We start from the raw sequence: 91,224 nt of genomic DNA on the forward strand, positions 1-91,224 counted from the left end.
ATACGAAGAAGTGCCATATGAAGCGATAATAGAAGTAAAATACATAAAACAAAAAGGATACACAGAAGAAAAATTAAAAAGGAAAATAAAACAGGCAAAAGAACAAATAGAAAAATACAAGAAATCATATGAATTAAACTCAAAAAATGAAACGATGAAAAAGTATATAATTGTTTTTGTTGGAAAAGAAGCGAAGTATATTGAGGAAATAAACTAAAACTCCCGTTCTGGGAGTTTTTAATTTTAATGGTATTTAAATATTATAGGATTAATATTTCTATAATTTTCCATAGCATTTTCAGAATCATCAAAATCTGAATAAATAATTTTTTCATTTTCGATATCATAAATGTAATAATAATATTTTTTAAATTTTTGTTTTTTACTAAACTAATTATCTAAGAATAATTGTAAAATCTTCTTTGAGAATGAATTAAATTTTTCTTTCTATTACAGTAATCAAATTGTAACTTTAAATTTTCCACCTTCTCACATTTTGTTCAATATAATTCATGAAAAAATAGGTTTTTTATAGTATACTAAACTTGTGTATCCTTATGTTAATTCATTAAATATAGAATAGACCAAGCTCAAGTACAGATTGTAGCGAATAGAAAAGCTATAATCTGCAGTTATTTTGTTTTTAAAATAAAAATTTTTAATCCTCACCGGAGGTGTGCACATGTTTGACAATCTTCAAAAAAAGCTATCGAAAGCGTTTAAGTCGTTAAAAGGGCAGGGTAAATTATCAGAAAAAAATATCAAAGATGCTGTTAGAGCAGTAAAAATGTCTTTATTAGAAGCTGATGTTAATTATAAAGTTGTTAAGGAATTTATAGAAAAAGTTAGAGAAAAGGCGCTTGGAAAAGAAGTTTTAGAAAGTTTAACGCCTGATCAGGAATTTATTAGAATAGTTAGAGACGAATTAATAGAATTAATGGGTGGAAATGAAAAAACGAAATTAAATATTTCTAAAAGACCTGGATATATAATGTTGGTAGGTCTTCAGGGAAGCGGTAAAACTACTCATGCAGCAAAATTGGCAAAGTATTTTAAAAAACAAGGAAAAGCTCCTTTGTTAGTTGCGGCAGATACATATAGACCAGCGGCAATTGATCAACTTGTTCAATTAGGGGAACAAATAGGAGTTCCAGTTTTTACAGGGGACAGAAAAAATGCTGTAAATATAGTAAAGGAAGCAATGGATTATGCAGAAAAATTGGTGCATGATATAGTTATTTTAGATACTGCTGGTAGATTACATATAGATGATCAAATGATGAAAGAACTTGAGGAAATAAAAAGAATAGCGCAACCAGAAGAGATTCTTATGGTTGTTGATGCAATGATAGGTCAGGATGCAGTAAATTCTGCGAAAGAATTTAATAATAGACTGGAATTAGATGGGTTCATAGTTACAAAACTTGATGGTGACGCACGTGGTGGTGTAATAATTTCAATTAGACAAATTACTCAAAAACCCATTAAATTTGTAGGTATTGGTGAAAAAGTTGATGATCTTGAGTTATTTTATCCTGAAAGATACGCAAGTAGAATTTTGGGTATGGGAGATGTGTTATCTCTTATTGAAAAAGTTGAGAGTGAAATAGATAAAGAAAAGGCAGAAGAATCTGCTAATAAGTTTTTAGAAGGTAAATTTGATTTTAACGACTTTTTAGAGCAAATACAGCAAATTAGGAAATTAGGACCACTGTCTAAAATACTAGAAATGATACCTGGTGTTCCAAAAGATGGAATAGATGTAAACAAAAGTGAAGCAGAATTGAAAAAAATAGAAGCTATAATTAATTCGATGACAAAAGAGGAAAGGCGAAAGCCGAGAATATTAAATTATTCAAGAAAACAAAGGATTTCAAAAGGTAGTGGAACGACATTGCAGGATATAAATAAATTGATAAAATCATACGAGCAAATGAAAAAAATGATGAAACAGGTAAAGAAAATGAAAAATAAAAAGTCTTTATTCGGAAAAATGCCATTTGGATTTTAATAAAAATATTAAATATAAACTAAAATTCTTAGGAGGTGTATTATTAGTATGGTAAAAATAAGATTAAACAGAATGGGAAGAAGGCATAGACCCTTTTATAGGATTGTGGTTGTTGATTCAAGAGAAAAAAGAAGTGGAAAGTATATAGAATCGTTGGGTTTTTATGATCCGCTAAGAGAAAATGATACTTTTCAGGTAAATGTTGAAAAAGCAGTTGAATGGATTTTAAAAGGTGCTCAACCTACTGATACAGCAAGAGATATTTTATCAAAAGCTGGAGTTATGAAAAGAGTTCATGAAATAAAATTTGAAAAGAAAGCGTAATGCCAGGAGGCATGTAAATGAAGAAATTATTAGAAAATATAATTAAAGGAATTGTTAAAAATCCGGAGTTAGTAAATATAGTGGAATATAAAAATGATAATGAAATAGTTTTTGAAATCCATGTAGATCCACACGATGTGGGACAAATTATTGGAAAAGATGGAAGAACTATAAAGTCTATAAATACTCTATTAACAGCAGCTAAGAAAGATGAAAGTACTAAATTTCTTTTAAAGGTAATAAGGTGATAAAATGAAGAGGTTAGACGACCTCTTGAAGGATAAGATAGCTATTGGAAAAATTTCCAATACACATGGTTTGAATGGAGAACTTAAACTTTTTCCTTATACTAGTGAGCAAAGAATTTTTGAAAATTTAAGTGATGTTTTGCTTTATAACCCAAAAACAAAACGTTTCTTATATGCAAAATTGGAATCAATAAGAAAAGCAAATAAGGTCTATATTGTGAAAATTTACGGTGTTGAAAATATATCTTCTGCTCAAAGATATAAAGATTTTATAATCTATATTTCTGAGAAAGATTTGCCAGATCTTGAAGAAACAGAATTTTATTATTTTCAATTGTTAAATAAAAAAGTTTTTTATGATGATGGTGCATATATTGGAAAAATAATTGATATTTTAGAAACCGGTGCAAATGATGTGATAGTCATTGAAAATGAAATAAATAAATTTGAAAAAGAAGAAATTCTTTATCCATTAATAAAAGAGAATGTGGTTAAATTCGATAAAAATGCTGATGATATTATTGTAAAAAGATTGGAATGGTATAATGATGATATCGAAGATAGAGATTGATGTCGTTACAATATTTCCTGAAATGTTTGAAGCCATAACAAAATTTGGGGTATTATCCAGAGCAATTAAAGAAAAAATTATATTGTTTAATGCACATAATTTGAGAGACTATACAAAAGATAAACACCGAGTTACAGATTTATATGCATATGGCGGTGGCCCAGGGATGGTTATGAAGGTAGAACCTTTTTATGAATTTTATGATGAGTATCTGAAAGAGAAAGGGAAAAAACCATATGTGATATTAACATCACCACAAGGGAAAAAATTTGATTCGTCAGATGCGGAAAGGCTTGCAAAAAAAGAAAATTTAGTATTTTTTTGCGGAAGATATGAAGGTATTGATGAACGAGTTATGAAGCTTGTTGATGAAGAGTTTTCTATAGGTGATTTTGTTGTTACAGGTGGAGAATTGCCTGCTATGTTAATGATAGATGCAATATCAAGATTTGTTCCTGGAGTAGTGGGAGATATTAATAGTGTAAAAAATGACTCATTTTATAATCAATTATTGGATCATCCACATTATACCAAGCCAAGAGAATTTAAAGGAATGAAGGTTCCGGATGTTTTATTAAGTGGAAATCATAAAAAGATAGATGAGTATCGTAGGAGAGAAAGTATAATGCGAACAATTTTAAAACGTCCGGATTTATTTATTAAACATGAGTTAGATGAATTTGATAAAAAGGTGATTGTTAATATAATCAGGGAGCTGATTTTAGATGAGAAATAATGTTTATATAGCATTGATACACTACCCAATATTAGGAAGAGAAGGGCAAATTATTTCAACTGCAATAACAAATTTGGATATTCATGATATTGCTCGTTCATCAAGAACATATAATATCAAGAATTATTATATAGTTTCTAATCTTCCAGCCCAGCAGCAAATAGTAAAAAATGTTTTAAAATATTGGACAGAAGGTTTTGGGAAAGAGTATAATCCAAATAGATATGATGCGTTATCTATTGCAAAATTAAAACCGTATCTGGAAGATGTTATTGAAGATATTGAGAAAAATGAAGGGAAAAAACCGAAGTTAATATTTACTTCTGCGAAAATCAGAGAAAGAACTCTGAGTTTTTCGGAGATTAATAAAATTATTGTTGAAAATGATGAACCACATTTAATTTTATTTGGAACAGGTTGGGGAATGCCAGAAGAAATAAGGGAAATTTGTGATTATGAATTAGAACCTATTAGAGGAAATGCGCAATTTAACCATTTATCAGTTAGAGCTGCGGTTGCGATTGCGTTGGATAGGCTTTTTGGAGAAAATTAATTAATATAAAATATTCTCAAGGAGGGTTTAACATGGATCAATATATTAGAGCCATTGAAAAAGAATATATACGAGAAGATATTCCAGAATTCAGACCTGGTGATACAGTAAAAGTATATGTAAAGGTTGTTGAAGGTGGTAGAGAAAGAGTACAGGCCTATGAAGGTATTGTTATAAAAATAAGAGGTGGCGGATTAGGAAAAACATTTACAGTTAGAAGAATTGGTGCAAATGGTGTAGGAGTAGAAAGAATATTCCCATTGCACTCACCATCGATTGAAAAAATACAGGTTGTAAGAAAAGGTAAAGTAAGAAGAGCAAAACTTTACTACTTAAGAAACATTAGAGGTAAGATTAAGATTAAGGAGAGAAGGGACTGAGCTTGAGTCTTAAATCTAAAATAAAAAAAGAAACGTATGAATGGATTAATGCTCTTGTTTATGCGGTGATTTTTGGAACAATAATAAGATTATTTGTTTTTGAAACAATGATGGTTCCAACACCTTCTATGGTACCAACCATACAGGTGTTGGATCGTTTGTTTATCGAAAAAATAACATATGATTATAGCAAGCCAAAATTAGGCGATATTATAGTCTTTTGGACACCTTTTGTTGACAAAAGTGCTCAAAAGCAACTTGGTGCATTTGATAAATTTATGGATTTATTTGCTCCGAAGAAATTTGATGGTCATGTGAAGTATGTAAAAAGATTAGTTGGTGTTCCTGGAGATACATTAGAATTAGTGCCAGATAGTAAAATATGGGAAAAATTAAAATCAGATAAAGATTTTACACCACCATATTGGTTAAAGAAAATCATAGATTATTATAATGGTGTGGAAAATGTTCCATCAAGTGTAAAAAATTCTGTAGCTCAATTATATGTAAATGGTAAGATACCAGAAGGATTTGAAAATAGATATTATTATATTGATGGGATTTTTGCTTCAAAAGACTATTATAAATTTATGGCATATCCAGAAAAATATAGTAGCGATATATATAGAGCTTATAGCGAAATAAGAAAACCTATGTTTGACCTTGGTGCTTTTAGATATTACAACAAAACACTGGATTATACAAAATATTATGAATCTGTTTTATCTAAATTGGATTTAAATAAAGTTTTTGTTGAAGAAAAAGGCAGAGTAAAAATTAATCTTCCTGATGGATTTTATTTTTTCATGGGAGATAATACAACTGAAAGTTTTGATAGCAGATATTTTGGAATAGTTCCAGAAGAAAATATAATAGGAAGACCTTTTTTAAGAATATGGCCGTATAATAGATTTGGATCTGTAAAATAACCAAAAACCGCCCAACAAAATTGGGCGGTTTAATATTGGCGGAGACGGTGGGACTCGAACCCACACGGGGCGTCAACCCCATCGGTTTTCAAGACCGACGCCTTAGCCAATTAGGCTACGTCTCCGAGAAGTATTATACCACATTAGGAGGTACTTGTCAATGAAATTTTTATTGAGACTTTTTAAAGAATATGAAATTTCTTTGAACGAAAATTCATATAATAAGCTGAAAAAGTTTATTGATTTAATAATAAATTACCCTGTTAATCTTACTGCAATAAAAGATTTTGAGATAGCTTTTAAATCCCTAATTTTAGATAGTCTATATCCTTTTATTAAATTTGTTAAATTAAAAGATAATTATAAATTTTTAGATATTGGGACAGGAGGTGGAATTCCAGGGATCCCACTATCAATAATGTATCCAAAAATTAATTTTACACTTTTGGATAGTATAGAAAAAAAAATAAAAGGTGTAAAATTTTTTATAAACGAATTGGATTTAGAAAACGTTAATGCTATAAGTGAAAGAGTAGAAATTTTTTCAAAGAATAATTTATCTTCTTTTGATTATATTACCGCTAAAGCAGTTTCAAGAAGTGATGTTTTATTAGAATATGCGGCACCGTTATTAAAAACAGATGGACTTTTATTTCTGTATAAAGGTCCAACATATATATCTGAAGAAAGGAAATATTTAATAAAAGCTGCTGAAAAAATATATTTTGATATTGTAGAGGAACATTATTACAGACTTTTTGAAAAAGATAGAGTATTTATTATATTGAAAAAAACTGGGGAAACTCCGTCTATTTTTCCAAGAAAAATTGGTATGGCGCTAAAAAAACCTTTGGGAGGTATTTGATGATAAGGCTTATTGTCGATACATATCATATGGGGTCATGGAATATGGCATGTGACCTTTCTATTGCTAAACATGTAGGAAAGGGAATACAACCAACAACGATAAGATTATATGGTTGGACATTACCAACTTTATCGCTTGGAAGGTTTCAAAAAATAGAGGATATAGATATAGATTATTTGAGAAATAACAATATAGATATTGTCAGAAGGCCAACAGGCGGAAGGGCAGTTTTACATAATAAAGAAATAACATATCTTTTTTCAGCGGCTACCAAACATCCGTTGCTTCCAGATAATGTAGTTGGAAGCTATAAAGTAATTGCTGAAGCTTTGAGGAAAAGTTTAGAAATTTTGAAAATACATTGTGATGTTGAAAAAAATAAAAACAAGCATCTTAATACTCCAGCATGTTATGATGCACCATCTATATATGAAATTACAGTTGATAAAAAAAAGTTTATCGGTAGTGCACAATATAGAAATGAAAATTATATTTTACAACATGGTTCTATACCATTAAGTTTTCCATTGAAAAATTATGTAAATTCATTTAAATTATCTCAGGAAAAGAAAGAAAAATTATATAATCACCTGGAAAAAAAAGTCATTGATATAAAAAGTATTTTAAATAAAGAAATTTCTTTTGAAGAACTAGCTGAAGCATTAAAATACGGTTTTGGAAAGGAATTTAATGAAGATGTATTTATTGGTGAACTTTCACAATCTGAATATGATCTTACAAAAAAACTTGTAAAAAAATTTGAAATTGATATCGATACACTTTAGGGATGGAGACCATCCCTAATTTTATTTAGTTTTTCTATTTTAATATAAAATGCTTTTTTTGTTAAACAATAATGTTAGTAATAGTAACATTAATGATTTATCATTTTTTCAATATTATAAAATTGTAGGGAGGGAGAGACATGAAAGTTACTGATTTAGTTAGAAAAGCTGCTAAAAAATTAGAGACTCCATTTTTAGTATTGGATATAGAACAGGTTAAAAAAAATTATTTAAGATTAAAAGATTCAATGAAAAATGTGGAAATATTTTATGCGGTTAAAGCAAATTCTCATATTGAAATATTAAAAGTTTTAAGGGATTTAGGTTCTTCTTTTGATGTTGCATCAGTTGGAGAAATTAATAAGTTATTATCTCTTGGAATATCGCCAAAAAAAATGAGTTTTGGAAATCCAATAAAAAAAGAAAAAGATATAGCTTATGCATGGGAAGTTGGAATTGAATATTTTTCTGTTGATAGTGAAATGGAGGTAGAAAAGGTTGCAAGAAATGCTCCGGGCTCAAAAGTATACGCAAGGATTGCAACAAGTTCTTCTGATAGTGATTGGCCATTGTCCGGAAAGTTTGGAACGGATATAGATCATGTTATTTCTATTTTAAATTGGGCAAATAGACATGGATTAAAGCCCTTTGGAGTAAGTTTTCATGTTGGTTCTCAATCTTATAATAAATATAAATGGCAAGAAGCTATTTTAGAGTCGAGTGTTGTTTTTAATAAACTTTTGAAAAATGGAATTGAATTAAAAATGCTAAATTTAGGTGGAGGAATACCTGTTAAACATACAAAACCAATTCCAACAGTTGAAGAAATTGGAGAGGTTGTTGAAGACTCCATAAGGGAATATTTATGGAAACACAAGAATTTAATGATAGTTTCTGAACCGGGAAGATCTATGGTGGGAGATGCAGGAATTTTAGTTTCAAGAGTTATATTAAAAAGCAGAAAAGGAAGTAAAAAATGGATATATTTAGATGTTGGTGTATTTCATGGATTGATGGAAACTATAGAAAATTTTCAGTATGAAATTCAGGTTGAAGGTAAAAATCATGGTAATAAAGATGTTTTTACAATAGCAGGGCCAACATGTGATAGTGTGGACACAATTTATGAGGATACATTATTGCCATCAGATATTGATTATAATGATATTGTTTATTTTATAAATTCAGGTGCATATACAGTTGAATATTCTTCATATTTTAATGGTATAGAACCTCCAAAAGTTTATACACTTGATGAATTAAAGGAAATTTTAAAAGATTGAGGAATTATATAATAAAATTTTATCGAAGTTATAAATATAAAATTTGCAAGTATTGATCTCGTTCAGACGATCATTTACTTATCTGATAAAATTATAATAAAAAACTTTGGAGTCAATTATTAGGTACAAAATATTTCTCAAAATAATATATCGTTCAAGCGGTGAAATTTCTAATCTTCAAAATTTTTCATTCTCGCCGGTCGCTCAGACTCGCATCCATGCTCGGCTTTGCTCAAAATCACATCCATGTGATTTTGACCGGCAACATTCAAAATTTTTTCAGGAAATTTCAAGCTTTCTCTCATATTATTTTTTGAAATATTTTGTTATTAGTTCTAAAAAAATATGATAGTCATAAAAATTATTTATAATTGTTTGTAAATTTTATGTATTATAAATTATATATGATTAATAATAATAACGAATTATAATCTGAGAAAAGGCTTGAAAATTCCCGAGTTAAATATTTGCGTGAGCTGTCAAAAAAACAGGACGTTTTTTTGAGCGAAACCATTGCATGNNTGATTCGTTATTATTATTTCCTATTTATTCCGATAAAATTATAATTACTTGAAAAAACATTTGAATTTGAAATTGTTTATTCTGTAATATACCTCTGATATAATAACAAAAAGAGGTGATTTTATGGTCAGAAAAGACGCGTATTTATTATTGCGTGAATTTGATAAAAAGCATTATATTCCACAAAAATCTTTTGATTATTTTACTAAAATTTATTCAAATCAGGATATGGCGTTATTAAAAAATCTTGTATGGGGAACTATAAGGAATCTTGTGAAAATAGACTTTTATTTAAAAAAACTGATTAAAAATTATAAAAATATTCCACCTGCTTCTAAATGGATATTGAGATTAGGGGCATATCAAATTCTAAATGGTTTTAAGCCTTATGTTGCTGTAAATGAAACGGTTAAAGTTGCGAAAAATAGAAAAGTTAGAGGATTGGTTAATGCTACGCTTAAAAATCTTATGAGGAAAAAAGATGATTATATTTTGCCTCCATGGATAGAATTTTCAATTCCAAAATGGATATATGACTATATGAACGAACACTTTCCGGAAGATTATGTCAACGCATTCTTGAAAAAAAGTTATTCAATTAATCCACTTACCTTAAGGACAAATACATTAAAAATTTCTCGAGATGATCTTATAAAAAATTTATCAGAATACTCCATTAAACCAACAATTCATTCTCCTTTTGGAGTTATTATTGAAAATCCAAAATTTCCAATTGAAAGTACAAAAGAATATTTAAAGGGTTATTTTTATATTCAGCATGAAAGTTCTCAAATTATTCCATTAATTTTAAACCCTCATCCAGGTGAAGCTGTCCTGGACATGTGTGCGGCTCCTGGAGGAAAGACAACAGAACTGGCACAGTTGATAGATAATAAAGGAGAGATTGTAGCTTTAGATATCGATATTGATAGGCTGGAACTTATTGAAGCAAATATTCAAAGATTGGGAATTAATATAATTAAAACAAAATTAATATCCGGCATTGAATATAATGAAGAAAAATATGATAAAATACTTATTGATGCACCGTGTTCTTCTTTAGGGACGGCTTCAATTCATCCTGAAGTCTTTCATAGAATTACAAATAAAGATTTTATTAAATATTCAGATGTTCAGATAAAATTATTGGAAAATGCTATTAGTAACTTGATTAAAAACAATGGAGAAATTGTATATTCTACATGTACAATTTCGATAGAAGAGAATACGAAAATTATGAAATATATATTCGAAAAGTTTTCGAATATAAGCTTTGAAGAAATTGATTTGAATAAATATAATATAAAAAATTATTATGATGGTTTTGGATATTATTTTTATCCTGATGATACATTAATACCATTTTATGTGGCAAAAATTAAAATAAAAGAAAGGGGTTAAACATGAAAGTTGCGATAATAACCACCGGTGGAACTATTGCTATGGTTCATGACCCTTTATTGGGGGTAATACCTTCTGAAGAAAGAAATAAACATTTAAACGAAATCCCTGAATTAAAAAAGATTGCTGAAACTGAATTAATTGAATTTACCAATATACCAAGTCCGCATATGACACCAAAAATTATGTTTGAACTTTCAAAATTTATAAAAAAAGTTATTTCTCGCAAAGATATTAATGGTGTTGTTATAACTCATGGAACTGATACTCTTGAAGAAACCGCATATTTTTTAGATTTAGTTTTGAATGAAAGGAAACCTGTTGTATTAACAGCTGCTATGAGAAATTGGAATGAACCAAGTACAGATGGACCAGCGAATTTAATTTCTTCTGTGCGAGTCGCATCATCTAAAAAAGCTATGAATAAAGGAGTTCTTGTGTGTTTAAATGACGAAATTCATTCTGCCAGAGAAGTAACAAAAACTTATACAAGTAATGTGGCAACCTTTGACTCTCCAGGGTATGGGCCTCTGGGTATTGTTGACGAAGATGCTGTAATATTTTATAGAGAATCACTTTTAAGAATGCATATTGATGCCAATGATGTGGAGGATAAAGTTGCTTTAATTAAAACGTATACAGGTGATGATGGAGCAATTTTGAAAGTTTTACCTGATCTTGAGTTTAAAGGAGTAGTTATTGAAGGTTTTGGAAGAGGAAATGTTCCTCCAAAAGTTGCTGATAAAATAGAATGGCTGGTTAAGGAAAAAAAGATACCTGTTATTGTTGTTTCAAGATGTTTTAAAGGAAGAGTTTTAGGCGTATATGGGTATCATGGTGGAGGAGCTGATTTGAAAAATAAAGGCGCAATACTCGGAAATGAAGTTTCAGGACAAAAAGCAAGAATAAAATTGACAGTAGCTCTTGGGGTTACGAACGAAATTGAAGAATTAAGAAAATATTTTGAACTTAATGGAGTTGATTAAAATGAAATTAAGCCCTAATTTAAAAGGTGCTTTATTTTCTGCGGTTTATTTTATAATATTTATAAGTATAGCGTTCATTTCAAGAGATGTTTTTGCAATTATAATCTTTACTATAGGTTTTGTTCTGGCTATAAATCTTATAGCCAAGGGATTGAATCGTTTGAAAATTCCAATGAAAATTGCAAATATTCTAGCGCTTATTAGTTCTTTATTCTTTTTATATTTATTACTTGTGTTGTTAATACCAACAGTAATTAAAGAAATTAGCAATTTTGTCGTTTTTTTAAATGACTTTTTTCAAAAAGCGCAATGGAAAGTATTGTTGCAAAATCAACCAGAAAATATTGTTGATAATATAGAAAATTTTATGAATTCACTACAACCTAAGTTAATAGAGTTATTATCTAATTTTATTGAATTGATTCCAACATATGGTCAAAGAGCTTTCACTTTTTTGTTTTTCTTAACTATCGGAACTATATATTTTAGTTTTTATTTTGAGTCATTTAAAGAAAAATTACAGTATCTTTATCCGAAATCTTTGAGAAAAACAGCAAATGAGTTTTACAATGAAACGTTTAATCAGATTGAACATTATGTTGTTGCTACGCTATTAGCTTCAGCCTTTGTTGGTGTTTCAGCCTTTTTAGCAATGTCTTTTTTAGGGATTAAATATCAGTTATTACTGAGTTTTTGGGCAGCTGTTACAAATTTTATTCCTGTTATAGGCGTTGTTTTAGAATTTATTCCTATGATTATAGTCGGAGTTTCAAGTGGATTAACAACTATGTTATTATTTTTGCTTATAATGTCTGTTATACATGGTATAGCATTTATTATATTTATTTCAATAATGAAAGATTATGGTCGAATTAATCCAGTTATTACTATTTTTTCATTATTAATATTGGGTTCAATTATAAGCCTAACAGGGGCCTTAATTGCTGTACCGACAGCTATGATAATAAAGGTTTTCTGGCAAATTTATATAAAACCAGAACTTGAAAGGGGCTAAAATGAAAAAAACTTTTGTTTCTTTTTTTCTAGTGTTATCGATTATACTTTTTTCTATTTCTATTGAAGATATTAAAAATCTTTCAAAAATGCCAGATACTTTAAATCAAGCATGGGGTGAATTCATTAAATATATTGCAGAAAACCCTGATGACCCTGCTATTGGTGTGCTTGGAGAAGTTTTATCTGCAAAAAAGTATTTTTATAAAAATTATAAAAATGCTCCATTTTTTGAAGCACTAATTCAAGAAAATTTTAATAAATTTTGTGGTTCTTTAGGTTTATACAATAACATATTAAATGAAGATGAAACGGGATTAATTCTAAAAATTTTTCCACAAATACCTTTAATTGTTAAAAGAACTTTAGAAACAGGGATTATGGAGTTAAATTCTTATAAGAATTTATATAAATTAGAAGGTCTTGAGAAATATATAACCCCTTTTTCTTATGAGGGTTTTTTACAAATTCTGGTTGATAAATCAATAAAATCCCCAGTTTTTTTAGATAAAGATATGGAAAACTTTATAGTTAAATTTGTTCCAAAGTCTAAAATTCGGGATATTAACAATATATTGAATAATTCAACATATTTTTTAGACGAAAACAATTATATGGGAGCATTTAAACTATTGAGTTTTTTGAAAGAACAGGGGGTAATAAGCGCAAATGAATTGCAAACATATTCATTATTAAAAAAATATTTTGATTTAAAAACAAAAATAGGGGAACTGTCTTCTAATATATATATAATTTCACCAGAAGAATTGTTAGATTTTACATTAAATGTTTTAGATATAGTCGATCAAACGGTAAATTTGAATATAGAAAAAAATACATTATATACATTATTAGAAGGAGTTATCAAAACCATACGTATAAGAATTGAAAGTTCAAATAAGATAATATTTAAAAATATTCCTGATAAATTAGATAATTTAATTGAAAAATCACCGTCTGATATAAGTAAAGAACTCGCAAGTTTGAAAAAAATAATATTAAATTCAACTTTACAAAATACAAAAGAGCAAAAGACATCAGATATTTCTACTTCGAGTAAGGCGACATCTGCTGAAAAGGGAGAAAGTAAAGGTTTTATTATTTATCCAGCTATAGTTATTATTTTGATAATATTGCTTGTATTATATATTCCCTATAATGTTGTTTCATATAAAAGTGTTGAATTTTATATGAATTTGAAAATGTATAAAGTTGCATTAAAAGTGGTTGAAAAACTATTGATTAAAAATCCAGATGATTATAAAGCTTATATATTAATGGCCCGAATCTTAGAAGAGTTAAATGAAATAGATAAAGCAATGATTGCTTATAAAACAGCACATAACAAAAGAAAAAATCATGATTTAAAATAGTAATCCAAAATCAGATGGATAAAAAATCCGGTAGTTAAAGATAAAGCAATGAATAAAGTTTTATAATCAACAGAATAATAATTTGAAGTTTTAAGAAAATATAATATTATTCCGGTCAAAATTCCAGTAAATGGGCTATGCCATTTTCCTCTATGTTTAGTAATATGATTGAATAAAATACCGAAAATCCATCCAAGTATAATTCCTATTATAATATATATTGTTTTTATTAAATAAATATTTATTGAAAGAAAGGAAAGAAAATTATAATATTTTTCTATCTTGAATATAGAATAAATTCCTGCTCCAATTAACAATATTCTGAATACTCTGTTTATCAACGACATATTATGGTCGACATCGGGCAAATCTGAACCTAATACAAAGAAAAAAAATGCTGTTAAAATTAATGTATCGTTTTGATAAAAATCAATGTTAAAAAAATTCATAATTGCTGAATATAATAAAAAATAAACTGGATAAAATAAAATTCCTGTTATTATATGTGTTTTAAAATTTGGCATACATTATTCTCCTTTCAGGTGGTGATATTTTGAATATATTAGGTATAGATGCTTCCAATAAAGGTGTTTTGATTGTATTGAAAAAAGATGATTCTATATATTATAAAGAAAATTTCGAAAAAAATTCCGGCAGTTATATTATTTCAATGATAAATTCAGTTTTAAAAGAAAATTATATATGCATAGATGATATAGATTTATTTGGTTGTACAATAGGGCCAGGATCATTTACAGGTATAAGAATCTCAATAGCATCAATACAGGGATTGCTCTTCAGGAAAAAGAAAAAGGTTGTTCCTCTTATTTCAACAGATTTGCTGTATAGTAGTTATAATACGAATAACAATTCATCTCAACAGATAGCAATCTTAAAAAGGGCTCGTGTCGATGCTGCGTATGTAAATATATTTGAAAATAATAAAAGTACTTTTGGACCAGAACTTGTTCATTTGGATGATTTAACGGCTCTATTGAAAAAAGATACAATTTTATTAGGTGAAGAGAGTTTATATTTCAAAGAAAAATTAAATCTGGATAACCGGGTAGAAATTGCGAATATATCTCCTAAATCTTTTGTAAATTATATTGAAAAAAATAGAGAATTATCAGTCTTACCAGAAGATCTTAAAGTTTTGTATCTTCAAAAACCACTTGCAGTTGAAAATTTTGAAAAAAAGAATAATGTAAATATAAATAAAGATATTTATAACTAAAAATAATTATAATATCTAATTAAAAATAGCCCTGAGGGCTATTTTTTTTCAAATAATTTCTTTACCTGGGAAATATCTTTAACCTTTGTAGCTGAAATATTTTCTTCTATAATACTTTTGTATACTTCTTCCCTATATATTTTGAAATCTTTTGGACCTTCAAATCCCAATTTTATAACCGATCCTTCGATGGATAAAACCTTTAACTTTAAAATTTTATCTTCTATCATTATAGTAATACCTTCATTATTTTTTCTTGATAAGACTAACATAATCATGCACCCCTTTCATTATCAGGTGCTTGTTTTTTGATAATTTCATTGCTTCTTTCTATTTCTTCTTTTACATTATGTTTTAGATGATATAGTTCGTTATCCAAAATAATTTGAATACCTTTGTTGTTTACTTTAGATATTACTATAGGTGCTTTTAGATTTACGGTAATATTATCAGGGTCTCCATGAGGAATTGTCATTATTGAAAAGATTTTAACATCTTCTGGATTATTTATATTTAAATATTCGACTAAGTCTTTTGATAATTCAAATGAATAATCCGCTCTAACCAGTATTGGATCTATTATAGGGAAGGTTATATCAGGATTTTCCAATGAAATTAACCATTGTATAGGAAATGTATCCTTTGAAAAATAAACATAGAACTCCTTTAAATTTTCAAACCCTGGAATTCCATTTTCAAAGGTGATTATTTCATCATCAGAAATTTCCAATTCACCAAATTTGGTATTGAATTTTTTTGTTTTTTTAGATATTCTGGAAACTTCTTTTATCTGTCTTTCAAGAATTTGCTGACTTATTATAATTTCATCTCGTATAACATGTTTCAAAGATAATTCCTCATTGTCTAAAATATATTGTATTCCTTTATTTGTTTTTTTAGAAATAATTAAAGGTGCTTTTAGATTTACAGTAGCGTTTTCCGGATTTTCATGAGGTATTGTCATTATTGCAAAAACTGCGGCATCATTTATATTTTCTATATCTAATTTTTTAGCTATTTCAATAGGAAGTTGAACCTGATAGTCTATTTTTATTAATTTAGGTTCAATAATAGGAAAAGATACAAGTTCATCTTCTAAAGATAATAACCACATTATAGGATATGTTTCTGGAAAGGTAAATATAACAAATTTTTTCAAATTTTCAAATCCGGGAATACCATCTTCAAAATAAATGATTTCATCATCTTCTACCTCAATTTCACCAATTCGAGTATTATATGTTTTTAATGCCACTTTTGATCTCCTCCCTATCTAATAAAGTCCACAAGGGACTGTGGTAATATTTGTGCAGTTGTTTTTAATGCTGCCTGCAAAGTTGTTTGTTCCAGAGATAAATCACTTAATGCTTTTGGTAAATCTGTTCCTATTAATTCGTTTATAATATCTGTATTGTTGTCTACAACCTTTTCAAATCTATTTTTCATAGATTCCAGCATATTATCAACACTTCCTACTCTGGCAAGATTGGCATTTACTTTATTCAGTATATTATCAAGTGATCCAAGATCGCGTTCTATATCATCATTATTTCCTTTTTCTACGGAATTTATAAGTCTATCCAATATACCAAATACAGTTTCACCCGAATCTGTTTTAAAAACATCATAAACTGTTACGCCATATTCTATGTCTATATGTTCAATAGGAAGTTTGGCTCTTATATTCGCTTCCTGAGGAGTATTAATGACTACACTTTCATTTTCTTTTCTAACAGGAGGAACATTAGTTTTTGCACCACCGAAAATATACTTTCCTCCAATTTGTGTATTGGCGAGTTTATAAAGATGTTCTTTTAATTGTTTTAATTCAAGAGCAATATGATTTCTATCTTCAACAGTTTGCGTGTCATTGGCAGCCTGAACGGTTAATTCTTTTATACGATGATTGACATTTTGCATTTCCTGTAATGCTGTATCGTAATAAACAAGTACTGAACGTGTGTTTTTTATATCATCTATGTATTCATTTAGTAATCTATTTCGACTCATTAAATAACTCGATTTTCCAGCTTTTGTTGGATCATCGGATGGTCTATTTACAGTTTTACCTGTACTTATTTGCTCACTTAATTCTTCTCTTCTTATATAAGAATTCCTTATATTTTTTAAAGCATTATTTGCTATCATGCTTTGAGTAATTCTCATAAAATCACCTCATCAATCCATTAATTATTCTGTCTAGCATTCCGTCAACAACATTAATTACTTTAGCTGCAGCATTAAAAGCCTGTTGATATTTTATCATATTTGTCATTTCTTCATCCAGAGAAACACCTTTTACGCTCTCACGTTGATTTAAAAATTCTGTTCTTAAACTATCGCTATTTATTTCCATTCTTTTAGCTTTTTCTCCTGATAATCCAACATCTGTTATCATATCTGAAATATAATCATCAAAATCATGTCTTCCATCTGAAAAAATCTTTACGCTTTTTAATAAATATCCATCTTCCCAGAGAGTTGATGAATGCTCACCTGATGGAATAACGGTATCGATATCACCATCATTATCTGAATCTATTCTTTTACCTAAATCCATAGCCAGCATATCAGGATTGTTCAATAAATAATCTTTAACCTTTAGGTTTTTAGCCATATCCACACCATTGCCCAAAATGAATTTAGACGTGTATTTTAATTTATCTTCAAGCGTATTAGTACTGAAATCTGGGTTTAGTAAGGTGAAGTTTTCTGAATAATCCTGTGAATTTTCATGTTTCCATAATCCAAGCAATTCGAATAATCTTTCGGGACCCTTAATTTCTGCATTTTTTAAATCATAATTAAGTGTTTTATCCGCTTTTAAAACAAATCTTCCACCCGGTGTATAAAATGCCAGAACACCTGTATTTGTATTGTTTATTTTTTCTGTTAAACTCTGTAAAGAGTCTCTATGAAAATCTATTTGAACCTTTTTTCCCTGAATAGAAATAAAAGAACCAAAATCAAGAAAATTCATTCTCCATTTTAAATTTTTATCAGATTTTAGAGTCAATTTAGCACTTTGAGTATCTGTTGCCCATCCCTGAGATACTAATTTATTTGCTGCAGAATTTTCGTCATAATAGAAATTTTCTAACTTTATTGAATTTGAACCTATTTTTATTTCTATACTATCAATGTTGTTCCAGCTAAACGTATTGCCATCAGCACCAGGTAATATTTCGAATTCTTCTCCATTTTGTATTATCTGAAATTCATTATTTGTGCCTATAGTGCTATTGTTTAAAGAGTTTTTTTGTATAGTAGTTGCGAATTGTGGAGTAGAATCTTTATAATTTATTGTTATATTTACATTATCTGTCGGTTGATAAGAGGATAAATCAAAACTTTTTGTTTTATATGCATATAAGCCAAATGAATTTTTAAGAGAATTTTGAGATGCATCCAGTACAGATAAATCAACTGAATTGGAATTCATTTCATGTAGCATTCCATTTGGATCGTCTATAATCACATTTTTCATATCTGTATAAGCTTTATCTGTTGGTACTATATATAATTCGTTATTTCTAACAAAAGCTCTTACCAGTTTTAATCCACCATCAGTATTACCATCACCATCAGAATCTGTGTTTATCCTTTGAGCTATATCGTTTAATGAAGTTACGCCTGTTAAATCAAGAGTTTCAGAATAATTTCCCGGTCCTTTAAATGTCATTATTCCCTGAGTATTTGATGTTGGGATATCTGTCCATTTTAAAGCTTCAATATCTTTCGTCGGAAGTCCCAGTTGTTTGAAAACATTTCTATTAAAATCTATTATTAACCTATTATCGAGAGAGGCTCCTCCTTCATTTGAAAAAGTTAATAATCCACCATTTTGAGTGCTATATTTGTAATTAAAATCGGCTCTGAATTTATTTCCGGTATTTAAACTATCAAGGGTTTCTCCACTATTTATTGTAGCTGTATAATCAGTATTATCTTCAAACCCATTTTCTATATTTATTAACTCACCAGAGCCAATATCGAAATTAACCTTTATGTTGTTTATTGTATTTTGATTAAATTTAATATAGCTATCAACATAATTTTTAGGCTCTCCGCTTAACAGAATATTTCCCGCTATTCTTCTTAATTTATCTGTACTAAGATTTCCTGATTGTATTTCTTCAAAAAAATTCATACCTTTTATTGTTCCAGTTAAATCATAACCTTCTTCATGTATTAGATTTAATGTATCATAAAAAGTTGCCGCTAATTCATTTAATCTATTTAATTGACTGTTTATAACGTTATCTCTTAATTCGAATGTAGCTCCTAATGTTCCGCTTTTTACATCTATTTTCCCATTATCCACAAAAATATAATTTTTATCGTTAATTTCTTTAATTTTTAATTTTTTATATATACTTCCATTCAGTATTTCATGATTTTTTAGAAAAATATTTATTTGTCCATCCTTTTTCTCTTTAAAGGTAAAGTTTAGCTTTTCTGATAAATCATCAAGCAATTTATCTCTTTTATCAAGTAAATCATTAGCTTCTATATTTTGTGCTTTTAATTCTTTTATTTGACTATTTAAATTGGATAATTCTTTGAGTTTTGAATTTATTTCTTTTGTTATAGTATTAATATCATTATTTAAATTTTGTTGAATATTTTCTATATCTGAGTATAAACTATTCATTTTATTTGATAATTCCTGAGCTTTATATATAAGTTCTCTTTTATTTTCCGGAACTGTTGGTTCGGATAATATTTTATGAATTGATCCCCAGAATTCATCAAATGATTTTCTAAATCCATCTTCTGAAGGCTCGTTATAAAGAGATTGTATATAATTTAAATTTGAATTCATTGTTTTCCAATATCCATAGTCACTATTGTATTTTCTATATTGAACATCAAGAAATTTATCCCGTATTCTTTCTATTGATTCTATTTTAGAGCCTGTTCCAAGCTCAAATCCACCATAATTAATGGTGGTATTTGTAGAAATATTAACCTGTCTTCTTGAGTAGTCAGGATTGTTCACGTTGGCAATATTTTGTGATACAACATTCATAGCTCTTTTATTTGAGAAAATTCCCGACATTCCTGTGTGTAAAGTATTAAATAATGACATAAAACCACCTCAACCCTGCCAATTAGCCCCGCTATTTGGTATTAGATTCTTATATCCACCATTTTTGTTATAAACGGGTATATTATTAGGTTCTTTATATAATTTTATTAATATATCGTTGTATTCCAGTTTGGTCTTTAATAATTCTTTTAACGTTTCATTTGTGCTGGAAATATCAAGAAGAATTTCAGACATTTTCTTTAGTTCATCTGATACTTCTCTGTCTGTTTTAGAAAAAAAATCAATAAATGCATTTAAAGTGTTTTTTAAATTGTACATTTTTGATGTTTCTTCAAATATTCTAATTCTTTGTTTTTCTAATTTTGATAATTCCAGAGACTTTTCGCTTATCTTAGATAAATGGTAATTCAATGATTTAACATCTTCATTATTTAAAATCCCATTTTTTAATTTTTCCATAAAATAAAAAAGATCCACGAGGATATTCAACTCCTCGTGGATTATTTGTTTTATATTAATATCTGGCATATTAGTACCCTCCAAGCATTTTTTCAGCTATTTTATCAGCGTCTATTTTATATAATCCCTTCTCAATGGCCTGGCGCAACTCATCCACGAGGTTTTCCCTTATTTCAGGGATATCATTCCTGGCCATTTCTATATATTTTTTTGAAGAGCCGTCAACTGATACCTTTACAGGAGAATTATCCTGTTTTATTATTCTACTTTCATTGGAGGTTTTCCCTATTTTATTTTCTCTTTTTATCGTTTCGTTTTTTACATATTGCTGATATACGCTGTTCAGTTTATTTATATCCATAATTACACCTCCGAAATAATCCTGGTCATAATATATATCGTCGAAAAAATGCCAGATATTAATATTAAATTCTTACTTGAATATTCAATTTATCATGTAATTCCTCTATTGTTTTTTTAGCAATTACATTTACTTCATCGTCTGTTAGAGTTCTATCTTTAGCTCTGTATGTAACAGTTATTGTTAAACTTAATTTTCCTTCATCTATATTTTTCCCCTTATATATATCAAAAATTTTAATTTCCTCAACTAATTTTTTTCCAGTTTTTAATATAATATTTTTTATGTCTAAAAAAGTAATTTTATTGTCAATTAATATTGAGTAATCTCTTCGCATGGATGGATATTCAGTTAATACAACCTTATTTTTTTTCATATGTTTGAATTTATATAATTTTTCTATATCTATTTCTGAAATATAAACAGGTTGATTTATATCATATATATCTTTAGCTATATCGTTGTCAATTTTTCCAATAAACCCAATATATTCACCCTTAATATAAATATTTGCACTTTGTGAATAAGACAAACCTTCTATATTCTCTCTTTTAAATTCAGCTTCAATTCCAAAATATTCGAATAAATTATCCAGAGAACCTTTAAATGTATAAAAAGAAATATATCTTTTATCGGTATAATCATAAGGATTTTCTTCTCCGATAGCAATAAAAGCCAGTTTTTCAACTTCTTTTACACCAGTTTCGCTACTTTCATCTTTTAAGAAGTTTTTTCCTATTTCAAATAATTTAATATTTCTATTTTGGTTTCTGAAATTGTAAGATGCGGATTCTAAAATACCATATACGAGTAAAGATCGCATAGTTCCTAATTCTGAGGATATTGGATTTTTTAAAAATACTTCTCCTTTTTTTAACCACATTCTTGAGTTGTCCATAAATGCGAATGTGAAAGCTTCATTAAAACCATTTAATCTCATTATTTCTGATAATTTTTCTCTGAAGTGTATATAATTTGAAACTCCACCAACTAAATTATTAATTGGTAGTTGCGATGGAATATTGTGGTATCCATAAATTCTTCCTATTTCTTCAACAAGGTCTATTTCTTCTGTAATATCAGGTCTTTTTGTTGGAATAGTTACATTAAAACCTTTATTATCTTTTTCTGAATCAAATCCCAATCTATTCAAAATATTGTTTATATCTTCATCAGCAATAGAAATCCCTAATCTTTCTTCAAGATAGTTTTTTCTTATGTATACTTTCTTTTTATTTATTTTTTCAGGATATATATCTGTCATAACTGATTTTACTTCCCCATTAGCTAATTTTTGAATTAGATAAGCTAATCGTCCCATCACAAATTCTGTATCATTTGTATCTACGCCTCTTTCAAATCTATACGAAGAATCAGATGATATTTTATGATACCTTGCGCTTTTTCTTATATTTACAGGATCAAAATAAGCAACTTCCAATAAAATTCTTTTTGTATTTTCATTAATACCTGAATCTTGACCTCCCATTATTCCACCTAGTGCCAATATTTTTTCACCATCAGTAATCAAAGTTTCTGTTCCATTCATTTCGTATTCTTTTTCATCAAGTAATATAATTTTTTCACCTTTATTTGCTTTTCTAACAATGATTTTTTCACCTATTAAATCTAAATCAAATGCGTGTACGGGATGTCCTGTTTCAAGCAAAACATAATTGGTTATATCAACTATATTGTTAATACTTCTAATACCAGCTGTTGTTAATTTTTTTACCAGCCATGAGGGTGATGGTTTCACTTCAACATTTTCCATAACTAATGCAGCATACCTTTTACATCCATCATATTCGATATGTACAGGAAACCCATTCCCTTTTTCCAAATTTAAAATTTCTGGATATCCAAAATTTTTTGCTACATTTATAGCTATAAATTCATTAGCAACACCAAAATAGGACAACAAATCTGGTCTATTTGGAAAAACTTCTATATCTATTATATCATCTTTTAATTTCAAATAATTTATAAAATCTGTTCCCGGTTCTATGTTTTCAGGTATTTTATAAACATATTCAGATTTTTCTTCTAAACCTAATTCTTCTAAAGAACACATCATCCCTTCAGACATTATACCTCTCATTTTCCTTGATTTAATTTTAAAATTTCCTGCCAGTATAGCACCATCTATAGCTACAGGTACTAAATCATTTACCTTTACTGATTTATCAGCTGTTAATATTTGCAATAATTTATCTCCAACATCTACTTTACAAATTATTATTCTATCAGCATTTGGATGATTTTCAATTTCTAAAACTTTTCCAACAATTACTCCTTTAATGCCGTTACCTAATGTTTCAACACCTTCAACATTTGTAGAATGTAACTTGATTTTATCTACCAGTTCATTGGTATCAACCGTTAAATCTATATATTCAGAAAGCCAATTTCTTGATATTTTCACTGCAAATTCCTCCTTATAATCCTAAAAATCTCATATCATTTCTATAAAATTCTCTCATATCAGAAATTCCGTGTTTTAGCATTGCGATTCTTTCTACTCCCGTTCCAAAAGCAAATCCCTGCCATTGTTCAGGATCATAACCTACATTTTTTAATACATTTGGATGAACAAGTCCTGCTCCTAAAATTTCTATCCAGCCTGTACCTTTACATACATTACACCCTTTTCCTCCACAGAACATACAATCCACATCTACTTCATATCCGGGTTCTACGAAAGGGAAATAACTTGGTCTTAATAATACTTTTCTCGAACCACCAAAATACATAGTTAAAAATCTCTCTAATGTAGCCTTTAAATGCCCTACCGTTACATTTTTATCAATATATAAGCCTTCTACCTGATTAAATGCCGGAGAATGTGTAGCATCAGGCTCATCTTTTCTATAAACTCTTCCAGGAGAAATTATTGCTAATGGTGGTTTTTGAGATAACATAGTTCTAACCTGAACAGGAGAAGTATGTGTTCTTAAAATTATATTGTCCTCTATATAAAAGGTATCCTGCATATCTCTTGCAGGGTGCCATTCTGGCGTATTCAATGCATCAAAATTATGCCATGTTGTTTCAATTTCAGGTCCTTCTACAATTTTATATCCCATTGCAGAGAAAATATCATAAATTTCCCTTATTGTTTGCTTTAGTATATGTTCATATCCAATTTTTCTTTTAGCGCCTGGTAATGTAATATCTACCCAATTTTTCATTTCTTCTTCTTCTTTTATTTTGTTTTTTAAATCTAAAAATGCATTATTCAATAATTCTTCAGCCTCTTTTTTTATACTATTTACAAAAGCGCCGAATTCTTTTCTTTTCTCCTTTTCAATTTTAGATATTTGTTTCATTAAGTTTGAAATTTCACCTTTTTTACCTAAAAATCTAGATTTTAATACCTGAAATTCCTGAATATTAGAAATGTCATTTAATTTTTCTTTCAATTCCTCTAAAATCTTTTCTTTTATTTCGTTCAATTTCGGCAGCCTCCCTGGTTATAAAAATTGATATATAGTTGAAAATGAAATTAATTAAAAGAGTTAAAAATAAAATTATCAAATATATCTTATTTGAAATAATTATATTATCAAAATTAATTATTCCAAATACAATATACATAAATAGATTTAAATATATATTTTCAAATATAGAAACTATGAATATAGCACTTAAAGCATATATTAAACTGGATAAAAATATATTATAATTAGAAAAAAAGAAAAAAATTGGTATCAAATATAGTATAATTGCAGATAAGAAAATTAAAAATCTTATAGAAATTTCTTTATAATAATGCAAAAAAAATAATTTTAAATTATTTTTGTCAAAAAGCGAAAACATCCATCCGCTAAAAAATATTACAGAGTAAAATACACTTCTTAATATTTTTATATAATAATCATATATATCTGGAAATTTTAAATTCTTTTTTTCTATAAAATAGGGTTTTACTATTTTATTAAGTTTTATTGAGATATCATATAAAAATGATTTTATATCTTTTAGAATTAAATCAAAATACTCATTATCTTTTGGTAAATATACTTTTAAAATATCATCTTCCAAAACTAAAACAGCTTTAGCTTGCTGTGGAAAAGTTTTTGAGAACATCAAATTTTTATTTTCAATAGGAAAAGAGCCATAATAAAAATATGGCTCATTTTGAAAAATATAATTAAACATCATTTGTGATAGTGAAAGAAAAATAATAAACGATAAAAATAAAGAGATAAATATACTTATTTTTGTTTTCATTATTCCCTCACATTCAATATTCTTTTTTTAAAAATTATAGGAATATATTTTCCATCAATTTCTTCTATACTATTAAATGTTTCTAAATTATCAAGTCTTTTAATATAAATACCATCTTCAAAATCTATAGGATTTCCATTTTCATCAATAACTTTATCACAAATTGCTTCCAATAAATCTTTGGAATTAGTAATAATTAAAATATTTTCATCAGACAATTTATTTTCTATGTATCTGGATATTTCCGATATAGTATCAATTTTTAAATCTTTTTTGTCAACAGAAATAATTGTTATTTTTCTACTGTCTTGCTTATTTTTTAATAATTGAAGTATATCTTTTTCTTTCCATAATTCCAGAGAAATAATATGAAAAATTCTTCTACTAAAATATGAAAGTTCTTCAGCATTCATTCCTTCCAGAATATACTCGTCAGTATATTTTTTAGGTTTAATAATTATTTTTATTAAATTATTAATTGTGTTAGTAATTCTCTCTGTATAAATACCTATTTTTTCTCCGCTAAGTAATTCTATATCTGGAAATTCAATTTTGGAATTTTTAATTTTAAGCATAATATCAGACATAATACGCCATCTCCGTTAAATTGGTATGAAATTTAAAAAATTATAAATTCCAATACCTTTAAATCTTGTATTAAATAAATTTTTTAATTATTTATGTTTTAATTCTAGATATTTCTTCCAATCTTCGTTAAATCTTTTTATTCCTTTGTCTGTTAAAGGGTGGAAAAATAATTTTTCTAATACATTAAAAGGAATAGTAGCAACATCACATCCCATTTTTGCTACTTCAACAACATGATATGGATGTCTGATACTTGCAGCAATGATTTGTGTATCAAAATCATAATTATAATAGATTTGAATAATTTCTTCTATTAAATCAAGTCCCTGATTTCCAACATCATCAATTCTACCAATAAACGGACTAACATATGTAGCCCCTGCTTTTGCGGCTAATAAAGCTTGAAGTGGGCTGAAAACAAGAGTTACATTTGTTTTTATGTTTTCGGAAGATAAAGTTTTAACAGCTTTTATACCGTCCTGTGTCATTGGTATTTTTACAACAACATATTCACTTAATGAAGCTAAATGTCTTGCTTCTTTTACCATATTTTTATAATCCATTGACGTCACTTCAGCACTAACAGGCCCTTTTACAACATTACAAATTTCTTTTACCCTTGTTTCAAAATCTATATTACCTTCTTTTGAAACTAAGGTTGGGTTTGTAGTAACTCCATCAATAATACCCCAATTCATTGCAATCTTTATTTGTTCAATATTTGCAGTATCCAAAAAAAACTTCATAATATCGCCTCCATATATAAATCTTGTTTATTAATATTATATCATAAAAAAACAAATGAGGCAATTTAATTGCCTCATTTTGCTTTTGATAGATTTATTTTAACATTTCTTATCCATAAATTTGCTGTTAAAGTTTTATAAGGATCACTGCCAAAAGTCCAGAAGATTATTCTAATGTATTTTACATCTTTATTATCAGTTATATCTTTAATATTAAAAGAGATATGAAAATCGCTATTATTAGTTAAAGGCATAGGATTTATCCAAACATGCTCTTTAAATGGATATTGAGATGAACTCCAAACAAAAGAAAATTTATCGATATTTTTTTTATCTTTATTTAAAAATGAAAAAATAATCCCTGCAGCGCTGTATGTTTTTTCTGGTAAAACCTTACTTTTCGTTACCAATCCCGCTATTTCAGAAGAAAAATCTACGAAAGAATTAATTCCATATGGTAATTCGAAATCTTTATATAATGTGTTTTCTGAATACCCCGTTTTATGGATTTTATACCAGATTGTGTTGTTTAGTGTATCTAAGCCCATATAGTTTGTACCTTCTTGTCTTCCTCCAATTTTCCAATATTTGAAATCTTTAGGCATAAAATATTTAAATAGGTGAGATTTTTCAAATAATTTAAGAGTAGTTTTTGTTTTAATAAAATTTCCATCAACAATTATTTCATCCGAAGATTTTATGTTCATATTACCTTCTTTTTGATACATTGAATTTATTGAATCTTTTATTCCATCTTTTATAATTATGATTCTTTTGTCTGAAATTTCCTGAATCTCTTTTTCCGGTGAAAAATATTTAAGTTCGTATCCAGTTTGGTTGGAGTTTGATGAGCCTTTATATACCATATTTCCTATGACATAATATGTTTCAGAAAAAATGAAACCAGATAGCAGTAATATAAGAAATAATACAAAATCCTTTTTCATATGCACCCCTCCTTGGAAAGTTCTCATTATCTTATCGTCTATTATATAAAAATATTTAATTTTAAAAAAAATTTTGTGATATAATATAATGAAAAAAATTTTATGTGGGTGATATTGTGAAAAAATCTCTTGTATTTAGCACATATTCTGAAGAAATACGCGTGGCAGTGCTGGAAGATAATAAATTAATGGAAATATTTTTCGAGGATTTAGAAGCTGGAAAATTATCCGGAAAGATTTTTTTAGGTAGAATTGAAAATGTAGTTCCTGCTTTAGAGTCTTTTTTTGTTAATATAGGAACTAAAAAAAATGGTTTTTTAAGATTTAAGGATACAACAATTGATCCGAATTCTCTACGAAGAGGTTCTTTCATTATTGTACAGGTAAAAAAAGATGGAAATTCCAGAAAAGGTCCTCAATTAACTATGAGAATAGATATACCAGGAAGATATATTGTATATATGCCGTTTGGCGAAAATAGCATAGGCATTTCAAAAAAAATATATTCATCAAATGAAAAAGATAGACTGAGAGAAATTGGAGAAATATTAATCGAAACAGAAAGGGAAGGGATAATATTTAGAACAAATTGTGAAAATGTGGATTTTGAAACTATAAAAAATGAATTTATTAATTTGAAAAAGATATGGAAAGATATACTTAAAAATGCAAAAAAATATAATAAACCCAGATTATTATATGAAGATGAAGACTTTATTCAGTATATATTGAGGGAAAAACTCAATAACAATACATATGAAATAATAACTGATGATATTAAATTATTTAAAGAATTTAATAATTTAAAAAATGAATATTTTAATTTGAAAGTTAGAAAAGTTGATATAGATGCATTTGCATGGGCGGATATTTATAATCAATTGGATGATCTTTTTTCGCGGAAAATTGAACTTCCAAGTGGTGGCATTATTACTATTGATAAAACAGAGGCTCTTACAGTGTTTGATGTTGATTCAGCAGGTAATGTTTTAGAAAAAAATGTTGAAAATACTTCATTTAAGACGAATTTGGAAGCTGCAAAAGAAATCGCGAGACAACTTAGACTTAGAAATATAGCAGGTATAATACTTATTGATTTTATAGATATGAAAGATAGTTATCATAAAGAAGAAATAATAAATATATTTAGAGAAGAAACATTAAAAGATAAAGCGAGAATTTCTATTTCTGGATTTACCAGATTAGGATTATTAGAGCTATCCAGAAAGAGAACCACTCCTTCTATAGATGCTTTGTTATTTACTCAATGTCCAGTTTGTCAGGGAACAGGTAAAATTGCATCTCCAAGAATTGTTTTTAGAAAAGCTCTGAAGGAGTTAGAGGAATCGTTATATGACCTGAAAAAGAAACATAATATAAAAGAAGTTTATATAAGTGTATATCATAATCTTTCCGGATATTTTACCAAAGAAAAGAAAAAAGAAATAGAAAAAAAATTTAATATAATTTTAGATATTGATTTTAATTGGAATGATCCTAATTCGTATAACATCAGATACAGAAAATAATGGAGGAATTTTTATGAGAATTCAATTTCAGATAAAAGAAAAAATGATTCCCATATTCGAAATAGAAAAAAATCATGATATATTAATTGTAGGTGGAATTGAAATATTTATAAAAAGTATTCTGAATATTCCCCATATATCTTTAGTTGTGAATGGAATTGGAACTAAAATAGCTATTCATTTAAAAAAAATAGGTTTGTATCCAGTAATTTTTGACTTTTTGGGGAATGATGAATTTTTAGAATTAATAAACAGATATTTTGAACAAAATGAAATAAATCTTTTTTTTTCAAGGCAACCTTATGGAACTAAACGAGTTTTAAAAATTTTAGATAAAGGTGAAGAATTGGTATATAAAGATTTTAGAAATATAGAAAAATTGGATTACAATTCTTCTATAAATATACTTGCTGATATATATAAAGAAGTAAAGAGTGTTTATTTAATATTGCAAAATTGGGATACAAATATAGTCAGAAATATTAAATTAATGGGTAAATTTTTATTTCTTGATTTTGAAGAAAGCTTGATTGTTCCAGAAAAAAAAGAAATATTTGGAGACTTTATTTTTACAAATGAAAATATAAAACTTACAGATAATATACATTATTTATATAAAGTAACATTTAAAAAAGATGGAAAAATAAAATTTGAATTTTCAGAAGAATCATGGGAAATTATACCTTTTTCACAAAAAAAAGAATTTTTGTTTGAAGCAAAATGTGCATTTAAAAGTATTGTTATCAGTTCTCTTTTTGATGGTAAATCATTAAAAGATGTTTTGCTTTTAGGAAATATTGCTTATTCATATGCCTTAGAAAATAAGGGGAAAATGATTTCAAAAATACAATTATTTGAAGAATATTATAAATTAAAATAAGAGGGAAATCCCTCTTATTTTAAATAAATTTTAAATAAATTTTAAATAAAAAATTTAATTACTTCATCAGCTACTTTTTCCTTTTCAACATCATCTACAACAACATGACCGCTTTCTTCAAGAATTATTGTCTTTACAATATCAGAATTTATATTGTTTTTTATTATATCTTTAACCTTTAATGGAACAGTATTGTCTTTTTTTGAGACAATTATTAAAGTGTCACTTTTTACTTTATTCATCCTCTTTTTAGCTAACTTTTGTAATTTATACAAATCAGCACCTTTCGGAGGAAAATTGTAAGTCCAATATTCTTTAGCTAATTTTTTCAGACAATCATCATTATATAATTCTCTTTTTTTTCTTTTGATTTTTTTTGTGAAAAATTTTAATATTGGAGTTAACTTTAATCTCCAATCTGTAGCTTCTATCGCTGGGGCTGCCAACACTATTTTTTCTGGACTAAATTGTGAAGCCAATAATAGGGTTAATACTCCCCCCATGGATAATCCCAAAACATACACTTTTTTATATGTTGTTTTTAATTCAATATATGAATCAACTACTCGCCTTAACCAATCTCTCCATGTACTATTGAGGAAATCAGTTGAATTTGTCCCATGTCCTGGTAATCTTGGAATATATACAGTATACCCGGCTTTATTTAATCTTTTTCCAATATATTGCATATTATGAGGCGAACCGGTAAAACCGTGTATTATTAACACCGCTATATCGCTACCTTTTAAAAATACAGAATTAAAGTTAGAACATAAAATTTCAGTATCTTTAGATATATTATCCAGAAACATAAAACACCCCCATTCTCAACACTTTGTATTTATTATACCATTTTTCTAAAGTTTTTAAAATAATGAACGATATATAAATTGAAAGGATTTGATTATTTTTAATTAATAATTAAAGTATATAAAAAAACAGTCGAAATAAATAATGGTTGAAAACAAATAATATTTCACATGGAGGTGGAATTATGAGGATTTATCACAACATGGAAGCTTTAAACGCATGGAGAACGCTTAACACTGTTAAAGGTGAGATGGGGAAATCTTTAGAAAAACTTTCCTCAGGTTTGAGAATTAACAGAGCAGCAGATGATGCAGCAGGATTGGCAATTTCGGAAAAAATGAGAAATCAGATTAAAGGTCTTGACACAGCAGTTAGAAATGCTCAAGATGCAATTTCGATGATTCAAACAGCAGAAGGTGGAATGGATGAAATACATTCTATATTAAAGCGTATGAGAGAGCTTGCTGTTCAATCATCAACAGATACAAACACAGATGCAGACAGAGTTCAACTGCAAAATGAATTCACAGAATTAAGAGATGAAATCAACAGAATAGCAAAGACAACACAATTTAACACAAAGAATTTATTGGATGGTTCATTAAAAGAAACAAGAGATGCAGAAGCTAAATTAGTATCTCCAGGTTCAGCTCATTTTTCAACAAGTCTTGAATCAACTACTTATACTGATGCTAATATTATTATTGAAGTGGGACAATTTAGTGGTGGGGCTAGTTCAGATATTGACATTAAATTAACAATAATTACTGCTGGCGGGAAGAGTACTTCTCTTGTTACAAGCGCGGCAGGAAAAGCTGCTAATAGTGTAGTTCTTAATGTTGGAGCCGGTAGTGTTAAAATTTCTTGGGATGGAAATCAGTTAGCCGACATTAGTGATTATGGTGGAACTTTAGCAAGTGGTACAAAAGTTGATGGTGGAGCTGTTGCAGTGTTTGGAGCTGTTACTGCAGGTTCTAGTGGTGTAAATCCATTAAATTATCATATAGGAGCAAATGAAGGACAGGTTATAAATCTTGGTTTTGAAAGTATGAAGGCAGATGATATTGGTATTACATCAGCAGTTAAAATAGATTCTCAAAGTAATGCTGAGTTTGCAATAAGTGCTATAGATGCTGCGGTATATAAAGTATCTGCATTTAGATCTAAGTTAGGTGCTGCACAGAACAGGCTTGAACATACAATTAAGAACTTAGGTGTAGCTTCTGAAAACTTAACTGCTGCAGAATCAAGAATTAGAGACGCAGATATGGCAAAGGTTATGGCAGATTATACAAGACAACAAATACTTATGCAATCTGGTACTGCAATGTTATCTCAGGCAAATCAGTTACCTCAACAGGTATTACAATTATTAAGATAATATAAAATAAAAAGAGGGCTATGCCCTCTTTTTATTAATTGACAATGTATAATAAAAAAGATTCTTCTACTACAAAAATAAGGTATGTTAAAGAATTGATTTTATATTTATTATTATCTTTACTAATTATTTTTTGAAAAAATAATAAAAATTCCCTCAAAAGAGGGAATTTTTATTAATAAACTTTTGTCTTTTTTATCCAGCCAATAACAATTGGACTTGCAATATAAAGTGAGGAATAAGTTCCAACAACAACACCCACAGCTAAACCGAAAGCAAATGGAGCTATGGCTTTTCCACCCCAGATTAAAATTGGCAATACTACAAGAAATGTTGTAAATGATGTATTAATTGATCTAACTATAACTTCATTGATACTGGTATTAACAATTTCTTCTATACTTTTCTTGCCTCTTAATTTTTTCATATTTTCTCTTATTTTATCATATACAACTATAGTATCATTTAATGAATATCCAGCAAGAGTCAAAAATGCTGCAATAGCCGCTACATTTATTTCAATATTAAATATAGAGTAAAATCCCATTGTAATTATTATGTCATGAGCTAAAGCTAAGATAGCACCAACACCAAATGAAAATTTAAACCTTAATGTAATATAAGCTAATAATAAAACTAATGAAATAATAACAGCATACCATGCATATGATTTTATTTCTTCAGCAGCATAACCTGAAACATCGTTAAATTCTAAAAAGTTTATTTTTATATTTTTTTCAGAAAATTTTTCTTTCATTGAATTAATTAAATTTTCTTTTAAAGCAGTTGATCCGGATAACGATTCTTTTAAAACAACAGAATATTGAAATAATTTAGAATTTTCAACATTCAAATTTTTAAGTTTTGCAATTTTTGCTGTTGCATAATCGGATTTTATAGAGCTCAATATATTTCTAATTTCATTTATACTTACTTCTTTATCTGAAGAAATTACAAATTCTGTTCCGCCTGCAAAATCAACACCAAGATTAAAACCTTTTGTAAAAACAAAAATCAAGCTTGTAATTACCAACAATAATGAAAGTAATATAAAAAATTTTCTTTTACCTACAAAATCGATCATTTTTTCCCCTCCTCAACAGCCACTTTTTGATATTTTTTAACATTGACTAGATGACTTGTGGACTCAAGAATAGCTCTTGATACAACTAAATTTGTAAACATACTTCCTAAAACACCTATAATCAATGTTATTGCAAAACCTCTTACTGTACCTGTTGCGAAGTAATATAATACAACACCCGCTAATACGGTTGTCAGATTTGCATCAAAAAGTGTCCAGAAGGCTTTATCAAAACCAAATCTAACGGCTGTTAAAGGAGGCCTACCATGTCTTAATTCTTCTTTTATCCTTTCATAAATAATAACATTACCATCAACCGTTGTACCAAAAGTTAAAATAATACCAGCTAGACCAGGTAAGGTTAAAATCGCATGTGTTCCCGCCAATACTCCAAGAAGTAAAGTTGAATTAAATAATAATGCAATATCTGCTACTACACCCATCCAACCATAGAAAATAATCATATAAATCATAACAACAACCAATCCTAACAAGCCGGCTTTTACAATAGTTTCAACAACATCTCTTCCTAAAGTTGGTCCTGTTGTTCTTTCCTGGAATTTAACCAGATCGACAGGTAAATTACCAGCTTTGATTAATGCAGCAACATTTCGTGCTTCTTCGATAGTTTGAATACCAGTTATTTCAGCTGCGCTACTTGTGATTTTTTGATTAACTGTTGGAGCGATAATAACTCTATTGTCTAAAATAATAGCTAATCTTTTTCCAATCAAATTACCAGTTATTAATTCGAATTTTTTACTTCCCTGTGAGCTAAACCTAAGATTAACTAAAAATCCTTTTTCCCTTGTGTTTATATCAGCATTAGCATCTATTACTTCTGTTCCTGTAAATTCAAAAGGTTCTTTACCGAAAGTAAAATATTTTTTTACTTTATACCATGTTGTTTCATCATACATATCTCTGACATAATCATATAAAGGTTCATTTTTTCCATTTATAACCACATATTTATTTCTTTTAACTTCTGGTTTTATATCGGATGTTTGTATATCAACGACTTCTGCGAAAAAGAGTTTTCCTCTACTTCCGATTAATTTTTCGGCAGTTTCAATATCTGTAATTCCAGGTATTTCGACACGAACTCTGATTTTATTTCCACTAACAATTTTTGATACAACTGCTTCAGTGTATCCTGCAGCATCTAATCTTTTTCTCAATACAAGAATAACATTATCTATAATTTCATTTGGATCTGTACCTTCATCAAGTTTCATATTATATTCCAACATACTACCGCCTTTGATATCCAGGCCAAGCTTAATGTTCGAAAAGAACTTAAAAATTCCAGTATTTTCACTTGCAGTTTTTGATGGCCAAAAAAATAGCAATAATGCGGTTAGTATAACTACTACAGAAATAATTACTCTAACTTTGTGTGCTTTCACAAAACCAACCCCCTTGAATATTACTTTTTATTTTCTTCTTTGTTGGATTTAGATAAAATAGCAACTATTGAACTTTTGGTAATATCCAACTCTGTTTTATCAGCAGTTCTAATTCTGACAAAATCATTATTAATATTCACTATTTTTCCTATAATCCCTGATTGTGTTAAGATTTTATCATCCTTTTTTAGTTTTGAGAGCATATCTCTATGCTTTTTTTCCTGCCTTTTTTGTGGCATTATTATTAAAAAATACATTAAACCAAAAATTAATACAAACGGAAATAATATTCCAAAAATACCTCCTGAAGCTGTTGTTGCAGCGCTTCCTGTAGTGGTTTGAGGAGCTGCCGCTTCAGGTGGACCAAAAAATAAAAAATTTGTTATACTATAAAAATTCATAATAACTTCACCTCCGAATAAAATTTTTCTTAGAATATTATAACACAGATTCGTGATTTATGGAAATTTTTATGATATAATAAAGAGGGAAATTTAATATTTTTGTGGAAAAAAATATTGAATAACGATCAAGGGGGTATGAATATGGAACTTTTAAAAGAACTTGAAAACATTATAAACAATTTAACTGAGAAGTACAACAGACTCAAAGAAGAAAAAGAGGCTTTAAAAAAAGAAAATGAAGAATTGTATGCAGAATATGAAAATCTTTCAAGAGAAAGAGATGCATTAAAAAACCAACTTGAAGAATTAAAGAAAAACGAAGAAGATATGGAAAAATATATCAAGGATATCAATTATAAATTAAAAGAAATCCTTGGCGAAGACAATTCTTCTGAAGGAAATTTATTTGAAACTCAAGAAGAATCTATTAGTAACGAATCTGTTACTGAAACATATTCGCAAGAAGAACCTAAATGGTGATTTTCAGGTGGTGAAGTTTTATGGGAGACAAGGGACAAAAACATATATATTTTGATTTAATGGGAAAAAAATACGATTTTATTACAGATGAACCTGAAGAAATTGTAAATGAAATTTTAGAAAACATAAAAAAGAATGTTGAAGATATATATTCTAAAATGAACAATCCTGATCTTGTTCATATCCTGTTGTTTTTATTATTAAATGAAAATCTGGAAAAATTAGAATTAAAAAACGGATTAAAAGATTTAATAGATAAAGTCTCTTTTGTCTCCCATAATAAAGTGTAGTTTGGTGGTGTGTAAATTATGAAAATAGGTTTTTTCGATTCAGGTATAGGTGGATTAACCGTATTGAAAAAGGTGGTCAAGACCTTTAAAGGCCACCAGTATTTTTATTTCGGGGATACCATGAATGTACCTTATGGCTCGAAACCAATAAAAAAAATTGTATCAATTTTGAAAAGTCTATTTCGATTTTACGATGAGCTCGGAATAGACATTGTTGTTGCTGCATGCAATACTTCTGATTCAATAATTTTAAGAAATTATATAGATATGTCTGTTTATAAATTCAAATATATCAGTATATTGGAAAATGCTGTTCAACAGATAAATGTGAATGAAAGGGTTTTACTATTGGCTACCGAGAACACCGTTAAAACAGGAACTTATAGAGAACTTTTAGCTTCTAAAAGAGTGAAATTAAGTGAAATAGCCTGTCCTTTATTTGTACCGTTGATTGAAGAAGGAATATGGCACGGACCAATAGCAGAATCAATTGTAAACTTTTATTTGAGGAAACAAAAAAAATATGACAAAATTATTCTGGGTTGCACTCATTATCCGATTTTGGAAAAACATATAAAAAAAGCGGTAAAAGGTGAGATAGTAGACCCTGCTAACGGAATTGTGGATTCATTAAAAAATTATATACCAATTAATGAATCATCTCCAGAAATTACTTTTTTTGTTTCAGGTAATTTACCCAAATTCATATATAATTCAGAAAGAATTTTACGTAAGAATTATAAAGTTAAATATTTATCTCTTGCTTTTGATGAAAGTGAAGTGGTTTTATGGTGAAGAAAAGAAAAATTTTATTAATTACAGGGTTATCTGGAGCTGGAAAAACGACAATATTAAAGATTTTAGAAGATATTAACTTTTATACTATAGATAATATTCCACCGCATTTAATTAAAGAATTTCTAATTATGATTTTAAAAAGTTCAGATATAGAAAATATTGCTTTTGTTAGTGATATTAGATGGAAAGATCCGAAAAGATTAAAAGATGAAATAATAAAGATTAGAAAGACATTTAAAAAAGGAGATAATGAATTTAAAGTTATGTTTTTAGATTCTTCTGTAGAAACTATAAAGATTAGATTTTTGAAATCAAGACGTTCCCATCCTTTACAAAATGAAAATAATTCTTTGGAAAAAGCTATAGATAAAGAAGTTGAATTAATGACACCTATAAAGGAAATTTCAGATATTATTATAGATACTACAAATCTTGAACCTTTAAAATTCAGAGAAAAAATTTTTGAAATTTTAGAAGAAAATAAAGAAAATGACACAAAAATAAAAATAATTAGTTTTGGTTTTAAATATTCTGTTCCAAATGATTTAGATTATTTGTTTGATGTAAGGTTTTTACCCAATCCTTATTATATAAAAGAATTATTTATTCAAACTGGAAAAGATAAAGATATTATAAACTATTTAGAGCATTTTGAAGAATCAAAGGATACTGTAAAATCCATCTTTGAGTTGATATTAAAAATTCAAAAATGGTATTCATCAACAGGTAGAGTTTCTATTAATATTGGAATAGGTTGTACAGGTGGTCGTCATAGATCTGTTTATGTAGCAGAAAAGATTTATACCTTGCTAAAAGATAATAATCTAAATGTATCTATTTTTCATAGAGATATTGACAGGTGATAGAAATGTCAGTTTTTTCAGAAAATGTTAAATTAGAATTGGTTAATACAAAAATTGATTATCCTGAAATAGAATTATTTGGTTTTATAAAAGGAAAGGGAAGTTTTGTTATAAATGGAGATCAACATTTTTTAAAATTATCTGTTTCATCAATGAATACTCTGAAAAGGGTATATAAGATTTCTAAAGAATTATTTGAGGAATGGATAACAACTTATATAAAAATTGAAAAAAGGTTAAAATTAGGAAGAATGGGAGAACTTTATTTTAATTTAATGCATGCAAAAATAGTTTTTGAAGAAAAAAATATAGATATTTTTTCTGATGATATCCCGAAATATATTTATAATGACCCATATTTATTTGGTATTTTTATGCGAGGCTTGTTTTTGAGTTGTGGGTCGGTTTCAATTACCAAAAATTACCATTTTGAAATTTTTTCTGATTTTACGGATTTTTTTGCGCAAAAAATAATAAAAAATTTACATAATCTTATAGGAATTAAAGCCAATTATATAACAAAAAATAATAAAATAAAAATATACATAAAATCTTCCAGAGATATTTTAAATGTGCTTGAATTAATTGGAGCTCATGATTCTGTGGAAAAAATATCAAATATTATAAAAGTTCGCGAATTGAAAAGTAATGTGTCGCGGACGTTTAATTTTATTTCTGCAAATGCAACTAAAACTGCAGAAAGTGCTTCAAAACAAATTGAAAGTATTAATATCCTTTTAGAAAATGGATTGTTTGATGAGTTGCCAGATGAATTGAAACAAATAGCATTATACAGATTGGAAAATGAAAGTGATAGTTTAAGCGAAATGGCTGAATCGTTGAATATATCAAAATCTTCGTTATATTATAAAATAAAAAAATTGGAAAAATTAGCCAATAATATAAAAAGAGGTGGATATTCATGAAATGTCCATATTGTGGGCACGATGAAACGAGAGTATTGGATTCAAGAACAATTGCTGAAGGTACTGTGACTCGAAGAAGACGGGAATGTTTGAAATGTGGTAGTAGATTTACAACATATGAAAGATACGAAATGCATAAAATTTTTGTTATTAAAAAAAATGGTCAAAGAGAAATATTCGACAGACAAAAAGTATTAAATGGATTAATTAAAGCCTGCCATAAAAGAGCTATAAGTTATGAGCAAATTGAAAATCTGGTTGCAGAAATCGAAGAGATTGTGAGAAAAATGGGAACTTCAGAAATAGAAAGCAGAAAAATAGGTGATATAATTATGAATAAATTAAAAGAGCTTGATCATGTTGCCTATGTTAGATTTGCTTCAGTATATAAAGAATTCGGAGATTTAAACCATTTTATAAAAATAATAAATGATTTAAAGAAAAAAGAAAATTGAAGAAGAAATTCAAGGAGGTTTAAAATATGGTACCAGGTGAAAAGATACAACTTACAAAAGAAGGTTATGAAAATTTAATAAAAGAAAAAGAAGCGTTAAAGAAAAAATTAATGACTGAAATCGCTGAAAGAATAAAAGAGGCAAGAGAATTAGGTGATTTATCTGAAAATAGTGAATATGAAGAAGCAAAAAATGAACAGGGAAAGATTGATTCAAGAATAAAAGAAATTGATTATATATTGGAAAATGCAGAGGTTATTGATGAATCTGAAAGCAATAATGAGGAAGTTAATTTAGGGAATACAGTTATTGTTAAAGATTTAAAAAAGAATATAGAAGAAACCTATAAGATAGTTAATTCACAGGAAGCTGACATATTTTCCAATCCTAAAAAGATTAGTTCAGAATCTCCATTAGGAAAAGCTTTATTAAAGAAAAGAATTGGTGATAAAATAAAGTTTAAAACACCATCAAATAAAGAAAGAGAACTTGAAATATTAGCTATATTAAAATATGGAGGTGCTTGATTTGAGCGATTTAAGAGAGCAAAGATTAAAGTTGATAGAAGAAATTAGAAAAGAAGGAAAGAATCCATATCCTTACAAATTTGAAAAGGATATGAAAGTTGAAGAGATAAAAGAAAAATACAACAATATTTCTGATGGGGAATTATTAGAAAATGAAATATTTAAGTTTGCTGGTAGAGTAATGTCAATTAGAAAGCATGGAAAATCTGCTTTTATAGTAATAAAAGATGATACAGGAAGAATACAAGCATATATAAGAAAAGATAAAGTTGCTGACGGAAAATTTGATGAATTCAAAAAATATATGGATATTGGAGATTGGATTGGAATAGAAGGATTTCCTTTTAAGACGCATACAGGAGAATTAACTTTATTAATATTGGATTTTGAAATTTTGTCAAAAGCATTGAGACCATTACCTGAAAAATGGCATGGACTAAAAGATAAAGAAGTTAAATACAGACAGAGATATGTTGATATGATAGCAAATGATGAGAGTTTAAAAACATTTGTAACAAGATTTAAAGCTATTAGATATATCAGGGAATTTTTATCTTCAAAGGGATTTATAGAGGTAGAAACACCAACATTGCATCCTATTTTAGGTGGTGCAAATGCAAGACCATTTGTAACACATTTAAATGTTTACGATGTTGATATGTATTTGAGGATAGCTCCCGAACTATATTTAAAAAGACTTGTTGTTGGTGGAATGGAAAAAATATTTGAAATTGGTAAGAATTTCAGAAATGAAGGTGTTTCTTATAAACATAATCCTGAATTCACGATGATGGAATTATACCAGGCATATGCTGATTATAATGATATGATGAAAATTACAGAAGATGTTTTATCATATGTTGTAGAAAAAATACATGGTACAACAAAAATTAATTATCAAGGAGTAGAAATTGATTTCAAACCACCTTTTAAAAGAGTAAAGATGAGAGATTTTATAAAAGAACATCTTGGGGTTGATATTTTAGAGGATTCAGATGAAAGAATGATAGAAGTTTTAAAAGAAAATGGAGTTGATGTTCAGGTAGAAGATAAAGGGCATTATATAGATGAATTGTGGTCGTTAGTTGAAGGCAAAATAGTTCAACCAACATTTGTATTGGAACATCCTGTTGAAATATCACCATTGGCTAAACGCCATAGAGAAGACCCAAGAGTTACAGAACGATTTGAATTAATCATATATGGCAGAGAATTAGCAAATGCATTTAGTGAATTAAATGACCCTGTAGATCAATTACAGAGATTCAAAAAGCAAGTGGAATTAAAGGAAAAAGGTGATGATGAAGCTCAGATGATGGATCTTGATTTTGTTAGAGCTTTAGAATATGGGTTGCCACCAACAGGTGGTCTCGGAATTGGTATAGATAGATTTGTTATGTTCCTTACTAATGCGGAAACAATAAGGGATGTTATAGCTTATCCAATAGTAAAGCCAATGAAATTTGAAGATGAAGAGAAATTAATTGAAAATGATGAATAAAATTAACCTTATTTAAATATTAAATTCATCTTTATGTATATAATATATAAGGTGCATTAAATATAATAAATAATAAAATATATAGGAGGCTGATTAAAATGGCTAGAGTTTGTGAAGTGTGTGGGAAAAGACCAACAGCAGGCAATAGCGTTGCTCATTCTAAAGTAACAACAAGAAGATGGTGGAAACCAAATATTCAAAAAGTTAAGGTTGTTTTAGAAGATGGAACAATAAAAAGAATGAATGTTTGTACGAGCTGTTTAAAAGCTGGAAAAGTAAAGAGAGCAATATAATAATAAAGTCTCGCAAATTGCGAGACTTTATTATTATATCCCTAAAATTGATTTTTTTAGAAATATTTTACCAATGTTTGACCAGCTTGCTATTAGCAAGCTGGTTTTGTGTTATAATAGCATTGAAATCAGTTCGGAAAATCATATAAATTGAATTATAAAAGAATTGGAATGTGTAAAATATTAACAAATATTACTAAAAGAAAATTTTAATATTTATTTTTTATATGGAGTATGCATTTAATGAGGTGATTATTTTGAAAATATTAGGTCCTGTTGTAACCTCTAAAACAATTGGACAATCTTATATTCAAATAAGAGATTTGGTTCCACTGGCAAAAAAATATAATTATTCATCTATTGCAATATTAGAAAACCATCCAAAATCGTGGATAGATTTCATACATACATGCAATTTGTATAAGATAAAGCCTATAATATTTTTTGAATATAAAAACAATGTCGCATTACTTAAAAATACAGAAGATCTTAAAAAAGCTATAAGAATATATAATGGAATGAAAGATAATTTATATTTTTTCGCCAGTAAAAAAATTTTAAGAAAAATAGTATATCCAACGAAAAGATTTTCAGAATTAATAAATAATCTTAATGGTGATTATATAAGGAAAAATTACAGTATTGAAAATTATATTGATAATAAATTATATAATTATATTTTAAGTATAGATACTAATTATGATATTTCCAAATTTTTTGTTAACATTCCTAATATGGGAGGATTTAAAAAGTTATATGAAAGTATTCTACCAATAATAAAAAAAATACCGGAAAATTACATGGATAGATTGAAATATGAATTAGAAATTATCAGAAAACTAAATGTTTCAGATTATATATTAACTGTAAAAAAGATAATCGATATTGCTAAAGAATCCAAAATACTAATAGGACCTGGAAGAGGTTCAGCCGTAGGTTCTTTAATTGTTTATATGCTTGGTATAACATTAATAGATCCTGTAAAATACAACCTTTATTTTGAAAGATTTTTAAACGAATCAAGACAGGAATTACCCGATATTGATGTTGATATTGAATCAGAAAAAAGAGACGTTCTTATTGAAAATTTGGCGAAAGAATTTAAAGTTGCTCAGGTTAGAACTTATGTAAGAATGAAAAGTAAAAGTGTTTTTAAAAAAGTCAAAAGTATTTTGGGAATAGATTATTCAAATAAATTTACAAAAAAAATAAGAGATAAAGAAAATATGAAATTATATAATAAACCGGAAATAAAAGATTTTTATACATTATCTTTTTATCTTGAAGGAATTGAAACAGCTGAATCCGTACATGCTGCGGGTGTAATTTTGTCAGATAAAAACATCGAAGATATCATACCACTTGATTTTTCAAGAAACATTCCTGCAACATTATGGGAGATGGACGAACTAAAGTTAATTGGCATAGAAAAATTTGACCTATTATCTTTAGATACGCTATCTTTATTAAAAAAATTCAACTTTCATTATTCTAAAGATAAATTTTTCAATTTATCCAATAAAAACGTATATAGTATGATATCAAAGGGTTTAACGGAGGGGATTTTTCAACTTGAATCGAATCTGGCAAAAAAATTAACCAGAAAATTAAGACCTAAAAATTTTAATGAATTATATATATTATTGGCATTAAATAGACCAGGCCCTCTAAATTCAGGAATGTTTGATGAGTATTTAGAAGGAAGTTCGAAAGAGTATTTAAAAGAGATGCTACCAGAAACAAAAGGGGTTATTATATTTCAAGAACAGGTAATGTATCTGGCACAAAAATTAGGCGGATTGGCAGCACATGAATCTGATAATTTTAGAAAAGCTATTGCCAAAAAGGATATTAAAAAAGTTACAGCATTAAAAGAAAAATTTATTTCGAATGCTGCCAAAAAAATTGGAGAAAAGGAAGCAAAAGAATTATATAAAAAAATAGAAATTTTTGCTCAATATGCTTTTAATAAATCTCATAGTGTAGCATATTCGCATTTGAGTTATTGGATTGCTGAAATAAAAAGTTTATATCCCGAAAGGTTTTATCTTGAATATATAAAGTATAAGGGATTTTCTTTTGATTTGTATAATGAAATAAAACTTATGAATATTAATTTATTACTACCTGATATAAATTTTCCATCAGGAAAATTTAAAAAAAGCGTTGTTATACTTCCATTGAGAACTATAAAAGGTGTTGGTGAGTTTGCAGAGAAAAGGATTTTTGAGGATATTAATAAGAATGGAAAATATACATCCTTTGAAGATTTTATAAAAAGAACTAAAAACATAGGAATTACACGAAATATTACAGAACAGATGGTTAAAGGAGGAGCGTTTAATAATATTGATAAAAATAGAAGAAAATTATTAAGGAAAATTTCTGAAATAGAAATGTATGCTAGCGACTCATCACAAAAAATTCTTTCCAGTGTTTTTGGGGAAAATTTACGAAAAAAAGATAAAGATATAGTAACTTCCAGAAATGATATAATTGCATTCGAAAAAGATGCATTCGGTTTTGCAATTTCCACTTGATTTTATAAAAAAAATGTGATATAATCGCATTGAAATAAATTATTTAAGATGTTCGAGGGCTTCGCCCTCGAACTCTCTTTTATTAATAAGGAGGTGCATTATTATGAAAATTGACCTGATAAAAGAAAAAGCTAATGAAATTGCTAAAAGGATGAATCTTGAAATATTTGATGTTTCAATGAAAAAAATCAGAAGAAAATTAAAATTAGAAATAATTATTGATAAGTTAGATGGGTATATTGGAATTGACGAATGTGAAAAGTTTTCAAGAGAAATAGAGGTATATCTTGATGAAAAAGACATAATAGATAGCTCTTATGATTTAATAGTTAGTTCTCCTGGATTGGATAGACCATTAAGAAGTTTAAATGATTTTATACGATTTAGAGGAAAATTAGCTAAAATAATCTTAAAGGAACGAATAGAAAATCGTTCTGTTGTTAAAGGATATATCGAGAATATAAAGGATAATACTATATTTATAAGAGAAAAAGATGGTGGAAAACTTTTAAATATTCCTTATACAAAAATACTTAGATCAAATTTAGAAATAGACTTATAAAGTGGAGGTGATTATATGAATGTGGTTTTAATAGAAGCATTAGAAGAATTGGAAAGAGAAAAAGATATAAAAAAAGAGGTTCTTTTAGAAATTATAGAAAAAGCAATAGAAAAAGCTTATAAAAATAATTATGAGATGGAAAATGTTGAAGTAATTGTGGACAAAAATCATGGAGAAATCTCAATATATCAACTTCTTAAAGTCGTTGAAAATGTTGAAAAAGAAGGTGAAGAAATTGCTTTAGAGGAAGCCAAAAAAATAAGTTCAAAAGCACAATTGGGAGATGTGGTTAAAAAGAAAATAAACCCGAAGAAAGAATTTAAAAGAATAGCTGCACAAACAGCTAAACAGGTTATAAAGCAAAGTATTAGAGAAATAGAAAAAGAAAATTTATATCATAAATATGCTCCACTTGAGGGTAAAATAACCACAGCAGAAGTATTATTGGTAACAAATGATTATGCGGATATAAGGATTGGAAAATTAGAAACAAAATTGCCAAAAAAAGAATGGATACCTAATGAAACTCTATATTCTGGAGACATCTTAAAAGTTTACATTAAAAGCATTCAAAAAACAACAAAAGGGCCTAAAATTCTTGTGACAAGAAATGCACCAGAATTTGTGGAAGAATTGTTCAAAATGAATATACCTGAAATTGAAGATGGTATAGTAAAAATAAAAAAAATATACAGAGAACCCGGAATAAGGAGTAAGATAGCAGTTTATTCAGAAGATCCAAAAATTGATCCAGTAGGTGCATGTATTGGTGAAAATGGTGTAAGAATAAGCCAAATATTAGATGATTTGAAAAATCTGGAAAAAATAGATGTTATTAGATGGTCAGATAATGTCGAAGAATTGATTAAAAATGCTCTGGCGCCTGCACAGGTTTTGAAAATTAAATTGGACAAAAAAAATAAAACAGCTTTGGTTCATGTCCCTGAAACTCAATTATCTCTGGCAATAGGTAAAGGTGGCCAAAATGCTCGTGCTGCGGCGAAGATTACCGGGTGGAAAATTGATATACACACTGTTTGAATTAAATAAAAGGGAACACAATTTTAATAATATTTAAATCAAAAAGTTTTTTTTTTGCTGTAAAATTGAATCGAACTAAAATATGAGGAGGCGGATTCTACACTATGTCCCAACAAATATTAAAAAAGGTTCTCAGAGATAAAAAACAAAGGATGACTGCACAAAGAGAGCTTATTTTAAAAATATTTATGGAATCAAAAGGAAGATTATTGAGTTTAGATGATGTATATATGAATATCAGAAAGAAAAAAAGCCATAAAACAAGTAAAATGACAGTAAAGAGAGGGATAGATCTTTTAGAAGAAATAGGTATTATTAGAAAGTTGGATTTTGAAGACGGAACACCGAGATATGAATTGATAGAAGATTTTGATGAAGACCCAAGAGTGCTGTTTATATGTGAAAATTGCGGAAAGGCATTAAAGTTGGATTTGGATAAAGAAAAAATAAGAAGTATTTTACCTTATGAAAATATTGAAATTAAAGATTTTGACTTGAAGATATATGGAATGTGTACTGAATGCAAATAATACTGCACTTAAGTGCAGTATTATTTTTATCAGATTGTGTTGATATTTCTATAATTAATTAAAGATAAAATTTTTATATTATAATAATTATAAATAGCAGGTAATTACTTACCTGCTATTTTAAATATTTATATATTTCATTTTTTAATAAGCCTATACCTTCACCAGTTTTTGAAGATACAGGAAAATATAAATATTCTCCATATTTTGATAATTCAGTTTGTATTATTTTGAATTTTTTATTTCTTTCCGATTTCTTTAACTTATCGAGTTTTGTAAGAACTATAATAAAAGGTATTTCTAGTTGCCTCAACCATTGTATCATTTCAATATCTTTCTTTTGTGGTTCATGCCTATGATCGATTAGCAAAAAGACCATCTGTAATGAATATCTGTTAGTAAAATAATCTTCCAATAATTGAGCCCATTTTTTCTTTTCCTCTTTTGAAACACTTGCGAATCCATATCCTGGTAAGTCTACAAGGTAACCTTTGTTATTTACACTATAAAAATTTATAGATCGAGTTTTTCCGGGATTAGAACTTATTTTTGCGATTTTTATACCAAATATTTTATTAAGCAAACTTGATTTTCCAACATTAGATCTTCCGGCAAATGCTATTTCTGAATTAAGAACAGGAGGGTAATCTCCTTTTATATATGCAGTTTTTACTAATTCTATTTTATTAGACATTTTCATCACCCCAGTAATGCTATTTTTAATACTTCTTCAATATTATTAACTTTATTGACTTTTATCCTTTTTAGAATTTCTTCTGGGATTTTTTCTAAATCTTTTTCATTATCTTTAGGGATTATTACTTCTTTAATTCCGCTTCTATATGCAGACAATAACTTTTCTTTAATTCCACCTACAGGTAATACTTTACCCATTAAAGTAATTTCGCCAGTCATAGCAATTTCATTGTTAACAGGATTTTTTAATATTGAGGAAATTATCGATGTTGTTAAAGTAATTCCGGCAGATGGACCATCTTTTGGTACAGCTCCTTCTGGAACATGTATATGAAAATTACAATTTTCAAATTTGTCTTTTAACTTTTCATCGAATTTTTCTATTAGCGCTTTTGATAGAGTTAATGCTATTTGTGCAGACTCCTTCATAACTTCTCCTAATTTACCTGTAATTATGATTTTTCCTTTGCCAGAGGTTATAAGCGTTTCAACCTGCAAAATTTCTCCTCCATATGCTGTCCAGGCCATTCCTGTAGCCACGCCTATTTCAGGTTTTTTTAATTTGTCTGATCTGAAATATGGTGGAGTACCTAAAAAATCAGATATATCTTTAACTTTAATAACAACTTTATTTTCACCTTCGGCTAATTTTAAAGCAGTTTTTCGCATTAATTTTGCCAGAACACGTTCTAGAGATCTCACTCCAGCTTCTCTTGTGTATTCAGAAATTATCTTTTGTAAAGCAGATTTATTCAATTTTATTTGAGAATGTTTTATTCCGTGTTCTTCCATTAAACGTGGGATTATATAATCTTTGGCTATATAATACTTTTCAGCATCAGTATATCCTGAAATATGTATAATTTCCATTCTATCCCTTAAAGCTGAAGGAATTGTATGCAACACATTAGCAGTAGTAATGAAAATCACTTCAGAGAGATCAAACGGTATTTCTAAATAATGATCTATAAAACTATTATTTTGTTCTGGATCAAGAACTTCTAAGAGAGCAGAGGCAGGATCTCCTTGATAAGAAATACCCATTTTATCAATTTCATCCAGTACAATAACAGGGTTTTTCACATTTAATCTTTTTATTAATTGAATTATTCTACCTGGCATAGCTCCCACATATGTTCTTCTATGTCCGCGTATTTCAGCTTCATCTCTTATGCCGCCAAGTGAAATTCTTCCGAATTTTCTTCCTAAGGCTTCAGCGACAGATTTTCCAAGGGATGTTTTACCAACTCCTGGAGCGCCTACGAAACATAGAATAGGTGATTTTGGTTTATCTGTTAATTTTCTTACAGCCAGAAATTCTAAAATTCTTTCCTTCGGGTCTTTTAAGCCATAATGATTTTTATTTAACAATTTTTCAGCTTCTTTTATATCCAATCTATCTTCAGTTTTATTATTCCAGGGTAAATTAATAATCCAATCTAAATACGTTCTAACGACATTAGATTCTGGAGAATATGGCGACATTTTTTCAAGTCTTTTTAGTTCGTACTCCGCTTTTTCTTTTACATAATCTGGCAAACCGGAATTTTCAATCTTATTTTTAATCTCTTTAAATTCTTCATCAGATTCTCCAGAGAGTTCCTCTTGAATAGCCTTTAATTTTTCCCGTAAATAAAATTCCTTTTGACCTTTTTCAATTTTTTCTCTTACTTTTGATTCTAAAACTTCTTCTATTTCCAATAATTCAATTTCTCTCGCAAGAAATTCCAATTCTAATTCTAAACGTTTTTTAGGGTGTAACTCTTCCAATAATTCTTGTTTTTCTTCTAGTTCAAGAGGTAAAACAGATGCTATTAAATCACTTATAATTTCAGGATCATTAGTATCTTCTAACACCATTATTGCTTCTTGAGGGAATTTTTTTGTTAAACTAATATATTTTTCAAATAGATCTTTTGCTTTTCTCACCAATGCCTCTAAAGTTTTTGTGATTTTATATTTTCTTTCAAGAGGTGAAATTTCAAATTTAAATAGTTCTTCTGTTTCAATAACTTTTTTGAATTCAGCTCTTTTCAATCCTTCAACTAAAATTTTATACTCCCCTTCTGGTGATTTTACTATTTGAACAATTTTTCCAACAGTTCCGATTTTATATAAATCTTCAATTTTGGGATTTTCCTGTTCTATATGTTTTTGTGAAACAAAAAAAATCATGTTGTTGTATTTCTCAAGAGATTCTTCAAGGGCTTTTATAGATTTTTTTCTTCCGATTAACATTGGTAATATGGAATTTGGAAAAATTACTAATTTAGCTCTTGTTGCAATTACCGGTAATTCTTTTGGAATACTTTCCTGAAAAGATTTATCTATGAATCTATCTATAGCACTTTTTTTATTATCCATGCAATCAACCTCCATTTTTATTGTAAAATTAACATTCATATTAATAAATTAAGACAGAAATATGGTAAAATATAAAATTGAGTAAGGTTTATCAATATACAGTCCGTTATATATTTTAGCACATTAATTATAATTTATTAGGTATTTAAGGTAAAGATAAAGAAAAAATAAATAGAAGCGTTTATTAAAAAAAGTTTATACGGTGTCCAAAAAGTCAAATTCACTCAGGCAGCTCGATTGCTAATCCTTAAAATTATTCATTCTCAGCCGTCGCTCAAACAATACATCGTGTATTGTTCCGCTCAAAATTACATCCATGTAATTTTGACGGCTTACATTTACGCTTAGATTTTTTAGGATAAAAAATCTAAGGGAAAAAGATTTATAATTATATAATAAAAATCTTTTATCCTATACCCGCGGTAGCGTGTAAGGGCAATCTTCGAGCCTTCGTTTCATTTAAGACTTTTTAGACAACCTAAAAAGTTTATAAAAAAAATTGTATATCAAAAAGGTGGGAATGATGTGACTCAAATGATACAATTATTTGGTTTAAAATTATTATCTGGTAAAAAGGAAGAAATGTGGAATTTTATAAAAAGAAAAATAAACTCAGATGAAAAAGTTTGGGTTGTAACTTTAAACGCATTAATGTTTTTAGAATATTTTAAAAATGATGAATATAAATATGAATTACAGAATGCAACAATATCAATACCAGATGGTATTGGTGTTGTAAAATATCTCGAAAAATGGGGATATACAACTGAAAGATGTCCAGGAATAGATACAATGTTAAAAATTTGCGAATGGCAGGAACATAAAATATTTTTATTGGGGTCTCAACCTGGGGTTGCAAACAAGGCAAAAAAACACTTAGAAAATAAATATCCGGATATTTCTATTGTTGGAACACATCATGGCTATTTTGATAATACAGAAGAAGTAATTGATAGAATTAATAATAGTGGAGCTGAAATCCTTTTTGTAGGGATGGGCGTTCCAAAACAGGAAGAATTTATTTACAAAAATATTCATAGATTAAATGTAAAATTAGCTATGGGTGTTGGAGGGAGTATAGATGTTATATCCGGTAAGATACCAAGGGCACCGAAAATATTTCAGTTTTTTGGATTAGAATGGTTATATAGAATGTTAAGAGAACCAAAAAGATTCAGGAAATTTCCTGATTTGATGAATTTTTATTTTAAAATTTATAGATCTAAAGAAATGCCTATAAATTTAGAAGTTATCAATTTATAGCAACCAATTAAAGGTTGCTTTTTATTTTTTAAATTTTTATGATAAAATTGTTATTAATGAAGATAAAGGAGTGGTTAAATGGAAATTCATCATGTTGTCGAAATTCTTGTTGATTACGTTTCAAATATATCTTATATTTTAGCTATGATTGTAATAGTATTTGGGATGATAAAAGGATTTTCTATCTTTTTAAAGGATGTACTTTTTGGAAAAGAATCTGAAGTGAGTATATGGGAAAGCCGGTTAGAACTTGGACATTCTTTTTCACTGGGGTTAAGTTTTCTGATAGGAGCAAGCATCCTTAGAACAACAGTATCTCCAACATGGAATGATACCGGACATCTGGCAACTATAATTGCAATTAGAACCACATTAAATTATTTTTTAACGAGAGAAATTAGAGAACATAAAAAGGATGTTAAAAATGATTCAAGATAGTATTATATGGATGAAGGAATTTTTGAAAGAGCCTAATAAAAAAATAATCGATAATATTAAAAATAATAAAGAGCCTATGATTGAGTATAAACAATTAAAAGAGTTTTATAATATTTTGAAAGAAAAGGATATAAAGGTTATTACTTTTTTTGATGAAGAATATCCTGAAAAGTTAAGGCGAATATATAACTCGCCATTAGTCTTATATATAAAAGGTAATGTAAAATTATTGAAAGAAAAATCTATTGGAATAGTAGGATCCAGAAAATGCACAGCATATGGAAAAAATATAGCTTTTTCCTTTTCTGAAATATTATCAAAAAAATACGTCATAATTAGTGGTATGGCTTATGGAATAGATTCATTTGCTCATAAAGGTGCTATAAAAAATAAAACGATAGCGGTTTTGGGTAGTGGTGTGGATATTCCATATCCCGCTTTTAATAGGTCCTTATATAATGAAATATTAGAAAATAATGGATGTATTATCTCAGAATATGCTCCAGGTACGCCTGCTCAACCGTTTAGATTTCCTGAAAGAAACAGAATAATTGTTGGATTGAGTAGTAGCATAATTGTAATAGAAGCAGCTAAAAAAAGTGGTTCTTTAATAACAGCTAGATTAGCAATAGAAAGTGGTATAGATGTTTATGCGATTCCTGGGGATATAACAAAAAAATCTTCTGAAGGGACAAATAATTTAATATATAATGGTGCAATACCGATTATATCTAAAACCCATTTAAAAGAACTTTTTAATCTTGAAAATACTAATAATATTGATATTCAAAATCCATTGGACTTTAAAATAATTGAGGCTATAACGAATAATTTTAATACATTTGAAAAAATTATATATTATACATCTGAAAAATCATCTATTATACTGCAAAGGCTAACAATGTTGACTTTAGAGGGGATAATAATAGAAAATAATGGAATTTACTATTACAAAGGGGGATGATTATGAGAAAAAGTGTGCTTTTTTTGTTAATCATATTTTTATTTATACTAAATTCCTGTTCTTCGCAACCCAAAACGGAACCTTATGAATATTTTTCTTCTGCGGATAATGCCTTTACCGAGATTGTAGTGGAAGGAAAAGGAATTAATTATGAAGAAGCAGAAACCAACGCACGTATTCAGGCTTTACAAAATATAGTAGGAATGAAATTATATAATCAAACAACTGTAAAAAACTTCAAATTAGTTGATAAAACAATACTTTCAAAAACCTATGGGTTTATAAAAGGTTCTGAAATATTACAGAAAACAAGTGAAAATGGAATTTATAAAATAAAAATAAAGTATAAAGTTTCAAAAAATTTAAAAGATGATGATTATTTTTATATTTTACAACAGATGAAAAAACCAAAAATAGGTGTTTTTATTCCAATGACAAGGAGTAATGATTTTTATATAAAAATTGCGGAAACAACTATTGAAGGAAAATTAAGTAAATATGGTTTTAATTTATTTGATTTGGGGAAAATACGAAAAGTATCAGATAAAATAAATTTAGCTAATGAAGGACTTGACATTTTAATTGAAGGTAATATATATGCTGAATATTCTGGAGAATATTATGGTTTGAGTACAGCAAGAAGTAAAATAGGTCTTAAAGCCTATTGGACGTCAACAGGTAAATTGGTTGCAAGTGTGTCTGCTGAATCTGGAGGTTCTGATGTAACGAAAATAGGTGCTATAAAGACAGCTGTAAGAAAAAGTTCTGAAATTGCTGGTGAAAAGCTTTCTAAAGAAATAATAAAGACATGGATGAATTATCTTGCAAACGGTCTTCCCGTCCAGATTGTTATATTAGATATTTCAAATGAAAAGTATCAAAAAATTTATAATTTAATAACGAGTAATTTTAAAGTATATTCTTATAATTATTCTAATAATACAGCTATTTTTGAAATAGAATCAAAAATTTTTACAGATAAACTATATAATTTGTATTTTAAGGATTATGATTTGATTACACAAAATATGCTATATTTAGTTATAAAATAACTTTTTTAATTTTTAATTAACAATAAATCGTTATAATCGTTTATAAACTCCATTGAAAATAAAAAAAGATATAGAAAAATATAAAATTATGTGTTATAATTTTACTGTAACAGTTTTTTTATAAAAATAGTAAAGGGAGGGTAAAAAGATGAAAAAAGCTGCAGTATTAACATTATTGGTATTATTTGTATTTACTTCTATATTTGCAGTATCAAACAAAATAGTAGTATGGTCTTCAGAAAAGCAGGTTGATTTTATGAAAGCATTTGGTGAAAAATTTACAAGAGATACAGGAATATTGGTTGAAGTGCAACAGGTTAATTTTGGTGATATTAAATCAAAATTTTTGACTGCTGCACAGGCTGGAGAAGGTCCTGATATTATTGTTGGTGCTCACGATTGGGTTGGAGAATTAGTTGAAAACGGTTTAATCGATTCAATTCCATTTTCTGCTATAGAAACAGATAAATTCGCACAATCAGGTTTAAACGCTTTCACAGTAAATGGAAAACTATATGGTGTTCCTTATGCAATTGAAGCTGTTGCTTTATTATACAATAAAGATTATGTTGAAGAAGCACCGAAAACTATCGAAGATTTAAAAGCCATTGCTGGAGAATATACAACTGATGAAACATTAGGATTTGTTTATGACGCAGGTAACTTCTATTTTTCATACGGATTTATAGCAGGAAATGGTGGTTATGTTTTCAAATGGACAAAAGAAAATGGTTATGACGTAAATAATATTGGTTTAGCAAATGATGGGGCAATTAAAGGTGCTGAATTAATTAAATCTTTCTTTGATGAAGGCTTAATTCCACAAGGAGCTAATTATGGAACAATGGATTCAATGTTTAAAGATGGTTTAGCTGCTATGATTATCAATGGACCATGGGCTGTAAAAGACTATATAAATGCAGGAATAGATTTTGGAGTATTACCTTTAACAGAATTAAAATTATCTGATGGTCACTATGGAAAACCTTTTGTTGGAGTACAGGGATTAATGGTAAATGCAAGAAGCGAAAATAAAGCTCTGGCAAAAGAATTTGTAATTAATTACTTAGCAACAAAAGAGGGAATTTATGAATTCTATTTAGCAGATCCAAGATTACCAGCAAGAACAGATGTTGCTAAAATTATCGAAGAAAAAGGCGGACCTGTTCCAAAAGAAATCGTTGATGCATTTGTAAAAAGTGCAGCAGGTGGGGAGCCTATGCCAAATGTTCCAGAAATGGGTTCAGTTTGGGGACCAATGGGAGATGCATTATCTCAAATTATAAATGGTCAATTAGAACCAGCTCAAGCTTTAAAAGAAGCTGTTGAAAAAATTAAAACATCAATTTCTAAATGAGCGAATAAACAAATGACGGCTAAGCCGTCATTTGTTTATTATTTAAGTTTCAGAATATTAAAATAAATCAAAGGCATGAAATTATTTGTTTATTTTTAAACCATCAAATGCTGGAATAATATTATGTTTAGAATATATATTTTCTAATTCTGAATGAACAGGATTATGTAAATGAGAAAAATGAGTAACTATAAAATCTGTTTTTTCATTAATGATATTTTCTTTTTCGAATACATCTTTTGTTTCTAATATTTCTTCGTAACCCATATGAAATTCATATTTTTTGTTAAATCCCATAGTAGCATCTAAAATTACAATATCCAGATATCCAATTTTATTTTTTATAAAATCCACACTTTCTTTCAGGAATTTTCCTGTATCTACACCATACAAAATTTTTATTCCATTTTTTTCTACAATATAATTCAAAGGAGTTTCATCATAACCTGAAGTATGATATGCTTTTAATGTATATATAATATAACCATTTAAATGTAGAGTTTTAAATGGCTCAACTGACATTAGACTTATTTTGGGAAGATCAGTATTGTTTTTTATGATTGTACCTAAATTATCAGGAACAATTAAGTCTATATGTGGTAAATCATCAAAAGAACCAGAAAATATAGGACTGCGATATTCAAAGTTTTTAAAAAATAGATGATCAGAATGGCCATGAGTTATTAAAATATGCATAAATTTAGATAAATCTTTGCCAAATCTATTAGCTGATGCGACTATGTCTGGGCCAAAATCAATTAATATTTCTTCGTCAATTAAAATACTTGATCTTAGTCTGATACTTTTTTGACCTTCTTTTCTAGCGTTTTTACAATTTTCACATGAACAAAAAGGATTTGGAAAACCTTCTGATGCAGCCGTTCCTAAAAATAAAATTTCCATAACCTTTCCCCCTTGAAGATTAGTTTTCTTTAATTATACCATATTTGCTCCATAAATACACACCTAGCGGTGGGCAAAAGAGGAAAAACAAAATAATATTATAAAACAATTGAGCTAACGCACACCTAACGGTGGGCAATTTTTGGATATATTAAAAGATGTATTGTTATTTATAGCAAGATTGTGGTAAAATATACAATGTAAATAATAACTTTAATTTTGTGGAGGTAAAATATGAAATTAGCTATAATTAGTGATACACACGGTTCAATATTTTGTTTTGAAAAAGCTTTAAAATATATAAAAGAAGCTGATAGATTGATACATCTTGGAGACTTTTTATATCATGGCCCGAGAAATTCATTGCCAGAGGGTTATGAGCCAATGGAACTTGCAAATAGATTAACAACATTTTCTAAACGAACATTTGTAACCGGGAATTGTGATTCGCCAATAGATTTAAAATTGTTAAATATACCGGAATCAACACCCTATGTAATTGAAAGTTATGGTCCATTTAATTTTTTCTTCGCTCATGGCTGGGATCCTGATTTAGAAGATTCGATATTATTGGCAAAAAAATATAATTGTCAATATTTGATTCATGGTCATACACATATTCCAAGATTTGATAAGGTTGATAATATTGTTGTAATAAATCCGGGAAGTATGTCTATTCCAAAAGAAAATTCGCCTAATAGTATTTTATTGGTTGAAGTAGATATGGATTCCATAGAATTTAAATTTATAGATATTTTAAAAGATATTGTCTATATGGAATATTAATATGTATTTTTAAAAATTTGATGTACATTTTTTTGTAAAAAGTGGTATAATAATATTTACCAATATAACAAAGCAGGGGGTGTATGTATGAGAAAGTTTCTTATTCTTTTAAGTATTTTAATTATTAGTTTGGCTATTTTTGCAGAAGAAGTAAACCTGGTTATTCTTCATACCAGTGATTTACATGGAAATATATTTCCTGTAAATTATGCAACAAATAAGCCTTATTATGTAGGGTTGGGAAGAGTTTCAACATTTTATAAAATGGAAAAAGAGAAAAATCCAAATGTCTTTTTAATTGACACAGGTGATTTAATCCAAGGGACGCCTTTAGAATATTATCATGCAAGAATAGATAATGGTCCTGTTGATCCAATGGTTAAAGTTATGAACCATATGGGATATCTTGCTTCAATTATAGGAAACCATGAATTTAATTATGGTAAGAAAGTTTTAAATAAAGCAATATCAGAAGCAACATTTCCATTCTTAAGTGCTAATATAGTAGATAGAGATACAGGAAAACCAGTATTTAAACCATATATGGTTTTCGATTATAAAGGTATTAAAATAGGTATTCTGGGGTTAACTACAAAATTTATTCCAAATTGGGAAGATCCGAAAAATATAAGGAATCTTGATTTCTATGATCCAGTTGAGGTTGCAAAAAAATATGTAAAAATATTAAGAGAAAAAGAAAAAGTTGATGTTTTAATAGTAGGTTATCATGGAGGATTTGAAAGGGATTTAAATACTGGAAAACCAACTGAAGAATTAACTGGAGAAAATCAGGGATATCAGTTGTTAACAGAAGTTCCAGGAATAGATGTTTTGTTGACAGGACATCAACACAGAGCAATTTCAGGAGTTTATAATGGTGTTGCAGTATCTATGCCAAAAAATTGGGGTAAAATGGTTGGAAGAATTGAATTAACTCTTGATAACTCAAATGGAAAATGGAAAATAGTTTCAAAGAAATCTGAATTGTTAAATTCTAAAACTGTAGAATCAGACAAAGAGGTTTTAGCTTTAGTTCAGGATTATGAAGATAAAGTTCAAAAATGGTTAGATCAACCAGTTGGAACCGCAAAAGGCGATTTTTATGTTTACGATCCTTTAAAAACGAGATTAGCAGATAATGCACTTATAGAATTTGTAAACAGAGTACAACAAACTTATTCTGGAGTAAAGATTTCTTCAACTGCATTGTTTAATAATGATATAAAAGGATGGAAATCTGGACCTGTTACTTTAAGAGATATAAATGGAGTTTATATTTATCCAAATACTTTAAAAGTATTGAAAGTTACAGGTAAAGATATAAAAGATGCAATAGAGAGAAGTGCGGACTATTTTGTATTAAAAGATGGAAAGGTTGAAGTAAATAAATCATGGGTTGATCCTAAACCTCAACATTATAATTATGATATGTGGGAAGGTATAAGATATATTATAGATGTTAATAAATCTGTTGGAGAAAGAGTAGTATGGCTTGAGTATGAAGGAAAACCAGTTGAAATGAATAAAGAATATGAAATTGTATTGAATAATTATAGAGCCGGTGGCGGTGGAGGATATTCCATGTTTAAAGGAAAACCAGTTGTAAAAGAAGTAATGATGGAAGTTTCAGAATTAATGGCTGATTATATAATGGAACATAAAGTTATAGAAGCTAAAGTGGATAATAATTGGTATGTTGCAACAGATATTATGTATAATGTAAAATCAGGAGATACTTTGTTTAAATTAGGAAGAATGTACAATGTAAATCCTTATGCAATAGCAAAATGGAATAATATCAAAAATCCAGATTTAATTTATATTGGACAAAAATTAGTAATATATAAACCAGCAATTTCTAATAATTAAAAAAACAACCCCTTCAAGGGGTTGTTTTTTTAGTCTGGTGTTTGTTTATTCTTCATATCCAATTTTCCAGTATTCAACAAGGTGTTCAGGAATTTTATCGGTAAAATCAGGAAGTTTTTGTCTCATATAAAATGAGTTGCCATAATATGGTTTTGCTGTTCCTGTTAATTGTTTAACTATATATAATTCATCTTTTGCCCTGGTTACCGCGACATAAAATAACCTTTCTTCTTCATCAAGTTTTTTATCTTTTAATGCCATGCCATTTGGGAAGTCTCCAGGATTAACAGAAATTATTATTACTACTTTCCATTCGAGACCTTTAGCGCCATGTACTGTTGTTAATGTTATCTTTTCTGTTTTTTTATCTTTATCAGCATTCTGAATTTCAATGTTTTCGCTTAGTGCAAGTTCTTCGAGAAATTTATCAAGAGTTTCATATCTTGAAGCAATTTCTGATAATCTTTCTATGTCAAGTTTTCTTGAATAAGCATCTTTAAAATTAAGCTCTAAATATTCTCTATAAAATTCAAAATAAATATAATCGATTAAATCCTGTGGGTTTTCTGTTTCATTTTCATATAAATATAATATTATATCTTTTAATTTTGGATACTTTTTAAGATTGATATTCTCAAATGCATCATATGGTGTTGTATATTCCATCAGGTTAGAATAAAAACTATTTGTTATTTTTGATACAGTTTTTTGCCCAATCCCGGGAAATAATTTTAAAGTTCTTGACCATGAAATATTGTCAAATGGATTATTTGTTATTTTTAAAAATGCTAGTATATCTTTTATATGTCTTGTTTCGATAAATCTCTTTCCTGATAATAATTTATATGCTATTTTATTAGCATCTAATTTTTGTTGCAATGCCATAGAAAGACTATGGGATCTATATAAAATAGCTATTTCATCTGGAGAAATACCTTCATTAAATTTATTTTCAATTAATTGAACAACGAAGTCAGATTGTTCCAATTCATCATAAGTTTTTACGATTTTTGGTTTTATATTATATGAAGATCTATATGGTTTTAATTTTTTTGGAATTGAATGTGTGGGAATTAAATAATTTTCAAGATTTACAATTTCTGGAACACTTCTATAATTTGTTTGAATTTTAAATAGTTTTACATTTTTATGATTCGTGAAATCATCAACATTTTCAAATCTTGAGCCTCTAAATGAATAAATACTTTGAGAGTCGTCACCAACTACTATTAAATTTTTATGAACACTAGATAGAAACTCTACAATTCTCAGTTGAACTAAACTTGTATCCTGAAATTCATCTACCAATACCCATTTAAACTTTGAAGCTATATGTTTTCGAATATCTTCATTTGTTTCTAATAAGTGCAATGTATTTATTAACATATCATCATAATCCATTGCGTTGATTTTTTGTTTTAATTCAATATATTTCATGTATATTTTCTCAATGTCATTTTCGAAATTTATCAGATACGAAGCGATATCTAAAATTGCTTCTCTTATGGACTTTAATGTATTAGCAGCATAACCTATAATTTTTAATATAACGCCTTCATTTGGAATTTGTTTTGCTTCTTCTTTGGATAAATGTTCTTTATATTCATTTTTAGCTATTCTCATTAAATCCTTTGAATCTTCAGAATCAAGAATAGAAAAATTATTTTCATAACCTATTATTTTCGAATACCTTCTTAAAATTATATTACATATATGATGAAATGTTCCAGCTGTCAATGATGAAGTGTCTACATTTGTTACATTTCTAACTCTTTCTATCATTTCTTTTGCTGAAGCTCTTGTGAATGTGACTAATAATATATTTTCTGGTCTGATTCCTTGAGATAATAAATATGCAATTTTATAAGTAATAACCCGGGTTTTTCCGGAACCCGGGCCTGCAATTATTAATGTTCGGCCATTTGAATTAATAACAGCATCCAATTGTTCGTCATCAAGTTCTTCTTTAAAAAATTCTGGAATAATGTATTCAGTTTTTTTTAAATTAAAAATTTTTTCTTTCATAATATTCCCCCAGTTATAATTCTTTTCCAAGCATTGAGCTTAATTCTTTAAGTTGAGCACTTCTGCTGGGGTGTCTTAATTTTCTTAAAGCTTTAACTTCTATTTGTCTAATTCTTTCTCTTGTTACGTTAAAATATTGACCTACTTCTTCAAGTGTTTTTACTTTTCCATCGAGTAGTCCATATCTCATCTTTAATACCATTGCTTCTCTTGGTTGTAATGTGTCCAATATTTTTTCTAATTCTTCTCTTAATAGCATTTTCATTGCAACTTCAGATGGTTTATCAAGTGAATCATCGGCTATGAAATCACCTATTGTAGAATCATCTTCGTCAGAAGAGCCTAAAGGTGAGTCTGCAGATATAGTTTCTCTTGCTGTTAATAATATTTCATTAACTTTTTCAACTGGTTTGCCGGTTAATTCTGCAAGTTTTTCAGGTGAAGGGTATTCGCCATACTCCTGCAAATATTCCCTTATTATTTTATTGAATTTATTAATTGTTTCAACCATATGTACAGGTATTCTTATAGTTCTTGCCTGGTCAGCAATTGCACGTGTAATAGCTTGTCTTATCCACCATGTTGCATATGTACTGAATTTAAACCCTTTTTTATAATCAAATTTATTAACGGCTTTAATCAGTCCGATATTTCCTTCTTGAATTAGATCAAGAAACGATAAACCTCTACCAACGTATTTTTTTGCAATTGATATAACAAGTCTTAAATTAGCTCTTATTAATTCGTCTCTTGCTTTTTTATTCCCTTCATGAGCTCTTTTAGCTAATCTTCTTTCTCTTTGTGGTGTTAATAATTTAATTTTTCCAATTTCTTTCAAATAAACTTTTATAGGATCTTTTAAAGACATATTATCAAATACTTGAGTTACACCATCTTCTAAATAGTCCATTAATTCTATGGTAGCAGTACCTTCAGATTCTATTATTTCTTCAATTTCATGAATACTATTTTCGTCTAATTGAGAACCATCATCTACAACGATACCTTCTTTTTCTAAAGATTCATACACTTTTTCTATTAATTCTGTATCTAATTCAGATGGAAGAGTTTTATCAATGTCTTCATATGTTAATATCATATTATTCTTTTTTGCTTTTTTTACTAACTCTTTTATAATTTTTTCAAATGGTTTAGGTGGTTTATAACTTTTTCTTTTTTTCTTTTTCACTTCAACATATTCCTGTGATTTATCAATATTTCCAATTTCCAAATCTCCTATATCTTTTATAGCCTTCATTAAATCTTTATCTGCCATTAAAAAACACCTCCTCGCTTTTTAAGGCTAGCGAGTATCTCGAATATTTCTCTCATTAAATCTTTTTTTTCAGTTGGATCTGTAGTAGCATTTAATTTTTTTCTCAATTTTTTTATTTGTTTTTCTTTTCTAATTTTATCTACTGATTGTATTAGACTTAAAAAAATACTTTCAGGTTCTAATTCATAATCAAAATTCCATACAAGTTTTATTAAATCTATTAAATCTTCGCTACCATTTTCCAAAATTTCAGATAAATCGTAGCCACTTTCAATTAGTTCGAAAAACTCTTTTCCTAAAGTTTCAAAATCTTTTGATGATAATTTTTCTTTTATTTTTTCTCTAAATCTTTTATGTTTAATCCATAACCATATTAATTGCTTATCTAATTCTCCAGCTTTTTTGGAATAAGCATCAGATATATTTTCATCTTTTGGTGTATATGGTATGATTTTTCTATTCAATTTTTTATATTTTATTATATTTTCAATAGCTTTTTTTATATTGTTTTCTGGTTTTAAAAGAATTAATGAAATTCTTTTAATAAACGTATCCAGAATAACAGCATGTTTTGATTTTTGAAATTTAAGATACCATTCAGCCATTTTTTCAAGATATTGTTCTATACCAAATTCGTCGTTTATATTATACTTATCTTTGTAATATTCAGGAATAAAATCATAAAATTTTTTTGATTTTTCTAAGGCATTTAACACCCCAGTTTCACCGGATTTCTTTATTAATTCATCTGGATCTTTTGCATTATATTGAGAAATTGCGACTTGAAAACCATAGGATAATAGATAATCCAATGATCTTAAAGTAGCTTTTTGTCCAGCTTCATCCATGTCAAACATTGTAATTATTTTATCTGTTAATTTTATAAGTTTTTTTGCATGATTTGCTGTAAAAGCTGAACCTAAAATAGCAATGGAGTTTTCAAAGCCATTTATATGCATATTTATTGCATCAAAATATCCTTCTACTAATATAGCATATTTTTCTCTTTTTATTATGTTTTTAGCTTTATTATATAAATATAGAATTTTAGATTTTTGAAAAAATTTATTTTCAGGACTATTTAAATATTTTGGAGATTCATTATTTATTGTCCTACCAGCAAAGCCAACAATTCTTCCAAAATCATCTTTAATAGGAATAATAATTCTATTTTTAAATATTTCCGTTTTATCTTTTCTAAGTATTCCTAATTCGTTTCCAAGAGAAACAGGTAAATCAAAATCATCGAGAATTGACGATTTTAATGTTCCGTTTGAGAATCCTAATTCAAATTTTTCAGCATAATCTTTATTTATACCTCTACCTAATAAATATTTCCAGGCTAAATGTGAATTAGGAAGATTTAATAATAACTCTTTATATTTTTTATGATAATTTTCAAAAATTTGTAATTCAATAGGAAGTTCTCTATTTTTAAAATATTTAGAGATATCAATTCCAGCCATAACAGCAGCTTTTTTTACAGCATCTATAAAATTTAATTGTTCATATTTTTGAATAAAGTTAATAGGGTCTCCATGAGCCCCGCAGCCAAAACAATGAAATGTATTTGTTGCCGGGAAAATAAAAAAAGATGGAGTGTCTTCAGGATGAAATGGACATAGAGCAGTATAATTCTTTCCTGTTTTTTTTAAGGAAAGATAGCTGCCCACTATATCTTTAATACTCAATCTTGAATTAATTTCATCAATAATTTCTTTTGGTATCAAGACATCATCTCCATATAGCAAAAAGATGGGAACGAATATCGTTCCCTCATTATGCAATACTTTTGTATAAAAACAAAAATCATCTCTTTGAGAATTGTGGAGCTCTTCTTGCTTTCTTTAAACCGTATTTCTTTCTTTCTACTTCTCTTGGATCTCTCGTTAATAAACCATATTTTCTTAATACAGGTCTTAAATTTTCATCATATTCTAATAAAGCTCTCGCAATTCCCAGTCTAATAGCACCAGCCTGACCGTTCATTCCGCCACCTTCAACAGTTATAACCAAATCAAATTTTCCTTCATTTTCAGTAACTGCTAAAGGTTCTAAAGCGTGTTTTGACCAAACTGGATTATTATTGAAATATTGTGTCAAGTTTTCAAATTCTTTTTTGTTTACCCTTACTTTACCGTCACCTGGTCTTAAATGTACTCTTGCGATAGAAGCTTTTCTCCTACCTGTGCCGTAATAATCTATAAATTCAGCCATGCATTATTCCCTCCTTATAATTCCAACTTTTCTGGTTTTTGTGCTTCATGAGGGTGATTAGAACCAGAATAAACCTTTAATTTTTTAAACATATGTCTTCCTAATGTTGTTTTTGGAAGCATACCTTTAACTGCTTTTTCTATCAATCTTTCAGGATATTTTTCTAATATTTCTTTAGCTGTTTGCTCCTTTATTCCACCTGGATAACCAGTATGTCTGTAATATTTCTTTTGTGTCCATTTCTTTCCTGTCAATATAATTTTCTCAGCATTAATCACTATTACATAATCACCTGTATCAACATGTGGTGTATAAGTTGGTTTGTGTTTTCCCTGTAATACTCTTGCTATCTGAGAAGCTAATCTACCCAAAGATTTTCCTGTTGCATCAACAACATACCATTTTCTTTCTACTTCTTCATTTTTTGCTAAATAACTCTTTTGAGTCATTATTGAAGCCATTTTACTGTCCTCCTTTCTTAGGAAAAAAAGTTCTTAATTCTTTTATATAACAAGTCACCTAAAATAGCGTCTATAATAAATTTTATCAAATTAAAAGATATTATAGTTATAGCTAAAGTCCATGATGATAATCCAAAATACTTTGCTGCCTCACTAAAACTCATTTTAAAATAAAGCGGTATAATAGCCATATTCATCAATACCATCACAATTCCAACAATAAAAGAAGATATTACGTATTTTATATATTTATTTATATTTATCTTTAATAAAGTTAATATAGTTATAAATGTCAGAATTGCGACAAAATCCATTGAAACTCCTATTAAATCACCAGATTTAACAAAATAAAATACTAAATCTTTGGTAATTAATGAAAATAAGGCAGTCTGCCAATTAAATAAAAGAAGCGAAGATATAATTAATAAAGCACTTGGATCAAATTTTAAAAAACTTGCAAAAGGAAATATTGGAAATTCTAAAAACATTAAAAGTACGGATAAAGCTCCCAATATTCCTGCCGTGGATAAAATTTTTACACGGCTCATATTATCACCAACTCATCTTTCGGGATATACACTAATTAATCTTCTGTTATTTCTTCTTTCGAATTTTACATAACCTTCTATTTTAGAATATATTGTATGGTCTTTACCCATTCCTACATTATTGCCTGGATGAAAATGAGTACCTCTTTGTCTAACAATTATATTTCCAGGTATTACTTTTTGACCGTCTCCCTTTTTTACACCGAGGTACTTTGGATTAGAATCTCTTCCATTTTTTGCAGTACCTCCACTCTTTTTAGATGAAAAGAGTTGAAGATCTATTTTCATTATTTATTCACCTCCACCTTCAAGTTATATGGATAACTCTCCTCAAGACTTTTTAAAGCATCGTGTAAATATTTTACTAATTTATCGGACAATTCATTATTTTTCCATTTGATTTTTAAGTATCCATCTCTCTTTTTATAATTTCCGATTTTTTCATTCTTTATAATTTCAGCAACAAATTGTGTTAAAGTGCTAACTGCACTACATAGTATATCTTTACCGTATTCATCAAAATCTGCATGTCCATCAATTTCAACATAATTTTTTTTTAAATTGAATATGATATTAATCATAATATCATGCTTCGATTTTTTTAATTTTTAAAGTTGTAAAATGTTGGCGATGTCCTTTTTTTCTTCTATAGTTTTTTCTTCCCTGAAACTTTACAACTAATATTTTTTTGTCTTTACCATGTTTAACGACCTCAGCAACAACTTTAGCATTTTCAACATAAGGTTTTCCAACTTTAGCAGAATCGCCTTTTACAAATAAAACCTTATCCAATACAACTTCTGCGCCTTCTTCATATCCGTTTAATTTTTCTGTGTAAAGTTCCATGCCTTCTTCTACTTTATATTGCTTTCCGCCAACTTCAATGATAGCGTACATATGGTCACCTCCTCTTGAAATAGTAATAATGGGCTAAGGTACCTTTTCGGGTTTAAGACCTTAGACCCTTTCCGAATTATTTTATCATATTTCACCAAAACAATAGTTAAACTTATGTTAAAATTATAAATCAGTTTGATATATCATGTTGTCTAAAAAAACAAAGTTATTCAGATAATTTCTTTTTTATTCTAAAAACTCTTATCTGATCACTTTAAATACATAAAATTTATTCAAAAGTAAAAAAAATTAATATAAAAAATGTGATTTTATTGTATAATATTATGGCGTAAAAAGTCTATTCTTCACAGACAAATGGAGGTGTAAATATTGCGGGATTTTATACTTGGTTTAATAATGGGGATTGCAGAATTATTGCCGGGAATTAGTGGAGGTACTATAGCGGCCATATCTGGAAGATATGAAATTGTTTTAAAATCAGCATCAGATATTATATCATTAAGATGGTCAAAAGAGTCGCTGAAAGTGATTCTTTCTTTAATCATTGGTATGGGAACATCTATAATATTCTTATCGAAATTTTTATCATATTTGTTTAACAAATATCCAGAGTATTCTTATGGTATCTTTGCTGGATTAATAATAGGAGGGCTTATTTATTTATCCAATCAAATAAATTTTAAAAAAAGAGAAAATTATACTATTATAATTATTACTTTCATTATTGCATATTTCTTTTTAAGTTTTACTAAATCTATTGAATTAACAACTGGAAAAATAAGTTTTTGGTATTTAATGTTTGGAGGTATTATTGCGGTATCTGTAATGGTTTTACCTGGAGTAAGTGGATCATCCATGCTTTTGATTATGGGGTTATATAAACCGGTTATAAATGCTGTTTCTAATTTTGATTTTGATATATTGATTCCTGTAGCGCTTGGTATCTTTTTAGGGTTGATTTTTATTATAAAGTTATTGGATGAGCTAATGAAAAAATTTCATGAAAAAGTTATGTCTTTTTTAATTGGATTAACATTGGCAGGATTATTTGTTATTTTTCCTATAACTTCCAAAATATTAACTTACATATTTTTTATAATGGGTATTTTTTTATCAAAATATTTGGAAAAAATATTAAATGAATAGGGGTGGAAACATGAATGAGATTATTTTAGGTGTTATTCAAGGATTAACAGAATTTTTACCAGTTTCAAGTTCGGGGCATCTTGCATTGTTCTCGAAATTGATAAATTTTAATCCTAATGTTTCGTTTTTTGCTTTTTTACATTTAATGACATTTTTTGCTGTATTGCTATTTGTATATAAAGAAGTATGGTTTATATTAAAAGGAATTTTCACACTCGATAAAGAGGCATGGAACCTTGCTTTGAAAATAATTGTGTCTACTATTCCTGCTGCAATTATAGGTATTTTATTTGAAGATCAAATAAGTGAAGCTTTTTCATCTTTAAAAATTGTGGGATTATTTTTTCTATTTACATCTATAGCTATGATTTTGTCTGATAAATTTAAAGGCAATAAAAATTTAATTGATATTAGTTATATTGATGCAATAATTATCGGGTTATTTCAAGCGGCGGCTATTTTCCCTGGAATTTCCAGAAGCGGTTTTACATTATTTGGCGCCTTAATATTAAACATAAAGAAAGAAGATGCATTAAAATATTCATTTTTAATGAGTTTGCCTGTTACTTTTGGAGCTGGACTATTGGAAATAAATAAAGTAACCTTTACTATGCCTGTTATATATTCTGGAATTTCAACATTTATTTTTGGGGTTTTTGGTTTATATATATTAAAAAAGACTGTAATTAATGGGAAACTCAAATATTTTGGATATTATACTATTTTTACTGCTATATTAAGTTTTATTATTGGGTGATTTTATGAAATTGCTTTTAACAGGAAAAATGGGAATAGGTAAAAGTACCATTTTAAATAAAGCAATAAATAAATATAATATAAAATACGGCATATTTACAAAAAAAAGTGATAAATATCTGTATGCATATTTGTTGAATTCGAATAAAAAATATATTATAGGAGAAAAAACATTACTTGGTATGAGTATAAATTATGCTGGATTTGAATTGATAACATACGAATTAAAGAAAATAACATTTCCAGATTTTTTTGTTGTTGATGAAATAGGCTTTTTGGAAGAGAAGTATGTACCATATTTGAATGAATTAGAAAGAATTATAGAGGAAAGTAGAAATTTTATAGGGATAATAAGATTATTTTTTCATGAAAGGTATTACTTTTTAAAAGATTTGCCTATTATAGAAATTACTGAAGAAAATAGAGAAAATATAGAATTATAAAAATAAAAGCTCCGGATTCCTCCGGAGCTTTTATGAAACCATATATCTATATGGAATCGGGGGATGGGGATTTCAAAATTATTATATCTTAGATATATTAATTCAAAGTTACGAAAATAAGACAATTTTATATAAAAGGTAACTTTTTATATAGTCTGCTTTTGTACATAATATGAAAAAAATTTCACACTAAAAAGTGAGAATTTTTAATTTATTTAAACATAATCATTAAAATTTGAGATTTATGATATAATATAACTGATAAAACTAGAATAAAATATTTAAAATAAATTGAAAAGCGAGGGGAAAGAAATGGCGAAAAAGATTAGAGGATTAGGTGGAAGAAGTTTAAAAGGTTCTGGAGGAAAAAAGAATGATATAATGAAATTGATGCAAGAAGCACAAAAAACACAAGAATTAATGGAGCAAGAAATGAAAAAGTTTGAAAATGAATTATCTTTAAAAGATTTTGAAGCAACAAGTGGTGGTGGGGTGGTAAAAGTTATAGTTTCAGGAGATTTAAGAATAAAAGATATTGAAATTTCAGATGAACTTGAAGATGAAGAATTTGAAATAATAAAAGATATGATCATTGCTGCAGCCAATGAAGCTTTAGAAAAAGCAAAAAAGTTTAAAGAAGAAGAAACAGAAAAAATTTCCCAAAAATATTTAGGTGGATTGAATTTAGGGCTATAATTAACATTAATTAAATATAATTATCGATAAAAATTTATAATAGTAAAATATTAATTTCAAATAAGAGAACTATAATATACTTAGAGAAAAAAATAACAAAATTCAAATTTACTATAAATTCAGGAGGTGTTCTTATTATGGCTATTAAGATTGCTATTAACGGTTTTGGGAGAATTGGGAGAGTAGTATTTAGAGAAATGATGAAAAGAGAAAATTTTGAAGTTGTGGCTATTAACGATTTGACAGATCCAAAAACATTGGCTCACCTGTTAAAATATGATAGTGTTCATGGGAAATTTGATGGAACTGTGGAAGTTTCAGAAGATGGTTTTGTTGTAAATGGAAAAGAAATAAAAGTATTTGCTGAAAAGAATCCTGCAAATTTACCATGGAAAGATTTAGGAGTAGATATTGTTATTGAATCAACAGGTGTTTTTAGAAATAAAGAAAAAGCTATGCCACACATAGAAGCAGGGGCTAAAAAAGTTTTAATTACTGCTCCAGCAAAAGGAGAAGTTGATTTAACAGTTGTGCTAGGAGTAAATGATGAATTGTTATCAAAAGAACATGTAGTTGTTTCAAACGCATCCTGTACAACAAATTCAATAGCTCCAGTAATTAAAGTATTAAATGAAAAATTTGGTGTTAAAACGGGGTTATTGACAACAGTTCATTCTTTTACAAATGACCAGAGAGTATTGGACTTGCCTCATAGTGATTTAAGAAGAGCAAGAGCAGCAGCTGTGAATATTATACCGACAACAACAGGTGCAGCTAAAGCTGTAGGTGTAGTTATTCCAGAATTAAAAGGAAAATTGGATGGTATTGCTATGAGAGTTCCAACTCCAGACGGTTCAATTACAGATTTAACAGTAGTTGTTGAAAAAGAAACAACAGCAGAAGAAATAAATGCGGTAATGAAAGAGGCTTCAGAAACATACTTAAAAGGTATTTTAGGATATAATGAAGATATGATTGTTTCTTCTGATATTATTGGAACAACATTTTCGGGAATTTTTGATGCAACATTGACAAAAGTTATGGATGGTACATTAGTAAAAGTAGCTTCGTGGTATGATAATGAATATGGATATTCTGCAAGAGTTGTGGATTTAGCAGAAAGATTAGCAGAATTAATATAAATTACTAAAATAGGGGGCTGTTAAGTCCCCTTTTTAAAAATATGAAAAAGGGGGAGAGTATAATGGAAAAAATGACAATAAAAGATATAGATTTAAAAGATAAAAAAGTGATTATGAGAGTAGATTTTAATGTTCCAATGAAAGATGGTGTAATAACAAATGATAAAAGAATAAAAGCAGCATTACCCACTATAAAACATGTGTTGAATGAAGGTGCGAAGGTTATATTATTGTCTCATTTAGGAAGACCAAAAGGAGAACCTAAACCAGAGTTTTCTCTAAAACCAGTAGCAGATAGATTATCTGAACTACTAAATCAAGAAGTGAAATTTGTTCCTGAAGTAATTGGAGAAAAGGTTAAAAATGCTGTTAATGAATTAAAAGAAGGAGAAGTATTATTATTAGAAAACACAAGATATATGAAAGGTGAGACGAAAAATGATTTAGAATTAGCCAGAGAATGGGCTAATTTAGCAGATATTCATGTAAATGATGCATTTGGTACTGCGCACAGAGCACATGCTTCAAATGTTGGAATTGCTCAATTTATACCAAGTGTTGCAGGATTCTTAATGGAAAAGGAAATAAAATTTTTATCGAAAGCTACATCTAGTCCTGAAAAACCATATATTGTAATTTTAGGAGGAGCTAAAGTTTCAGATAAAATTGGAGTTATAAATAACTTATTGGATAAAGCTGATAAAATATTAATTGGTGGAGCCATGATGTTTACATTTTTAAAAGCATTAGGAAAAGAAATAGGCTCTTCGAGATTTGAAGAAGATAAAGTTGATCTTGCAAAGGAATTGTTAGAAAAGGCGAAGGAAAAAGGTGTTGAATTAGTATTACCAGTTGATGCTATAATTGCTCAAAAATTAGAAGCTGGTGTTGAAAAGAAAATTGCAAAAATTGAAGATGGAATAGAAGAAGGATGGATGGGCTTAGATATAGGACCAGATAGCATTAAATTATTTAAAGATAAATTAGCAGGTGCAAAAACTGTTGTATGGAATGGACCAATGGGTGTATTTGAAATAGAAGATTTTGCAACTGGAACTAAAGAAGTTGCTAATATGGTTGCAGATATTACTGAAGAAGGTGCTATTACAATTATTGGTGGTGGAGACAGTGCAGCTGCCATTGAATTGTTTGGTTTGGAAAGAAAAGTATCTCATGTATCAACTGGTGGTGGTGCATCATTAGAATTTTTAGAAGGAAAAGAATTACCAGGAATAGCAAGTATTGCATCTAAAAAAAAAATAAATAAAAGAAGATATATATTAGCTGGGAACTGGAAAATGAATAAAACCAATTTAGAAGCAGCTGAATTCATTTCAAAATTGACAGCAAATATAGGCAAGGAAAAGAAATTTGACATTATAATTGCGCCAACATTTTTAGCATTAGAAAAAGCTGTTGATTTGACTTCAAGTACTAATATAAAAGTATCTGCACAAAATATGTATTTTGAAAATTCTGGAGCATATACAGGAGAAATTTCGGCAGGGATGTTAAAATCTATAGGTGTTGAATTTGTAATATTAGGCCATTCAGAAAGAAGAAATATTTTTGGAGAAACAGATGAGATAATAAATAAAAAGATAAAAAAAGCATTGGAAAAGGGATTGACACCTATTTTCTGTATTGGAGAGAAGCTTGAAGAAAGAGAAAAAGGATTAACCTTTAATGTTATTGAAAAACAAATAAAAGAAGGATTATACGGATTAGATAAAGGTGAAGTTCAAAAAATAATCATTGCTTATGAACCAGTTTGGGCAATTGGTACTGGAAAGGTTGCAACACCAGAACAGGCTGAAGAAGTTCATGCATATATTAGGGAGTTGTTATCAGAAATATACGATTTAGAAACTGCAGAGTCCATAACAATATTATATGGGGGAAGTGTGAAACCTGATAATTATTTCGGATTATTTACAAAACCAAATATAGATGGTGGACTGGTTGGTGGAGCATCATTAAAAGAATCATTTATAGAATTAGCAAATATAATGAAAAACATAATAATATAAAAAAACATAGCAGGAATACCTGCTATGTTTTTTTATATTTATAATTATATTTTTATATCTTTTATCTTTTTTTGCATATTTAACACATTTTTAATTACAGAATTTAATGTTGAAATTGTATTTATTAACTCCAACATTTCTTCTTTTGACATAGATAAATTTCCGAGATTATTTTCCAACAAAACAGAATTAGAATGAAGAGAATCTATTAATTCATCAAGGAAACTTTCATTTTTTTCAAGTATCTCTAAAGAACTCTCTGTAACCTCAGCTATAATGTTAAAAAGTTCTGATATATAATTTATTTTCTCTAACACATTTTTTATTTCATAAGATAAAATATTAATTTTTTCATTTATTTTTTTTGCACTTTCATTTGTTTCAGTGGATAATTTTTGTATTTCTTCTGCAACTACGGCAAATCCTCTTCCGTGTTCTTTTGCTTTTGCTGCTTCAATAGATGCATTTATTGAAAGCATATTAGTTTTTCTTGCAATTTTATTTATATTTTTTGTTATTCCAATAACTTCGTCAAAATTACTCAAAGCATCAGAAACCATATTAATTGACTCGTTAACATCATTTTTAACGTCATTTAAATTATCGCCAATTGTACTCAGTTTTTCGATGATGTTTTTATTTAAAATGGATATTTTATCCTTTTCATTTTCGCTCTTTATTGTCATTTCTTCTATTTCTTTAGTAATTGCTTCAGTATTATCGATAGATTCGATAATTTTATTCCCCACTTTTTTAGTCAATTGTTCCGCGTTTTCAAATCTTTCGCCAATTACTTCATCCAGATTTTCAATAAAGGAAGTGAGGATGTTTTCGTGATATATACTTTCTGCGATTTTTTCTATGACTTTTTTAAAGTACTCATTTTTAAAGTTATCCTTTTTCACTTTACCACATCCTAATATATCTCATTTATAATGTCAATACCGCATTTTAAATCTTTAAACCAATTTAAAAATTGATTATACTCATTTCTTTTGAACAATAAACCATGTTGAGGAGTCATCATTTCTACATCAAATTTTGAGACTATCTCAATCCATTTTTTTGCGGCAATATTCGAAGACATATATCTTTTATGAAATCCTTCCATATATTGTTTATATTCATTAAAATTTTCAACAAATATTTTATCTTCGGATGGTTGGACAACACCGACACCAATATCACCTGAAAATAATATTTTTGAAATTGGATCATATAAGGTAAAATTACCAAGTGAATGTAAAAAATGAGCAGGAATAATTTTTAACGAATAACCATCTGAAAATTTAATTTCTCCTCCTTTATCTTTAATAGGAACAAGATTGGAAGAATCAAAAACTCCAAAATGTGGCAAAAATCTTTCCCATAATGCAGAAATATAAATTTTTACATTATCTAAAGTAGAACTCCATAAAGCAATACCAGACGACACATCAGGATCTTGATGTGTATAAAATATTGCTTTTATCTTATCAGTGGATATATGTTCGGAAACATTTGCCAGTACTCTTGGGAAAACATGAACACCACCTGGATCTAATAAAACACCTTCATCATTATGAATAATTAAAAATTGATTGGTAAAAATACCTTCAAGATTATTTATTTCTACACCTAAATAGATAAATTTATGGTTATCATTTTCAAATAAAACAACGGAATTCGACATCGAAAAACCTCCTTTTAGTTTAAACCAACTATATAAAATTAAGTAGTTTCATTTAACAAATCATATTATTATTTTATGTAATTTTATAAAAATTTGACTTAAAAATTGCCAAAAGTCATCCAGAATAATTTTTTTACAAAAATAGGTTTTTCAGGATTTTGAATGTTAAAAATCATCAATCCGTTTTTTCCATCAGCAACATATAAATAGTTGTTTTTTACATATAAATCTTTAGTGTTTCCGGGTGTATCAATAATTGATAAAATTTTTCCATTATTAGTATCAAAAATTGCAAATCCATTTTCACCTAAAGCTGCAAATCCTAAATCTTTAAAGATGCGTACTTTTAATATACCCTTATCGTTTATTTTTATAACGTTTTCAATTGATGGATTTTCAGGATCTTTTATATTTATTATATAAATTCCGGGTTCTCCAACAGGAACAGTTTTATTTTTTAAAACTGTATATTTCCAATCTACAGCCAGATAAGCCTTGTTTTTATAAATTTCAATATCTTTTGCAAATCCATTGATTCTAAATTTTGGTAGTAAATGTTTTACGTTTCCATTATCTAATTTAAAAGTTTCAAATCCAACATCGTCTGTAGAAAGGAAAATATATTTATCTTTTTTGGCTAAATCCATGGTTCTACCAATTACTCTATTTATAGAAAGAATTTTTGGCTTATTTTTGTTTGTAATATCTAATATTACTAAATCCTTATAACCATCGGCAATAAATGCTAAATTATTTTCAACTATAAAATTATTAGTATAACCCAGAATAACATTATTGCCTTCTTTAACATCCACATAATTTGATAATAATTTCAAATTTTTCATATTGGATATATCAAAAATAGTAAATCCGTTTTGCCTATCTGCAATGTATGCATAATTGTTATGCGCAAATACACTTACAGCATCGTTTAAGGTTTTTTCCAATTTTTTTGGCAATAATTTTAAATTTAAAGTTTTTCTTGAAGAAAGTTCTTTGGGATTTTCAGGGTTACTAATATCAAAAATTATCAATCCATCTTTTCTATCAGCAGCATATAAATAATTATCTTTTATGTACAAACCTTGGAGATCAGTATGATTATTAAATATTTTTACCAATTCTGGCTTTTGAGGATTAGAAATATTAAAAATTTCCAATCCTCCCCAGTCGTCAGTAACTATTAAATAATTGTTATTTATCATTTTTAGATCAATAGGTGTATTTAAAGTATAATATTGAAAAATTGGCTTTATTTTATCATTTTTATTTTTAGCAGGTTTGTTTATATCTTTTAAATTAAACACTTCTAATCCGTACCATCTATCAGTTACATATAAATAATTTCCATATTTTAAAATAGCATTAGCTCCGCCTCCAGTATCAACGGTTTTAACTAAAAAAGGAAGTAATTTAAAAGATATATCAAATATAGAAATTCCTTTTGCTCCATCTAAAGTATAAAGGTATGAACCATCAATATAAATTTTTTGAACATCTCCACCTGTTTTTAAATGTCTCATATATTTATAAGAATTTCCAGATTTTGAATAAATGGCTAGGCCTTTTATACCATCAGCAACATATAAATAATTTTCTGAAAATGAAAAATCATAAGTTTCACCTATTGAATTAATTCTAAAAGCTTTTACCACTTTATTTCCACTTATTTTAAATGGAATAATTTCATTATTATATACAGAAACATAAATAATATTTTCGTATTGTTTAATTTGGGTTGGAAAATTTTTAAGAGTAAAAATCTGAAATTTATTGATTTTTAAATTAATAAAATAGATTTTATTAGACTTTAAGCCAATAACCATAAAATCATTATTTGAAAAAAAAGCTGTAACTTTAGAATCGAAGAATAGTGGTAAATTTTTTATATTAAAAATGTTTGGATATGAGGCAATTAATTTAGGTTTCAATGGGTTCTCAAAATTAATCAAACTAATACCTTCCTCATAACTATTGATAAAAAGAGATTGATTTGCTACCACAAAAATAGATATTATTAAGAACATACTTAAAAGATAAGTTTTTATTTTCATATTTAAAAACTTCCCCCTTTCAAAATTTTATTTTCTTATTTATAGTATACCAGAAAAAAACTAAAATTTGACGTTTTAATATTAAAAATGGTAAAATAATTATAAATATTATTCTTTAGGAGGATGGAAATGTTTGCAAAAAAATACAGAGTATATGGTAGAGTTCAGGGAGTTGGCTTTAGATGGTTTATTAATAAGATTGCAAAATCATTAGATATAAACGGATATGTAATGAACATGTCAGATGGTAGTGTTGAAATATGGGCTGAAGGAAATATTGAAAACATAGAAAATTTAAAACAATACATAATTAAAGGCAATGGATTTTCTTATGTTGAAAATATTATTGAAGATAATGTTTCTCCAAAAGGATATACATATTTTTCAATAAAATATTAATCTTTGAAAGTGGTGATATAAATGTGGGAAAACATTTTAAAAAAAATATATGAAAATAAAGTTGAGGGATTAGGGATATTGCCTCATTATCAAGAGTATTCTATTTTAAATATAATTAATTGGGTTATTTATAATTTTGATGGAATTCCTTTTTATAAACCATATCCAATACCTCATAAAAATAAAAAACATATAGTTTTATTTTTAGTTGACGCAATGAGTTATAATACATTTAAATTAGTCTTAAGAGAAAAGAAAGATGAATTCAAATATTTAACAAAGAATCAATTTTTTCCGGCAACGTCTGTATTTCCTTCAACAACAGCCAATGCAATTACAACACTGATGACGGCACAAGCTCCTGCGGATCATGGGATTTTAGGATATACGTTATTTTTAAAAGAATTAGGATCTTTAGTTAATATGATAGATTTTTCTCCATTAGTCGGAGGAAAGGGGGCATTTGAGCCATTTTTGGTAAATGATTTATTAGAAGTAAAAACGATTGATGAAATTTTAGAAAAATTAGAGGTAAAAACATTTACCCATACACATTCAGATATTGTAAATAGCGGATTGAGTAAAATTCATAATAAAGGAAGTAATATAAAAGGGTACAAATCTTTAGTTGAAATGTTTGGTATGGTTTTAGATAAGCTTGAAAGTTTTCATAATACAGGCTATAAATCATTTCAATTTGCATATTATGGTTATGTTGATGGTATTGGTCATAAATATGGGGCAAAAGATATTAAATATAAAACACAAATATACTGGTTTTTAAAAATGTTTGAAGATGAATTTTTGAGTAAAATGGATAAAAAAATACGTGATGATACAATTATTATAATTACAGCAGATCATGGAATGCTCGAAACGCCTTTGATTAAGGAGATAAGATTTTCAAATGAGAGCGAAATCTCCAAATATTTATGGATTCCGCCAGGTGGTGAAATGAGAATGATGTATTTTTATACAAAAAATAAAAAATTCTTTTATGAATTTTTTAATTCAAAATATAAAGACTTTGGTAATCTTATAGATATAGAAGAGGCAGAAAAAATAAATTTGTTTGGAGCAAAACTAAACAATAAATATAAAGAAAGGGTTGGGGATTATGTAATGATATCAAAAAGTAATTATAGTTTTGTTTATAAGTATGGTGGCTCTTTTGTGCATTTAAAAGGAAAACATGGAGGATTATCATTTCATGAAATGATTGTGCCTGTTATAATTTTTGGGTAATATAAATATTATTATAAGAAAGATAAAATAAGAAAATATTGTAAATGAGAAAATATTATAAATAAGATTTTTATGTAATAAAAAAGAAAATATAGAGGCTAAAATTCCTCCAATAGAAATCATAAAAAACATATGTTTTATTATAAAATAATATTCATTTACATTAAAAAAAGACACACTATATAATATAGTTGCATTCCATATTATATTTTGAATTGTTATATTTAATAGTATAAAAAATATCAATTGATTTTTGAAAAATGTAAACAAGCTTAAAAAGCTAATAAACATTAGTAAGAAAATCAGGGTAAAGAGGGTATTTCTCATATCAAACTTATTATATAAAAAAGCCGAAACAATAAAACTAAATACAAAAAAACCAGAAAAAAGAATTAAATATAAATTTGAAATTGAGATGTCTTTGAAAATAGTCATTAAAATATATTTAATGTTTATTATAAAAATATAATAACTGCTTCCAATAATTAAGTAAATAGTCATAAACAATATGGATAATGCTTTCTTTTTTATTGAAAAATTATCTAAAGAAATATGTTTGTTATGACGAATATTTGGTAAAAAATTTATACTGATAATTATAAAGACACCATTTATAAGTGAAAAAAAAGCGAATTTCCAGCCTAAAATTTGTACGAAATAATAAGAAAAAAATGCAGCAGAAATAATTCCTGAAGTTCTTCCGCTTTCTAAAGCGAAGCTGGTAATATTATGTTTAGATTTATAATAATGGTAATAAAAATTTATATAACCAAATAAATATCCAAACCCAATACCTGTAATAAATCTAATTATAGAAAAATAAAATATATTTTTTGAAAAGAAAATAAATATGTTTATTAAAACAGAAACGATTAATAAAAAATAAGTGCTTTTTTTATATTTGATTTTATGGGTGGATATATAAATTCCCAGGCACATGCCAGCAAAAACTGGAATATTCAATAAAGATAAAAATTTTGAGGAAATATTAAAAAAATTTTGTAATTCTACAGAAAGGAATCCTTGAATAACAACACCATATGTAATGTATAAAAAAGTTAGGAAAATAATAGGAAGTAAAATATGTTGTAATGCTTTCATTTTGAATTCATAAAAATATTTGTTCATAATATCCACTCCAATAATAATTTAGATTGTCTAAAAAGTCAAATTCACTCAGACAGCTCGATTGCTAATCCTTAAAATTATTCATTCTCAGCCGTCGCTCAAACAATACATCGTGTATTGTTTCGCTCAAAATTACATCCATGTAATTTTGACGGCTTACATTCACGCTTAGATTTTTTAATATAAAAAATCTAAGGGAAAAGGATTTATAATTATATAATAAAAATCTTTTATCCTATACCCGCGGTAGCGTGTAAGGGCAATCTTCGAGCCTTCGTTTCATTTGAGACTTTTTAGACAGCCTAATAATAATTTAGAACATCTAAAATTATATAATATAGGTAACTAAAAGTCAATAATAAAGTATTGACTAAATAATATAATTATGGTATAATACTCGCGATATCGGGGCGTGGCGCAGATGGGAGCGCGTTTGCATGGGGCGCAAAAGGTCGCTGGTTCAAGTCCAGTCGCCCCGACCAATGCCAACCAGTAAGGTTGGCATTTTTTTATAATTATTAGGAATGACTTTTTATTTTATAGAACAATAAAATGGATAGAACAATAAATTAATTGAGAATTATAGAGGTGATTGAGTTGAGATTAAAACTTATAATACTTGCAATATCTTCATTTATAGTAATAATGACAGGCATAGTTGTAGTACCTATAATATTTAAAAATGAACCACCTTCAATTCCTGAATTGTATTCACCAGTTAATGGTGCAACAGAAATACCTGTTAATACAGTTTTTACATGGAATGCAAGTGATCCAGATGGAGATAGTTTGACATATGATTTATATCTTTCAACAGATAAAAATAAATTAACTCCAGTTGCGTCAGACTTATCTGAAACATCTTTTTCCAAAATATTAAATTATAATAAAACGTATTACTGGAAAGTAGTGGCCAGAGATAAAAAAGATAAAAGTGAAAGCGAAATTTGGTTTTTTAGTACAGAAAATGCAATACCGCTAAAACCACATTCTCCCAATCCGAAAGATGGAGAGATAAATGTTCCTTTAATAACAACGTTAAGCTGGAAAAGTGAAGATTTAGATGGAGATAAAATATATTATGATGTTTATTTAGGCCGTTCTATAGATACAATGAAGCCAATAGCTACCGGTATAGAAATTCCATCAATAGAAGTTAATTTGAAAGAGAATGCCAGATATTATTGGAAAATAGTAGTAAAAGATGGGCATGGAGGCATTCGTTATGGTGATATATGGGTATTTCAAACAAAATCTGTAAAAAAGTTAGGGAAACCATTTGAACCAATACCAACCAATGGAGCAACAAATTTAGAAACAAATATTACATTAAAATGGAAATATGAAGGGAAAGAAGCACTTTTTGATTTGTATCTTGGATTAAAACCACAGAATTTGAATTTAGTTGCACAAAATTTAGGATATCAATTTTATGATATGTCAGTTGATTATGGAAAGGTTTATTATTGGAAAGTTGTAGCAAAATCAGGAAATGAAGAAAAAGAAAGTTCAATATGGAATTTTTCAACAAAGCAATTATTAATAAAAGAACAAGCAACTGAGGAGTCAACTGAAACATCATTAATAACAGTTGAAAGTAGTGTTATAACAATACAATCAACTCAAACAGAAAAGAATATAAATATTGCTCAATCAAAAACAAATCAAACACAAAATATTGAAAATAAAAATAAAAAATATGTATATACTACTGGTAGTGGAATAGGGATGTATATTATTGATGTTACAGATCCTGAAAAACCAAAAATAATAAATCATGTATACACCGAAGGATGGGCGGTTGGTTTATATGTAAGAGATAAGCATGCATACATAGCAGATTGGATAAATGGTGTTGTGGTAGCTGATATTAATGATATAAAGAATCCAAAAAAAGTTACAAAATTAGAAACATTTGGGAAAGTTTATTCGATATTTGTAAAAAAAGATGTGGCATATATTTTAGAAGGAAGTTCAGGAATGGAAATTGCTAAAATAGAAAAAGATTATTCATTAAAAACTATGAGTTATCTTGAATTGCAAGGGGCATCGGGAAGGATATTTGTAGAAAATAATTATGCATATATACCAATGGGATATGATGGATTTGTTATTGTAGATGTTTCTGATGAGAAAATTCCGAAGCTATTGAGTTATTTTGACGCAGAAGGATTCGCATATAATGTTGTGGTGGAAAATGATATAGCTTATCTGGCAGATGGAGGTAAAGGGTTAAAAATAATAAATGTAAAGGATAAGAAACATCCAAAATTAGTATCTAAATTAACTCTTGAATCAGAATGGGCGAGGGTATTTGTCTCAAATGATATAGTTTTTTATGCACAAGGTAATAAAGGATTTTCCTTAATAGATGTTTCTAATAAATCAAAGCCAATATTATTAACGACTATTGATACAAAAGGTTTTTGTTATGGAGGATATATAAGAGATAATTATTTATATGTAGCAGATGGTGAAAATGGGCTTTTAATATACGATATATCTGATCCTGAAAAACCAATTTTATTATCGAATTTAACAAATTTATATTTACAGAATATTATATTAGAAGTTAAATAATATTGAACTAAATTAAATATATTTAGTCTAAAAATATGATGAGACCTCTTTTGTGGTATAATTAAAAAAAGGCCACAGAGAGGTGATTTTCTTGAATGAAAAAAAATTGGTAGAAAAATTAAAAAAGAAAGACAAAGAAGCATTTGAAGAATTATATAATATATATGCGCCAAAAATATATGTAACATTAAAGAAATTTGTTGATATAAGTGAAATAGAAGATGCTCTTCAAGAAGTTTTTTTTAAAATTTTTAAGGGAATACATACATTTAGAGGAGATTCTAAATTATCCACATGGATATATCAGGTTACTGTAAATGTAGGGAAAGATTATATTAGAAAGAAAAAGAAAAACATAGTTGAAAATATAGATTTAACAGAAAATTATACAGAAGGATTTGGATTACAACCAGAAGCTGATGTAAATGTGTCCAGTGAAGTATTAAATGAAATGGAAATGGATAAAATAACAAAAATAATGGATAAACTTTCTGAAGAAGATAGACTTTTAATAAAGTTGAGGGATATAGATGGGTTAAGTTATGATGAAATTGCCGAAAAATTAAATAAACCATTGGGAAGTGTAAAAAGCCGGTTGCATTATGCAAGAAAAAAATTCCAAAAACTCTTGAAGGAGGAAAATCTTGTATGATTGATGAAAGAAGATATGATTTATTAAATAAAATACTTGATGGAGAATACATTGAACAAATGGATCAATCATTGGAAGATGAAATTGAAAAATATAAAATGTATGTAAAAGCATATTTTCTTTCACAGGAAAGCTATGCTATTGTTAATAGATGTAAAAAAACAATAATATCTAAAATTATTGTAAGTTTGGATATGGAGGATTAAAATGAGAGAAATATTTATTGTTAATTCTATTGAAGGAGAAAAAGTAAAATTAATAAGCACAAGAAGTTCAAGTTGCGAAAGTTGTTCGCTAAATGGTGCATGTAATTTAACTGGTAGCAATAGTGAAAGGTTAATGACAATTGAAAAAAAGGAGTTTAGAAAGATTCCAGATATAGGTGATTACGTGGTAATTGAAATACCAGATTTTTCAATCTCAAAAATATCATTTATAATTTATGGTTTTCCTTTAACTTTATTTATAGCCTTGTTGGTAATAACATATACTTTAACCAAAAACGATACACAGGCATTTGTCGCAGGGATAGTTGGGTTGGCAATTGCTTATGGTATCATAGCATATGTGGATAGGACAGTTTTTAAAAAGAAATATAAACCAGCTGTTGTTGAAGTATTGCCAAAATCGAAAAATTTTGATTTAAAATTAGGAATAATCAATAATTAAAAATACCCACCAGGTTGTGGGTATTTTTTATAAATATTCATCTCTTTTTTTGAGAAATAAAGAATAAATTTATCAATAAAAAACTAGAAGAAATTATCATAAGGGCAATACCCACATTAAATTTATCAGATAAAAATCCAACTATAGGAACTATAATAGCAGCTAAAATGGTTTTTAATTGTGATTCTGCAGATAAAACAGAAGCCAAAATATTACTATTGATATTTTCAGAAATATATGCAACTCCTATAGGTCGTCTTAAATTTTCAATTAGATATATTCCAAGATAAAAAATAATTGACATAAATAACCAATTTGAATTATAGGTAAATCCACTTATAATACCAAAAATAAAACCTAAATTCATTGTAATAAGTAATGGATTTAAAAGATTTTTAAAATGTTCCGAAAATTTTCCAGATTTTCTTGAAAAAAATGAAGTGAGTAAATAAATTATAAAATAAACTATACCAATTACAATTGCCGAGCGCTTTTCATTTTCCAGATACATAAAAATAGGTAGAGATAGTGCAAACGTTTTTAATACTGGTTGCAAAAAGTCTTTTATAGCAGAATAAAAGCCGCTATATGTTGCAGTTAAAAGAATACTCCTGAATAAATTAAAACTTTTAAAAGACATAGCAAATTCATATATCACGCATGAAAAAGATTGTTTAAAATTTTTCCAGTTGAATTCTTTTAATTCTCCGTCAAGCTCTTTAGGATAAGTTAGCATTAAAATCAAATCAAGAACATATGGAATAACAGAAATTAAAAATACAGTTTGGTAATTTCCAGAATAAAAAACAATTCCAGCTGCCAGCAGTGAAGAAATAGCAGAGCCTAATTGAGAACAAGAACGCGTATTTCCATAGTAGTAAACCTTCAAATTCTGCCAGCCTTTTATTTTTAAATACTCCAAAATCATTGCCTTATGAGTTCCAGATCTAAAAGCTTCTCCAAAAGCATATAAAATCATAGAAAAAGTAAATAAATAGAAGCTTTTAGAAATATAGAAAATCAAAAAAGAAATGATATAACTTGAAAAAGAAAATACCATCGAGCGGCGTCTTCCAATAGAATCTGCAACAATACCTGTTGGTATTTCGAGTATATTTGTAGAAATCTTCATTACAGAATATAATAATCCTATTTGAAAATAAGATAATCCCTTTTCTAAAAAGAATAAAATTAGAAATGGTTCGAAAAATCTTAAATTTTTCAGAAAACCATAAGTGCAGAATTTATAAAATTGAAGATCCTTGAATTTTTTGTCCATAATTTCACCCCTGAAAATAAACTTTGTATAATCATTAGAATATGATATTCAAGAAATCAGATTTACTCACAAAAATTTTCCACGCCATGTTTTTTATGATACCACTTTCTTACTTTTTCTCCAAATCTCAATTGGTGTGTGTTAAAAAACTATATATAAAATATAAAGAAATATTGAATATTATATAATATAAAAAACCCCGTTAAACGGGGGGTTAATAAATAATTTATTTTGAACATTTTAGAATTAAAGTTACTCTAAAACAACATTGTAATTAATTTTTGAACAGAGGTGTTATATCAAATAATGAAACCATTAAGGATAAACCCTGTATAATGTTCTTGCAAAAGGAATTGCTTCTCTAATATGTTTTAATCCGCAAATCCAGGCAACGGTTCTTTCAATGCCAAGGCCAAATCCACTATGTGGAACAGAACCAAATTTTCTTAAATCAAGATACCATTGATATCCTTCAACAGGTAAATTGTTTTCTTTTAATCTTTCTATAAGAACATCTTCCTGCCAGATTCTCTCTGAAGCGCCTATTATTTCGCCATATCCTTCTGGAGCTATCATGTCATCACATAAGACAACATCCGGGTTTTCTGGATCTGGTTGCATATAAAATGCTTTTACTGATTTTGGATATTTTTCAATAATTACAGGTCTATCAAATTCTTCGGAAATTAAAGTTTCATCGTCAGCACCTAAATCTTCACCCCATTTAATATCTGAACCTTTTTTATTCAATAATTTTATAGCTTCTGTATATGTAATTCGAGGAAATGGAGCTTCAATTTTTTCTAACTTACTGATGTCCCTATCAAGTGCAACTAAATTTTCAGAAGCATTTTCTAAAACTTTTTTTACAATATATGATACTAAATCTTCTTGCAATTTCATATTATCTTCATGTTTGTAATATGCAACTTCAGCCTCATTCATCCAAAATTCTATTAAATGTCTTCTGGTTTTCGATTTTTCTGCTCTAAAAGTTGGCCCTAAATTATATACCTTCCCTAAAGACATTGCAGCAGCTTCGAGATATAATTGACCTGTCTGGGCGAGATAAACCTTTCCATAATCAAAATATTCTATTTCAAATGTATTTCCTGCACTCTCTCCTATTGATCCTGTGAATATAGGTGTATCAATTAAAATAAAATCATTGTTATTATAAAATTCCCTAATAGCTTTAATGATTTCGTGTCTTACTTTTAAAATGTGAAATTGTCTTCTTGATCTGAGCCATAAATGTCTATGTTCCATCAAAAAGTCTATTCCATGTTCTTTTTTGGAAATTGGATAGTCTTCAACAGGGTTATGAATAATTTCAACTTCGTCTATATGTAACTCAAAACCAACAGGTGATCTTTGATCTTCAACCACAGTACCTCTGACGATTAAAGAACTTTCCATTTTTAATTTCTTTACTTGTTGATATTTTTCTTCACCTAATGTAGCTTTTTCAACAATCCCCTGGACAAATCCAGTACCATCTCTTAACTGCAAAAAGGCTATTTTTCCACTTGCTCTTTTATTCCATAACCATCCTCTAAATTCAATCTTTTTACCAATATACTTTTTCATATCCTTTATATATACCCATTCCATTTTTCTCCCTCCCAAAATTTTAGTTTTTATATATTATAACATATTCTATGTTATAATAAAATTAATTAATCTTTAGAAAGGGGGCATAATTGTGAATAATTTAAAGGATAGATTTGCAGGTGCTTTATTTGGATTGATTGTCGGAAATGCTTTAGGGGCTCCCTATAAAAATATAGATGTAGAACATATAAAGGATTTTTCGAGTGGTGGAGTATATAATTTAAATGCAGGTGAATGGACTGATAGTGCTTCAATGGCTTTGTGCCTTGCAGAAAGCTTAATTGAAGATGGGTTTGATTTGAAAAGTCAGATGAGAAAATATATAAAATGGATAGATGAAGGTTACCTATCATCAAAAAATAAGGCATTTGGTATAGATAACCAGACAATGGAAGCTCTTGTATATTATGAAAATAATAATTCTTTTGTTGAAATTACAGAAAAGGATTCCAATAAACCATTGGCAAGGTTAGCGCCTGTTCCAATGTATTTTAAAAATTCATTTAAAGATGCTATATATTATTCCGGACAAAGTGCCTATACAACCCATAATAATATATTTACAATACATTCTTGCAAATTGTTTGGAGGAATATTACATCAGGCTATTAATGGAAAAGATAAACAATTTTTGATGGATGAAGTGCATAAGCATATGGATTTGATATATGATGTTAAGTTGAGAATCGTTGATATTAAATATAAAAGTGAAAGCCAGATAATATCTTCCTCAACATCTCTTGATTCGCTTGAAATTGCATTATGGTCTTTTTATAATACAGATAATTTTAAAGATGCTGTTTTAACAGCTATAAATTTTAAAGGAGATACTGATACTATTGGGGCAATAATAGGTCAATTAGCAGGAGCGTATTATGGATTTAATGAAATTCCAAAATTATGGGTATTAAAGATTGCGAAAAAAGATTTGATTATAGATACAATAAAAAGATTATATAATAAAATCTCCCGTTGAGGGAGATTTTATTATATTACCCATTTTCCGTTTTTCATAATTAACTCTTCTTTTCCATTTTTTATACCGTATACATTCATCTCTTCATTTCCAATCATAAAATCAACATGTGTAATGCTATTATTTAAACCAACAGTTTTTAATTCTTCTTCATTCATATTTTCACCATTTTCAACACACGTAGAATACGCTCTTCCAAAAGCAAAATGTGAAGCAGCATTTTCATCAAATAATGTATTGTAAAATACTACATTCAATTGATAGATTGGAGAATCAACAGGAACTAAAGCAACTTCTCCAAGATAACTAGCGCCTTCATCTAAAGATATAGCCTGTTTTAATATATCTTCACCTTTTTCTGCTGTTACTTTAACAATTTTTCCATCTTTAAATTCCATTGTAAAACCATCGATTACGTTTCCACCGTATACCAATGGTTTGCTATTTCTAACATATCCGTTTACTTTATTTTTATGAGGTGCTGTAAATACTTCTTCAGTTGGAATATTTGGAAGGAAAACAATTCCATCTTCATTTTTTTGGGCACCGCCTAACCATTTGTGATTTTTTGGTAATCCTACAGTTAAATCAGTACCAGGGCCTTCATATCTTAAATAATCATATTGTTTATTATTTAAATATTTTGTTTTTTCTTTTAAATTATTTAAATGTTTATTCCATAATTGAATGGGGTCTTCATTTTCATTAACTCTAACGATTTTTAATATTGCATTCCATAATTCTTGTATAGGGTTATCAGAATTAGGAAATACTTTTTCTGCCCATTTTTTTGAAGGAACAGCACCAATTGACCATGAAACTTTATCGGCCATTATAACTTTTGATACATCCTTCATAGCAGTTTGCCTTGTTTTGGAATATTGTCCAATTTTTTGTGGATCAATTGTTTTTAATATATCAGGGTCAGAACCTATAATACTTAAAAATGCCCCTTTTTTATCACAAAAATATTTTGCCATATCTACTTCCCATTGATGAAATTCATTTAACAACTCATCATTAGCATATTTTAATTTTAAAAATAACATATATTCATCGTTATATACTGTATATACTTCTTTTGCTCCAGCTTCGTAAGCTTTTTTTGCAACTATTCGCGTGAAATCTACAGCATCTATTGTAGATCTTAAAAAAACTCTTTGCCCTTTCTGTACATTAATTCCCACTTTTACTAAAAGTTCAGCGTATTTTTCCATTAATTTTTCCATTATGTTTCCTCCTTAAATAATTTTAATTGTTCAGCTTTTAAAGGATATCCTTCCATTAACTTTATTTTTAATTCAGTTTTTTCAATTAAATCTTTATATTCAGAAAATTGTTTTAAAGATGATAGAATTTGTTTTTTGAAAAGAGTAAAATAATCTATTTCAAAATCATTATATAATAATTTTTTGAAATCTTCAAGATGTTTCCTTTCAATACTAGCAGATATATAATAAATCTTTCCACTTTGATTCTTATTAAAAATATTTTTTATAGTTTCAAAATGCTTGAAATTATAATACTTTATATAATAATATAATAATCTATCATCATAATTAAATTTAAAATTATAAACTTTTTCCATAAAAATAGCAGATCTTATATGGTTTGGCAATGTTTTATATTTTGTAAAATCTTTTTTTCTAATACTTTTTATTATAGCAATATCTTCTAATGGGAATTTTTTTAGTTCGTTGTAGTAAAATATAAAATCATCCATTTTTAATTCATTATCTAACGCTTTTAAAAAGAGAGAAGATAAGATATTTTTCAAAATATCTGGAGTATCTTTTCGTACAATTTCCACACCATGTGTGATGATTTTCCTGTCAAAATCATATCCAAAATATCGTTTTTTTACTCCAAAAAAACGAACTCGTTTATAAATTTTATCAACTTCCATATTTAAAGTGCATTCAATTTTCTCTTTTGTAAATTTGGTTATTAATTCTTTTTGAATACTTTCATTAATATAATTTGTTAAAAAATTTCCTATTTCCAAAATATCTTTTTTATTCAGTTTTTCATCACATTCTATATAGTTAAAAGAACTGTCTGTATCGGAATAAAGCACTTTTGTTTTGAAATCAATATATCTTCCATTTATAGATATATTTTTAAAATGATGATTATTCAATTCGTTATTTACAAATCTTAATGCAGATCTTGCGGCAGCTAAAATAGCCAGATAAATTCTTGTATCATGAAGTGCAAAATTATCAGTTCCTAATACTCCATATATTGAATTTAGAAGTATTTTATAATTATATTGTTTAATATCATATATAACGTAGTTAGGGTCGTCAGGATCTGTATTTTTTTTTAATTCTTTATAATATAAACGTTCTTTTAAAAAGAATTTTATTAATGCAGGTATTATTCCCTCTTTTTTTAGAGAAAACTTCAAAGGTCTATAAACATCGTTTTCTTCTTCAACAAGAATTCTTCCAAGGTCTATATGTCTTTCATTATAATTCGAACTATACACAAGTGTTTCTGGAGAAATATTATAGGTAGCAATTATATTTGGATAAAGAGAGGTAAAATCTAGTACAATAACATTATCAAATGTTTTATTTGGTGGAGTTAAAACAATAGCACCTGTTATTTTTATATCATTTTTTTCTCTTTCATAAAATCTAAAAGTAATTTTATTTTTTAAAATAAATTGTTGAATAAAATGTTCAATAGAAATAGAAGTTCCAAATAACAAATTATATGGAATCCTTATTAATGATTGTAGAGAACATATCAAACCTATTAATTTTAATTTATTCTCAAGTTCTACGAGGATTTCAACATCTCTAAAAATATAATCAATAAATTTTCTCATATCTTTATTATAATAATTGAATCCCTTATATTCGGTTTTGCCTAATATTTTGTGATGTTTGGCAACAATATCTAATTTGTATGATGCGGGCTTATCTAAAACATATCGTCTATATAATTCAAGGTAATCTATTAAATTTATTCCGGGAATATTATTATAAAATCGGCCATCACTTTGATATGAAGAGTGTTTTAAATATGGAATTGCACTTAAATTTATATTATAAATATCGGCTCTTTTTATTAAATAAGGAATATCAAATCCATTTGAGAACCAGCCTGTTATAATATCAGGTTGGTCCTTTTTTATTATTTCACTAAAATATTTCAACATATTTTTTTCAGAATCAAAAAATATAATATTTTTATTAGAATAGAGTTTTTTATTATATACAACAAAAGCGTAATATTCATTTTTATAAGTATCATAATATGTAATTGAAGTAATATAACCACTATAATCATCCACGTTTTCACTTGTAACTTCAATATCTAAAAACCAAACTTTTTTATCATCAGGATTTTCAGATATGTTTTTGCTAAATATATTCATTATGTTTTTTCCATACAAATAAATATTATTTTTTTCCAATTCATCAGAAATCTTCTTAAATAGATTATAAGAAATGTCAAGAGTTGTGTTTATCAAATTTTTTCCATATATATCTTTCCAATTAAAATCAATGTTAACAAAACTTTTTATTCTGTATTTAGACAGAATTTTTTCAACTTTATCTATATAAACATCTTCAAAGATTAAATTAAAATACTTATATTCTTTTTTAAGTTTAGAATTAATATTTTCTTTAAAATAAAATTCCTTAGTTGAAGGGTCTTGCCATATTGAAGTTATCATATATTTATCACCACTGTGGTATAATTATTTATAATCTAAAATTATCAGGAGGGATAATATGAAAATTATTAAATATGATTCATTAGAAAAATTATCAGAAGTAAATTTTGATGCGAGAAAATTATTAACCTCAAAAAAATTAGAAATAGTTTTAATCAGTTTAGAATCAGGAGAAGTTGTAAAAAAACATTCCACACCATTTGATGCAATATTTTTTATTTCTAAAGGAAAAGGTGTAGTTGAGTTATCTGATGAAAAAATCGATGTAAATGAAAATGACATGATTTATTGTGATAAAAATATTGAGCATGGAATAATAAACAATTCTAATGACAGATTAAACGTATTAGTGATTAAATTACTTAATTAATAATAGTAAAAATGTTGAAATTAGTGAAAAATAATGAATTTTGTGTTTTAGATATAAACCTAATCCAAAAAGCGAAGATAGAATTATAGAAATTGTCATATACAATATTATTATAACCGAAAAAAGTAATTATTATGTTAAAGAAAAATTTGAGACTTGTATTTATCCCGAAAGAACAATATCATTAACACGCTGCAAGCGAAAATATCTGTTTTTCAAACATTTAAAGCGTTCTAAAAAATTAAGTTTTTAATTTTTTAGAGTTATTTTTAAAATCTAATTTTTTAATCAAATAACCCACCGTAGATGTGAATATTTTCTTTGAAAATATTGAAAAGTTATTATTTAAAATAATAAATTACGATGTCTAAAAAGTCAAATTCACTCAGGCAGCTCGATTGCTTATCCTTAAAATTATTCATTCTCAGCCGTCGCTCAAACAATACATCGTGTATTGTTTCGCTCAAAATTACATCCATGTAATTTTGACGGCTTCCATTTACGCTTAGATTTTTTAGGATAAAAAATCTAAGGGAAAAAGATTTATAATTATATAATAAAAATCTTTTATCCTATACCCGCGGTAGCGTGTAAGGGCAATCTTCGAGCCTTCGTTTCATTTGAGATTTTTTAGACAACTTAATTTTAAAATATTAAATTTTTATCTTATAACCCGCCGTAGGCGTGTAACACCGGAGGTGAATTATGAGAAGATTCTGTACAAGTGGACCTGTTGATAAAAAGACATGTTATTATGTTGAGCGACCAGATATAATGGAAGAAGCACTTGACCATATAGAAAATTGGAGATATTTTACAGTATCGGCACCAAGACAGAGTGGAAAAACAACATTATTAAATGATATAGTTGAAAAAATAAAAGATAAATATTTACCAATATTTATATCTTTTGAAAGTTACGGGAAAAAAAGTTTAAAAAGTTTTTTAAAAACCATTATCAGAGATATAGAAGATGACATTGAATATAGATATAATCAAAAAATTGAATTAAAAACATTAGAAGAACTGGATGAAATAAGAGAAACAATATTAGAAATATATAAAAAAACAAACAAAGAAATAATATTAATGATAGATGAATTTGAAAGATTAGATGAAAATATAATGAATGAATTTTTGCATATAATACGAAGTATATATCACAAAAAACAAATATACAAGCTCAGAAGTGTAATATTAATAAGCGTAGGATACTTAAGCGGAATATTAGAAGACAATGCCAGTCCATTCAACATAGCAGAATATTTAGAAGTGCCATACTTTACCAAAGAACAAGTATATGATTTACTAAATCAACACGAAACAGAAACAGGACAAATATTCGAAGAAAAAGTAAAAGAATTAATATGGCACAACGCAGCAGGCCAACCAGGATTAACCAATGGACTTGCATATGACTTAGTAATGAAAAAAGCAAAAGGAGAAAAAATAATAACAGAAAAACATTTTGAAAAAACATTATATGATTATATGAGAGTATATATAGACAAAAACATATCAAATATAATAAACAAAGCAAAAAAAGAAAAAGAATTAATGATGAAAATATTATTTGAACCAAATAATATAGAATTTAATATATATGATGAAAACATAAAATTCTTATATATAAACGGAGTAATAGACAATTGTGAAGGCATATGCTGTGTGAAAGTGCCGTTGTATTACAAAGC

91 protein-coding genes and 2 tRNA genes are annotated in these 91,224 nt (G+C 27.7%); 56 read left to right on the forward strand and 37 right to left on the reverse strand.

Translation table 11 applies throughout. The features are described from left to right. The 9 genes from X274_RS06995 to lepB all read left to right on the forward strand — a co-directional run. A partial coding sequence (locus X274_RS06995) for a PD-(D/E)XK nuclease domain-containing protein (protein WP_047266115.1) occupies nt 1–217 on the forward strand: 217 nt, incomplete at its 5' end. Between the two features lie 465 nt (nt 218–682). Beyond that, nucleotides 683–2,011, forward strand: a complete 1,329-nt coding sequence (gene ffh / locus X274_RS07000; RefSeq protein ID WP_047266116.1) for a signal recognition particle protein — start codon at nt 683–685, stop codon at nt 2,009–2,011. Nucleotides 2,012–2,059: 48 nt separating this feature from the next. Beyond that, nucleotides 2,060–2,335, forward strand: a complete 276-nt coding sequence (gene rpsP / locus X274_RS07005; RefSeq protein ID WP_047266117.1) for a 30S ribosomal protein S16 — start codon at nt 2,060–2,062, stop codon at nt 2,333–2,335. A gap of 17 nt (nt 2,336–2,352) precedes the next feature. After that, a complete protein-coding gene (locus X274_RS07010) occupies nt 2,353–2,583 on the forward strand; it encodes a KH domain-containing protein (RefSeq protein WP_047266118.1) in 231 nt (76 codons plus the stop codon). Between the two features lie 4 nt (nt 2,584–2,587). Then, nucleotides 2,588–3,154: a ribosome maturation factor RimM gene (rimM, locus tag X274_RS07015; protein WP_047266119.1), complete on the forward strand. Its 567-nt coding sequence runs from the start codon at nt 2,588–2,590 to the stop codon at nt 3,152–3,154. Then, on the forward strand, nt 3,144–3,890 hold the full coding sequence (gene trmD / locus X274_RS07020; RefSeq protein ID WP_047266196.1) for a tRNA (guanosine(37)-N1)-methyltransferase TrmD: 747 nt from the start codon (nt 3,144–3,146) through the stop codon (nt 3,888–3,890). Before rimM ends, trmD begins: the two co-directional genes overlap by 11 nt. Further along, nucleotides 3,880–4,443, forward strand: coding sequence for an RNA methyltransferase (locus tag X274_RS07025; RefSeq protein WP_047266120.1), 564 nt, complete (start codon nt 3,880–3,882; stop codon nt 4,441–4,443). Before trmD ends, X274_RS07025 begins: the two co-directional genes overlap by 11 nt. Before the next feature lie 32 nt (nt 4,444–4,475). Next, nucleotides 4,476–4,823 carry a 50S ribosomal protein L19 gene (gene rplS / locus X274_RS07030; protein ID WP_047266121.1) on the forward strand — a complete coding sequence of 116 codons (348 nt, stop codon included), beginning with the start codon at nt 4,476–4,478 and terminating at the stop codon, nt 4,821–4,823. Continuing rightward, a complete protein-coding gene (gene lepB / locus X274_RS07035) occupies nt 4,820–5,752 on the forward strand; it encodes a signal peptidase I (RefSeq protein WP_156166158.1) in 933 nt (310 codons plus the stop codon). The genes rplS and lepB overlap by 4 nt, the downstream gene beginning before the upstream one ends. A 36-nt stretch (nt 5,753–5,788) precedes the next feature. On the opposite strand, the gene X274_RS07040 is transcribed toward lepB, so the two are convergent. Continuing rightward, nucleotides 5,789–5,877: transfer RNA gene (locus tag X274_RS07040), tRNA-Ser, on the reverse strand. 35 nt (nt 5,878–5,912) lie between these two features. Between X274_RS07040 and rsmG the strand changes: the two genes are divergently transcribed. The 7 genes from rsmG to X274_RS07075 all read left to right on the forward strand — a co-directional run bounded on the left by rsmG (nt 5,913) and on the right by X274_RS07075 (nt 13,984). Further along, nucleotides 5,913–6,617 carry a 16S rRNA (guanine(527)-N(7))-methyltransferase RsmG gene (rsmG, locus tag X274_RS07045; RefSeq protein ID WP_047266123.1) on the forward strand — a complete coding sequence of 235 codons (705 nt, stop codon included), beginning with the start codon at nt 5,913–5,915 and terminating at the stop codon, nt 6,615–6,617. Continuing rightward, entirely contained in the window at nt 6,617–7,405 is a 789-nt protein-coding gene (locus X274_RS07050; protein WP_047266124.1) for a lipoate--protein ligase family protein, read from the forward strand. The genes rsmG and X274_RS07050 overlap by 1 nt, the downstream gene beginning before the upstream one ends. Before the next feature lie 140 nt (nt 7,406–7,545). Continuing rightward, nucleotides 7,546–8,688, forward strand: a complete 1,143-nt coding sequence (locus X274_RS07055) for a type III PLP-dependent enzyme (RefSeq protein ID WP_047266125.1) — start codon at nt 7,546–7,548, stop codon at nt 8,686–8,688. A 645-nt stretch (nt 8,689–9,333) separates the two neighbouring features. Then, nucleotides 9,334–10,611, forward strand: coding sequence for a transcription antitermination factor NusB (locus X274_RS07060; protein WP_047266126.1), 1,278 nt, complete (start codon nt 9,334–9,336; stop codon nt 10,609–10,611). Nucleotides 10,612–10,613: 2 nt separating this feature from the next. After that, nucleotides 10,614–11,597 (forward strand): asparaginase, encoded by a 984-nt coding sequence (locus X274_RS07065; protein ID WP_047266127.1) that lies wholly within the window; start codon nt 10,614–10,616, stop codon nt 11,595–11,597. Between the two features lies 1 nt (nt 11,598). After that, on the forward strand, nt 11,599–12,612 hold the full coding sequence (locus tag X274_RS07070) for an AI-2E family transporter (protein WP_047266128.1): 1,014 nt from the start codon (nt 11,599–11,601) through the stop codon (nt 12,610–12,612). A gap of 1 nt (nt 12,613) precedes the next feature. Then, nucleotides 12,614–13,984 carry a tetratricopeptide repeat protein gene (locus X274_RS07075; RefSeq protein WP_047266129.1) on the forward strand — a complete coding sequence of 457 codons (1,371 nt, stop codon included), beginning with the start codon at nt 12,614–12,616 and terminating at the stop codon, nt 13,982–13,984. Here the strand turns inward: X274_RS07075 and X274_RS07080 are convergent. Then, the gene (locus tag X274_RS07080) at nt 13,969–14,508 is read right to left on the reverse strand and encodes a metal-dependent hydrolase (RefSeq protein WP_047266130.1); all 540 of its coding nucleotides are present in this window, start codon (nt 14,506–14,508) and stop codon (nt 13,969–13,971) included. The genes X274_RS07075 and X274_RS07080 overlap by 16 nt on opposite strands. A gap of 29 nt (nt 14,509–14,537) precedes the next feature. Between X274_RS07080 and tsaB the strand changes: the two genes are divergently transcribed. Then, nucleotides 14,538–15,221 (forward strand): tRNA (adenosine(37)-N6)-threonylcarbamoyltransferase complex dimerization subunit type 1 TsaB, encoded by a 684-nt coding sequence (gene tsaB, locus X274_RS07085; RefSeq protein WP_047266131.1) that lies wholly within the window; start codon nt 14,538–14,540, stop codon nt 15,219–15,221. Between the two features lie 38 nt (nt 15,222–15,259). Here the strand turns inward: tsaB and X274_RS07090 are convergent, their stop codons facing one another. From X274_RS07090 to X274_RS07150, 12 genes are all read right to left on the reverse strand, one after another. Then, entirely contained in the window at nt 15,260–15,493 is a 234-nt protein-coding gene (locus tag X274_RS07090) for a carbon storage regulator (protein WP_047266132.1), read from the reverse strand. Nucleotides 15,494–15,495: 2 nt separating this feature from the next. Further along, nucleotides 15,496–16,476: a flagellar assembly protein FliW gene (gene fliW, locus X274_RS12165; protein WP_197073333.1), complete on the reverse strand. Its 981-nt coding sequence runs from the start codon at nt 16,474–16,476 to the stop codon at nt 15,496–15,498. Between the two features lie 14 nt (nt 16,477–16,490). After that, on the reverse strand, nt 16,491–17,387 hold the full coding sequence (gene flgL, locus X274_RS07105) for a flagellar hook-associated protein FlgL (RefSeq protein ID WP_047266133.1): 897 nt from the start codon (nt 17,385–17,387) through the stop codon (nt 16,491–16,493). Between the two features lie 4 nt (nt 17,388–17,391). Then, on the reverse strand, nt 17,392–20,313 hold the full coding sequence (gene flgK / locus X274_RS07110) for a flagellar hook-associated protein FlgK (RefSeq protein WP_047266134.1): 2,922 nt from the start codon (nt 20,311–20,313) through the stop codon (nt 17,392–17,394). Nucleotides 20,314–20,322: 9 nt separating this feature from the next. After that, on the reverse strand, nt 20,323–20,802 hold the full coding sequence (gene flgN / locus X274_RS07115) for a flagellar export chaperone FlgN (RefSeq protein WP_047266135.1): 480 nt from the start codon (nt 20,800–20,802) through the stop codon (nt 20,323–20,325). A gap of 1 nt (nt 20,803) precedes the next feature. Next, nucleotides 20,804–21,094 carry a flagellar biosynthesis anti-sigma factor FlgM gene (gene flgM / locus X274_RS07120; RefSeq protein WP_052913232.1) on the reverse strand — a complete coding sequence of 97 codons (291 nt, stop codon included), beginning with the start codon at nt 21,092–21,094 and terminating at the stop codon, nt 20,804–20,806. A 64-nt stretch (nt 21,095–21,158) separates the two neighbouring features. Then, nucleotides 21,159–23,519: a phenylalanine--tRNA ligase subunit beta gene (gene pheT / locus X274_RS07125; RefSeq protein WP_047266136.1), complete on the reverse strand. Its 2,361-nt coding sequence runs from the start codon at nt 23,517–23,519 to the stop codon at nt 21,159–21,161. A gap of 13 nt (nt 23,520–23,532) precedes the next feature. Further along, nucleotides 23,533–24,549 carry a phenylalanine--tRNA ligase subunit alpha gene (pheS, locus tag X274_RS07130; RefSeq protein WP_156166160.1) on the reverse strand — a complete coding sequence of 339 codons (1,017 nt, stop codon included), beginning with the start codon at nt 24,547–24,549 and terminating at the stop codon, nt 23,533–23,535. Then, on the reverse strand, nt 24,497–25,327 hold the full coding sequence (locus X274_RS07135; RefSeq protein WP_047266137.1) for a hypothetical protein: 831 nt from the start codon (nt 25,325–25,327) through the stop codon (nt 24,497–24,499). Before X274_RS07135 ends, pheS begins: the two co-directional genes overlap by 53 nt. Beyond that, nucleotides 25,327–25,914: a hypothetical protein gene (locus X274_RS07140; RefSeq protein ID WP_047266138.1), complete on the reverse strand. Its 588-nt coding sequence runs from the start codon at nt 25,912–25,914 to the stop codon at nt 25,327–25,329. Before X274_RS07140 ends, X274_RS07135 begins: the two co-directional genes overlap by 1 nt. A gap of 87 nt (nt 25,915–26,001) precedes the next feature. Continuing rightward, nucleotides 26,002–26,661, reverse strand: a complete 660-nt coding sequence (gene fsa, locus X274_RS07145; RefSeq protein ID WP_047266139.1) for a fructose-6-phosphate aldolase — start codon at nt 26,659–26,661, stop codon at nt 26,002–26,004. Between the two features lie 74 nt (nt 26,662–26,735). Beyond that, on the reverse strand, nt 26,736–27,608 hold the full coding sequence (locus X274_RS07150; protein WP_047266140.1) for a hypothetical protein: 873 nt from the start codon (nt 27,606–27,608) through the stop codon (nt 26,736–26,738). 116 nt (nt 27,609–27,724) lie between these two features. Here X274_RS07150 and X274_RS07155 point away from each other — a divergent pair, with 116 nt between their 5' ends. After that, nucleotides 27,725–29,137, forward strand: a complete 1,413-nt coding sequence (locus X274_RS07155; RefSeq protein WP_052913233.1) for an Rne/Rng family ribonuclease — start codon at nt 27,725–27,727, stop codon at nt 29,135–29,137. A 13-nt stretch (nt 29,138–29,150) separates the two neighbouring features. After that, nucleotides 29,151–30,017 carry a hypothetical protein gene (locus tag X274_RS07160; RefSeq protein ID WP_047266141.1) on the forward strand — a complete coding sequence of 289 codons (867 nt, stop codon included), beginning with the start codon at nt 29,151–29,153 and terminating at the stop codon, nt 30,015–30,017. Between the two features lie 41 nt (nt 30,018–30,058). Here X274_RS07160 and X274_RS07165 read toward each other — a convergent pair whose 3' ends face one another. Then, complete coding sequence (locus tag X274_RS07165) at nt 30,059–30,829, reverse strand: alpha/beta hydrolase (RefSeq protein ID WP_047266142.1); 771 nt, start codon at nt 30,827–30,829, stop codon at nt 30,059–30,061. Nucleotides 30,830–31,011: 182 nt separating this feature from the next. Here X274_RS07165 and X274_RS07170 point away from each other — a divergent pair, with 182 nt between their 5' ends. Beyond that, a complete protein-coding gene (locus tag X274_RS07170) occupies nt 31,012–32,208 on the forward strand; it encodes a flagellin N-terminal helical domain-containing protein (protein WP_047266143.1) in 1,197 nt (398 codons plus the stop codon). Nucleotides 32,209–32,383: 175 nt separating this feature from the next. Here the strand turns inward: X274_RS07170 and secF are convergent, their stop codons facing one another. The 3 genes from secF to yajC are packed head-to-tail and all read right to left on the reverse strand — an operon-like array spanning nt 32,384 to nt 35,102. Then, entirely contained in the window at nt 32,384–33,292 is a 909-nt protein-coding gene (gene secF / locus X274_RS07175) for a protein translocase subunit SecF (RefSeq protein ID WP_047266144.1), read from the reverse strand. Then, nucleotides 33,289–34,701: a protein translocase subunit SecD gene (gene secD / locus X274_RS07180; RefSeq protein ID WP_047266145.1), complete on the reverse strand. Its 1,413-nt coding sequence runs from the start codon at nt 34,699–34,701 to the stop codon at nt 33,289–33,291. The genes secF and secD overlap by 4 nt, the downstream gene beginning before the upstream one ends. A gap of 20 nt (nt 34,702–34,721) precedes the next feature. Continuing rightward, the gene (yajC, locus tag X274_RS07185) at nt 34,722–35,102 is read right to left on the reverse strand and encodes a preprotein translocase subunit YajC (protein ID WP_047266146.1); all 381 of its coding nucleotides are present in this window, start codon (nt 35,100–35,102) and stop codon (nt 34,722–34,724) included. 144 nt (nt 35,103–35,246) lie between these two features. Between yajC and X274_RS07190 the strand changes: the two genes are divergently transcribed. From X274_RS07190 to X274_RS07250, 13 genes are all read left to right on the forward strand, one after another. Next, entirely contained in the window at nt 35,247–35,585 is a 339-nt protein-coding gene (locus X274_RS07190) for a hypothetical protein (RefSeq protein WP_047266147.1), read from the forward strand. A gap of 20 nt (nt 35,586–35,605) precedes the next feature. Next, nucleotides 35,606–35,875, forward strand: a complete 270-nt coding sequence (locus tag X274_RS07195) for a hypothetical protein (RefSeq protein ID WP_047266148.1) — start codon at nt 35,606–35,608, stop codon at nt 35,873–35,875. Between the two features lie 18 nt (nt 35,876–35,893). Beyond that, complete coding sequence (murI, locus tag X274_RS07200) at nt 35,894–36,670, forward strand: glutamate racemase (RefSeq protein WP_047266149.1); 777 nt, start codon at nt 35,894–35,896, stop codon at nt 36,668–36,670. Beyond that, nucleotides 36,667–37,536, forward strand: coding sequence for an RNase adapter RapZ (gene rapZ, locus X274_RS07205; RefSeq protein ID WP_052913234.1), 870 nt, complete (start codon nt 36,667–36,669; stop codon nt 37,534–37,536). The genes murI and rapZ overlap by 4 nt, the downstream gene beginning before the upstream one ends. 5 nt (nt 37,537–37,541) lie before the next feature. Continuing rightward, the gene (gene whiA, locus X274_RS07210; protein WP_047266151.1) at nt 37,542–38,462 is read left to right on the forward strand and encodes a DNA-binding protein WhiA; all 921 of its coding nucleotides are present in this window, start codon (nt 37,542–37,544) and stop codon (nt 38,460–38,462) included. Further along, nucleotides 38,459–38,917, forward strand: a complete 459-nt coding sequence (nrdR, locus tag X274_RS07215; RefSeq protein WP_047266152.1) for a transcriptional regulator NrdR — start codon at nt 38,459–38,461, stop codon at nt 38,915–38,917. Before whiA ends, nrdR begins: the two co-directional genes overlap by 4 nt. Before the next feature lie 26 nt (nt 38,918–38,943). Then, the gene (gene greA / locus X274_RS07220; protein WP_047266153.1) at nt 38,944–39,444 is read left to right on the forward strand and encodes a transcription elongation factor GreA; all 501 of its coding nucleotides are present in this window, start codon (nt 38,944–38,946) and stop codon (nt 39,442–39,444) included. Beyond that, nucleotides 39,431–40,945, forward strand: a complete 1,515-nt coding sequence (lysS, locus tag X274_RS07225; RefSeq protein ID WP_047266154.1) for a lysine--tRNA ligase — start codon at nt 39,431–39,433, stop codon at nt 40,943–40,945. The genes greA and lysS overlap by 14 nt, the downstream gene beginning before the upstream one ends. Nucleotides 40,946–41,043: 98 nt before the next feature. Continuing rightward, the gene (rpmB, locus tag X274_RS07230) at nt 41,044–41,238 is read left to right on the forward strand and encodes a 50S ribosomal protein L28 (RefSeq protein WP_047266155.1); all 195 of its coding nucleotides are present in this window, start codon (nt 41,044–41,046) and stop codon (nt 41,236–41,238) included. 257 nt (nt 41,239–41,495) lie between these two features. Continuing rightward, nucleotides 41,496–43,778, forward strand: coding sequence for a DNA polymerase III subunit alpha (gene dnaE / locus X274_RS07235; protein WP_052913235.1), 2,283 nt, complete (start codon nt 41,496–41,498; stop codon nt 43,776–43,778). 103 nt (nt 43,779–43,881) lie between these two features. Beyond that, entirely contained in the window at nt 43,882–44,340 is a 459-nt protein-coding gene (rimP, locus tag X274_RS07240; protein ID WP_047266156.1) for a ribosome maturation factor RimP, read from the forward strand. A 15-nt stretch (nt 44,341–44,355) separates the two neighbouring features. Beyond that, nucleotides 44,356–45,381 carry a transcription termination factor NusA gene (nusA, locus tag X274_RS07245; RefSeq protein ID WP_047266157.1) on the forward strand — a complete coding sequence of 342 codons (1,026 nt, stop codon included), beginning with the start codon at nt 44,356–44,358 and terminating at the stop codon, nt 45,379–45,381. Between the two features lie 104 nt (nt 45,382–45,485). Beyond that, nucleotides 45,486–45,911: a Fur family transcriptional regulator gene (locus X274_RS07250; RefSeq protein WP_047266158.1), complete on the forward strand. Its 426-nt coding sequence runs from the start codon at nt 45,486–45,488 to the stop codon at nt 45,909–45,911. Nucleotides 45,912–46,026: 115 nt separating this feature from the next. On the opposite strand, the gene yihA is transcribed toward X274_RS07250, so the two are convergent. Further along, nucleotides 46,027–46,605 carry a ribosome biogenesis GTP-binding protein YihA/YsxC gene (gene yihA / locus X274_RS07255; protein WP_084822680.1) on the reverse strand — a complete coding sequence of 193 codons (579 nt, stop codon included), beginning with the start codon at nt 46,603–46,605 and terminating at the stop codon, nt 46,027–46,029. Nucleotides 46,606–46,610: 5 nt separating this feature from the next. Further along, nucleotides 46,611–48,971 (reverse strand): endopeptidase La, encoded by a 2,361-nt coding sequence (gene lon / locus X274_RS07260; RefSeq protein ID WP_047266160.1) that lies wholly within the window; start codon nt 48,969–48,971, stop codon nt 46,611–46,613. A 534-nt stretch (nt 48,972–49,505) separates the two neighbouring features. Between lon and X274_RS07265 the strand changes: the two genes are divergently transcribed. The 5 genes from X274_RS07265 (at nt 49,506) to malE (ending at nt 54,045) form a co-directional block, all read left to right on the forward strand. Next, the gene (locus X274_RS07265; protein WP_052913240.1) at nt 49,506–50,234 is read left to right on the forward strand and encodes a WecB/TagA/CpsF family glycosyltransferase; all 729 of its coding nucleotides are present in this window, start codon (nt 49,506–49,508) and stop codon (nt 50,232–50,234) included. 78 nt (nt 50,235–50,312) lie between these two features. Further along, complete coding sequence (locus X274_RS07270; RefSeq protein WP_047266161.1) at nt 50,313–50,672, forward strand: DUF1622 domain-containing protein; 360 nt, start codon at nt 50,313–50,315, stop codon at nt 50,670–50,672. Then, on the forward strand, nt 50,659–51,636 hold the full coding sequence (dprA, locus tag X274_RS07275) for a DNA-processing protein DprA (protein ID WP_052913236.1): 978 nt from the start codon (nt 50,659–50,661) through the stop codon (nt 51,634–51,636). Before X274_RS07270 ends, dprA begins: the two co-directional genes overlap by 14 nt. A gap of 2 nt (nt 51,637–51,638) precedes the next feature. Further along, entirely contained in the window at nt 51,639–52,688 is a 1,050-nt protein-coding gene (locus X274_RS07280; RefSeq protein WP_047266162.1) for a hypothetical protein, read from the forward strand. A 148-nt stretch (nt 52,689–52,836) separates the two neighbouring features. Further along, nucleotides 52,837–54,045 (forward strand): maltose/maltodextrin ABC transporter substrate-binding protein MalE, encoded by a 1,209-nt coding sequence (gene malE / locus X274_RS07285; protein WP_047266163.1) that lies wholly within the window; start codon nt 52,837–52,839, stop codon nt 54,043–54,045. Nucleotides 54,046–54,126: 81 nt separating this feature from the next. Here the strand turns inward: malE and X274_RS07290 are convergent, their stop codons facing one another. Continuing rightward, entirely contained in the window at nt 54,127–54,948 is an 822-nt protein-coding gene (locus X274_RS07290; RefSeq protein ID WP_047266164.1) for an MBL fold metallo-hydrolase, read from the reverse strand. A gap of 234 nt (nt 54,949–55,182) precedes the next feature. On the opposite strand from X274_RS07290, the gene yfcE reads away from it, so the two are divergent. Together yfcE and X274_RS07300 are read left to right on the forward strand one after the other, a co-directional pair. Beyond that, complete coding sequence (gene yfcE / locus X274_RS07295; protein ID WP_047266165.1) at nt 55,183–55,734, forward strand: phosphodiesterase; 552 nt, start codon at nt 55,183–55,185, stop codon at nt 55,732–55,734. 87 nt (nt 55,735–55,821) lie between these two features. Then, nucleotides 55,822–57,603: a 5'-nucleotidase C-terminal domain-containing protein gene (locus tag X274_RS07300; RefSeq protein WP_047266166.1), complete on the forward strand. Its 1,782-nt coding sequence runs from the start codon at nt 55,822–55,824 to the stop codon at nt 57,601–57,603. A gap of 45 nt (nt 57,604–57,648) precedes the next feature. Here the strand turns inward: X274_RS07300 and X274_RS07305 are convergent, their stop codons facing one another. From X274_RS07305 to rplU, 9 genes are all read right to left on the reverse strand, one after another. Continuing rightward, the gene (locus X274_RS07305) at nt 57,649–59,628 is read right to left on the reverse strand and encodes an ATP-dependent helicase (RefSeq protein WP_047266167.1); all 1,980 of its coding nucleotides are present in this window, start codon (nt 59,626–59,628) and stop codon (nt 57,649–57,651) included. Between the two features lie 13 nt (nt 59,629–59,641). After that, entirely contained in the window at nt 59,642–60,904 is a 1,263-nt protein-coding gene (gene rpoD, locus X274_RS07310; RefSeq protein WP_047266168.1) for an RNA polymerase sigma factor RpoD, read from the reverse strand. Further along, nucleotides 60,904–62,634: a DNA primase gene (gene dnaG, locus X274_RS11625; protein WP_052913237.1), complete on the reverse strand. Its 1,731-nt coding sequence runs from the start codon at nt 62,632–62,634 to the stop codon at nt 60,904–60,906. Before dnaG ends, rpoD begins: the two co-directional genes overlap by 1 nt. 79 nt (nt 62,635–62,713) lie before the next feature. Then, nucleotides 62,714–63,121, reverse strand: a complete 408-nt coding sequence (gene rpsI, locus X274_RS07320) for a 30S ribosomal protein S9 (protein ID WP_047266169.1) — start codon at nt 63,119–63,121, stop codon at nt 62,714–62,716. Between the two features lie 14 nt (nt 63,122–63,135). Beyond that, nucleotides 63,136–63,582 (reverse strand): 50S ribosomal protein L13, encoded by a 447-nt coding sequence (gene rplM / locus X274_RS07325; protein WP_047266170.1) that lies wholly within the window; start codon nt 63,580–63,582, stop codon nt 63,136–63,138. Nucleotides 63,583–63,599: 17 nt separating this feature from the next. Next, nucleotides 63,600–64,130, reverse strand: coding sequence for a hypothetical protein (locus tag X274_RS07330; protein ID WP_047266171.1), 531 nt, complete (start codon nt 64,128–64,130; stop codon nt 63,600–63,602). A 12-nt stretch (nt 64,131–64,142) separates the two neighbouring features. Beyond that, nucleotides 64,143–64,421 (reverse strand): 50S ribosomal protein L27, encoded by a 279-nt coding sequence (rpmA, locus tag X274_RS07335; protein WP_175419790.1) that lies wholly within the window; start codon nt 64,419–64,421, stop codon nt 64,143–64,145. Further along, a complete protein-coding gene (locus X274_RS07340; RefSeq protein WP_052913238.1) occupies nt 64,418–64,711 on the reverse strand; it encodes a ribosomal-processing cysteine protease Prp in 294 nt (97 codons plus the stop codon). Before X274_RS07340 ends, rpmA begins: the two co-directional genes overlap by 4 nt. A 4-nt stretch (nt 64,712–64,715) precedes the next feature. Further along, on the reverse strand, nt 64,716–65,027 hold the full coding sequence (gene rplU / locus X274_RS07345) for a 50S ribosomal protein L21 (RefSeq protein WP_047266173.1): 312 nt from the start codon (nt 65,025–65,027) through the stop codon (nt 64,716–64,718). A gap of 330 nt (nt 65,028–65,357) precedes the next feature. Between rplU and X274_RS07350 the strand changes: the two genes are divergently transcribed. The 6 genes from X274_RS07350 (at nt 65,358) to tpiA (ending at nt 71,201) form a co-directional block, all read left to right on the forward strand. Then, nucleotides 65,358–66,134: a DUF368 domain-containing protein gene (locus X274_RS07350; RefSeq protein WP_197073335.1), complete on the forward strand. Its 777-nt coding sequence runs from the start codon at nt 65,358–65,360 to the stop codon at nt 66,132–66,134. Nucleotides 66,135–66,144: 10 nt separating this feature from the next. Next, a complete protein-coding gene (locus X274_RS07355) occupies nt 66,145–66,891 on the forward strand; it encodes an undecaprenyl-diphosphate phosphatase (protein WP_047266174.1) in 747 nt (248 codons plus the stop codon). Nucleotides 66,892–66,895: 4 nt separating this feature from the next. Then, the gene (locus X274_RS07360; RefSeq protein WP_047266175.1) at nt 66,896–67,333 is read left to right on the forward strand and encodes a nucleoside-triphosphatase; all 438 of its coding nucleotides are present in this window, start codon (nt 66,896–66,898) and stop codon (nt 67,331–67,333) included. Between the two features lie 312 nt (nt 67,334–67,645). After that, nucleotides 67,646–68,029 carry a YbaB/EbfC family nucleoid-associated protein gene (locus X274_RS07365; protein WP_047266176.1) on the forward strand — a complete coding sequence of 128 codons (384 nt, stop codon included), beginning with the start codon at nt 67,646–67,648 and terminating at the stop codon, nt 68,027–68,029. Between the two features lie 137 nt (nt 68,030–68,166). Next, nucleotides 68,167–69,171: a type I glyceraldehyde-3-phosphate dehydrogenase gene (gap, locus tag X274_RS07370; RefSeq protein WP_047266177.1), complete on the forward strand. Its 1,005-nt coding sequence runs from the start codon at nt 68,167–68,169 to the stop codon at nt 69,169–69,171. A 62-nt stretch (nt 69,172–69,233) separates the two neighbouring features. Further along, nucleotides 69,234–71,201: a triose-phosphate isomerase gene (gene tpiA, locus X274_RS07375; RefSeq protein ID WP_047266178.1), complete on the forward strand. Its 1,968-nt coding sequence runs from the start codon at nt 69,234–69,236 to the stop codon at nt 71,199–71,201. Nucleotides 71,202–71,245: 44 nt separating this feature from the next. Here tpiA and X274_RS07380 read toward each other — a convergent pair whose 3' ends face one another. The 3 genes from X274_RS07380 to X274_RS07390 form a co-directional block, all read right to left on the reverse strand. Further along, nucleotides 71,246–72,106 carry a methyl-accepting chemotaxis protein gene (locus tag X274_RS07380; RefSeq protein WP_047266179.1) on the reverse strand — a complete coding sequence of 287 codons (861 nt, stop codon included), beginning with the start codon at nt 72,104–72,106 and terminating at the stop codon, nt 71,246–71,248. An 11-nt stretch (nt 72,107–72,117) separates the two neighbouring features. Beyond that, entirely contained in the window at nt 72,118–72,873 is a 756-nt protein-coding gene (locus X274_RS07385; protein ID WP_047266180.1) for an MBL fold metallo-hydrolase, read from the reverse strand. 98 nt (nt 72,874–72,971) lie between these two features. After that, complete coding sequence (locus X274_RS07390) at nt 72,972–74,927, reverse strand: hypothetical protein (protein WP_047266181.1); 1,956 nt, start codon at nt 74,925–74,927, stop codon at nt 72,972–72,974. A 129-nt stretch (nt 74,928–75,056) separates the two neighbouring features. Here X274_RS07390 and X274_RS07395 point away from each other — a divergent pair, with 129 nt between their 5' ends. The 7 genes from X274_RS07395 (at nt 75,057) to X274_RS07430 (ending at nt 81,600) form a co-directional block, all read left to right on the forward strand. After that, nucleotides 75,057–75,326 (forward strand): acylphosphatase, encoded by a 270-nt coding sequence (locus X274_RS07395; protein WP_047266182.1) that lies wholly within the window; start codon nt 75,057–75,059, stop codon nt 75,324–75,326. A 21-nt stretch (nt 75,327–75,347) separates the two neighbouring features. After that, nucleotides 75,348–76,571, forward strand: a complete 1,224-nt coding sequence (locus X274_RS07400) for an alkaline phosphatase family protein (protein WP_047266183.1) — start codon at nt 75,348–75,350, stop codon at nt 76,569–76,571. A 1,534-nt stretch (nt 76,572–78,105) separates the two neighbouring features. Then, nucleotides 78,106–78,181, forward strand: a tRNA-Pro gene (locus tag X274_RS07410). Nucleotides 78,182–78,296: 115 nt separating this feature from the next. Continuing rightward, complete coding sequence (locus X274_RS07415) at nt 78,297–80,279, forward strand: hypothetical protein (RefSeq protein WP_047266185.1); 1,983 nt, start codon at nt 78,297–78,299, stop codon at nt 80,277–80,279. Between the two features lie 82 nt (nt 80,280–80,361). After that, the gene (locus X274_RS07420) at nt 80,362–80,931 is read left to right on the forward strand and encodes an RNA polymerase sigma factor (protein WP_231580393.1); all 570 of its coding nucleotides are present in this window, start codon (nt 80,362–80,364) and stop codon (nt 80,929–80,931) included. Further along, nucleotides 80,928–81,137: a hypothetical protein gene (locus X274_RS07425; RefSeq protein ID WP_047266187.1), complete on the forward strand. Its 210-nt coding sequence runs from the start codon at nt 80,928–80,930 to the stop codon at nt 81,135–81,137. The genes X274_RS07420 and X274_RS07425 overlap by 4 nt, the downstream gene beginning before the upstream one ends. 1 nt (nt 81,138) lies before the next feature. Continuing rightward, nucleotides 81,139–81,600, forward strand: coding sequence for a SoxR reducing system RseC family protein (locus X274_RS07430; RefSeq protein ID WP_047266188.1), 462 nt, complete (start codon nt 81,139–81,141; stop codon nt 81,598–81,600). A 37-nt stretch (nt 81,601–81,637) separates the two neighbouring features. On the opposite strand, the gene X274_RS07435 is transcribed toward X274_RS07430, so the two are convergent. Both X274_RS07435 and asnS read right to left on the reverse strand, forming a co-directional pair. After that, entirely contained in the window at nt 81,638–82,879 is a 1,242-nt protein-coding gene (locus tag X274_RS07435; RefSeq protein ID WP_047266189.1) for an MFS transporter, read from the reverse strand. 315 nt (nt 82,880–83,194) lie between these two features. Then, on the reverse strand, nt 83,195–84,493 hold the full coding sequence (gene asnS, locus X274_RS07440) for an asparagine--tRNA ligase (protein ID WP_047266190.1): 1,299 nt from the start codon (nt 84,491–84,493) through the stop codon (nt 83,195–83,197). Between the two features lie 91 nt (nt 84,494–84,584). Here asnS and X274_RS07445 point away from each other — a divergent pair, with 91 nt between their 5' ends. Continuing rightward, nucleotides 84,585–85,469 (forward strand): ADP-ribosylglycohydrolase family protein, encoded by an 885-nt coding sequence (locus X274_RS07445; RefSeq protein WP_175420213.1) that lies wholly within the window; start codon nt 84,585–84,587, stop codon nt 85,467–85,469. Nucleotides 85,470–85,480: 11 nt separating this feature from the next. On the opposite strand, the gene X274_RS07450 is transcribed toward X274_RS07445, so the two are convergent. Next, nucleotides 85,481–86,701: an aminopeptidase gene (locus tag X274_RS07450; protein ID WP_197073337.1), complete on the reverse strand. Its 1,221-nt coding sequence runs from the start codon at nt 86,699–86,701 to the stop codon at nt 85,481–85,483. Then, nucleotides 86,698–89,160, reverse strand: a complete 2,463-nt coding sequence (locus X274_RS07455) for a DNA polymerase domain-containing protein (RefSeq protein ID WP_047266193.1) — start codon at nt 89,158–89,160, stop codon at nt 86,698–86,700. Before X274_RS07455 ends, X274_RS07450 begins: the two co-directional genes overlap by 4 nt. Before the next feature lie 58 nt (nt 89,161–89,218). Between X274_RS07455 and X274_RS07460 the strand changes: the two genes are divergently transcribed. Further along, nucleotides 89,219–89,530, forward strand: a complete 312-nt coding sequence (locus X274_RS07460) for a cupin domain-containing protein (protein WP_047266194.1) — start codon at nt 89,219–89,221, stop codon at nt 89,528–89,530. 705 nt (nt 89,531–90,235) lie between these two features. Further along, the coding region (locus tag X274_RS07465) for an AAA-like domain-containing protein (protein WP_047266195.1) at nt 90,236–91,224 on the forward strand (989 nt) is incomplete at its 3' end.

It is taken from the genome of Marinitoga sp. 1155 (assembly GCF_001021175.1).
Classification (GTDB): Bacteria; Thermotogota; Thermotogae; order Petrotogales; family Petrotogaceae; genus Marinitoga.

Bases quoted from the DNA above. Each gene is read 5' to 3' on its own strand.
- X274_RS07330 (WP_047266171.1), bottom strand. From the start codon at position 64,130: ATGAGCCGTGTAAAAATTTTATCCACGGCAGGAATATTGGGAGCTTTA.
- nrdR (WP_047266152.1), top strand. From the start codon at position 38,459: ATGAAATGTCCATATTGTGGGCACGATGAAACGAGAGTATTGGATTCA.
- rplM (WP_047266170.1), bottom strand. From the start codon at position 63,582: ATGGCTTCAATAATGACTCAAAAGAGTTATTTAGCAAAAAATGAAGAA.
- X274_RS07195 (WP_047266148.1), top strand. From the start codon at position 35,606: ATGGGAGACAAGGGACAAAAACATATATATTTTGATTTAATGGGAAAA.
- X274_RS07250 (WP_047266158.1), top strand. From the start codon at position 45,486: ATGTCCCAACAAATATTAAAAAAGGTTCTCAGAGATAAAAAACAAAGG.
- X274_RS07305 (WP_047266167.1), bottom strand. From the start codon at position 59,628: ATGAAAGAAAAAATTTTTAATTTAAAAAAAACTGAATACATTATTCCA.
- gap (WP_047266177.1), top strand. From the start codon at position 68,167: ATGGCTATTAAGATTGCTATTAACGGTTTTGGGAGAATTGGGAGAGTA.
- X274_RS07270 (WP_047266161.1), top strand. From the start codon at position 50,313: ATGGAAATTCATCATGTTGTCGAAATTCTTGTTGATTACGTTTCAAAT.
- flgN (WP_047266135.1), bottom strand. From the start codon at position 20,802: ATGCCAGATATTAATATAAAACAAATAATCCACGAGGAGTTGAATATC.
- rplS (WP_047266121.1), top strand. From the start codon at position 4,476: ATGGATCAATATATTAGAGCCATTGAAAAAGAATATATACGAGAAGAT.
- X274_RS07065 (WP_047266127.1), top strand. From the start codon at position 10,614: ATGAAAGTTGCGATAATAACCACCGGTGGAACTATTGCTATGGTTCAT.
- X274_RS07025 (WP_047266120.1), top strand. From the start codon at position 3,880: ATGAGAAATAATGTTTATATAGCATTGATACACTACCCAATATTAGGA.
- X274_RS07265 (WP_052913240.1), top strand. From the start codon at position 49,506: ATGATACAATTATTTGGTTTAAAATTATTATCTGGTAAAAAGGAAGAA.
- malE (WP_047266163.1), top strand. From the start codon at position 52,837: ATGAAAAAAGCTGCAGTATTAACATTATTGGTATTATTTGTATTTACT.
- secF (WP_047266144.1), bottom strand. From the start codon at position 33,292: ATGATCGATTTTGTAGGTAAAAGAAAATTTTTTATATTACTTTCATTA.
- rpmB (WP_047266155.1), top strand. From the start codon at position 41,044: ATGGCTAGAGTTTGTGAAGTGTGTGGGAAAAGACCAACAGCAGGCAAT.
- X274_RS07075 (WP_047266129.1), top strand. From the start codon at position 12,614: ATGAAAAAAACTTTTGTTTCTTTTTTTCTAGTGTTATCGATTATACTT.
- yfcE (WP_047266165.1), top strand. From the start codon at position 55,183: ATGAAATTAGCTATAATTAGTGATACACACGGTTCAATATTTTGTTTT.
- flgM (WP_052913232.1), bottom strand. From the start codon at position 21,094: ATGGATATAAATAAACTGAACAGCGTATATCAGCAATATGTAAAAAAC.
- X274_RS07160 (WP_047266141.1), top strand. From the start codon at position 29,151: ATGAGAATTCAATTTCAGATAAAAGAAAAAATGATTCCCATATTCGAA.
- X274_RS07010 (WP_047266118.1), top strand. From the start codon at position 2,353: ATGAAGAAATTATTAGAAAATATAATTAAAGGAATTGTTAAAAATCCG.
- X274_RS07055 (WP_047266125.1), top strand. From the start codon at position 7,546: ATGAAAGTTACTGATTTAGTTAGAAAAGCTGCTAAAAAATTAGAGACT.
- lysS (WP_047266154.1), top strand. From the start codon at position 39,431: ATGGAGGTGCTTGATTTGAGCGATTTAAGAGAGCAAAGATTAAAGTTG.
- rplU (WP_047266173.1), bottom strand. From the start codon at position 65,027: ATGTACGCTATCATTGAAGTTGGCGGAAAGCAATATAAAGTAGAAGAA.
- X274_RS07455 (WP_047266193.1), bottom strand. From the start codon at position 89,160: ATGATAACTTCAATATGGCAAGACCCTTCAACTAAGGAATTTTATTTT.
- rimM (WP_047266119.1), top strand. From the start codon at position 2,588: ATGAAGAGGTTAGACGACCTCTTGAAGGATAAGATAGCTATTGGAAAA.
- X274_RS07080 (WP_047266130.1), bottom strand. From the start codon at position 14,508: ATGCCAAATTTTAAAACACATATAATAACAGGAATTTTATTTTATCCA.
- asnS (WP_047266190.1), bottom strand. From the start codon at position 84,493: ATGGAATGGGTATATATAAAGGATATGAAAAAGTATATTGGTAAAAAG.
- nusA (WP_047266157.1), top strand. From the start codon at position 44,356: ATGAATGTGGTTTTAATAGAAGCATTAGAAGAATTGGAAAGAGAAAAA.
- flgK (WP_047266134.1), bottom strand. From the start codon at position 20,313: ATGTCATTATTTAATACTTTACACACAGGAATGTCGGGAATTTTCTCA.
- X274_RS07425 (WP_047266187.1), top strand. From the start codon at position 80,928: ATGATTGATGAAAGAAGATATGATTTATTAAATAAAATACTTGATGGA.
- rpsI (WP_047266169.1), bottom strand. From the start codon at position 63,121: ATGGCTGAATTTATAGATTATTACGGCACAGGTAGGAGAAAAGCTTCT.
- flgL (WP_047266133.1), bottom strand. From the start codon at position 17,387: ATGAGAATTACTCAAAGCATGATAGCAAATAATGCTTTAAAAAATATA.
- X274_RS07280 (WP_047266162.1), top strand. From the start codon at position 51,639: ATGAGAAAAAGTGTGCTTTTTTTGTTAATCATATTTTTATTTATACTA.
- X274_RS07165 (WP_047266142.1), bottom strand. From the start codon at position 30,829: ATGTTTCTGGATAATATATCTAAAGATACTGAAATTTTATGTTCTAAC.
- rpsP (WP_047266117.1), top strand. From the start codon at position 2,060: ATGGTAAAAATAAGATTAAACAGAATGGGAAGAAGGCATAGACCCTTT.
- yajC (WP_047266146.1), bottom strand. From the start codon at position 35,102: ATGAATTTTTATAGTATAACAAATTTTTTATTTTTTGGTCCACCTGAA.
- X274_RS07170 (WP_047266143.1), top strand. From the start codon at position 31,012: ATGAGGATTTATCACAACATGGAAGCTTTAAACGCATGGAGAACGCTT.
- greA (WP_047266153.1), top strand. From the start codon at position 38,944: ATGGTACCAGGTGAAAAGATACAACTTACAAAAGAAGGTTATGAAAAT.
- X274_RS07190 (WP_047266147.1), top strand. From the start codon at position 35,247: ATGGAACTTTTAAAAGAACTTGAAAACATTATAAACAATTTAACTGAG.
- X274_RS07435 (WP_047266189.1), bottom strand. From the start codon at position 82,879: ATGGACAAAAAATTCAAGGATCTTCAATTTTATAAATTCTGCACTTAT.
- X274_RS07090 (WP_047266132.1), bottom strand. From the start codon at position 15,493: ATGTTAGTCTTATCAAGAAAAAATAATGAAGGTATTACTATAATGATA.
- X274_RS07395 (WP_047266182.1), top strand. From the start codon at position 75,057: ATGTTTGCAAAAAAATACAGAGTATATGGTAGAGTTCAGGGAGTTGGC.
- X274_RS07070 (WP_047266128.1), top strand. From the start codon at position 11,599: ATGAAATTAAGCCCTAATTTAAAAGGTGCTTTATTTTCTGCGGTTTAT.
- X274_RS07390 (WP_047266181.1), bottom strand. From the start codon at position 74,927: ATGAAAATAAAAACTTATCTTTTAAGTATGTTCTTAATAATATCTATT.
- X274_RS07290 (WP_047266164.1), bottom strand. From the start codon at position 54,948: ATGGAAATTTTATTTTTAGGAACGGCTGCATCAGAAGGTTTTCCAAAT.
- X274_RS07400 (WP_047266183.1), top strand. From the start codon at position 75,348: ATGTGGGAAAACATTTTAAAAAAAATATATGAAAATAAAGTTGAGGGA.
- X274_RS07365 (WP_047266176.1), top strand. From the start codon at position 67,646: ATGGCGAAAAAGATTAGAGGATTAGGTGGAAGAAGTTTAAAAGGTTCT.
- yihA (WP_084822680.1), bottom strand. From the start codon at position 46,605: ATGTCTAATAAAATAGAATTAGTAAAAACTGCATATATAAAAGGAGAT.
- X274_RS07385 (WP_047266180.1), bottom strand. From the start codon at position 72,873: ATGTCGAATTCCGTTGTTTTATTTGAAAATGATAACCATAAATTTATC.
- X274_RS07430 (WP_047266188.1), top strand. From the start codon at position 81,139: ATGAGAGAAATATTTATTGTTAATTCTATTGAAGGAGAAAAAGTAAAA.
- X274_RS07355 (WP_047266174.1), top strand. From the start codon at position 66,145: ATGAATGAGATTATTTTAGGTGTTATTCAAGGATTAACAGAATTTTTA.
- X274_RS07140 (WP_047266138.1), bottom strand. From the start codon at position 25,914: ATGTCTGATATTATGCTTAAAATTAAAAATTCCAAAATTGAATTTCCA.
- X274_RS07050 (WP_047266124.1), top strand. From the start codon at position 6,617: ATGATAAGGCTTATTGTCGATACATATCATATGGGGTCATGGAATATG.
- X274_RS07460 (WP_047266194.1), top strand. From the start codon at position 89,219: ATGAAAATTATTAAATATGATTCATTAGAAAAATTATCAGAAGTAAAT.
- X274_RS07340 (WP_052913238.1), bottom strand. From the start codon at position 64,711: ATGATTAATATCATATTCAATTTAAAAAAAAATTATGTTGAAATTGAT.
- rimP (WP_047266156.1), top strand. From the start codon at position 43,882: ATGAAAATTGACCTGATAAAAGAAAAAGCTAATGAAATTGCTAAAAGG.
- whiA (WP_047266151.1), top strand. From the start codon at position 37,542: ATGTCAGTTTTTTCAGAAAATGTTAAATTAGAATTGGTTAATACAAAA.
- X274_RS07360 (WP_047266175.1), top strand. From the start codon at position 66,896: ATGAAATTGCTTTTAACAGGAAAAATGGGAATAGGTAAAAGTACCATT.
- ffh (WP_047266116.1), top strand. From the start codon at position 683: ATGTTTGACAATCTTCAAAAAAAGCTATCGAAAGCGTTTAAGTCGTTA.
- X274_RS07300 (WP_047266166.1), top strand. From the start codon at position 55,822: ATGAGAAAGTTTCTTATTCTTTTAAGTATTTTAATTATTAGTTTGGCT.
- rsmG (WP_047266123.1), top strand. From the start codon at position 5,913: ATGAAATTTTTATTGAGACTTTTTAAAGAATATGAAATTTCTTTGAAC.
- X274_RS07150 (WP_047266140.1), bottom strand. From the start codon at position 27,608: ATGAAAAAGGATTTTGTATTATTTCTTATATTACTGCTATCTGGTTTC.
- lon (WP_047266160.1), bottom strand. From the start codon at position 48,971: ATGGATAATAAAAAAAGTGCTATAGATAGATTCATAGATAAATCTTTT.
- X274_RS07135 (WP_047266137.1), bottom strand. From the start codon at position 25,327: ATGAAAACAAAAATAAGTATATTTATCTCTTTATTTTTATCGTTTATT.
- fsa (WP_047266139.1), bottom strand. From the start codon at position 26,661: ATGAAGTTTTTTTTGGATACTGCAAATATTGAACAAATAAAGATTGCA.
- dprA (WP_052913236.1), top strand. From the start codon at position 50,659: ATGATTCAAGATAGTATTATATGGATGAAGGAATTTTTGAAAGAGCCT.
- rpoD (WP_047266168.1), bottom strand. From the start codon at position 60,904: ATGGCAGATAAAGATTTAATGAAGGCTATAAAAGATATAGGAGATTTG.
- tpiA (WP_047266178.1), top strand. From the start codon at position 69,234: ATGGAAAAAATGACAATAAAAGATATAGATTTAAAAGATAAAAAAGTG.
- X274_RS07060 (WP_047266126.1), top strand. From the start codon at position 9,334: ATGGTCAGAAAAGACGCGTATTTATTATTGCGTGAATTTGATAAAAAG.
- murI (WP_047266149.1), top strand. From the start codon at position 35,894: ATGAAAATAGGTTTTTTCGATTCAGGTATAGGTGGATTAACCGTATTG.